This window comes from Wolbachia pipientis, assembly GCA_023052945.1.
Taxonomy (GTDB): domain Bacteria; phylum Pseudomonadota; class Alphaproteobacteria; order Rickettsiales; family Anaplasmataceae; genus Wolbachia.
This window is the reverse complement of record CP095495.1, coordinates 1-115,343: the sequence shown is the minus strand read 5'-3', so window position 1 is coordinate 115,343 and position 115,343 is coordinate 1. Positions and strand designations below refer to the sequence as shown.

Below are 115,343 nucleotides of genomic sequence, written 5' to 3'. Positions count from 1 at the left end.
TTGCAATGGGTGGACGTGTGGCAGAAGAGCTAATTTTTGGCTATGATAAAGTCACAAGCGGCGCATCTTCAGATATAAAACTAGCATCAGATTTATCACGTTCTATGGTAACAAAATGGGGAATGAGCGACAAAATAGGTCCGATCTATCACAATCGCGAACAAACCATGCATGGTTCTGACATGATTTCTGAAGATACGTTAAAACTTATAGATGAAGAAGTGAAGAAAGTTGTGTCTTCTTGCTATGAAAAAGCGAAAGACATTTTGACCAAGCATAAGAAAGGCTTAGATCTCATTGCCGAAAATCTACTGGAGTTTGAAACTTTAACAGGAGATGAAATAAAGGACATATTAAGCGGAAAAAAAATTGTTAGAGAGGAAAATGAGAAGAATGAGAAAATAAAAAAATCCTCTCTCTATTAAATTTGGCCTTGTTTAACTGCCAAATGAAAGTTTTTAGTTGCAGTAATGGCGTCATCAGGTAGCTATCTGACTCACAGAAACGGGGCTAAAATTCCTTGATAAACTCCGCCAGCCCCCTTATCATGGAAGTGAAGCTATTTATTTATCTTCGCAATCTGTGCAGGTTAATGACAAAAAACTTAGGATATTTGGCGTCTCATGTTTAATTTTTCGCACTACGTGCATCGCATGTCTTTAAAAATTTCTAGGTTTTTACCTATATAAGCCGAAACGCGCTTACAAAGCGTTTAAGACAGCAAAAAACGTCAAATTGACAAGGGAGAATTTGAATACTAGCTACCCTAGGGTTTCTTTGCCTTTTTTCCTGCTTAGTAAATTTCTTAAACACTTGCGGTGTAGGTTAGTTGCAAGTTAAAAGCAGCTAAATCGCTCTTAATCAAGCGTTTTAGAATAAAAAAACGCCGATATTTTAGTACATAGTAAATAGCCAACCACCAACGGGGTTTCTTTTGCCTTTTTTTCGTTTGGTAAATTTTTTAAATATTTATGACTAAACGACAATCGTCATCCCGCTACGTGTTAGCGGGATCTGTGCTAAGGAGATACCGCGAATGAATCGCGGTATGACGTAGGATTGCTGTCATTCCAGTGTCAGCTACTCGGATGACAAAAAAAGGGGGCTACTTAGATGACACTATTCGCTGTACAGTTTACCTTTAAAAATGAATGTTCGTGCAGCTATGGAATAAATCGCGGTATGACGTACCTTTTTCTACTTAGTTTGGGTTATGCAAGCATCGAACAGACGAAATCTGTCAAATCAGAAAGAAACACACAAATTTAAGTTTTTAGTAGTTTTCAAGTATAGTTGTACAGGGAGCGCCTTTGCAGTTATGACCGACATTTTCAATGGTGCCTAAGTGCCCGTATGCAAGCATGGCTTTGGAAGGAACGGTCAAATCATTGATGGAGTCATTTAGACTACCTCGGTTAGGAGATTGTACTATCAACCGTTCCAAGCTGAAGCGTTTCCCTATTACAAATTATATGTAGGGGTTACCATGAAAAAAGCAAAAAGTAAATTAGAAATAGTGAATCCTAATGCAGCAGGAATAGACATTGGTTCAGCTGTACACTATGTGTGTGTACCTGAAGGAAGAACGCGTTCAGAAATTTGGCTGCTTTACTGAAGACCTTCATAACTTAGCACAGTGGTTGAAAAAGTGTAAAGTTACAACAGTAGCTATGGAATCAACAGGAGTATATTGGATTCCTTTATTTCAAATACTTGAGTCATACAAATTCGAGGTAAAATGCACGGCATGTAAAGAATGTACCTGGTAGGAAGTCTGACGTTCAAGATTGCCAATGGCTCCAACAACTGCATAGCTACGGACTGCTTCATGGATCGTTTAGGCCAGATAATCAGATGTGTGTATTGCGCAGTTACGTGCGGCAACGCAAAAATCTCACTGAAAGTGCATCTACACATATTCTGCGTATGCAGAAGGCATTAATTCAAATGAATATACAATTACACAAGGTTATTAGTCATATTACTGGGATAACTGGTATGAAAATCATTGAAACTATAATTGAAGGCGAAAGAGATTCTGAAAAATTGGCAGAATTCAGGGACGTGCGAATGAAAAATGATCAGTCTACTATTGCAAAAGCGTTAGCTGGTGACTATAGAGAGGAACACTTATTCACGCTAAAGCAAGAATTTGAACTATATAATATTTATCAAGAAAAAATAGCAGAATGTGATAGAAATATTGAAGCCTATTATAAAACGTTTGAAACAAAGTCTTGTGAAAGCAAACAGCTAAGTAAGCAAAAGAATAAAAATAGCAAAAGTAAGCCAAGCTTTGCTTTGTATGAGGAACTGCACCGAATAACTGGTATGGATTTCACTAAAATTCCTGGATTTGATGTATTAAGTATACAAACCATAATTTCAGAAGTTGGTATAAACCATAGTAAATGGCCAACAGAAAAGCACTTTTCATCGTGGTTGGGACTCAGTCCTGCTAATAAAGTTACAGGGGAAAAAGTGTTTAACACAAGAACACGTAAAGTCATTAACCGTGCTGCAAATGCTTTGCGAATAGCTGCTCATTCTGTAGGAAATAGTAAAAGTGCGTTGGGTGCATACTACAGAAGATTGAAAAAACGACTAGGAGCACCAAAAGCAATAACAGCTACTGCAAGAAAAATGGCATGCATATTTTATAGTATGCTCAAATACGGACAGGAATATGTAGAAAAAGGAATGGAATACTATGAAACACGCTATAAAGATAGAACTGTAAAAAATTTGATCAAAAAAGCGAGCGAATTTGGCTACATATTAGTTCAACAAGAAGAGTTAGTTGAGTGAGTTTCTTAGGAGAAATAGGAGAAATCGTAGGAAAGGGTTGTTTATTTAGTGGAATGTCTGTTAAAGAAGCAGTAGAAAAAGGCTGTTTTACTAGATGTGGAAGGTGGGGCGACCAAAATTCTAAAAGTAGTGAGACCTTTTCTTGGGTGAATAAATTAAAAGATAACAAAACGACATCCGTAGGACGTTCTTGATTGGAGACAAGTGGCTATGTTTCACATAGCTACTTGTATATCAGAAATAAATGGTTAACTATTACAAAGTAAAGTAGTTTTTAAAACTTAATCCAATTTACCATAAATAATTTACTTTAATTAGTATTGCTTGTAGAAGTGTTTTATATTATAAAAAATACCTGAACTTTAAAATTTGTACTATTTGTTAGCAAGAGCCTTTATCACTGAATGCACAATATCACGCAATGTTTCATCTTTAATTTTTCTATATTCTCTTACTAATCTTGATATTTCTTCGCTGCCCACATCGCTACGGAAGGCCTTATCATGCAAGTCTTCAGAGGCTTTGGTAAAAAAATATGACATATCAACGGACAGTGCTTCTGCTAACTTATATAGCCTATCAACTATAAGCCTTACCTCTCCAGTTTCATATCCTTGTATATGCTGAAATGAAATTCCAAGCTTTTTTCCTAAGTCTCTTTGGCTAAAACCACACATTAACCTTCTCTTCCTTATTCTTTCACCTATTTGCTTATCGATAGGATGTTGTATGGTCATTTTACGTATCAGATAATATACTTTGAGAAAAAGATTTTACCAATATATAAACTACACTACGTAACCTTTTGCTCTTAATTTCATTGTATCCTTTGACTAATTTTAATATCTCCTCATCATAAGCTTCATGTGAGTCGTAATGCACATCAGTAAAAAAATCAGCAACATTAATCGATAGGGCTTTTGCTAAGTCATATAGTCTACTAGCTAAAATGCAATTTGAACCATTTTCGTACCTTTGTATCTGTCTATATGAAACACCTATTCTTTTTCCTAATTCAGTTTGTGTCAAACCACAGTATAACCTAAGCTCTTTTATTTTTTTGCCTAATTCCACCTTTCATTACTAATTTTAGCTGTTCAAGCTTATATTGAATTTTTTAATTTATAAAGTGAAAAAAAGAAGGAAAGTTGGAGAACTTTCCTTCTGGTCTACAGATTACAATAAGCCACTGTCATAAAAACTAAAGTGGCTCTTCTGTGTGACAATTATATGATCTATCAATTTCATCCCTACATTTTCACAAGTTGCAGCTAATGTGAGTGTGTTATTCTCATCCTCCTTTGATGGTTCTATATCTCCGCTTGGATGATTATGTAAAATTGCAACAGATGCTGCATCAATCAGTAATCCCTGTTTTATTATTTCCCTCACATACAGAGGTACTCTGTCTATAGTTCCACAGTCTTGAATGTACTCATATATTAAATGACCACTTCGATCTAAGTATGCCACTCGTAAGCTTTCCTTTCGTGACTGCCCTATTGCTGCTTTAAAGTATTTTAGTAGCTCTTCTCTATTATCAAGAATCGACAGCTTTTTCAACTTACCTTTCAATATCCTATCGAAAATCTCTTTCAGGCAAAAGATATTTGCTATTGCTCTATCGTTTATTCCTGTAACATTTTTTAGCTCATGAAAATCAGCATTAATTACCCTTCCTAAACTACTAAAGAGCTCCATTAGCCTTTTGGCCACTTCTCTTCCTTCTGTACACGCAGATAGATTACGTTCCAGTAGCTCATGGTCAAGCAAAGATCTCCCTCTACTTGTTAGAATACGAGTTTCTAATTTCTCTTTTCTCTCACTATTATTCATAAAAACCTCCAAGATCAACATTATATACAAATTCAACGCCAGCTTTCTGACGCAGTAGTTCTCGAGGAATAACCCTCTTGAACTCTAAATTTGCAATGTTGTCCTTGTTGCTTTAAAAGCTGGAATACCATTTGCCATATGAATTTGTGCATTGACATTTACTGTGCTAATTCCCTGAAGCGCAACGGTATTTATATTTGCAATCATAATATATTATATAAAATTGTTAATACAATATATTAAAGAAGTGATGAAATAAAGGCTACAGCAATTAAAGATGGCTTAACTTAGCAAAAAAGTGCATAGTATCCTATCGCTTTGCTGATTACAAAATGTTTATAAGGATAATAACTTTTCTTTTGCTATACTCAAGCGCGGTTTTCTGTGGTGATTGTAATTTTAATTTACCATACTGTGGGCTTAGTTGTAATCTGGATCTATCATATAGAAATTTAAGTAATATAAAAAAATTGTTGAATAACGACGATAAGTTTGTTGCGCTTACGTTTGATGATGGGCCTTCCAACAATAGAGTAAACGATATTATTAATGTTCTGGAAAGCTATGAAGCAAAAGCAACGTTTTTTGTGCTTGGTGAACGTATAAATAAAAAAACATATGAGATAGTAAAGAAAATCCATGAAGCAGGTCATGAGTTAGGCAATCACTCTTGGTCGCATAGGAAGTTGACATCACTTTCAAGTGAGGAACAATTGCAAGAATTGGAAAAGACAAATACAGCAATTAAAAATGCAATAAAACAAGATGTAAAATGGTTTCGCCCGCCATATGGATGTCATGACGATAATCTGATTAAAAATACTAATAAATTGGATATGTATTCGATATTATGGACAGTTGATTCGCTAGATTGGCAAGGTGATAAGCCAGAAGCTTTAGTTGAAAGAGTTTTAAGTAATGTACATAATGGAGCAGTTATACTGTTTCATGATCACAATAACAGATCAAACACAATTGAAGCTTTACCTCATATTATTAAAATACTAAAAAAATCGGGTTACAAGTTTATTACCTTAAGTGAGTGGGAAAAAAGGGTTTGTAATACGGTAAAAGCCAGAAGTGTAACAACAAAAGAGGGGAAAAAGTGCGTTTTGAAGGAATGTTATGTGGACAAAAAACAAAGTCTTTAACCGCAGAGCATTCATATTAGGTGGTATTCAGCTTACCATTTCCGCTATTTTTAGCTATAGGTTATATAATTTACAAATACGAAACAGACAAAAATACGAAACGCTGTCTAATAACAATAGGGTACGAATCACCGCTATTATGCCTCAGCGGGGCAAAATTTTAGATAGGAATAGCACTGAACTTGCGATAAACAAAATTTCGTATGTTGTTTTATTTGATGGTTCTGGTGAGGAGGTCGATTTGCAAACATTATCAGAAGTCGAGTCTAAAATAGCAAGATCGTCAGAAACAAAAGTAACTGCTCTTTATAAACGTTATTACCCGTTTGGTTCAATATGTTCTCATGTAATCGGATATACAAAAAGACAGCAAGGCATAAACGAAGTAGGAATCAGCGGTATTGAATATACATATGATCATATATTGAAAGGCAAGTCAGGAAAATCTGAGCAGGAAATAAATTCTAAAAAACGCGTCATAAAAGAATTATCAAGCATACCACAACAAGATGGACAAGATGTACAGCTAACAATTGATATTAATCTGCAAGAGAAAATCGCAGAGGTATTTAAAGATCACCAGGGCTCCGCAGTGGTAATTGATGTAAATAATGGAGAAATTTTAGCGCTATATAATTCACCTTCTTACGATAATAATCTTTTTGCAAGCAGACTATCAAATGAGACTTGGGAAAGCTTGAATGCTCCTTCATTACCACTTGTGAATCGTGCATTGTCGTATCAAATTCCACCTGGTTCAATATTTAAAGTAATAGTTGCGCTTGCGGGTTTAAAAGACGGGATAATAACACCAGAAGAGAAATTCTCGTGTAAGGGCTATATGAAAATAGGTGAGCGGAAATTTCGTTGCCTGAAAAGCAAAGTCCATGGGTATGTATCTTTAAATGAGGCAATGGCATTATCATGCAACACTTACTTTTATAACATAGGAAAAAAAATAAGTGTAGACTCTCTGGTGGAAATGGCCAGAAAATTTGGTATTGGCGGTGGGTCGCTGATTGGAACGTTTAAGGAAGAAGCTCCGGGATTGTTGCCCGATAGAGATTGGCGCGCACGAAAGCTATATTCGCAGTGGTATTTAGGTGACACTATCAACTTAGTTATAGGACAAGGGTATATACTTACAACACCACTGCAGCTTGCAGTTCTTGCAGCGAGGATTGCAACAGGAAAAGAGGTAATTCCCCACATTGAAATGAGTAATACAGTGCAAAATTTCCCTGACATTGATGTAGATTATGAGCATTTTAGCATAATTCGAAAAGCTATGTTTGACGTGGTGAATTCTAACTATAGAAAAGGGCTAGGCGGCATACAAATTGCCGGCAAAACCGGTACACCAGAGATAAACTCTAAGGGTGAAAGTCATAAGTTATTTATCGCTTATGGGCCTTACCATAACTCGCGCTACGCAATCTCTGTGTTTATAGAACACGGCAAAGCCCCGCGCCAAGATGTTGCTATAGCTAATGAGATATTTCAATACATGCTTGAAAGATGGTCCCTATGAGTATTAGACTTCTTGCATAACCATATAACATTGGGAATAGAAACGAAAAAACTTGCTTGACAAACTCCGCCAGTCCCCTTATCATAAACACTGAAGCTATTTATTTATCTTCTCTGTACAGATTAAATGACAAAAAACTCACGTATCTGGTGTATCATGTTTAATTTTTTGCACTATGTGCACTCTATGTCTTTATAAAATTTCTAGGTTTTTACCTAATATAAGCTGAAATGCGCTTATAAAGCATTTAAAACATAAAAAAACGTCAACTTAAAAAATGGATGGTGAATAACTAGCTACCCTAGGGTTTCTTTTGCCTTTTTTTCTGTTTAGTAAATTTCTTAATGTTTATAATTTAGGTTAGTTGCGGCTTAAAAGCAACTGAATCGCGGTTATTAAACGTTTAGAATAAAAAAACGCCATACTTGAAAGTATAATGTAAGTAATTAGCCAACCATGGGGCTTCTTTTGCCTTTTTTTTCATTTGGTAAATTTCTTAATATTTATAGCTAAACGACAACCGTCATCCCGCTACGTGTTAGCGGGATCTATGTTAAGAGATACCGCGAATGAATCGCGGTATGACGTAGGGCTACAGGTGTCATTCCAGCGCTCTTTTTTTGTCATCCGAGTAGCTAACACTGGGATCTAGACTGCAAGTAATGCATTGGGTTTTGTGAATATGGGTTTTGCGTTATAGAATGAAACACTTTTGGTGAATTTGTAAAGAAAACTGGATCCCACAGTCCTGATACAATGTTGAACATTTTTTTTTGCCCTTCCAGAGCGAGTTCTTTTAATCGAAACACTATATGTACATTATCATCATCTGACCTTACCCAGGAAAAGTGGAGAGAAAGTTGAGACGTTTTTATAGTAAAAAATGTTTTCATAAAGAGGTGCAATATGACAAATGGAAGAGAGTATACAGCAGAGTTCAAAGAAGAAGCTGTAAAACTTTTCAGAGAAAGGGGAGAAACAATTTCACAAATAGCAAGGGATCTAGGTATAAATCCCGGTATATTAGGTAAGTGGATAAAGAAGTATAACGAGAAAAAGTCAGCAGTAAATGCATTTCCGGGCAGGGGTAACGTAGCGCCTTATGATAAAGAGAGATTTGACTTAAAGAGAGAGTTAGCAAGAGTAACAAGGGAAAGAGACATTTAAAAAAAAGCCCTGGGATATTTTGCCAGTCAAAAAGAGTAAAATATCTTTTTATAAAAGAGCATAGCAATTGCTATAAAGTACAAGAATTATGTAGAATTTCTGGTGTATCTGCTAGTGGTTATTACAAATGGCTTGCTAAAAAAATAAGCAATAGGGAATTGGCAAAAAAAGATCTATTAGCAGATATTCAAAAAATACATCAAGTTTCTAAATGCAGATATGGTGCCCCTAAAATTCATGCTGAATTGAAAGCTTTAGGTAAAAATTACAACATCAAAACAGTGCAAAATGTTATGAAAGAAAATGGCATTAAGGCTATACTTAAAAGAAAATTTAAAACCAAGAAACGGCAAACTGACAATAGAGTCATAGTTCCCAATATATTAGATCAAAATTTTATTACCGATCAACCAAATAAAGTGTGGGTGACTGATATTACTTATATAAGAACCAAGAAAGGATGGCTATATTTGGCAGTAGTAATCGATCTATATTCACGTATGGTAGTTGGCTGGTCGATGAGTAGCTCAATAAATAAACAGTTGGTTATTGACTCTTTGTTAATGGCCATTTACAAGCGTAACCATCCCAAGAATCTACTATTACATAGCGATCAAGGTTCACAATATACTTCAAAAAATTACCAAAATCTACTAGCTATAAAGAACATAGTTCCTAGCATGAGTTACAAAGGCTATTGTTACGACAATTCCGTTGTAGAAAGTTTCTTTAGTTCTCTGAAAAGAGAGTTATTAATAAATACTGCTAAGTACTCCAAACAGTCTATTAAAACTGCTATATTTGAATATATAGAAATTTTTTATAACAAACAACGCAGACATTCTACTATTAACTATTGCATCCCTGAGCTTTTTGATTCATCATTCTCTTTGTAAAAACATTCCCAATTTTCTCTCCACTTTTCCTGGGTAAGGTCAGCTGCTACTTAGTTCATAAAGGTAGAGACAATGTTGAGGATGAAATAAATAGCGTTAAAAAAAATCTGGAAATATATGAGATACTTTTCGAATATGATTTTGAACGTTAACTATAGATTAGAAAAATGATAAGAAAGAGGGTAAACTCCAGTATTTGTAACCGTTCACGGATTGTGAGAATGAATAAGGAACTAGGTCCAAAGTGTGATGGTATGGATTTAGTATAAATAATTCAGGATGCTTGTGTCCACTGGTTACATATAAATTCATAAGGTTTTGAGAGTTTTGAGTCTTTTTGCGTAATATAACAAAGTTGTAAAGGTGTAACCATAATTCCTCCTTCGATGGCAATTTCTTATATATCATACCATCACACTTTGGACCTAAGCACTCCGTTCAACAAGCTAGAACTGCTATATTTGAATACATAGAAATTTTTACAAAAAACAGCGTAGGCATTCTGCTATTAATTATTGCATTCCTGAACATTGTGATTCATCATTCTTTTTGTAAAAAATTTTCTTAACTTTCTCTCCACTTTTTCTGGGTAAGGTCACATAATATCTTGACATTTATTTAATGTTGCTATATAATAGCTATGTACACTTTGTGTACTATAGCAATAAAATTACCTTGTAATAGGTGTATTGGACCCGAGGGCAGTACTCGGCGTCTCCACCATTTTTTTAATTTATATGGGGACGAATAAGGATCGACATGCATAGTAAAGATGGTAGCTTTGCTCGGTTAGACACCACCGCTAAGAGTTCATAATTTAAATGCAAACGATAATTTTGCTGCTGAAGACAATGTTGCAATAGCTGCTTAATTTAAGCACTATAACTTCATTGCTATAAGCACGGTTCAGGGAACGCCGGGTAACAGAAGTTCCCCAAAAGTTTATGTATGTGAAAGTTATATGGAGCAAACAGATTACAAAAAATTGCTTAATTCTGCCAAGTTTCAAGTTATCAAAAAGACTTTAGATGTTATATCAGGTAATGGTTTTACCCCTTACTTAGAAATATTATTTTTCACACATTTTAATGGTGTGACCATGCCAGATCGTTTAAAAAAGTCATACCCTACTCAAATGCTTATTATATTACAGCATCAATTCTATGATTTAAAAGTTTCTGAGGATAAATTTAGCGTCAGTTTGAGTTTTCAAGGAAAACAAGAGCGAATTACTATACCGTTTTTTGCTATTAGTGAGTTTCGTGATAAAATTTCAGGGGATGTTTTAATATTTAGTATCGATTCTGATAAAGAATACAAAAGTGAAAAATGTACTGAAAAATTATCAAACGGTAGTATTATATCCATAGATCAACTGCGTGATGAGTAATTTTTGTAAACAAAAAATATTAATAGAAAGAAGTGGTCTAACTTAAGTAATAGAATAGAGACCGCAGATAAATATGCTAAATCTTTATTAACGCAGATGGCAAAATTTTTCTTACATATCAGCAACTTTCTTTATTGAAAAATTCAGAAAAATGTTGTACAATTGTTACAGTAGTAGACTTTGGTAAAACTTATGGTAAGCCCAAACACTAGTATCACTTTCAGCAAAGAAACTTTAGAGTGTCTTGCTGGATTAGCTAAAGTAAGAAATAAATCCATTCAAGATCTAGCAGAAAAATTAATGCAACAAGCAATCGAATTTGAAGAGGATACAATATTAGTTGAGCGTGCTATTGAACGCGATGTTCCAGGTGCGGAAGAGGTAGATGACAGCGAAGAAATCTGGAAGTAGTCTGTACACTATCAAATATCTTAAGAGTATTCGAAAGGACATATCAGCTTTTCCAGAAACTATAAAACTAAGGATTAAAAATGCAATAAGAGGACGTATTGCAACCGATCCTATTGGTAATGGTGAACCATTACAAGGTAAATTTAAAGGACAAAGAAAACTAAGGATTTGTGACTATCGCATCATTTATCGCGTAAATACTTTAGAACGTATAGTAACTATCACTTCAATAAAACACAGAAGAGAATCTTATAAGAAGCAATAAAATGTACTATAATAGTGTATATATTTTTATACACCACTCCTTCCTCCTACCTTAGGTGCAGCTCAAAAAATGAAGTTTTTTTTGGTTCAGCAAAAATAACATTTTGAGTTTAAAAAGCCTAAATACTTGTCTTTTATATATCTTTCGTGTAATAGATATGTATGCATCCAATCATATATCTACTCAACACGTTACTTGATCTTTATAGCTTCATTCTAATATGTTGGGTTGTCTTAAACTGGCTGGTTAAACTTAATATGGTGAACATATATAATGAAACTGTCAGTAGCATAATGCACATCTTGAACCAATTGACATATCCACCACTAAAGATTATTAGAAGATATATACCACCGTTCAATGGATTAGATTTATCTATAATGATATTGCTAATAACAATTCACTTTGTAAAATATACAGTAGCTTACTACTTTAGGTAGATGTTAAAAAAATATCTAAAATCAGCAATATATCTATCCCTTTTAATATATGTATATATATCAGTTTTTAGCTACAATTATAAAGATCCTTCCTTAAACACGGCTACAAATAAGGAAGTGACAAATTTAGGTGGAATAGTAGGTTCATATTTAGCTGATATATTGGTTCAATTTCTTGGATTAACTAGTGTTACAATAGCTACAACCATAGTTTACTTGTTGATCTTCAGGCCAGCAAAAAGGCTGCTGAAAATTCTCTATTTAATATTAATTAATTTAGGGATATGTGCTATATTACCACAACTTTCGCTAGGCATCACAGCAAGGTACAGACACAGTGGAATAATAGGGAATGTACTCGTTAATAACTGCCCATTTTATGTATTTGTGATAGTAACATCAATAGGTCTTGTAGGACTAATTGGTTGGAAGAGAACAATTCACTTTCTATTCTTCTTATGTAAAAAAATAGCTTACTTATTTGTAAAGACTCTATTCTTCAGATTACGTAAAACTGCTGAATATTCAGTTGCACCATTAGTAGTGGAAGAAAAACATAGAATTAAAATTACTACTAAACAACAACCAAAAGAAAGACAGAAAAAAGCCACCGAGGAGATTTTAAGTGAGTTCAAGTTTCCAAGCATCCATTTACTTTCTAAAGCAGAGGAGTCTTTGCAGAGAAAGCAGCTGAATGAAATGGAGAGCAATAAAAATTTATCTCTGTTAGAACAAGTCCTGAGTGATTTTGGCGTGCAAGGAAAAATTATCAGTGTATGCTATGGGCCGGTTGTGACTTTATACAAACTTGAACCACAAGCTGGTACGAAATCTGCAAGAGTAATTGGCCTTGCAGATGACATTGCACGTTCGATGAGTGCACTCTCTGCACGTATTTCAATAATTCGTGGGCAAAATGCTATGGGAATAGAGTTGCCGAACAAGGAACGAGAATTCGTAATGCTGCGTGATTTGCTTGAGTCACCAGAGTACCAAAATGCAAGCTTAAATCTCCCAATTGCGCTTGGCAAAGAAATAAGCGGAAAACCAATTATTGCAGATCTAACTAAAATGCCTCACTTGCTTGTTGCTGGAACCACAGGGTCTGGTAAATCAGTTGCGATTAACACTATGATTCTTTCGCTCGTTTATCGACTCAGTCCTGATGAATGTAAGATGATAATGATTGACCCAAAAATGCTTGAGCTTTCAATATATGATGCAATACCACATCTCATAACGCCAGTAGTAACAGAGCCAAAAAAGGCTGTTATTGCTCTTAAGTGGATAGTGAAAGAAATGGAAAATCGCTATCGCATGATGTCGTATTTAAATGTACGCAATGTAATAAACTATAACCAAAAAATCACAGAAGCGATGAATAGTGGAACAGAATTGGAGCGCGTTGTGCAGATTGGCTTTAACTCAACAACAGGCAAACCTTTGTTTGAAAAAATACCAATCAAGATGGAGACATTTCCGTATATTGTAGTGATCGTGGATGAAATGGCAGATTTGATGCTTGTTGCCGGCAAAGAGATAGAGTGCTCTATTCAACGTTTAGCTCAGATGGCTCGTGCTGCAGGAATACACATCATAATGGCAACACAACGCCCATCTGTGGATGTGATCACAGGTGTGATAAAGGCGAACTTTCCAACGAGAATCAGTTTTGCTGTTACTTCTAAGATAGATAGCCGTACAATACTTGGCGAACAAGGAGCTGAACAATTGCTCGGTATGGGTGATATGCTCTATATGGCCTCTGGTGGTAAGATCATTCGAGTTCACGGCCCATTTGTAAGTGATAATGAGGTGCAAGATATAGTTGATCATCTAAAAATGCAAGGTGAGCCAAATTATATGGAGGAAATCACCAAAGAAGATGAAAATTCTTCTGTGGAATCAGAAGGTGAAACAGAGGATGAAGAAAACGACCTCTACAATCAAGCAGTGGCCATCATTCAAAGAGATCAAAAAGTTTCAACCAGTTACATTCAACGACAACTTAGAATAGGCTATAACAGAGCTGCAAATATTGTTGAAAGAATGGAAAAAGAAGGAATTGTCAGCGCACCAAGTTACTCAGGAAAGAGAGAGATATTGGTTGAATAACAGGGCTTCTTTCTTAACTTAAGTTTCTACACCCTAAAAAAGCAAGTCAAATAAAATTATTAAAAGGTCAATACATAATGACAGTTAATTTAATAATAATTTAAACATTTGGAATGTAAAATTATAATATATTAATTAACTAGGGGGTTAAAAATGGGTATAACTAAATTTGTGTTCGGTTTTGACAAATCAGATGTAACAGCACTGCAGGAAAGCCAACTAGGTGATGCTACGCAATTCCAAAAAATATCTGATCTGTTAGGAGAATTGCAAAAAAGCCAAACAGGTGATGCTGAGAAATTTCAAAATATGCTCAGTGAGCTGGGGAAATTACAAAGTAGTCAAACAGGCGATGCTACACAATTCCAAAAAATATCTGATCTATTAGGAGAATTACAAAAAAGTCAAACAGGTGATGCTGAGAAGTTTCAGAAGGTACAAGAGTATTTAGATGGCCTGCAAGAAAAAGTAGAGACACTCACAGAAACAGTAGCAGATCAAGAAAAAACACTACTAATTTGTGCCATAGTCGGTGCTGTTGCTGCGATAGCGATAACTTCTTTTGTTGCATTCTGTATCTATCAGGGAGTTAAGTGTGAAAGGGAGAAAGAAAAGAACTTGTCTAAAGATACACCAGACGCAAAACTTAATAATGTAGATGCTATCGATGGCAATGAAAAGAAGCATATGCAAATGCCAGACTAAGTTGCATAACACTCTTCTTGAGAAGGTGTTACGCAACTTGTAACACCTTACTCTTCTCTTAGCCTATGTAGGTTTTTTGATAGTAAACATATCACTTTTTAGAAAAATATTTGTATTGTAAAGTTAGCAAAGATTCTGGTTTACTTAAAGTTTGTTAATTGCTATCTTTTAAAATACGATATTTACTACAGCACCATATGCTTAGGATTTTTTCTAAAGTTTTGTTTATATTAATGTTTTTGGTTTCTAGCTTTTTTACTGTGCATAGTGCTGAAGCTAAATCTAAGCTCAGTAAGAGATACATACCTCCTGGTAACCCTGGTGGTGCAAGCTTTCATACAGATGAGGATTTTGCTGAGTCATATAAACTGTATGAGAAGCGTAGGGAATTGCTCAAGAAAAAAAAGTCACAAGATCGAGCTATAAATAAAGAAGATCTAATCAAAAAATTAAAAGAGAAAAAAATTGCTAGTCTTGATAATGAGCCAAATGACATGGAAGCGTGCATAGTCGACGATGAAGAGAGCGCTATGATAAATCAGCATGGTATTAATATCGCACGTTTAAGGGGTGCTGTATTTATAGATCAAGAGCCAGTTTTCCAGTATGAAAATAAGCAGCATGAAAGTGAACAACAAGAAGAGAAGAAAGTTACTTCAACACGAGAAAAAAAAGTCTCTTCTATGAATATCACTATAAAAGAAACTCCATCAAGAAGAACGTGTTCACATGATTCTATTGCTAATTTGGATAACGTAGATGCTTATAGTTTGAATGGTTCAAGTTCATTTGGCAGCGTAGCTGACACAGTAAAATAGTATCACAATTAATAAGTATGCTAGATAAAGATCTGATATTGAATGACGATGCATATGAATTATCGCCAATTTCCAGGCACAAAACTCATGTTGTAGAAATTGGAAAAGTAAAGATAGGCGGAAATAATCCTGTAGTTGTACAATCTATGGCGCTTGGTGTGCATATAGATTCTGATGATATAAAAAGTAGCGCAAAACATTATGCAAAAGAGATAACAGAACTAGCGCGTGCAGGTTCAGAGTTAGTACGAATTGCTTTGAATTCAGAGGAAGTAGCAAGGGCAATACCTTATATAGTAGAAGAGATAAATAAGGAAGGTTTTGACGGTAAAATATTGGTAGGCTGCGGTCAATATGAGCTAGATAAATTAGTTCAAGATTATCCAGACAACATCAAAATGCTGGGTAAAATTAGAATCAATCCAGGCAATATAGGCTTTGGCGACAAACGTGATGAGAAGTTTGAAAGGGTTATAGAGTATGCAATAATGCACGATCTTCCTGTTAGAATTGGGGTAAATTGGGGTAGTCTTGATAAATACCTTTTACAAGAACTGATGGATGAAAACTCTTCGCTTAGTAATGCAAGGCCTTCTGATGTTATACTGCGCAAAGCACTTGTAATGTCTGCTCTTGATAGTGCAAAAAAAGCTGAAGAAATTGGTTTAAGTTCAAACAAAATAATCATTTCATGTAAAGTTAGCAAAGTACAAGATTTAATTTTAGTTTATATGGCACTTGCAAAATCTTCCAATTATGCGCTGCATTTGGGTTTAACTGAGGCTGGTATGGGCAATAAAGGTGTGGTAAATACCGCAGCAGGGCTTACTTATTTATTGCAAAATGGCATTGGAGATACAATACGGGCTTCTTTGACTCAACGTCCTGGTGAATTGCGTACTAATGAAGTGGTGGTGTGTCAGGAAGTATTGCAATCTATAGGCTTGCGACACTTTAACCCTCAGGTTAATTCATGTCCTGGTTGTGGGCGCACGAGTAGCGATCGTTTTCGTATATTAACTGAAGAAGTGAATGGCTATATAAAAACTCATATGCCGATATGGAAGAAAAAAATCCAGGTGTAGAGCATATGAACATTGCTGTTATGGGATGCATAGTAAATGGTCCTGGAGAAAGCAAACACGCAAATTTGGGAATCAGCTTGCCTGGATATGGAGAAAAACCTGTTTCAGCAGTCTACAAAGACGGCAAGTATTTCAAAACTTTACAAGGTGATAATGTCTCTGAAGAATTTAAGGCAATTATTGACAATTATGTGAAGGAGCATTACACGTAACCTTTCACGGTTAATTAATAAGACCTGCTGCGAATCAAGCGATAAAAAAAAGGAAAGGAGGGTGACTAAAATCAAGGTTAACTAAAAGGCGTGCTTAAGATTTACAATACCAGCAATAATATTGAACCTCAGGTTATATTTTTTCTGAAAATTGCGATAAACATTCGACATAATCTTAAATATCTTTATCTCTCGGATCTTGTTTTCTACTCTCATTCTAAATGATGCTAATCTTCTATTATGCTCTGGAGTTAATGGCTTTTTACGATACTTTTTATATGGAATTATAACATTGCTTTGCAATTTTTGCCAACCTTGATATCCAGAATCGGCATGTTTTATGCTATCAAGTGGTAAATATTTTTCTTGTTTCCTTATGCGGAAATCACTAATTCTACCACGGTATGACTTTGACACTGATAAAATTCTTCCTCCTTCTTCGATAATAATCTCAGTTTTCATAGTGTTGGTTCTTTTTTTCCTGAATATGATTTCTTCCGTTTTTTACTATCTTCTGGTCTCTGTATTTGCTGTTCTGTAACATCAGCCAAAATCTTCAGTATTTTTTCTGGCGTCATACTTCTATCTTTTGTTATAGTCACTTTTTTGGCGAGTAATGGCTCTATTCTCTTAAGTAACCTACATACATTTGCGTTGTGTACATTGAATAGGCATCCTAAAAATCTATGTGTTATGTAAGTGCGATAGTACAAAATTACGCAAAACAACTTATCTTCCAGAGTTGGTAGTTTTGATCTTCTACCATGACACTTTTTCTGTTTTTCCCATCCAGACCTCACTTTTTCCACTACTTTTTCGAACTTCTCTATAGTTAAACCTGTTATATTACGAAAGTTTCTTGGGTGTTTTTTTATATTATAGTAACTAAAGCTCATTTTTTTTCCTTACTTGATCTGCTTATTCTTCTTCTACCTCTCTCACATCATTTTTTCAATCACCTTTTTCAGCAGGTCTATAGATAAATCGCAAATAAAAAAGAAAATTAAACCTTGTTTTTCTTTTTTCGCTATTAATATGTTTATAACACAATTGAGTTTAAATAGTTGGTATGAAAAGCTTTTTACGAAATTTCTTGCACTATCTTCTGTCATCCCAGTGCCCTGACTACTTGGATCCATATCTTTTTTTCTCTGGTCACGCGCTACCCAGGACGTGGTGTACAAGAATCCTACTAACTTTACTATTAATTCTATTTCCACTTTTAGCATCATCTATAAGCATTGAAGAAAATTGCGATTACGAATATTACCCTAAATTAGATTCTTCTTCTGCTGATGAGTTACACGTTATAAAGCGAAATTATTATAGATACGGTAAGGAATTAAAAATACTAGCAGATGAGAGGATAAAGGAGATCACTTTAGGCACTAGTGATGTAACCAGACTGCATTCTGTGATTTTTAGCAAAACACGATCTTTCATTTGAGCTTTCTTCAATTTAAAGTAAATACAGAAAATTCCTACCTATAGCTAAACTGACCTTACCCAGAAAAAGTGGAGAGAAAGTTTGGAATGTTTTTTACAAAGAGAATAAACTATTTGCCATATTTTGAAAAAACGTTTTATTTTACTCCAAAAACGTCTTAACTTTCTCTCCACTTTTTCTGGGTAAGGTCACACTTGACTACTTGGATCTAGTATGATTTAATTAACCAAGAAGTAGACATGAAAAAATTATGTAGTGAACCAGTTTGCATGACGCTAAAAAGGAAAATATGGATAGAAAAATGAGAATAGAATCAGACAGCTTAGGGGAAGTAAAAGTACCAAGTGAACATTACTGGGGAGCGCAGACTCAACGCTCTTTAGAAAATTTTAAGATTGGCACAGAAAAAATGCCAGAGCCTCTGATTAAAGCATTAGCAATAGTAAAACTTGCAGCAGCACGTGTTAACATGAAGCAGGGTAGCATAGATAATAAGGTAGGGGACGCAATCTGCGCAGCCGCAAAGGAAGTAATAGATGGCAAATTTAATAATGAATTTCCGCTTGTTGTTTGGCAAACCGGATCCGGAACGCAGACTAATATGAATATGAATGAAGTGACCAGCAATCGCGCAATAGAGATTTTAGGTGGTAATTTGGGTAGTAAATCTCCGATACATCCAAATGATCATGTGAATTATGGTCAGTCGTCAAATGACACCTTTCCAACAGCAATGCATATAGCAGCAGCAGACCAGATAAACCGCTTGCTTATTCCAAATCTTGAAAAATTGCATAAGGTGCTGGATAATAAGGTTCAGGAATTTAAAGATATAATAAAAGTAGGACGTACTCATCTGCAAGATGCAACGCCCTTAACACTGGGACAGGAGTTTTCTGGCTATGCAGCCCAGATTAAAAAGGGGATAGAGAGAGTAAAATCAACTTTAAGTGGTATATACGAGCTTGCACAAGGTGGCACTGCGGTTGGCACGGGACTCAATACTAAAAAGGGTTTTGCTGAAGATTTTGCAAAGCAAGTTGCAGGAATTACTAACCTTCCATTTACTTCAGCAGGCAATAAATTTGAAGCGCTAGCAGCAAATGATGCTTTAGTTGAGCTCAGTGGAACACTCAATACAGTAGCAGTCAGTTTAATGAAAATTGCAAATGATATAAGGTTGCTTGGTTCTGGTCCAAGATGCGGAATTGGGGAAATAATGTTACCGGAAAATGAGCCTGGTTCTTCAATTATGCCAGGTAAAGTGAATCCAACTCAGTGTGAAGCAGTAACTATGGTGTGCACTCAAGTTATGGGAAATCATGTTGCTGTGACCATTAGTGGTTCAAACGGTCATTTTGAATTGAATGTGTTTAAGCCAGTGATAATTTACAATGTTTTGCAGTCTATAAGACTTTTAGCTGATGCAAGTTTAAATTTTACAGAAAAATGTGTAATTGGTATTAAAGTAAATGAAGAGAGGATAAAAGATTTACTGAATCAGTCGTTGATGTTGGTCACTATATTAAATACGCATATAGGGTACGACAATGCAGCAAAAATAGCGAAGCTTGCTTATAAAGAAAATATCACTCTAAAAGAAGCAGCAGCAAAACTTCAACTGCTCACTGAGGAGGAGTTTGAAAGGATAGTGAAACCAGAAGAAATGGTGAATTATTTGTAACCGTTGGGAGTGTTAAATAAATCATACGCGTCAAGTTAAGAGGTATCCGTTCAGCCAATGGCGTTAACTTAAGAGCCTCCATTAGCAAACTCTCCTAAAAACATAGTGGCGTTTGGGCTTATCTACCTTATTGCGGCTGCCCTGGTCGAATTTTAACTTTAGCACGCATGCTTAAAAAGGGCTTGAAAGTTTTTTGGTGCAATAAGTACTTGATAGAGTTTCTACCTCATTACACCAAATAAAACTGAAAAATTTAAACGATACTCAGTAATTTGATCTGGGAAGGCCCTTGTGCATTACACATATGAAGCGATAATATATTACACATAACTAAGTTCGCCCAAAATTCTTGTAATACAGCCTCTAGGTGTATGGTCCCATAATTCCTCCTTTGATGGTATTGTTTTCTCATATTTTATCATACCATCACACTCTGGGACTGTACACCAGAAATTATCCTATTGAATTCTATGATATTATTTTTGTAACATTGTCTAAAGTGCCCAGTGTCAAGCACTGGAATGACACCTGTAGCCCTACGTCATACCGCCGCGGTATCTCCTTAGCATAGATCCCGCTAACACGTAGCGGGATGACGATTGTCGGTGAACCTAAGTTACTTTAGCTATAAATATTTAAGAAATTCACCAAACGAAAAAAAAGGCAAAAGAAGCCCCGTTGGTGACTAGTTATTTATATGTACTTCAAAATATTGGCGTTTTTTATTCTAAACGCTACGATTCAGCCGCTTTTAAATGCAACTAACCTAAATTATAAACGTTAAGAAATTTACTGAGCGGAAAAAAAGGCAAAGAAACCCCAGGGTAGCTAGTATTCAAATTCTCCCTTGTCTATTTGACGTCTTTTACTGTCTTAAACGCTTTATAAGCGCGTTTCAGCTTATATAGGTAGAAACCTAGAAGTTTTATAAAGACATGAGGTGCACATAGTGCAAAAAATTAAGCATGATTTACGCCAAATACATTAAGTTTTTTTGTCATTAATCCACTGCAGAGATTGCGAAGATAAATAATTAGCTTCACCTTCATGATAAGGGGGCTGGTGGAGTTTGTCAAGTAAGTTTTTCGCTTCTACTGAATGACAATTGTGGCTTGGGAGGTAGTGCAAGAAGTCTACTGATGGCTTTCAAAGCAGTTGAGCTTAATTATTAGAGTAGTAATGTTTATTTTTATATTGACTATTGAGGTTTATTATTTTATAACTAAAAACTTAGTTATTTTAATGAGCTTGAGTTTATAACATATGCCTACGATAAATCAATTAATACGTAAAGGTAGATTAGGATTGACCCATAAGAAAAAGGTACCAGCTTTGGGAGAAAGCAACCCTCAAAGGAGAGGTGTTTGCACTAAGGTGTATACTACAACTCCTAGGAAGCCTAACTCAGCACTCCGTAAAGTAGCCAGAGTAAAAATTAGTGGGTATGGTGAAGTGACAGCTTATATACCTGGTGAAGGTCATAATTTACAAGAGCATTCTGTTGTTTTGATACGTGGTGGGCGGGTTAAAGATTTGCCAGGTGTGCGTTATCACATAATAAGAGGTGCCCTTGATCTGCGTGGTGTGCAAAATCGAAAGAAAGCTCGTTCAAAATATGGTGTAAAGAAATCTGGTTAAAGTTTATGGCTCGTCGGAATAAAGCAAAAAAAAGAGAAATAAGTCCTGATTCGCGTTATGGCAGTGTTTTGCTGATGCGTTTCATTAATACAATCATGAAATGTGGTAAAAAATCTACTGCAGAAAAGATTATCTATGACGCTTTGTCTTTAGTTGAAAAGAAAGTAGGCGAAGGTGGGTTATCAATTTTTGAAACAGCGGTAGGAAATGTTACTCCTTCTATAGAAGTGCGTTCTCGACGCATTGGTGGTGCAACTTATCAAGTGCCTGTTGAAGTTCGACAAGATAGAGCGATTTCTTTGGCGTTAAGGTGGGTTGCTAAAGCAACTTCTGCTGCTCGAAAAAAGAGTGGAAAAACCACTGTTGATTGTTTGCAATCTGAAATACTGGATGCTTATAATAAACGCGGTGGTGCGTTTAAGATGTGCGAAGAAAAATATAAAATGGCTGAGGCTAATAAGGCATTTTCTCATCTTCGTTTTTAATGTTAGCTAGTTAATTGTGATATGGAAATTGGGATATCTAAATACAGAAATATAGGAATAATGGCTCACATAGATGCTGGTAAGACTACCACAACAGAGCGTATTTTATTTTATACTGGCAAGCAAAATAGAATTGGTGAAGTGCACGATGGGGCAGCTTCTATGGATTGGATGGAGCAGGAAAAAGAGCGTGGTATTACAATCACATCTGCTGCAACAACATGTTTTTGGAATGATCATAGGGTCAATATAATAGACACTCCAGGTCACGTTGATTTTACTATTGAAGTTGAGAGATCTTTAAGGGTTTTGGATGGTGCAGTTGCTGTATTTGATGGAGTTGCTGGAGTTGAACCTCAATCTGAAACAGTTTGGCGTCAAGCTGATAAATATAGCGTTCCTCGTATTTGCTTTGTTAATAAGATGGATAGAATAGGGGCAAATTTTTATCGATGTGTTGATATGATAAAGACGAAGCTTAGTGCAGCACCTTTAGTCATTCAGTTGCCAATAGGAAGTGAGAAAGATTTCAAAGGTATAATTGACCTTATTTCTATGAAAGCCATTATATGGCAAGAAGAAACGTTGGGCGCTAAATTTTCTTATGAAGATATTCCTTCTGATTTGCTTGACAAGGCTCAAGAATATCGAAATTTTTTATTAGATGCTGCAGCTGAGATGGATGATGAAGCGATGAATATTTACTTTGAGTCTAACGATCTGCCAGCGGATTTACTGAAAAAATGCGTGAGAAATGGGACCATTAAAGGAAAATTTGTTCCTGTATTATGTGGATCAGCTTTTAAAAATAAAGGCGTACAACCACTTTTAGATGGTGTGGTTGATTTTTTACCTTCTCCTATTGATATTGATGTAATTGTTGGAACTGATCCTAAAGATTCAGAAAAGAAAATTGAGATCAAACCTTCAGAAAAAGAGAAATTCGTTGCTCTTGCGTTTAAAGTGATGACGGATAAGTTTGTAGGTAGCTTGACGTTTATTCGTATTTATTCCGGTAAGTTAAAATCTAAATCTGCTGTATTAAATGCAGGAAAAAATGAGACTGAAGGAATTGGCAGAATGCTGCTTATGCATGCAAATAACAGAGAAGATATAAACGAAGCTAAAGTTGGTGATATAGTTGCCTTAGTTGGATTAAAAAGAACAATTACTGGCGACACTTTATGTTCATCTGATTTTCCTATATTATTAGAGCGTATGGAATTTCCTGAGCCTGTTATTGAAATTGCCGTGGAACCTAAAACTACTTCAGATCAGGAAAAATTAAGTGTTGCTTTAAATAGATTGGTTGCAGAAGATCCTTCTTTAAGAATGTCAGTAAATGCGGAGAGTGGACAGACTATATTGAAAGGCATGGGTGAGCTGCATCTTGAGATTATTGTTGATAGAATGAAGCGCGAGTTTAACGTTGAAGCTAACGTCGGTGCGCCTCAAGTTGCATATCGTGAAACTATCACTAAATCTGTTGAAATTGATTACATTCATAAAAAACAATCTGGTGGTGCTGGCCAATTTGCAAAAGTAAAGATTATATTTGAACCTCTTGAACCTGGTTCTGGGTTTCAATTTGAAAGTAAAATTGTAGGTGGTACAATTCCAAAAGAATATATTCCTGGTGTACAAAATGGTTTAGAGTTGATAAAAGAAGGAGGCATGATCTCTGGTTTTCCAGTTATTGATTTTAAGGCTACCCTTATTGATGGTGCTTTCCATGAAGTTGATTCTAGTCCTTTAGCTTTTGAACTTGCTGCTAAAGGTGCTTTTAAAGAGATGGCAAATAAAGCTGGTCCAAAAATGTTAGAACCTATAATGAAAGTTGAAATCATTACGCCTGAAGAGTATATGGGCGATATCATGGGCGATGTAAATAGCAGAAGGGGGCAAGTTTCAAGTATGGAAACGCATAATAGTAGCACTATAATTCTTGCTTTCGTACCTCTTGCGAATATGTTTGGTTATATAAATGTTTTGCGTTCTATATCTCAGGGAAGAGCTCAGTATAGTATGCATTTTTCTTATTATGAACAAGTACCACAATATGTGGTTGATGAGTTAAAATTAAAGTATAATTAAGGGTAATAATTATGACAGCAGTAGTGGAAGCATTTGGAAAGCCGCATGTAAATGTGGGAACAATAGGACATGTGGATCATGGGAAGACAACGTTAACAGCGGCGATAACAAAGCATTATGGAAATTTTGTAGCGTACGATCAGATAGATAAGGCGCCAGAAGAAAGGAAAAGGGGGATAACGATAGCAACAGCGCATGTTGAGTATCAGACGGAAAAAAGGCATTATGCACACGTTGATTGTCCTGGACATGCTGACTATGTAAAGAACATGATAGTAGGTGCAGCACAGATGGATGCGGCGATATTGGTAGTGTCGGGGGTTGATGGGCCAATGCCACAAACGAGAGAGCATATATTGCTAGCGAAGCAGGTAGGTGTTGGATATATCGTGGTGTATATAAATAAAGCTGATGTTGCTGATGCTGATATGATAGATTTGGTGGAAATGGAAGTGAGGGAATTGCTGAATAAATACGGATTTCCAGGGGATGAAGTGCCTGTGGTAGTGGGGTCTGCATTGAAAGCGCTGGAGGATGATAGTAGCGAATATGGAAAGAAATCAATAGATAAATTGATGGAGAAGTTAGATGAGTATGTGGAGGTTCCACCAAGGCCTGTGGATTTACCATTTTTATTGCCAATCGAGGATGTATTTTCGATATCGGGGCGAGGAACGGTGGTAACAGGAAGGATAGAGAAGGGAGAGATAAAGACGGGAGAAGAGATAGAGATAATAGGTCTGAAAGCGACGCAAAAGACGATATGCACAGGTGTAGAAATGTTTAAGAAGTTGTTGGATAAGGGAAGTGCAGGACTCAATGTAGGAATATTGCTCAGAGGAACAAAAAGAGAAGAAGTGGAGAGAGGGCAAGTATTAGCAAAGCCGGGGACGATAACGCCGCATAGAAAGTTTAGGGCGGAGGTTTATATATTAAAGAAAGAGGAAGGAGGAAGGCATACACCATTTTTTGCGAATTACCAGCCACAGTTTTATTTAAGGACAACGGATGTAACTGGGAGCATAAAGTTGCTAGATGGGAAGGAGATGGTAATGCCAGGAGATAATGTGAGTGTAGAAGTAGAATTGCAAGTACCGATAGCAATGGATAAGGGATTGCGTTTTGCGGTAAGAGAGGGCGGTAGAACTGTTGGTTCTGGTGTTGTTTCTGAAATTTTGGAGTGAGAGTTTGAGTTATAGGAGTGTAGCTCAATTGGTAGAGCGCTGGTCTCCAAAACCAGAGGTTGTAGGTTCAATTCCTATCGCTCCTGCATTAATGTTGTGGTGAAAATGTTAAAAAGTTTGTGTGTTTTTTTCTATGATATAAAGCAAGAAATACGAAGAATTGCTTGGGTAAAGAAACAGGAGGTGTTGTCATCTCTATTTGTTGTGATGATTGTTATATTATGCTTTTCGATTTTCTTCTGTTTTGTGGATTTTATGTCTCTTTACGTAATTAAGGCTTTATTTGGAATTATTTATGGAATGTGAATATAAATGGTATATCATTAGAGTTGATTATGGATATGAGCAAAATATACGCGAATTGGTAAGTAATGCTGTTTATTTTAAGGAAGTGTTTATTCCTTATCAAACGGTATGTAATTCAAAGTCTGATATAAAAGAGTTATGTGAAGTGTATGTATATATGCATCTATGTGATGAAAGCAAAAATATTTTGAATCAAACGCCTGGATTCTGCAGTGGCGAATCTGGAGATTTTGAGATGATTTCAGATGATGAGATAAGTTTAAAGTGTAAAGAATTTAATAGATATAAATGGTATATCTTGAGAGTTGCTTCCAATTGTGAAGAGAAAGTGCGCCAACATATATTGGAAAATTCTATGAGATTGAGTGTTAATGGTTACTTTAAGGAAGTTTTTATTCCATATGAAGAGCTAAGTGAAGTAGAGTTGAAATCTAAGAAAATTGCTACACGAAGGAAATGCTTTCCTGGTTATGTCTTTTTATACGTGAATTTATGCGATGAAGTATTGAATTTTATCAATAATATACCAAAATCTCTTAAGGTTTATGGGTTTTTGAAAAATGGTAATATTCCAAAGGTGATTTTGGACGATGAGATTCACTCAATGTGTAATGCACTTTATAATGCTCAAGAGACAAAGAAGTTAGGTTATGGTTATGAAAAAGGTGAAAAAGTGAAAATTAATGATGGTCTTTTTCAAAATTTTACTGGTAAGGTAAATATGGTAAACGATGAGAAAAAAATTATTAATGTGGAAGTATCAATTTTAGGTAAGCCGACAATAATAGAGCTTGATCTGGCTAAAGTAGAGAAAATAGAGGATTAATTATGAGTGTTATAGTTGCTAAGATTAACTTACTTATGGAAGCTGGGAAAGCAATTCCAGGACCGAAAATTGCTTCAGTACTTGGTCCACGTGGTATACCTGTTCCTAAGTTTTGTGAAGCTTTTAATAAAGTTACTAGCGCTACTAACGCTAATTATAAAGTAGGCGATTTAGTAACAGTGCGAATTTCCATAAAGGATGATCGCTCTCATGATTTTACTGTCAGCGGTCCACCTGTGGCTTATTTACTTAAGCAGGAGGCTAAATTAAGTAAAAGTTCTGGTAATCCTGGTAAAGAATTAGTGGCTAAATTACCTATGTCTGCTATAATTAAAGTGGCAAAGTGCAAGATGGTTGATATGAAAGTGGATAATGAAGATTCAGCAGTGAAAATGGTTGTAGGCACTGCAAAATCTATGGGTATAGAAGTTGTGGAAGGTTAGGTAAATGAATACATATAATGATAATCCTAAGCAGTGTTTGAAGAAGATTATTGAGTCTGCTTCAGCAAAGTTTAATGAATCAGTTGATATTGCAGTCAATTTAGGCGTAGATTCACGTAAATCTGAAGAGCAGGTGCGTGGTACAGTAGTTTTGCCTAAAGGTATCGGGAAGAATATTAAAGTAGCTGTTTTCGCTCAAGATAAACATTTATTAGAAGCTGAAAAAGCTGGTGCTGATATTGCAGGAGGAGAGGATTTAGTTGAAGAAATAAAAAAAGGTAGAAAATTAGATGTTGATTGGTGCATTACTACTCCTGATTTTGTGGCAAAAATCACTCCTATTGCAAAAGTATTGGGTGCTAAAGGGCTGATGCCTAACCCTAAATTTGGTACTGTGACTTCTAACATTGCAGAAGCTATTAAAACCATTAAGTCTGGTCAGATAAAATTTAGAACAGATAAAAATGGTGTTATTCATGGTAAATTAGGAAATATTAAATTTGATATTGATGACTTGCTAGAAAATTTAAAAGCCTTTCTTAAAGTAATTAAAGATAATAAACCTATTTCTGCAAAGGGAATTTACTTCAAGGGTGTTTTTTTAAATTCAACTATGGGTGAAGCTTATAAGATAAGCAAAGTGGAAGATATAATTTAAGGGAGTGATACCGTGAAGCGTAAAAATAAGGATGAATTTATACAGAGCACAATAAACGTATTTGTAAATAATGATTTCTTGATATTAGTAAATTTTAAATCTATAAACGCTAATGATTCATTAACTCTGAGGAATAGCCTGAAGTCTATAGCAGGTGGAGTATTAGTAGTTAAAAACACTCTAGCGCGCTTGGCTTTGGAAAGGAGTGGTAAATTTTCTTATTTATCAGGCAAATTTTCTGGTTCTGTTGCTATTATATACTCTAGTGGCATAGTAGAAGCTGCAAAGTTAATAGTTGATTTTATTAATGCTAACAAAGAAAAAATGTCTGTGATTTGCGCGGCTCATATAAATGAATTATTAACAGTGGAAGATGTTAATAAACTGGCTAAGTTGCCTTCTCTGGATGAATTGCGTGTTAAAATTATGCGTTTAATATCTTATGATATTCCTGCTCGATTGGCGTTGTCTATTAATTCATCTTCTATGAGGCTTGTGAGAGTTTTGGATTATTATAGTTCTAAAAAATAAATTTGTTGTTAAGTAAGGTGGTAATTATGAGTAATGTAACAAGTGATTTGGTTGATAAAATATTGTCTTTAAACCTATTAGAGGCTTCTGAACTTGTAAAAGTTCTAGAAGAGAAAATAGGGTTGCCTGCTGGTTCTTTTCTTGGTGGGGCTGTTGGTGCTGGGGCGCCTATTAGTGATAATGTTGCTGCTCCTGCTGCTCAAGAAAAAGCTGAGTATAAAGTTGTGATTAAAGAAATTGATGCGAGTAAAAAAATAGGAGTTATTAAAGCTGTGAGAGAAGTTAATTCTACATTGGGTTTAAAAGAAGCAAAAGAGTTGGTTGAATCTTTACCTAAAGATTTAACTGCTAATGTTCCTAAAGATGAAGCAGAAAAAATCAAGCAAAAACTTATTGAAGCAGGAGTAACTAAAGTGGAGCTTGAATAATATTTAATGTATTAATTTTATATTGATATAGCTCTTTTAATTAGTTTGGGGTATTTTAATGGTTGATTCTTCTTATATGTACGCTTCTGGTGCTTTTGTTCCTAGAGTTTCTTATTCTGGGTCGATTGATTTAAAAGATTCTTTATTGGATTTGGTTAAGGTTCAAAAAGAATCGTATGATTCATTTGCTCCTAAGAATAAGAGTAATGAAAGACTTGAAGTTATCTTTCATACAATCTTTCCAATAAATGATCCTTTGCGTAGGGCTACTATTGAGTTTATAAGTTGTAGGGTAGATGATCCTAAGTATGATGAATCTGAGTGTATAAAGCGTGGTGTAACTTTTTCTGCTCAGGTTATAGCTTCTATACGTCTTGTTGTTATGCAGGATGGTATTTCTCTTGATGAATATAAATCGATTAAAGAGAGTGGAGATCATTCTAAACTTGCAACCGTTGTAAAATCTATAGAAGAGCAGGAAGTCCACTTTTGTGGGTTGCCTATGATGACTGATAAGGGCACTTTTATCATTAATGGTGTAGAAAAAGTTATTGTCTCACAAATGCATAGGTCTCCTGGTGTATTTTTTGATAGCGATAAGGGAAAAACTTACAATTCTGGTAAATTGATCTATTCTGCTAGAATTATTCCTTATAGGGGTTCTTGGCTTGATATTGAATTTGATGTTAAAGACCATTTGTATTTTCGTGTTGATAGAAAAAGAAAATTGCCAATCTCAGTTTTGTTAAAGGCGTTAGGTCTATCAAATAATGATATACTCGATAGATTTTATGAGGAAATAAAGTATGTAAAACATAAAGATGGTTGGAAAGTGCCTTTTGTTCCTGATAAATTTAAAGGAGTGAGGTTGCCTTTCGACTTAATGGATATTGAAGGTAATGTTCTGCTTAAAGCTAACGTTCGTATTACCTCAAGACTAGCTAAAAAGCTATATGATAATGAATTGAAAGAGTATCTGGTTCCTTTCAATTCTATATGTGGTTTATTCCTCGCAGAAGATCTAATGGATAGTGCTAGCTCTACGAAAATTTTATCTGCTGGTGAATCTATAAAGCTGGAAGACATAAAGAAGCTTGAGTTATTGTCTGTGGATGAAATATCAGTATTGAACATAGATAATGTATCTGTTGGACCTTATATATTAAATACGCTTTTCTTAGACGAAAACATGTCTTATCAGGATGCGCTATATGAAATATATAGAGTTTTGCGTCCTGGTGAAGTTCCTGTTTTAGAGATAGTAGAGGAGTTTTTCCGTAATCTTTTCTTCAGTCCGGAATATTATGATTTGTCTAACATTGGTAGGTTGAAGCTTAACTCTTACCTTGGATTAAATTATGATGAGGATTTAACTGTTTTAACGTATGAAGATATTATTGAAGTTGTAAAAAAAATAGTATTGTTACGTGACGGTCAAGGATCTGTAGATGATATTGATCATTTAGGAAACAGAAGAGTAAGATCAGTTGGAGAGTTTATAGAAAATCAATTTAGAACTGGGTTGTTGAAATTGGAACGCGCAATAGTTGATTCTATGTCCACTTCTAGTTTAGATAAAGTTTCTCCATCTGATTTTATTAATCCAAAAGTGTTAACTAATGTCTTAAGAGATTTCTTCAATTCTTCTCAATTATCTCAATTTATGGATCAGACTAATCCGTTATCTGAAATAACACATAAAAGAAGGTTGTCCGCGTTAGGTCCTGGCGGTTTAACAAGAGAACGGGCAGGATTTGAAGTGCGTGATGTTCATCCAACTCATTATGGAAGAATTTGCCCTATTGAGACTCCTGAAGGGCAAAATATAGGGTTAATCAACAGTTTAGCTATATACGCGCGTATTAATAAATATGGTTTCATTGAAAGTCCTTATAGAAAAGTAGTTAATAGGGTTGTTACTGATCAAATTGAGTATCTGTCTGCCATAGATGAAGGTTTATATTATATAGCTGATACCAGCGTAAAGCTCGATGAAAATAATTGCTTTGTTGATGATATGCTATACTGTAGATATGCTAGTAGTTTCATTATGGTAAACAGTGATCAGGTGAGTTACATTGACGTATCTCCTAAGCAGGTAATATCAGTTGCGGCTTCCTTGATTCCATTTTTAGAAAATGATGATGCTAATAGAGCATTAATGGGCTCAAATATGCAACGTCAGGCCGTACCTTTATTGAAGCCTACCGCTCCTCTGGTTGCTACTGGTATGGAGTCTTTTGTAGCTTCTGGCTCTGGTGCTGTAGTTTTAGCAAAACGCGATGGCATAGTTGATAGTTCTGATAGTAACTCTATAGTTATACGTGCTTTTGATAAAGAAAGGGTTAACTACTTAGACGTAGATATTTATCATCTAAGGAAATTTCAGCGTTCTAACCATAATACTTGTATTAATCAAAGACCGCTAGTGTGCGTAGGTGATTATGTTAAAAAGGGTGATGTAATAGCTGATGGTCCTGCAATTAACAGTGGTGAGTTGGCGCTTGGTAAAAATTTGCTAGTCGCTTTTATGTCTTGGCAAGGTTATAATTTTGAAGACTCTATTATTATTTCTAGTGAAGTTGTTAAAAAAGATCTCTTTACTTCTATTCATATAGAAGAATTTGACTGTGTTGTACATGATACCCCTTTAGGATCAGAAAAAATAACTCGTGCTATACCTGGTGTTAATGAAGAAAATCTATATCACTTGGATGATAGTGGTATAGTGAAAATTGGTACAAGAGTTGGTCCAGGCTATATTCTGGTAGGTAAAGTTACACCTAAACCTTCTCTTTCATTGCCTCCTGAAACGAAGTTATTAATGACAATTTTTGGTGAAAAGTCATTCGATTGTGCGGATTCCTCTTTATATACATCTCCAGATGTTGAAGGGACAGTAATTGATGTACAAGTCTTTACACGCAGGGGGGTTGAAGAAAATGAAAGGGCATTACTCATCAAACAAAAAGAGGTAAATGACTTTGAGGAAGAGCGAGATTATATAATCAATGTTACTAGTAAATATTTCTATGATGAACTGAAGAAACTTCTTATTAATTCTGGTTCTCAAGATCGAGAAAAATTTGACTCTATTGAACGTGAGCAATGGTGGGGTATAGGATTAAAAAACCAATCCATTTCTGAGCAAGTTAAGAGCTTAAAAAAAGATTTTGATGAAAAAGTATCACATGCAATAGCACAGTTTAAGCGAAAAGTAGAAAAATTACATGAAGGTTATGACCTGCCTCAAGGTGTGTCGATGTCAGTAAAAGTTTTCATTGCTGTGAAACATAGTCTGCAACCAGGGGATAAAATGGCTGGTAGACATGGGAATAAAGGTGTGGTCTCTCGAGTTGTGCCAGTGGAAGATATGCCTTATTTGGAAGATGGTACTCCTGTTGATATTATTCTTAACCCTCTTGGTGTTCCTTCACGAATGAATGTAGGGCAAATACTGGAAACGCATGTGGGTTGGGCTTGTAGAAAATTAGGGGAAAAGGTAAGTAATGTTCTTGATGAGATCAATAAAATCAAAAGTGCTTTTTGCAAGGGAATTAGGTCTCTTAACGATGATAATTTTACACAATTTGCAGTAGCATACCTTGACAATAAAAAAATTGAAAATATTGATGATGATGAAATAACGGTTTCTGTTTTAAATACACCTAATAAGAATGCACTAAATGACGAGTTGAATGCGTTAGTAGAGAACTATTTGAACTCTTGTAAAAATTCATACAGCAATTTACGTAATTTCCTGATTGAGGTTTATAGCTATGGTAGTAACGTATCTATCTGTAATGATATTCGTAATATTAGTGATAATAATCTCATTGAATTTGCACGTAAATTACGTGATGGCGTTCCTGTTGCTGCACCTGTATTTGAGGGTCCAAAAGATGAACAAATAGCAAAATTATTTGAACTTGCTGGTTTGGATAACTCTGGACAAGCTGTATTATATGACGGTTGCAGTGGTGAAAAATTCGACCGCAAGGTTACAGTTGGTTACATGTACATGCTTAAGTTGCACCACTTGGTTGATGGTAAAATTCATGCGCGTTCAGTAGGGCCTTATAGTTTGGTTACTCAACAACCTCTAGGAGGAAAATCTCATTTTGGCGGTCAGCGTTTTGGTGAAATGGAATGTTGGGCATTACAAGCCTATGGTGCTGCTTATACTTTGCAGGAAATGTTAACTGTGAAGTCTGATGATATTAATGGTAGAGTTAAGATTTACGAATCGATAATAAAAGGTGACAGTAATTTTGAATGTGGAATTCCTGAATCCTTTAATGTGATGATAAAAGAACTACGTTCTTTATGTTTAAATGTAGATTTAAAGCAAAATGATGTAGTGATTGAAGATATATCTCACACTAACATTGCACAACCTTTTAATGAGGTTAGCATATCGATTGCTAGCCCTGAAAGTATTAAGCGTATATCTTGTGGTGAGATAGAAGATGTTTCAACTGCAAATTATCGTACGTTCAAAGTTGAGAAAGGTGGATTATTTTGCCCTAAGGTTTTTGGCCCTGTCAATGACGATGAATGTTTATGTGGAAAATACAAAAAAAGAAGACACAGAGGTCGCATATGTGAAAAATGCGGAGTAGAAGTTACATCTTCTAAAGTAAGAAGAGAAAGGATGGGTCATATAGAGCTTGCATCTCCTGTTGCTCATATATGGTTTTTGAAATCGCTTCCTTCAAGAATTGGAGCATTATTGGATATGTCTCTCAGAGATATTGAGAATATTTTATATAGCGATAATTATATCGTGATAGATCCTCTTGTTTCGCCTTTTGAAAAAGGTGAGATTATTAGTGAAAAAGCTTATAATGAAGCTAAAGATAGCTATGGGATCGATAGTTTTGTAGCTATGCAAGGTGTTGAAGCTATAAGAGAGTTGCTAACGCGCCTTGATTTACATGAAATTAGGAAGGATTTAAGACTAGAATTAGAGTCTGTTGCTTCTGAGATAAGAAGAAAGAAAATTATAAAGAGATTGCGTATTATTGAAAACTTCATTAAATCTGGAAATAGGCCTGAGTGGATGATACTTACAACTATACCTATTTTACCACCTGATTTGCGTCCTTTGGTATCGCTTGAAAGTGGTCGTCCTGCAGTTTCTGATCTGAATCATCATTATAGGACTATTATTAATAGAAATAACAGGTTGAGGAAATTGTTGAGCTTAAATCCTCCTGAGATTATGATTCGTAATGAAAAAAGGATGTTACAAGAAGCAGTTGATTCTCTTTTTGATAATAGTCGTCGTAATACTTTGGTAAACAAAGCTGGTGCTGTTGGATATAAAAAGTCCATTAGTGATATGTTAAAAGGAAAACAGGGTCGTTTTCGCCAGAACCTCTTAGGAAAAAGGGTAGACTACTCTGGACGTTCTGTAATAGTTGTTGGTCCAACTTTGAAACTAAATCAGTGTGGATTACCAAAAAGAATGGCTCTTGAACTATTCAAACCTTTTGTTTACTCAAAGCTTAAGATGTATGGTATGGCTCCAACTATTAAGTTTGCTAGTAAGTTGATAAGAGCAGAAAAACCAGAAGTTTGGGATATGCTTGAAGAGGTAATAAAAGAACATCCTGTTTTGTTGAATAGAGCGCCTACGCTACATAGACTTGGTATTCAGGCTTTTGAGCCAATCCTTATTGAAGGCAAAGCAATACAGCTTCATCCGCTTGTCTGTACGGCGTTTAATGCTGATTTTGATGGTGACCAAATGGCAGTGCATGTGCCAATTTCATTGGAAGCTCAGCTTGAAGCTAGGGTGTTGATGATGTCCACTAATAACGTTTTAAGTCCTTCTAATGGCAGACCGATTATAGTTCCTAGTAAAGATATAGTACTTGGTATATATTATCTGACTTTACAAGAACCTAAGGAAGATAATTTACCATCTTTTGGTGCTTTTTGTGAAGTTGAGCATTCTTTGAGTGATGGTACTTTACATATTCATTCTAGTATAAGGTATAGGATGGAGTATATTAATAGCAGCGGTGAAACTCACTATAAAACTGTTTGTACAACTCCTGGCCGTTTAATATTATGGCAAATTTTTCCTAAGCATGAGAATCTAGGCTTCGATCTAATAAATCAGATATTAACAGTCAAGGAAATAACTGGTATAGTTGATTTAGTATATCGTAACTGTGGTCAAAGTGCTACAGTGGCATTTTCTGATAAATTAATGATACTTGGCTTTGAGTATGCCACATTTTCTGGTGTTTCTTTTAGTCGTTGTGATCTGGTTATACCTGAAACTAAAGCTACACATGTTGATCACGCGAGGGGTGAAATTAAGAAATTTTCTATGCAATATCAAGATGGGCTAATAACTAGAAGTGAGAGGTATAACAAGGTTATAGATGAATGGTCTAAGTGTACGGATATGATAGCTAATGATATGTTAAAAGTAATATCTATATATGATGGAAATAGTAAGTACAACTCAGTGTATATGATGGTTAACTCTGGTGCAAGGGGTTCTACTTCACAGATGAAACAGCTAGCAGGAATGCGAGGGCTCATGACCAAACCTTCTGGTGAGATTATAGAAACACCTATAGTTTCTAATTTCCGTGAAGGATTGAACGTATTTGAATACTTTAATTCTACTCACGGTGCGCGTAAAGGTTTAGCTGACACTGCGCTTAAAACTGCAAACTCTGGATACTTAACTCGTCGTTTAGTTGATGTGTCTCAAAATTGCATAGTTACAAAGCATGACTGTAAAACAAAAAATGGTCTTGTTGTGAGAGCTACAGTTGAAGGAAGTACTATAGTTGCATCTTTAGAGAGTGTTGTGCTGGGTAGAACATCTGCAAATGGTATATATAACCCAGTGACAAAAGAATTATTAGTAAAAGCAGGGGAATTAATTGATGAGGATAAAGTAAAGCAAATCAGCATTGCAGGTCTTGATGCTGTAAAAATTAGATCGCCTTTAACTTGTGAAATAAGTCCTGGTGTGTGTTCTTTGTGTTATGGAAGAGACCTTGCAACTGGTAAAATTGTTTCAATAGGTGAAGCAGTTGGTGTTATAGCTGCTCAATCTGTTGGAGAGCCAGGTACTCAGTTAACGATGCGTACTTTCCATATAGGTGGGGTAATGACTAGAGGCGTTGAATCCTCAAATATTATAGCTTCTATTAGTGCTAAAATAAAGTTAAACAATAGTAATATAATTATAGATAGAAACGGAAATAAAATTGTGATAAGCCGTTCCTGTGAAGTCGTGTTGGTTGATAGCCTTGGTAGTGAGAAGTTGAAGCATAGTGTACCTTACGGTGCTAAGCTTTATGTGGATGAGAGTGGGTCAGTAAAAATTGGCGATAAAGTTGCGGAATGGGATCCTTATACATTGCCTATTATCACGGAGAAGACTGGTATAGTGTCTTATCAGGACTTAAAAGATGGAATTTCGATCACTGAAGTGATGGATGAATCTACAGGAATATCAAGCAAAGTAGTAAAAGACTGGAAATTGCATTCTGGTGGAGCTAGTTTACGTCCTCGTATTGTGCTGCTTGACGATAATGGTGAAGTAATGACACTCGCAAGTGGCGTTGAAGCATGTTATTTTATACCAATTGGTGCAGTGCTCAATGTGCAAAATGGCCAGAAGGTTCATGCAGGTGATGTTATTACAAGAACACCAAGAGAGTCAGTTAAAACTCGTGATATTACTGGTGGTTTACCGAGGGTTATAGAGTTATTTGAAGCACGTCGTCCTAAAGAGCATGCTATTGTTAATGAGATAGATGGCTATGTAGCGTTTTCTGAAAAAGACCGTAGAGGAAAACGCAGTATATTAATTAAACCTGTAGATGAGCAGATTTCTCCAGTTGAATATCTGGTATCAAGGAGCAAACACGTAATAGTTAATGAAGGTGATTTTGTGCGTAAAGGTGATCTGTTGATGGATGGTGACCCTGATCTCTATGATATTTTGCGTGTGCTTGGGTTAGAAGCTTTAGCGCACTATATGATTTCTGAAATACAGCAAGTTTATAGATTGCAGGGTGTTCGTATAGACAACAAGCATTTAGAGGTGATCTTAAAACAAATGCTACAAAAAGTGGAAATTACTGATCCTGGTGATACTATGTACTTGGTTGGCGAAAGCATTGACAAGCTGGAAGTTGATAGGGAAAATGATGCTATGAGTAACTCTGGCAAACGGCCTGCTCATTATCTTCCTATTCTGCAGGGGATTACTAGGGCAAGTCTTGAAACTAGCTCCTTTATTTCTGCTGCCTCTTTCCAAGAGACAACAAAAGTACTTACAGAAGCAGCATTCTGCGGGAAGAGAGATCCTTTAAGTGGATTAAAAGAAAATGTTATAGTAGGAAGATTAATTCCTGCTGGTACAGGTTTGATTATGAATAAGATCAGAACACTTTCACTTTGTGATAATGTAGATAAATATGAAAAATATTTTGATATTGAAACTTATGACGAAAAATGGTTGATGGATAATGGTTGTCATTTACACTCTAGTGAGGAAGAGAGCGTGGTAGCATCACATTATGATCAGTCGAATTGAGTACAGCTAGTTTGACCAAAAAAGCCAATAATATTTTTTTTCACTTCTGTGCTATCTGTCGTGTTATTTACTCTCATGCGAAATTCAGATGAGCTTTGAAGCCCGCTACTGTACCAACCTATGTGTTTGCGGGCCATCTTTATTCCTGTATCATTTCCATAGTACTCAAGAATATTGTCGTAATGCTCGAGTATGATGCTTGATCTCTCTGAAGCTGTTGGCTCAGAAGTTTCACTTCCACTGAGAAAGTTCATTGCTTGATTAATCAGCCAAGGTTTACCGTAGGCACCACGACCTATCATCACTCCGTCTGCTCCGGATTCTTTAAGAGCACTTTGAATATCACTCAAGTTTTTAATATCGCCATTTACTATAACTGGAATTTTCACTTGTTCTTTAACATTTCTAACGAATTTCCAATCTGCTTGACCGTTATAGAGCTGCGCTCTTGTTCTTCCATGCACAGTAATCATTTTTGCTCCTAATTCCTCGGCAATTTTTGCTAAACGCGGAGCATTGCGATTTTCATCGTTCCATCCAGTGCGCATTTTCACCGTAACTGGCACATTCACTGCTTTGACTACAGCTTCAATTATCTCAGCAGCCTTTTTTTCATCGCGCATTAGCGCTGATCCTGCATAACCATTTACAACTTTTTTAACTGGACAACCAAAGTTTATATCTATAGACCTGCTGAAAAAGGTGATTGAAAAAATGATGTGAGAGAGGTAGAAGAAGAATAAGCAGATCAAGTAAGGGAAAAAAATGAGCTTTAGTTACTATAATATGAAAAAATACCCAAGAAACTTTCGTAATATAACAGGTTTAACTATAGAGGAGTTCGAAAAAGTAGTGGAAAAAGTGAGGTCTGGATGGGAAAAACAGAAAAAGTGTCATGGTAGAAGATCAAAACTACCAACTCTGGAAGATAAGTTGTTTTGCGTAATTTTGTACTATCGCACTTACATAACACATAGATTTTTAGGATGCCTATTCAATGTACACAACGCAAATGTATGTAGGTTACTTAAGAGAATAGAGCCATTACTCGCCAAAAAAGTGACTATAACAAAAGATAGAAGTATGACGCCAGAAAAAATACTGAAGATTTTGGCTGATGTTACAGAACAGCAAATACAGAGACCAGAAGATAGTAAAAAACGGAAGAAATCATATTCAGGAAAAAAAAGAACCAACACTATGAAAACTGAGATTATTATCGAAGAAGGAGGAAGAATTTTATCAGTGTCAAAGTCATACCGTGGTAGAATTAGTGATTTCTGCATAAGGAAACAAGAAAAATATTTACCACTTGATAGCATAAAACATGCCGATTCTGGATATCAAGGTTGGCAAAAATTGCAAAGCAATGTTATAATTCCATATAAAAAGTATCGTAAAAAGCCATTAACTCCAGAGCATAATAGAAGATTAGCATCATTTAGAATGAGAGTAGAAAACAAGATCCGAGAGATAAAGATATTTAAGATTATGTCGAATGTTTATCGCAATTTTCAGAAAAAATATAACCTGAGGTTCAATATTATTGCTGGTATTGTAAATCTTAAGCACGCCTTTTAGTTAACCTTGATTTTAGTCACCCTCCTTTCCTTTTTTTTATCGCTTGATTCGCAGCAGGTCTTATGAAGTTACGAAATGAGATCCCAGTGTCACGCACTGGGATGACAGGGGAGGGCTACTTGGATGACAAGAAGAGGGCTACTCAAATGACAAGAAAGGGGGCTACTCGGATAACAGGGGAAGGAGGTACTCGGATGACAGGGAAGGGCTACTTAGATGACAAGAAGAGAGCACTGGAGTGACAGTAAACCTAAAAACTATTTGCCTTTTTTTACCTTATGTAAAATAATAAAATTCCTAGCTTTTTTATTATGCAGAGTTTATTATTTGAATTTAGCTTCAGTAAGATATGTCAGACCTTGCAAAAAGAATGTCCCTAATAAAACCATCGCCTACAATTACTGTAACTGATAAGGCAAATAAGTTGAAAAGTGAAGGAAAAAAGATCTGTGTTTTAGCTGCAGGAGAACCGGATTTTGATACTCCAGATCATATAAAAAAAGCAGCTATTCAAGCAATAAGTGAAGGTAAAACTAAGTATACTGCTGTTGATGGAACGCGTGAGCTGAAAGAAGCAATAATTAATAAGTTAAGAAGGGATAATAACCTCAAGTACACGTTTAACCAAATCTGTGTTGGTACTGGTGCTAAGCAGGTGTTATTCAATTTGTTTATGGCAACAATTAACTCTGGAGATGAAGTTATTATTCCAGCTCCTTATTGGGTTTCATATGTTGATATGGTAAATCTTTTTGGCGGCTTACCAGTTGTAGTGGAATGCAAGCAAAATTTTAAACTGACAGCGGAATTATTGAAAAGCAGGATAACTAAAAAAACTAAATGGTTAATTCTTAACTCACCGAACAATCCTGCAGGGGTTGTGTACACGTATAGTGAATTGAAAGACATAGCACAAGTATTGCTTGAATATCCACATGTGAATGTCGTTACAGATGATATTTATGAGCATATAATATACGACGAAAAATTTTTTACTATTGCTCAGGTTGAGCCGAAGCTTTACAACAGAGTTTTTGTAGTCAATGGAGTGTCAAAAGCCTATGCAATGACAGGCTGGAGAATAGGGTATATTGCAGGCAGAAGTGATGTAGTAAAAGCTATCTCTACGCTGCAGTCTCAGAGCACTTCTAACCCAAATTCGATAGCACAAGCAGCAGCAGCAGCAGCATTAAACGATGACCATAGTTTTTTGAAAGAGAGAACAAGGATTTTTAAGAGTCGTAGAGATTTTATGGTGAAAAAGCTAAATTCTGCTCCGGGATTATCAGCATCCATTCCGCAAGGCGCATTTTATTTGTTTGTCTCGTGTGAAGGATTGCTCAGTAAGAGTACAAAAAGTGGTAAAGTAATAAATAATGATCTTGATTTCACTGAATACCTGCTAGAGGATCATTTAGTTGCTGTGGTTCCAGGAATTGCGTTTGGTCTAGAAAATTTTATCAGAATTTCTTATGCAACCTCTCAGGAACAATTAGAAATTGGATGTGATAGTATTACTAAAGCGTGCCAGGAGTTAAAATGAAATAGACTATCCATAAATTACCCATTTCACCGCGTCAAAAATATTCACTAAGGTTATCTTGAATGTTCTAATTTGTATTTTTCTATAGAAGGCGTTTTTATTGAGTGAGCAAGTGTCTTTCTAATATTGAATTCCTCATTTTTTTCATTTCGTTGCAGTAAGTTAATGTTATTTATTTTATTTACTAAATCTTTCCCTTTCTCCAGAGTCTTTAAATCGCTTTCGTTGATGTGATGTTCATTGTTAAATTCTGCAACAATTTCTTTTCTTTTCGGGTGAGTATTTAAAAATTCCGACACCTGATGTTTAGCAACAGCTTGAATAAATTTCTTATTAAATCTTGAATCGTTATATAGATTTTCCAAACTTTTGTCATAATGTTTTGCTTCGTTTATAGTGAGTTTTATTATCTCTTCTATACCACTTAGAAGTTCCCTATACAATTTGTCATATCTATTACCTGACGCATGTGTAGCGAATGTTTGTTCGATGTATTTTGTTATGTAATTTTGCAGTGTATTATCTATTGTGCTTATGTTCATCAGCCTACCTCAATGTTATATTAACTATTTTACATGTAGAAAGGTTAATATTGAGTTAATAAGATACTTCTGAAGTCAAATTTTACTAAAAATTATGGTATTTAAGATATAATTGTCAGCATGAAATAAAAACATAAATAAAATGGATCTTGTAACAAAAGTGAAGCTTAAGGTAAAGATGAATAAGGGCAAAATCATAAATATACTTATCATTTGTGGTGTGATTTTTTTCATATACCTTATTCATGAGCCAGTTATAGACATGGTAGAAAAAATTGTAAGTAAAATAAAAGGTCTCTTTTAAAAATAGAAAAAGTGAACTTTTTCCATCATCCAAACTTGAACCTGGAAAATTTAGTTAATGCATAAACTACTTATGTTGGCTATGAGTTCAACTGTATAAAATTCCGGTAAATTAAAATAAGTATTCATAAAAATATTGTTTCCTATAAACAGAGTATCTATAATACTAGCTTTGGGGTAAAGTATTGCAGAGGAATTTTTTAATCTGGTTGTTGGCGTCACTGTTTTATGCGTACCAATATATATTACGCGTAATACCAAACATAATCGCACCTGAATTAATAACAAAATTTAATATAAGTATTGTAGATGTTGGTCAGTTTGGTGGGCTGTATTATATAGGCTATACGCTTGCTCACATACCTGTTGGTCTTGCTCTTGATAGATTTGGGCCAAAGTTTGTTTTTCCTGCATGCATTGCCTTGACATTTACTGGGACATTGCCGCTGATATGTTTTGATGAGTGGTATTACTCAATACTTGGTAGAGTGATTGTCGGAATTGGATCATCTGCTTCAGCAATTGGGCTCTTCAAAGTTGCAAGTATGTATTTTTCACAAGAAAAATCAGCAAGAATGGCTAGCTTGTCTATAGTAATAGGGTTACTAGGAGCTATTTATGGTGGATTACCTATAGACTTCTTGCTCAATAAGTTTGGTTGGAATTATGTTATATACACTTTCTCGGCGTTTGGTTGTTTGCTTGCTCTGCTGTTGGTTTTAATAACACCAAGCAGTAGTTCAGAAGAAAGTGCAAGTGACAATATATTTCAAGATTTAAAAACTGTGCTTTTCAACAAACATATCATTCTAATCAGCTTTTTTGGTGGTTTAATGGTTGGACCACTAGAAGGTTTTGCTGATGGTTGGGCAAAAGCGTTCTTATGTGAAGCATATCAAATGACCGGAGATCTGGCATCTTCACTTTCTTCGCTTATGTTTATAGGTATGGGAACTGGATCATTCTTTTTAGCTTACTTGCTCGAGAAATATCCAGACAAACATTATGAAGTGATTATTGCGTGTTCTTTTGCTATGATTGCTAGCTTCCTCTTACTTTTCACGCAAGCTGGTGGTTTATATATTGCACTACCTGCACTTCTTGTTATCGGCTTTGCGTCTGGGTATCAGGTAATTACTATTTACAAAGCAATAAGTTATGTGAACAGTAACTTGGTAGGCTTAGCCACAGCCATATCAAACATGATAGTTATGGTTTTTGGCTATTTTTTTCATACAGGAATTGCAAAAATAATAGATTTATGTTGGAATGGAATGGTAGTACAAGGAAATCCTGTGTATGGTACTGAGTTACTAGTAAAAGCAATATCAATTATTCCTGTATGTTTGCTTTTAGCTGTTTTTGGATTTATGTGGTTAAAGAAAAGTTCTTATGACAAGTGTTTCAGAAAGGATTTGTGACTCTAAAAGTAGTCTGAAGTCTTTTGATAATGAAGTTTATCAATCTATAGAGAAAGAATTGCAGCGTCAAAAGTCGCAGTTGCAACTGATTGCATCAGAAAACTTTGCAAGTAAAGCAGTGATGGAAGCGCAGGGCTCTTTTCTGACTAATAAATATGCAGAAGGCTATCCAGGCAAAAGGTATTACTGTGGTTGTGAGCATGTGGACAAAGTTGAAAGTCTAGCTATAGAAAGACTTTGTAAGCTGTTCGGTGTTAAATTTGCAAATGTTCAACCTCACTCTGGTTCTCAGGCAAATCAAGCAGTATTTGCTTCACTGCTTACTCCAGGCGATACGATACTTGGATTATCGCTGAGTTGTGGTGGCCATCTAACTCATGGTGCAGCACCTAGCCTTTCTGGTAAGTGGTTTAAGTCAGTTCAGTATACAGTTAACAAAGACACTTATCTGCTCAATATGGATGAGATAGAAAGGCTGGCACTCAAACATAAGCCAAAATTGATCATAGCTGGCGCTTCTGCTTATCCAAGGAAAATGGACTTCAAACGTTTTCGCGAAATTGCAGATAAAGTTGGTGCTTATTTGCTTGCGGACATTGCTCACTATGCGGGACTTATTGCAGCAGGTGAATATCCGTCTCCTGCTGAACATGCACATGTTATGACTTCCACAACTCACAAAACTTTGCGTGGTCCTCGTGGTGGAATAGTGATGACCAATGATGAAGCATTACACAAAAAAATTCAATCTGCAGTTTTTCCAGGATTGCAGGGCGGGCCACTTATGCATGTGATAGCTGCAAAAGCTGTTGCATTTAAAGAAGCATTAGCGCCAGAGTTTAAAACTTATAGCAAGAAAATCGTGGAAAATGCGAAAGTACTAGCTCAAGGATTGCAAAAGCATGGACTCGACATTATAACCGGTGGCACTGACTCTCATATAGTGCTGGTGGACTTAAGATCGCAAAAATTGACTGGAAAGGACGTTGTAGATAGCCTTGAGAGGGCTGGCATTACCTGCAATAAAAACTCTGTGCCATTTGACACAGAGAAGCCGACCATCACTTCAGGGCTCCGCTTTGGTACCGCTGCTGAGACAACACGTGGGCTTGAGGCAGAAAATTTTAAAGAAGTAGCTAGTCTAATAAATGAAGTGATTCAGGGATTAATCAGCGGAAATAGCTCAAGTGTCGAAAAAGCAGCAAAAACTAAAGTTGAAAGGATTTGTAGTAGTTTTCCTATTTATTAATTTATGTGGCATCATCCAAGTAGCTGGTAGAAACGAAAAAACCTACTTGACAAACTCCGCCAGCCCCCTTATCATGAAAGTGAAGCTATTTTATTTAACTTCGCAATCTCTGCAGCAGATTAAAATGACAAGAAAACTTGTATTTGGCGTACTATTGTTTAATTTTTTGCACTATGTGCACCGTATGTCTTTATAAAATTTCTAGGTTTTTACCTACATAAGCTGAAACGCGCTTATAAAGCGTTCAAGACATCACCCAACGTCAAATTTTAAAATAGAGAGTGTAATAACTAGCTACCACGGGGCTTCTTTTGCCTTTTTTTCTGCTTAGTAAATTTCTTAATATTTATAGCTAAAGGAGCCCAAGAGAGGTGTCATCCCAGTGCGTGACACTGGGATCTCATTTCGTAACTTCATAGTATAAATTATTTCAAATTGTATCTATTTGCAAGTATATAAATATAATAATTTTGCATAAAAAATTAGATCCCAGTGTCACGCACTGGGATGACAAGAAGAGGGCACTGGGATGACAAAAAAAGGAGGCTACTTGGATGACAGGCTAGCCTGATAACCGTCATCCCGCTGCTTGTTAGCGGGATCTAGAGATACCGCGGCGGTACGACGTAGGACTGCTGTCATTCTAGCGCGTGGCACACATCTGTACGAACATTGTTATAATAAGAGTTCAAGAAAGATGTCATGAAAATAGCTGGTACTGGAATCTTGTTCCAATGTTAAACGACACAAAGTTGAAAAAGTAGAGCAAGAATTACTTACAATTCAATAATTCTCCAAAATCAATTATGTTTGAAAAGTAATCACTATCTATAACGTCATCACTCACACCATTAACGTGAATAAGGACTGGACGACATGAAAAGCCTTTTGGACGCTTTAGTGTATCTATTTTCTTTTGTACTTCTTGTATTATTGAATGACCGATTTTATTTTTTGAAAATTTGATTTCGCAAATGTAGAGGGTGTTGAACCTTGTTTGAATCATGTAATCAATTTGACAACCAGCACCTGTCTTCCTCTGAAAAAATGGATTTTCGCTTACTATTCCATCAATTCCCAAGATATTATGTATGCTCTTTCTGTTGTTAAGCACCAAATTTTCAAACTGAAGTCCAATAATTGTATGCCACTCTGGCAGGAACCCCATAGAATAGGTGTCACGATTAATTTTTCCTAGATTTTTTTCAATATATTTTAGATAAAACCTTAAATAATTATCTTGAAGTCTGTACTTCCTGAGTCGTGAATCAGTACCAGTTTTTATACTCCAAGTGTGATCCCTTGCAATAAAACTAGCAAGCTCAAGCTCATGTAGATACTCAGAAATGCGTCCGTGTCTTGCAATGTTTAAAGCAGCACAAATTTCTTCCTGTTCTTTAGCTCCAGTAGAAAGAGCTCTCACTATTTGCTTATAAAAAGCTGTTTTTCGCATGAATAGATCTGAAAATATTTGGTCAAACTCCTCAACTAAAAATCCACCTTTTGTAAAACAAAGCTTTTTAATATTTTCTTCAGCACCATGTTTAAAGTTTACCTCTTCTAAATACTTTGGAATTCCACCAGTTACTGCAAGCACCTTAAACTTTTCGTATGCTGAAATATTTTTTGGCCAAAATTCATTGCAATCAGAAAGTGATAACTCCCCGAGTGTTAAAGTCAACGATATTCTTCCTACAAAACCAGTACTACTAAGTATGTTTTTTTCGATCCAAGATGATGCAGATCCACAGACAACAAAAATTAGCTTGTTATTATTTTTTAGCTGTGTATCCCAAAAATTCTTTATTTTGCCTAAAAAAGTTGGATCTTTTGAGCCCATCCAAGAAATTTCATCAAAGAGCAATAATATTTTGCCAGATAGTAAACGTTCACCAACTGCCCATAGTAAGTCACTCCAGTCGTCATATCTAGCAAAAGATGTATTAAATTGTCTAGCAACTTGTCTAGAAAATTCATTAAGTTGATGGGATATTGTAGTGTGCTTTTCTGGTGGCAAACCTATAAATGAGTAATACTGCTCGAAATACTTACCAAACTCTTGAATTAAACGACTTTTCCCTATACGACGCCTTCCTTTGACTACTATAAAAGATGCAGTGTTTTTTTCCGTAAGCTCCAGCAGTTGCTTCAACTCAGTTTGCCTACCAATAAATAATGGAGACATAAAATACAAAATATAAATCTTTGTCTCCATTATACGTGATAAAATTGGAGACGTAAATAAGTAAATTTCGATCTTTGTCTCCATTTTGAATTATTGAGCGGTAGTTATCTGGTTCTTTACATTGAACAATCAAATAACTCAGCTATATTATAGTGCATTTTTTATATTAACTAAATCTCTCGTTGTTAAATTCTATAATCCAACTCTCACCACTACCTATAACTCACTTTCACGCAATACTGATCGTTCTTAAAAAGCAATCTAACATTTTTTATTCCTTGATTGCGAAGCTTTGATGCAGTTGATTTAGCAGCCTGAGCACTTTTAAAAAATGCAACATATCCCTTACTTTCTGCACTGTCTTGTTTTGAGTGACGTTTCTGCATTTCTTTTTCATATTGCTTTCTGTAATGAGGAGTATTTTGTATCAATTGTTCTGACATCTTTCTTAGGTATTGAACTTTTACCTTTGCAAGCCCTACTTTATGAAATCCTAAGACTTGAGCTGCTTTTTCTGATAAGTCTATTATTCTGCCTTCAATAAAAGGCCCTCTATCGTTAATCCTTACAACAAGCTTTCTTCCATTTTCTAAATTAGTGACAAGAGCAAAGCAGGGTAGGGGCAAAGTCTTATGCGCTGCAGAGATCAAGTGACGGTTAAACACTTCACCATTTGCTGTAAGCGTGCCATGATCTTCTATTCCATACCACGACGCTATCCCTATCTCTTCATAGTGTTTACAGTTTTTTGGATAATAAGTTATACCATTTATTGTGTAGCTGCTGCCAATTTTATAATGACCTGCAGTGCAATTAAACCTGTTGCTAAAACTGCAACTACTCATCAAAACAAATATTAGGCATAGAAAGACTAGGTTTTTTATCATTGTATTCGGTAAGAGGGTTCGATACCATGAGGATTTTAAATTATACTATAATAAATTTAGTAATAAGTAAACGTTTACTGCTAAATATGAACAAGACTCAAAAAGGAATAATATATATAATTGGTATAGGTGGAATCGGAATGAGTGCCATTGCTGAAATTCTTCACAATTCCAATTGCAAAGTTCAAGGCAGTGATGCACAGTCAAACAACAATGTAGATAGATTACAAAGGCTGGGCATAGAGGTTTTTATTGGTCACAATGCTAATAATATAAGCCAAGCCCAAATAGTTGTACATTCTTCTGCGATAGAATCTGATAATGTGGAGTTAATAACAGCGAGAAATAACAATAAAACCATTTTGCATAGATCAGACATACTTACTGAAATTATGAAAGATAAATATGTGATAGCAGTTTCAGGTTCAAGTGGAAAGACAACAACAACTGCTATGATTGCTTCCATTTTTGATCATTCTGGCATTGATGCAACTGTAATTGTAGGAGGAATACTAAATTCGTATCAGAGTAATTCAAGACTTGGAAAGAGTGACATTTTTTTAATCGAAGCTGATGAGTCTGATGGAACCATGCTAAAAATTCCTGCAAATATTGCTGTCATAACGAGTATTAACGACGATCATATGGATCATTATGGTACATTCGACGATATTAAAAATGCGTTTTCTCAGTTTATAAACAAAGCAGGTTTTGCAGTTTTGCCTGATTCTGTAGGCATTAATTATGATGCAAGTAACTCTATGATGTTTGGATTTGAGGGTGCCAATATTAAAGCTGTTAATATTAAGCAGCATGCTAACAGCATAGAATTTGACGTGTTGAACAACTGGATTCCAGTGTCAAGCACTGGAATGACGGAGAAACAGGTATCATCCCATCACCTTCTGTCATCCCAGTGCTTGATACTGGGATCCAGAAACATAAAAAATGTAATACTAGCAAACGCAATAGGAATGCATAAGGTCAGCAACGCCTTAGCTGCAATATCAGTTGCGATAAAGCTCGGGATTAGCAATGCAGAGATTAAAAAAGGCCTTTTGGAATTTCAAGGAGTAGCAAGAAGATTCTCTTTGATTGCCAATATTAAAGGTGTTAAGTTAATTGAGGATTATGCCCATCATCCAAATGAAATATATGCAACTTTAACGGCTGCACGTTCGATTACTAAAGGAAAAGTAATAGGAATTATCGAACCACTTCGTTTTGCTCGCATTCGTAATTTTTTTGATGAATTCATACGAATTTTCATGATGTTTGATTATGTCATCCTCACTCCTGTTCATCCCCCAGAAGACAAGCCTATTCCTGGTTGTGGGATTAATGATATACAAGAAGCTTTAATCAGTAATGGGTTTGATAGCGTAAAAATCATGAATGATTCTCTACTCATTTCACGTTTTATTAGTGATTCGATAAGTCCAGGTGATATAGTATTATTTATTGGTGCTGGTAGTAATATAGATAAATTAGCAAAGGAAGCTGCAGCACTTATTGCGGAAGTTAAGGTTTAATGCGATGAATAAGATAATCAACAACGTATTTGCAAGAGAAATTTTAGATAGCAGAGGTTACCCCACTGTGGAGGTGGAAATTGAACTCTGTGATGGAGTAATAGGTAGAGCCTCTGTACCTTCTGGAGCTTCAACTGGTAAATTAGAAGCCTTGGAACTCAGAGACCAAGATGAGAAAAGGTATTGTGGTAAGGGAGTATTGAGAGCTATTCAAGCTGTAAATGGAGTGATAACAGATAAAATCATTGGAATGAATGCAGCGGACCAAAATGCAATTGATCAAGCATTAATTGAACTGGATGGAACAAAAAATAAATCTAAACTTGGAGCAAATGCAACTTTGGGTGTGTCTCTTGCGGTTGCAAAAGCAGCAGCAAACAGTTTCAAAATACCGTTGTATAGATATTTGGGAGGAGAGCAGATGCCGGTTCCACTCATTAACATAATTAATGGTGGAGTACATGCAGACAATAAGCTCGATTTCCAAGAATTCATGATTCTTCCGGTCGGTGCTGAGACTTTCAGTGAAGCAATCAGAGTATCTGCGGAGGTGTTCCACAACTTACGTAGCATTCTTAAGAAAAAAGGTTATAGCACAAACGTAGGAGATGAAGGTGGTTTTGCACCAAATATTGAAAGTACTGAAGAAGCACTTGACTTGATCATATACGCTATAGAATCAGCAGGTTATTCAGCGCAAAGTGATTTTGCACTAGGCCTTGATGTTGCTTCATCTACTTTTTATGAAGATGGAATTTACAAATTTGAAAACAAAGAGCTTACTTCAAAAGAATTGACTGAATATTATTGTAATCTTGTGGAAGGATATCCAATAATTTCTATAGAAGATGCAATGAGTGAAGACGATTACGAAGGTTGGAAATTACTTACTGCAAAATTGGGGAGTAAAATTCAATTGGTAGGGGATGATTTATTTGTTACAAATTGTGAACTAATAGGCAAAGGAATAGAAGAAAAAATGGCAAATGCTGTACTGATCAAGCCAAATCAAATAGGAACGTTAACAGAAACTTTTGCTGCTATTGAAATGGCAAAATCAAACAACTACAAAGCTGTTATTTCTCACCGCTCAGGTGAGACAGAAGACACAACAATATCTCATATAGCAGTTGCATCAAATTGCGGGCAAATAAAAACCGGATCGCTGTCGCGTTCTGATAGGCTCGCGAAGTATAACGAGCTAATAAGAATAGAAGGCACATTAGGAAAAGGTGCTAAATATTATCGTGGGTTGGCATGGACTTCATAGACGAAGTTAGATTATATCTAAAGGCTGGTGATGGCGGTGATGGCTGCGCGAGTTTTCGTCGAGAGAAATTCGTTGAATTTGGTGGGCCAAACGGCGGTAACGGAGGAAAAGGTGGAAACATAGTTTTTGTCAGTGATGCAAATCTCAACACTTTGCTTAATTTTCGTTGTCGAAGACACATTAAAGCAAATGATGGGAAAAGTGGTGCAAGCAGAGATAGGTCTGGCACAGCGGGAAAAGATGTCATACTTAAAGTTCCAGTTGGAACACAAATAATAGATGAAGAAAGTGAGGAGGTGATAGTAGACCTTGATAAACCCGATATGGAATTTCAAGTAGTGCAAGGTGGGAAAGGTGGGCTTGGAAACACCAATTTTAAATCTTCTACTAACAGGGCACCAAGACATTTTACTTACGGCCAGCCTGGCGAAGAAAAACATGTATTATTAAAACTAAAAGTTTTATCAGATGTTGGAATTATCGGCATGCCAAATGCAGGTAAATCGAAATTTTTAACTCGCTGTTCAAATGCAGATACAAAAGTAGGTGATTATCCATTCACCACGATAAGACCACATTTAGGTGCAGCAAAAGTGGATGATAGCGAAATTGTAATAGCAGACATTCCTGGAATAATCACCGATGCTCACCTTGGAGTTGGGCTCGGACATAAATTTTTAAAGCACATAGAAAGGTGTCAAATTTTACTTCATTTAATCGATGTAACTCATGATGACGTTGTTTCGGCTTATAGTTGTATCCATAATGAATTGGAACTTTACAATGGTGATCTTGTTGAAAAAGAAGAGATTGTAGTATTAAACAAATGCGACTTGCTGAGAGAAGCAGAAATTCTGGAAAAGAAGAATCACCTAGCCAATTATCTTAATAAAGAAGTGCTGTGCTTATCAATTAATGGTGATTTACAGCCCATTTTGAGATTATTAAATGAGAAATTGAAAAAGAGTAATCCTAAGGAAATCGATGTATATGATCCTTTTAAGATGTGAATTTCATTTAGATAATTGATGTTTTTCATTTATTTTATCATATAACTAGAATATATGTGTACGAACGTTTGTTTTTGAAGGTGATTTGTACAGTAAATGGTCAGCGCGTGACGCACTGCCCAGTTCATGTTAGCTATAAATATTTAAGAAATTTACCAAATGGAAAAAGAAGGCAAAAGAAGCCCTGGGGTTATTATCTGCTTTAAAATATTGGCGTTTTTTATGTTTTAAACGCTTGACAAGCGAGATTAAGCTGCTTTTAATTGCAACTAACCTACGCTGCAAATGTTTAAGCAAGCAGAAAAAAAGACAAAAAACCCCCGAGTTAGCTAGTCCTTTACTATCTTTGTCGAGTATTGGCATTTTTTAATGTCTTGTAACGCTTTGTAAGCGCGTTCAGCTTATTTAGATAAAAACCCAGAAATTTTTAAAGACATGCGATGCACGTAGTGCGAAAAATTAAACATGAAACGCCAAATACCCTAAGTTTTTTGTCATTAACCTGCACAGATTGCGAAGATAAATAAATAGCTTCAGTCTCATGATAAAGGGGCTGGCAAAATGTGTCAAGCAAGTTTTTCGTTTCTGCGGGCTACCTGGTTTTCCTACTGAAATTTTGAAAAATGTAATCTACTTCTATATTCAAATATATCAAGCAGTAATTCAAAATCAGCCATTGCACCTTTTGCGTTATTATACGCGAGGTTGAGCAGCTCTCTGTCCTGATATAAATCAGCAAATTTAAATTCCATACATCCTGATTGTTTTGTGCCTAAGATATCTCCACTGCCTCTTAGCATCATATCCCTTTCAGCAATGTAAAATCCGTCCTGTGACTCACACATGATCTTTAACTTTGAAGATGAGCTTTTACTTAAATTATCGTATAATAATACACAAAAAGATGGCTTGTTTCCTCGCCCTACTCTGCCTCTTAACTGATGCAATTGCGATAACCCAAATTGCTCTGCATTTTCTATAATCATAATGGTTGCATCTGGCACATCTATACCAACTTCTATCACAGTGGTTGCAACAAGCAGAGAAAATTCATTTCTTTTGAAGGAAAACATAACTTGATCTTTCTGCTCCTGAGTCAATTTTCCATGTATTATGCTAACTTTATCAAGAAATGTTTTTTGTAATTCTTGAAAACGCATCTCTGCTGCAGCAATATTGGTCTCTTCGTTTTCTTCTATGTATGGACAAATCCAATATGCTTTTTCGCCCCTGTTTATAGCACCTTTTAGCTTTTCAATAACATCTGGCACCCTACTAATGTTCATAGTTACAGTTTTTATTGGCAATCTGGATTTTGGTTTTTCTTTCAAAATTGAATATTCAACGTCACCATATATAGCTTGCTGCAAAGTTCTTGGAATAGGAGTTGCAGTAACGAAAAGTATATCGGCATTTTCTCCTTTTCCTACCAAGCGATTTCTCTGCATCACTCCAAATCGCTGTTGTTCGTCTATTACTGCAAGCCCTAAATTTTTAAATGTAACGTTAGCTTGAAATAACGCGTGGGTGCCAATCACTATATTTAAAACACCACTTGCAAGTTCGTTCATAATAATCTTTCTTTCCTTGCGCGAAGTTTTACCAGTAAGCAGCGCAACTTTTATATCGGTACAGGATAAAACTTCCTCAATCCAATTATAATGTTGCTCCGCCAAGATAGTAGTCGGTGCCATTAGAGCTGCCTGCATGTTGTTTTCTACCACATTTAGCATCGCAAAAAGTGCAACTACGGTTTTGCCACTACCAACATCACCTTGCAGCAAGTTTATCATGCGGTACTTGGATTTTTGCCTCTCTGAAATTTCATCTATTGCACGAATTTGATCGTTTGTTAATTGAAACGATAATTCATTTAAAACTTGCTCTTTATATTTATTCAATACTATAAATTCTCTTCCCCTTTCTTTCACATGATTTTCTCTTGCAAGTTTCAGTGCTAGCTGATACGCAAACAATTCATCATAAGCAAGCCTTTTTCTACAAACCTCGGCTTCCGCCAATGAGCTTGGTCTGTGCAACTTTATGATGCTTTCCCTCCAACTTAGCCATTTTTTTTGCTTGATTAATGTATCATCTATCCACTCTGGCAAATCAGGTAATTCTTTCAGGTTAGAGCTTATTATGTTCCCAATGCTCTTATTGGTAATGCCACGGCATAATTGGTAGACTGGCTCTATGCGAGCTATTTCTTTAAATTGGTTGATGTCAAGCGACACGTAATCTGGATGAGTAATTTGCCAATGTTCAGCAAACTTTTCGAGCTTGCCACTGATGATTACAGAAGCTCCAATTGGAAATAGTTTGTATAAATACTTAACTGAGTAATTAAAAAAGACTATGAACATATACTGACTCTCACTTTCAACGACTATTTTATATGGTCTACTTCTAAAAGTGGGCGGCTGATGTTCATAAACTTTTGCAATAAAAGTTATAAATTCTCCAGCTTGAGCATCGGGCAGTGACTTACTTCTATCTACATAACTAAGTGGCCTATAAAATAGCAGGTCCATCACTTTATCCCCACCACAAAGTTTAGGCAATATTGCGTTAGGCAGATTGCTATTTAGAAAAGTCAGCACATCTGATTGCTCATTGGGATTCATACATGTGTAAACTGCTTATTTATAATAGGGCCTTTTTAAAATTCTGTCATCTTATGGTCAAACTATTACTATTTGCTGTCACAGAATTTATATTGAACATTTTTAACAATTTATTAATCATTCCCATATATTATTATACTATTAGCAGTTCATATCAAAACATTAATAATGAGTAGCTCTACATCAGAAGAAAAGAAAAATCCAGTAGTTGCGCTAAAAGCTCAGGCAGAGAAGTTTAATTTTAGTATGTTAAGAGCTGATAAAAACAATAAGTCAGCAACCACTGGTGAACAGATGTATAAAGATTTTCGAAGAATGAGATTTGTTATTAACGGCAAAAGTCTGGACGAAACTTTAATTGGTGCATTAATAGAAGGAGCTAAGCAACGTAATCTTGATGAAGCTTGGGATGAACATTATGCAGATCAAGAGATACCTGGCGATAAAAAAACTGACCAGTATAAAGAGAGTTTTAAGGAATTTTATAATTTAGGCAAAAAGCACATTCATCTATTACCAAAAGAAGGAGATGAAAACAAGAATTATCGCCCAATTGCAAAAGAAATTTTCAAGGAAATGTTCGGATATGGCGGAGCAAAAGTTCCAAGTGATTCTATTTTAGAAGAGTTAATCACCAGCTGTAACCAACTTGGTTATGAGGGTAATTTGTCTTTTTACGTTGATACACCTGCGTTAGGAAGCCATGGCCTCTCAACTGGGGTTCTCAAGAAAACAATAAATATCAACTGCACTGAATCAAGTTATATAAAAATTGAATCTAAAATATCTACATTTGTATTAGATCCTAACAAGACAATTGGATATAAAAGCGCAAAAGATGCAGCTATAGCTACTATACAAAGTTCAATCAGATTCGCACTTGAGTCTCAGGATGGAAAAGATGATGTAACATATAAAGATGGCAAATTGTCACTCACTGTTCCTAAGAGACTGAGGGACTATAATATGGGTGATAAAAACTTGTTTGATATCATAAAAGAATGCTTTCAAAAATTGTGCGAAAAATTTGGATTTTTTAAAATAAAAATAGGGCATGAATTGGATAAGCAACCGAAAGTGAACAACCATCTGGAAAGTGTAGAACCTCCTGTCCATAGCAATGAACATGGAAATACACCCTAAAACTAATAATCAAAATATCCCAAATTCTGTCAATTTGCTTGCACAGTCAATTACTTCAGCATTTGGAAATTGATTTTTAAACCAAGTATACTGACGTTTCGCGTAGTGTCTTGTGTTTGTTTGGGCAATTTGTATCGCCTCATCTAAATTGAGCTCACCTTTTAAGTACTTTATAATTTCTGGCACTCCATGTGCTTTCATAGCTGGCAAATGTGGAGCTAAGTTCATACTAAGTAGCTTTTTTACTTCATCAATTGCTCCATTTTCGATCATTTTGATAAAACGAGAATTTATTTTTTGGTATACATCATCACGTTTAGGCAAAATTGTATATATCTTAAAATTATTGAATAAAGGAGGCTGTCTATTTTCTTGCCATACAAAGATTGTCTTACCAGTTTCAGTGATAATTTCAAGTGCCCTTGAAAGGCGGTGCGAGTCATTCATGAATACTTTACCTTGAATCCTTGGATCTTTGCTTAGCACTAATTTGTAAAACTCCTCTTTACTTACATTTTTCCTTAATTCGCTTACATTTTTCCTTACTTTCTGACTTATTTGTGGCATTGATGATAAGCCCTTGATTAAGCTGCTGATATAAAGCCCACTTCCTCCAGTGATGATAGGTATTTGTGAATTCTCCAGAGCATTATTGACTTCCTTTTTCAAGTCTTCTAACCACAAACCCACGGAATAATTTTCTTTTGCTGCAACATAACCATACAGTTTATAGAACTCTTCTTGCTTTGGTGGTTGAGCGGTAGTTATGGGAATTTCTTTATATACTTGCTTTGAGTCGCAGTTTATTATGCTAATACTTCCATGCTTTTTTATCAGGTTATTGCATAATTCCGATTTACCTGAGGCTGTAATCCCTGTAATAATTACTATATTATTTTTCATTTATATTAATTTAATTAACATATGATAGAGTGTAGTAAAAATTTGGGTCCTACAATCTAAAGTTTGGAGATTTTTATGGCAGAAAACAACGACAATAATTCATTTATTAAGCGTTTCACAAACAGGACTACTGGCGGTACAGGGGAAGGTTTTTCCAGTAAGTATTCGTCTCAAAACACCAAAGGACGGGCATTAGGGGAAAAAGGGAAAATTTCTGAATTAGCAAACAAAAAAACCGAATCCAAGGAAGCTTTTTCTGAAAGTGGCGGCATAAAAAGTAAAAGCAGAACTGTCAATGAAAGATCTTTTGCTGATGCAACAAAAAGAAGTAGGTCAGATCTTATATATTTAGTCCGTGGTAAAGATCGTGGAAAATCAGCGTGGCATTATGTATTAGTTGATAAAGAGAAAAGAGAAATGTTTCTAGCAAAAAGCAGAACTGGCTCTATAGATGTTGCAGACTATGGGGAGATTTTGTATTCAGGATGGGGAGAGGATCCACCACAGGCAATAGTTGATAAAGTCAATGAAGAGTTTGGGTTGTAGCAAATCTGCATCCACGTTTACAAAAACTAGCTAGTTACTATATAAGATACAATGCAACAAAGCTGATTTAGTTGTTATGAATAAGTTTTTAGCTATATGGTATCTAAAATAATAAATGCAATACAGAACAACTTGTTAGTGTGTTTTCCAACAGAAACAGTGTATGCTCTTGCTTGTAATGCATTAAATAATGAATCTATAGGAAAAATATATCAGATAAAGAAACGCTCTCAAAATAAACCACTGTCTATATTTGTTAGTGATATTTGCAGCTTGATGAGAATAGCAAAGCTAGAGAAAAAGTATATTGGTTTAGTAAATCACTTTTCTCCTGGACCGATTACCTATATTTTACCACTTAAAAACAATAATATATTGCCAAACGAATTCTTTAAAGATAGCATAGGCATCAGGATTCCTAAGCATCCTATTGCAACTTCAATATTAAATGAACTGAAAGTTCCAATAGTTGCAACTAGTATAAATATTTCAGGAAAAAAAGTGTATGTAAGGCAGACGATATACCACAATCGATTAAGCAACATTTATCTGCAGTGATTGAAGATGATGAAGTAGTTTCTGGTATAGAATCTACTATTATTGACTTAACCGAAGATAAGATTAAGGTTTTAAGGGAAGGTACAATTTTATTACAAGCAGTAGCCAATGCATTTTCAAACTAAGATCTATAGGAGAAAGAATGAAAAAAGTAATAGGTCACAACCAGGCCAAAAAAATTAATGAACAACTTATCTGTTCAGTCTTGGCTGATCTGTGGTAAAAAAGGTATAGGAAAAGCAACACTTGCAAAATCCTTCTCCAATTGGTTACTCATAAAAAACTCTAGACCTCTCTCGAAACTTGTTTATGGTGAGAAATCTTTAGGAGAAGCACAGATGAGCACCACAGAATACTTGAGTGTGTTTGAGGAGCGCAAGCAAGCTTCGACGACAAAATTGCCATCAGAAATCGAGTTTCGGGAGCGGTCTTATGATGAAGTAGCGTTGGACTTACACCTTATTGAAGGTGATACTATCGGAATAGAAAAAGTCAGAGAAATGAAAAACTTTCTACACTTAAGTCCCATTCAATCAGAACACAAAATAGCTATAATAGATAGCTTAGAGGTAATGACTAATAACGCTAAAAACGCAATATTGAAGATATTAGAAGAGCCGCCAAAAAATTCCAAGATATTTATAATTAGCCATAAGCCATATGATATACAAACCACTATCTGGTGTAGGTGTTTCCAGTTAAATTTACTTCCATTAACTTATGACGAAACAAAGCAAGTTGCTTCATCTCAATGTAAATTTGATGATCAAACGTTTGACGAAATGATTACTTTATTTCCTGGAACGCCAGGAATGATAATAAATGCAATAAGTAGTGATGCTTATGAAGCATATAAATGCTTCTATAAATTTCTTCATGATTTAAAGAATCCCAGTATGATTAATAAAGTAATTAATAGCGAAATCGAACTAGAATTAGCATCATATATAATTCAGGCCTTCATTTTAGAAAGCATAAAGAGAGAGGTAAATGATGTTGAAATTTTGCTAAGTCAGTGGAAAAAAATAGATGAACTTTTCGTTGTTGCTAAGCAACTTCACTTAGATAAAAAGCATGTTTTAGCTAATGTAGTTAATATCATGACATAAGTTTACAAAGTATAATACTTTTAACATAAATTCATGATAAAATTCTGTTAATTTAATACTCGAAGTATATAATTTGACTGATAATAAATTAACTGTATGGCAATCAATAGAAGTTTTGACGAAAGCCATACTAAACATGCAGAAAGAATTAAGTTCAATCAAGAATATAGCTTTAGACCAGGACGTCACCTTAGAAAAAGGAAAGGAGTTGTTAAGCGGCATTTATGAAGCAAATTTTAAGCTAAACAAGGCAATCAATATAGCTACTTTGCCAAAAGTTGGCTATCATATGCTAAATGGTGAGCTTATTGTACGTAATCATATCACGGAAGAGGAAGTAAAGATTCCTAGAGATTTTCATTACCTTAAAGTCATTAAATCCGATCTTGATGATTATAAATTAACGTTTTGTAATTTTTTAGGTAATGAGTTTTTTGAATATAAAAAGTATGATCCACAATATTCTGGCGTTTCAGATGAATATAAGCTTGTGGATTTTGGTAGTGTAAAAAAGACTCATAATCTAAAATTTAAGGAATACGTTGGTCATGCACCTAAGTTTTTTGCTGCGGAAGGGACTATTGAGCCTGGATCTCAAAACCATGTGATTGATCTATTTAGGCTAGTCAAAAGTGGTAAAGTGGGAGCCCTTGCTGATGAATTTGGTTATTTTGATGATCAAAATAAATTACATTATTATAATTATCACAAAAGTGCTGAAAGTAATATTTACAATCCTGAAAATTTCAGTGTAAAAATGATAAACATAGATGTGAGCAAAGTCGATAAATTCTACCTTATTGCGGAACAAGGTGATATAATCATTCATCCTGTTTTGGAAAATTTAGACATATTTTAAAGTTTTTTAGAGTTATTGTTATTATAATTGGGTTTGGTAGCATTGTGTTATGGAAGATAAATTGCTTGAATCAGTAAAAAACAAAAGTTATTTCAGTAAAGCAGTCGAATGGTACTGCCATAGGTATCTGTTTTGTGTAGCAGAAAGATCTTGGATGGCATTAATAGTATCGCTTCTCCTAGTATGCTTATGTTTATTAACATTAAACATATACCTGTTATTTCCTATTAAAAAAGATTTAAATTTTGTGAAGTATATGAACCACACAGAAGATGAGTTCTCTGCAATGCATAAGCTTAGTTTCAGTAAAAAGGAAGATGAATACACTTCCACAGCGAGGTACTTAATAAGTAAATATATTGAAATATATGAGTCCATTAATATCGTTGAACCAAAGTACCAAGAAAATTTTATAAGAAACAATTCTATACATAAAGTCTATCAAGGCTTTCAGGAAAAAATGAATAGTGAAGCTGTTTCATCTAAAAAAAAGAGCGTTAACGTAAATGTAATAAAGTTATTTATTGACCGATCGATCAAGGACCTAGTTACATTTGCTGGAAATGCTACTGTAATTTTTACAACTGCGCAAAATAAGGAGGATACTGTGGAGATTAGCTTCACTTTGTCGAATATAAAAGCAACTCTGGCTGGTATAATACCATTTAAATTTATTGTTAATGGTTATAAATACAGATTTTAAAATATTACTTGGTAGCTAAAAAAAATAACTAAAGTGCATGTAGCAGTGATAACTGGAGGTAAAACTAGAAGAATTGGCGTTTTTTTAATAAAGTAATTCTGAGAAGGTTTTAAGAAAAAGGCATTGTAAATTATCGGTAAAAAGTACAGAGCGTTAAGTATAGTGCTAACAATTAACACTAGAGTTACAAACACAGAAAGTATTACATTGCCAGAGTTGAAAACAGCTTGAAAAATGAGAAATTTACCCCAAAAAGTTGGAGCAGGCGGCACCCCTATCATAGACAATGCACCTATAGCAAATGCTGTCATGCTAATTGGCATACTGCGTCCTATACCATGAATCTTATCTATATATTTCTCACCTGTTTTCGTTATTATTGCTCCGGCAATGAAAAACAAAGTGATTTTTGCAAATGCGTGGCAAACTAATTGAAAAATTGCAACCCTCATGCTGAGCTCACTAAAAATTGAAGCAAATAATATAATATACGACAATTGAGAGATGGTAGAGTAAGCAAGCAATTTCTTTAATTCTTTTTGCTTTAATGCAATCAATGATGCGGTAATAATAGTAAATCCAGCAGCGTACGGAAGCCACCCTCCAGCGAACCAATTTTGCTGCACAAAACGTTGCATGTTATCGACGCCGAAAGTGTATAATATAACTTTTATGATGATGAAAACTCCGGATTTCACAACAGCAACAGCATGTAATAGTGCACTCACAGGAGTTGGTGCAACCATTGCTTTTGGTAACCAAAAATGCATTGGCATTAATGCAGCTTTTCCTATTCCATAAATCAGCATAGCAAAACATACTGCAATGAAAGTGATGAGTGAAGTATCAAATTTGAATATTCCACCACTTACAAAGTCTAAAGTATGAAATTCATTATATAAAAGGCCTATTGCAGGAAAAAATAATACCAAAGAGGAGAAAAATAGCACGCCAAAGTAATAGCGCCCTGCAATCATTGATTCATTTGTTGAGTTGTAAGTAACCAGAGGGTATGTACTAATAGTTAGAAGCTCATAAAAAACAAATGTAGTGAGCAAATCTCCAGAAAAAGCAATAAACATTGCATAGCTAATCGATATTGAAAAAAAGCATAGAAAACTTGAGCGATTGCTATTAGCATAGTTATTCTGCATATAACATATTGCATATATACTGGTTAGTGTCCATAAAAACGATATTAATAAACTGAATATTACTCCGGTAGACTCTAGCTTTAAACTAATGTGCAAATTATTACCAAAATCCATGAGAATAAATTGAGAATGATCACCATATACCAAATATAAAGTGCATAGAGATGTATACACAAACAGAAGCATAGAAGAAGCAACAGTAACGCTACTGCTTACTTTTGGCCATTTACTAGTAAAAAAAATAGCTAACGCACTTAAAAGTGGGGTCAATGCAGTAATTAATAAATAATTCTCAGTAATAAAAAATGGTAAGAAAAGATACGTTAACATTAAATTTTCTGCTTAGGTAAAGCTAGAATTATACTCAAATCATAGAAAAACTGCTATGTTTTTTTGATAAACTAGTTATTTGTGCATGCTATAGCTATACCGCCGCGGTATCTCTAGATCCCGCTAACAAGTAGCGGGATGACGAGCTTATCGTCATGCTGCCGCGAACCGTCATACCGTCACGGTATCTCTTAGCCGCTAACAAGTAGCGGGATGACGGTTTTTCAAATTATCGTAAGTCAGTTTAGCTATATAGATAGCATAAAGTCAACTGCATAAATTGAAACAATATCTGCTAGACGCAAATTATAATAAATGCAATAGCGTAATCTCCATCGTCACTTAAAGAAAGGTGAATCTTGTAGTCCTTTGAGATGAAATCCTTTCTGACAGCAATATATGGTTTTCCTCTTACATCGCTGTATATTTCTATATCTTTCATTGTAATATCCTGACCACTGCCTAGTGCTTTAATAAAAGCCTCCTTTGCTGCAAAGCGTTTAGCAAAATGCCTTGCTCGCATTTCTTGACTATTATACTTTCTACTTAGCTCTATTTCTTTTTCAGTGTAGATTCTATTGAGAAATTTTTCCCCGTATTTTTGTAATATCCTCGATACTCTTGGTATATATACTATGTCAGTGCCGATACCACGTATCATTTTGTGCTAAAGTGATTTATTACTTCTTCAATCTGCATTTCCTTTACCTCTCCAGTTGCTCTATTTTTTACTTCAACTATGTTTTCACTTACCGCTTTCTTTCCGACAATTATTTGCCACGGCAAGCCTATCAGATCCATTCTGGCAAATTTTACTCCTATACTTCCTTCCGTATCATCGTAAAGCACTTCATCGCTCTTCAAAGCTTTGTATATTTTATCTGCAGTCTCCGTTACTTTCGTTTGTAAATTGATTAAACCAATTCTGAAAGGAGCTACCGCTTCTGGCCAGATAATTCCCTTATCATCATGAAAAGCTTCTATTATTGCACCGACAAGCCTTGAAACCCCAATGCCATACGAACCCATATGCATGTTGACATTTTTTCCATCTTGAGAAGTAACACTTGCCTTCATAGGCTTTGAGTATTTGTTGCCAAAATAAAAAATATGCCCTATTTCAATACCTTTACTAACATTTAACTGCTCTTGCGGCACAAGGCAGGTTTTAGGGTCGTGCATATCATCTGCAACTGCATATATATTCTTCAAACTTTCAACATCTTCACTTTCCAGTAGTTCAGAAAATTTATTGTCATAATATAAAGTGCTCTCACCAGTGTTTGCCAATATATGAAACTCGTGACTCAAATTTCCTCCAATTGGCCCTGTATCCGCTCTCACTCCAATTGGAGTAAGCCCCATGCGTTTGAAGATTTTTATGTAAGTTTTGTACATCAAATTATATGAATTCAGTGCACCTTCGTAATCTACATCAAAACTGTATGCATCCTTCATCAGAAATTCCCTACCCCTCATAACACCATAACGTGGTCTTACCTCATCACGGAATTTCCACTGGATATGATACAAACAAAGTGGCAAATCTTTGTAACTTTTTACCACATCTCTAATTAGATCAGTTGCTACCTCCTCGTGCGTTGGCCTGAAAAGCATATCTTCCTCATGCCTATCCCTTATACATAGCATTTCCTTACCGTAATCATCGTAACGCCCTGATTCTTGCCAAAGATTTGCTGGTTGCACACAAGGCATTAACACTTCAATAGCGCCAGATTTATCCATTTCATCTCTGATAATGTTTTCAATATTTTTAAGCACTAAAAGACCAAGCGGCAACCACGTATAGATGCCAGATGCTATCTGCTTTATTAAACCTGCACGCAAAGAATATTGATGGGAGATAATTTTAGCATGGGCAGGCTTTTCCTTTAGAGTTGGCAGATAATATTTAGATAAGCGCATTTAATAAATCTGATTGTACTAAGTAATCTTAATACAATCAGATCTATAGGTAAACTTATTTTGAAGGATTTGGGACACCTCCTATTGAATCAAAGAATTTTCTGCGGTCCTTGATAGAAGAAGTAGATGGGTCTTGCACCTTATTATCCACTGGGTTAACATTATTCACTTGTACTGCAGAAGGTGAATCAACACGAGAATCTGGCAGTACCGGTGACTCCTCTGTCTTTTGTTCAGGATGTACCGGAGATATGGCTCTAAATCCTGCATTATCTCCATAACCACTGTCAGGACTTTCTCTTTCATTGTCTGGTTGGAAATTTAAAGGCTCATTTTTGCAATTTCTCAGTTCCTCATCAAAATCTGTTTCATAGTCGGCCTCTATAGATGCATCTGCTTGGGCAGAGACAAAACTTTGCTTATCCTATTCCTTGTCTTCATTACTACTCCAACCATTCGAGTCAGACGGGCTAGACAAATTACTATCTAAAGATGGGGATATACTCTTTCTCCTCTCAAGAAGCGTGTGTCTTATCGCATTGCCAACAAGACTATTTCCTTGACTACTTTGTTGCTGTTGATCTCCCTTACTGCCTAGATTTTTTGCTGCCTGTTCTTATCACGCTCTTCCTTATTCCCCCCGAACTTTTTTGCTACCTGTTTCTCGAACCACTTATCATGCTCTTCCTTACTCCCGAGCTTTTTTCCTTGTCTAATTGATTAAGCATAGCATCACGATCACTATCAGCTTTTTTTGACAAAGGAGTTCCATTTGAACTTGGAGCAGGCGGTAGAGGCGGAGGAGGTGGCGGTGATACACTGACACTTGAACTTGGTTGCGTTTCAAACATTACTGAAGGTGGTGAAGAAGCAGCATCTTTAAGATTAAGCTCCTCTGCTTTAATCTTTTCATCATCTAACTTACGAGGATCTAGCATATTATCTGCATTATTTTTCACTTGTGCTTTTTTGTATAGAGAGCTCTCTTTAAGATTCGATTGTAATGTGTACTGCATAGGTACCTTAGGTGGACTACTTTTTGATGCAGCATTAACAGGAGGTTCTTCATCAGTAGTATTAGCACTATTTTTTCGAGCAGCACTACTTAGTGGAGGCGGAGGTGGTGGTAGAGAAGAAGGTGATGAATTTTTTGATGCATTTGTATCATTTAATTTACCGTTCGAACCAACTTCAGTTGATTTATTTATTGGCTGTTCTCCATCAGAAGCTGCTTTTTCCTTATCACCAGCTCTAGAAACGGCCAGTCTAATAAGACATATCACTGAAACCAGTGTAACAATAGCAGAAACAGCAAAAATTGCTAAAGGAACTGCTTCAATTTCACCAGAACCAGAAACTGCTGCAATAACATAAGGAAGATGTATATAAATTGCAACGGCAGATACACATAATGATAAAGCAGCAATTGAAATTTTAAGGTTAGACGTAGACATTTTTCACCTCATTAACCAATACACTATTAATAATAACTGGATTATCAATAGTGTCAATAATTAATTATGAAAGATAAAGTTGCAATTTGAATAGATAAGCTATAAGTAATATACGATCAGCAATAGCTATACAATAGACTTCTCCTAAGAAACTCACTCAACTAACTCTTCTTGTTGAACTAATATGTAGCCAAATTCGCTCGCTTTTTTGATCAAATTTTTTACAGTTCTATCTTTATAGCGTGTTTCATAGTATTCCATTCCTTTTTCTACATATTCCTGTCCGTATTTGAGCATACTATAAAATATGCATGCCATTTTTCTTGCAGTAGCTGTTATTGCTTTTGGTGCTCCTAGTCGTTTTTTCAATCTTCTGTAGTATGCACCCAACGCACTTTTACTATTTCCTACAGAATGAGCAGCTATTCGCAAAGCATTTGCAGCACGGTTAATGACTTTACGTGTTCTTGTGTTAAACACTTTTTCCCCTGTAACTTTATTAGCAGGACTGAGTCCCAACCACGATGAAAAGTGCTTTTCTGTTGGCCATTTACTATGGTTTATACCAACTTCTGAAATTATGGTTTGTATACTTAATACATCAAATCCAGGAATTTTAGTGAAATCCATACCAGTTATTCGGTGCAGTTCCTCATACAAAGCAAAGCTTGGCTTACTTTTGCTATTTTTATTCTTTTGCTTACTTAGGCTGTTTGCTTTCACAAGACTTTGTTTCAAACGTTTTATAATAGGCTTCAATATTTCTATCACATTCTGCTATTTTTTCTTGATAAATATTATATAGTTCAAATTCTTGCTTTAGCGTGAATAAGTGTTCCTCTCTATAGTCACCAGCTAACGCTTTTGCAATAGTAGACTGATCATTTTTCATTCGCACGTCCCTGAATTCTGCCAATTTTTCAGAATCTCTTTCGCCTTCAATTATAGTTTCAATGATTTTCATACCAGTTATCCCAGTAATATGACTAATAACCTTGTGTAATTGTATATTCATTTGAATTAATGCCTTCTGCATACGCAGAATATGTGTAGATGCACTTTCAGTGAGATTTTTGCGTTGCCGCACGTAACTGCGCAATACACACATCTGATTATCTGGCCTAAACGACCCATGAAGCAGTCCGTAGCTATGCAGTTGTTGGAGCCATTGGCAATCTTGAACGTCAGACTTCCTACCAGGTACATTCTTTACATGCCGTGCATTTTACCTCGAATTTGTATGACTCAAGTATTTGAAATAAAGGAATCCAATATACTCCTGTTGATTCCATAGCTACTGTTGTAACTTTACACTTTTTCAACCACTGTGCTAAGTTATGAAGGTCTTCAGTAAAGCAGCCAAATTTCTGAACGCGTTCTTCCTTCAGGTACACACACATAGTGTACAGCTGAACCAATGTCTATTCCTGCTGCATTAGGATTCACTATTTCTAATTTACTTTTTGCTTTTTTCATGGTAACCCCTACATATAATTTGTAATAGGGAAACGCTTCAGCTTGGAACGGTTGATAGTACAATCTCCTAACCGAGGTAGTCTAAATGACTCCATCAATGATTTGACCGTTCCTTCCAAAGCCATGCTTGCATACGGGCACTTAGGCACCATTGAAAATGTCGGTCATAACTGCAAAGGCGCTCCCTGTACAACTATACTTGAAAACTACTAAAAACTTAAATTTGTGTGTTTCTTTCTGATTTGACAGATTTCGTCTGTTCGATGCTTGCATAATCCAAACTAAGTAGAAAAAAGGTATAGCTAACACGTAGCGGGATGACGATTGTCAGGCCAGCGCCTCTATGATGTCATCCCAGTCTGGGATCCAGGAATTTTATTAAGTATAAAAGTAGCCGTTTTATGTTAAAATATAACGTTTTGATGATTATGAAAAAGTTGGATTCCAGACTGGAATGACAGCAGTTCTACGTCATACCGCCGCGGTATCTCTTAGCCGCTAACAAGCAGCAGACCGTCATACCGCGATTCATTCGCGGTATCTCAGCCGCTAACAAGAGATCCCGCTAACACGTAGCGGGATGACGGTTGTCGGTAGGCCTAAATTACTTTAGCCATAAATATTTAAGAAATTCACCAAACGAAAAAAAAGGCAAAAGAAGCCCTAGTCATTGTCTATTTTCAGTATTGGCGTTTTTTAAGTCTTAAACGCTGCAATTTAGCTGCTTTTAAACGGCAACTAACCTTAGCTTTAATATTTAAGAAATTTACTAGGCAGAAAAAAAGGCATAGAAAACCCGTGGTAGCTAGTTATTACACTCTCTATTTTAAAATTTGACGTTGGGTGATGTCTTGAACGCTTTATAAGCGCGCTTCAGCTTATGTAGGTAAAAACCTAGAAATTTTATAAAGACATACGGTGCACATAGTGCAAAAAATTAAACAATAGTACGCCAAATACAAGTTTTCTTGTCATTTTAATCTGCTGCAGAGATTGCGAAGTTAAATAAAATAGCTTCACTTTCATGACAAGGGGGCTGGTGGAGTTTGTCAAGTAAGTTTTTTCGTTTCTACTGAATGACAGTTGTAGCATATGCAAGAAGTCTATTGAAATCGCGTATATCAATCGTTGTAAAATCACACAATTGCTCTGTAGAGCTATGCCCTGTAATAATTACTATACCATTTTGCTCAGAGCGTATTGAGATTAGGTTCAGCACTAATTCACACATTGCACTATCAAGATTACAAAATGGTTCATCTATCAGCCAAACGTTTGCATTAGAAATCAAGAGGCGAGCAAGCGCAACTCTTCTTTTCCAGCCTGCAGAAAGTTTGCCATATCTAATATTAAGTACAGATTGCAATTTCAAGCAACAAATAGCTGCCACAATCAGTTCTCTAGTATTTCGTATTCCTGCCCAGAATTCTATGTTTTGAGTAACAGTTAAGCTATCCTTGCAGGCATTCTTATGGCCTATATAGACCATAGAAGGTATATAGGATTTTGGATCATCATATATGTCTTTTCCGCAGTACCTTATATTGCCTGATACCGGCGGTAAAAGTCCAGATAAACTTCTAATTAAGCTGGTTTTACCACTACCATTTGGACCAGTGATTAGAATCTTTGATTTTGGCTCAGCTTTAAAACCGAGATGTTTAAATAATACTTTGTTATTACGAGCGCAGGATAAATTTTCACATTCGAGCATGAATTATCTGCCCTTCCCCTTATGTTTACCTTGAGTTGAAGCCTGAGCTTTTACAAACAGCTCCCAAAATCCTTTCTGTCCGCCTTCTCTATGTATTAATTGTGCAAAACGCTGCATTAAACCATTACCCATCATAACCATCTTTGTCCATTTACCTACCGGTTTTGCTATGTCAACTATTTCTGAATCTTCTTTATAAACTTGCACATCTTTTTGTTTCTCGCGTAGCGTTTCTTGTTGTTTCAGCAACTCTTTTTGCTTATTTTTTTGATATAATTCATTGAATTTTCTGTCTTCTTCCCACTCTTCTTTAAAAACTTTTCTAGGAAATATGATTTTTCTAATGCGATTTTTGTATATTTTTCTCAAAAAGAGAAATACTACAGCGACAGCAAGTAACGTTATGCTATATATTATGATCTGTGCAAGTGGCATTTCCTGTATCTAATTCATTAAAAATACCCTTACTATTATACCATAATTATAGAAATTGTGCAATTTTTGTGTGAGTGAAGACAGCATAAAAGCAACACTACCCTATTTTGAAAATTGGACAAATATCTGACGAATGGGCTTGTATGCAGTAAGGTTTATTTCTATACTTCTTAAAGAATTTAGAAGTGAAACAAATATGAACTGCTATAAAACTCACACGTGTAATGAATTAAGGAAGAATGATGTAGGAAAGGAAGTTACCCTCTCTGGATGGTTATACCGTAAGCGCGATCACGGTAACCTAATCTTTGTTGATTTAAGAGATTTTCATGGGATTACTCAGCTAGTGTTCAATAATGACAAGGACTTTTTTAATGAAATTTCAAATTTAAAATCAGAAAGTGTGATTACTGTTACAGGGTTAGTTGAAGCTAGAACTGAAGATACGGTAAACAGCTCTATCGCAACCGGGAAAATTGAGGTTGTAGTTAGCAATTTACACGTTGAGTCGGAAGTTGAGTTCCACCTTGATGAAGAAATAGCAAAAGAAGAAAGAAGTATGTTGGCAAGCATTACCGGCGAGCAAGAATACCCAGAAAACATGAGATTTAAATATCGATTTCTTGACTTAAGACGTGAAAAAGCCCGCAACAATATTATTTTGCGCTCACAAATTATTGCAGAGCTCCGCAAGCTCATGATAGAGCGAGGATTTTTAGAGATTCAAACTCCAATACTCACTGCTTCCTCTCCTGAAGGAGCACGCGACTACCTAGTGCCAAGCAGACTAAATCCTGGTAAATTCTATGCATTGCCGCAAGCTCCACAGATTTTTAAGCAATTGCTCATGGTTTCAGGGTTTGATAAATATTTTCAAATTGCACCGTGTTTCCGTGACGAAGACGCAAGGGCTGACCGTTCTCCGGGAGAGTTTTATCAGCTAGATCTTGAAATGTCTTTTGTGACTCAAGAAGACATCTTTCAGATTATTGAGTCTACCTTATATAAAGTGTTTGCTAAATTTTCTCGTAAGTCTGTCGATAAAGATTTTCCACGCATTACATACAAAGAGGCAATGCTTAAGTATGGTTCTGACAAGCCAGATTTGCGCAATCCACTATTAATCAGCGATGTTACAGAAATTTTCCGTGATTCAGGGTTCAATATTTTCAAAAGCAATATTGAGCGTGGTATGGTAGTCAGAGCCATCCCTGCACCTAAGACAGCAGAGGAACCACGCAGCTTCTTTGATAAAAAGATAGAACATGCGCAAAAAGAATTCGGTGCTAAGGGTCTTGGATATATAACGTTTGATAAAGATGGTACTGCGAAAGGCCCAATTGCTAAATTCCTCGATGACAATAGGCTAAATCACATAAGAGAAGTAACGAATGTAGGACCTGGAGATAGTGTGTTTTTTGCTTCTGACAAAGAGAATGAGGCAGCAACAATTGCAGGAAAAGTGCGCACTCTTTTAGGGTCAGAACTCAGTCTTATAGATGATAATATCTTCAAGTTCTGTTGGGTTATTGATTTTCCCTATTTTGTATATGACGATAAAAGTAAAAAAATCGATTTCTTTCATAATCCATTTTCTATGCCACACGGTGGTCTGAAAGATTTAGAGGAAAAGAATCCACTCGATATCCTTGCTTACCAATATGATCTCGTTTGTAATGGAATAGAACTGTCAAGCGGAGCGATTCGTAATAACAAGCTGGATATCATGTATAAGGCCTTTGCCATTGCAGGTTATAGCCGGGGAGAAGTCGATACAAAATTCGGCGCACTCGTACGTGCATTCAGGTTTGGCGTTCCTCCTCACGGCGGTATAGCACCAGGAGTTGATAGAATGGTTATGCTGCTTGCTGATGAGCCAAATATTCGTGAAGTAATCTGTTTTCCTATGAACCAGCAAGGTGAAGATGTTCTAATGGGTGCTCCTTCCAAGGTGGACAATAGACATTTACGTGAATTATCCTTGCAGGTTATTGACTGCAGTACACTAGATTATATTAAACTGAAAAACCATGAATAACATTCAAAAAGCAATACTGTCAGGCATAATCTGCAACATGATTGTATGGTATGAAATAACTCTTTTTGGGGCCTTAACACACACAATAAGTAGCATTTTTTTTCCATCAGAAAGTGATTACTTAAGCACAATCAAATTTCTTGGTACTTTCGCAGTTGGCTTTGGATTTAGACCACTTGGTGCATTCATTTTTGGCTACATTGGAGATAAATCTGGTAGAAGGAAAGTTTTACTTACTTCAGTGATATTAGTTTCAATACCATCTACTGTAATTGGAGTTATACCTGGCTATAAAGAAATAGGAATATTTTCTTCTATACTACTTCTATTATGTAGAATCATGCAAGGAATGGCAGCAGGTGGAGAAACGAGTATCAACTCAGCCTTTTTAATAGAGCATTCAAGCGATAAAAAAAATCTAGGTTTTTTAGGGAGTATGAAGCCTTTTAGCGGCGCGCTTGGTTCTATTATATGTTTTGTAATGATAGCTATTTGTAAAAAACTCACAGGTGAAAATTATGAAATTTGGGGCTGGAGATTGCCCTTCTATTTCTGCTCTATTATGGGCATAATAGGCTTTTTAACAAGATATATAATGCAAGAGAGCTTAGCATATAAAGTGCACGATCAAAATAAAAACTTATCTCATTCTCCATTTTTAGAATTAATCAGGGACTATAAAAAAGCATTTGTGATAGCAATTGGACTTGGTATAGCCCAAAATGCAATCGTTTATTCAGCAATCATGTTCTACAACATATCTGTAAAAGAACTTATTCTCTCAGGCATCAATATTAAAAATGTAGTAAGGATTATAGTTGAAATTACATTTGGAGCGTCTGCAGTGCTGTTTGCAATACTGTCTGATAAAGTTGGAAGAAAAAATGTAATGATTCCTACATTAGTAGCTTTAACTTGCGCCGGTTTGCCGGCACTTTCGCTATTATCATATGATAACCACTATATTGTAACGCTCACTTTTCTATTGATAAGCGTACCGATAGGTGCATCTTTTGGAATATATAATTCTCTTGTCTGTGAGTTGTTTCCAACAAAAGTTAGGTGCACAGGTTTTAGCCTAGCACATAATATATCCGCAGGAATTTTCGGTGGCCTTTCTCCATCCATATGCATGTGGCTTATAGAAAAAACTGAAACGAAATTTGCAGCAGGCATTTATCTTACTGCCTGCGCATTAATTAGCCTAATATCTGTGCTTCAAATCAAAGCCAAAGACAGAAAAGTTGATTGGTGAAATCGTTTCAGTCGAAAAATAGCACTTCAATAGACTTTTCAATGTGCTTAGGGATAGGAGCGGTAATAGTGATTTCTTTATTGCTTGGTAATTTTAAAGATAAAGAATGCGAATGAAGGTGAATTTTATTTGCTACCCCATTAATAAAAGCTTTTTTACCACCGTATTTACCGTCACCAAGAATAGGGCAATTTATATGAGCTAAATGTGCACGTAACTGATGGGTCCTGCCGGTAATTGGTTGTAATTTTAAATAAGCAACATTATGTTTTAACCTTGCTATAATTGAAAAATGCGTAGTGGCACTTTGAGGTGAGCCTTCATCAACGACCACTTTTTCTTGACCAGAAATATATTTTTTCACCAACGGATAATCTATTATTCCACTATCCTTGCTTGGCATGCCAGAAGTTAATGCTAAATAAGTTTTTTTTACCCTCCGTCCTTTAAATTCCTCCATAAGGTATCTGGCAACACTAGCATTGCGTGCGAATATTATCACTCCGCTCGTATCTCTATCTAGTCTATGGACAATTTTAAATATTTCTCCCTCTCTTATTTGGTCAAGCAAATCACTAATGCTAATCTTTACTTTTACGCCACCTTGAACAATGACCCCTGCGGGTTTGTTTATAGCTAGTATATATTCGTCTTCATATAATGTGTTCTCTCTTAGTAGATTCACTAACTTTTCATTATATTTGCGATCAGAATTAGCATTCTCAATATAATTCAAGTGCTTCAGCGTTATAGTTTGTCCAGAATTTACTCTATCACTAGACTTTGCTTTGCAATCATCAACTTCGATTAACCCTTTCCTTAAAGATTTTTCAATTACAGATTGCTTTAGATCAGGAAAGATTCTTCTGATGTACCTATCCAGCCTAACGTTATCGTCTTTTACTGATATGGTTTTTATATTCTCCATTACTTTACTTGGATGTATGCTAATATCAACTGTTTGCATGACATAAAATAAAGTATAGCACAAGATATAAACCCTTCGGCTACATGTGCTATTTATTTAGTAGATTAAATATGAAGTTTAAAACTCTGCTGTCAACTTTCTGCAAAACTAGTGAAAACCAAACTTGCTTAAAACCACTTAATTAGTTATAGTTATAAGTTTGAGATACAGTAAAATGATGGCTTTTATCCCTTTGATTATTTTTTTAATCTTGTACCTGGGAAGTGGTGCTTATTTTTCTTTTATCGGAACTGATAATCCACTTCATCAGGTTTCACCAGTAATCTGCTTATTACCAGCACTATTTTTTGCTGTCTCACGTGGTACAAATAAAATTCAGCATAACATCGATACTGTTATCGAGGGCATGGGTGACAAAAGCACTCTTACTATGTGTTTAATTTTTCTATTTTCTGGAGCATTTTCTGCGGTTACTCAATCAATTGGTAGCGCAGACACTGTTGCTAATTTAATTCTTAATTTTCTTCCAGCAAGATTACTGCTGCCAGGAGTATTTTTGGCTTCTGCTTTTATTTCAACTGCAATTGGCACATCTATGGGAGTTGTTGTGCTGATGGTACCTATAGCTGTTAATCTGGCAAAAAGTGGAGCTTTTGGCCTTGAAATAGGAACTGCAGCTGTGGTAGGTGGTGCCGTGTTTGGCGATAACCTTTCGATGATATCTGATACCACCATTGCATCTGTTTCTTCACAGGGAGCTTCAGCAAAAGATAAACTTAAAATAAACTCTAAGGTTGCATTTACTGCAGGTATTATAACACTCACCTATCTGGCAGTGATTTCAAGTAGTACAAAAATTATTTCTATATCAAATTTAGATTATTATTCTATAATAAAAATTATTCCTTATATTTCTTTAATAATCATGGGGCTGCTTGAAGTCACCACTTTAGTAACAATAACTGTAAACATAATTATTGCTGGTGTGCTAGGAATAGCTTTTTTTGACTATGCTATCATTCAATTTCCTCATGACGTGTATGACGGTTTCAAAAAAGTAACGGAAATAGTGATATTTGCGCTATTTGTTGGTGGTTTGAGCCATATAATGTACAAACAAGGTCAAAAAGCGTTGCATAAACTTATCGATGAAAGCAATATCACAAAAACTAAAGCTGAATTTGTGATAGCAGGAATTGCGTCTATGTTTACTACCTTAGTTGCCAATAATACCATTGCTATTTTACTAGGTGGTGGTATTGCAAAAAGGCTTGCACAAAAACACAGTATTGCGCCACACCGCAGCGCATACTTATTAGATGTTTTTGCTTGTGCTACAAAAGGCATCTTACCTTATGGTTCCCAACTATTGCTAGCAGGAAGTATAGCTTCTGTATCACCTGTTTCTTTATTAACAAAAGTATATTATTGCTTTATTCTAGCAGCAGTTACAATAGGCGAAATAATCGTCAACAGCAGAAAAGAGAAATGTTGTGCGGCTGCAACTTAGAGTTTCTCTTTTTTTTACCCATAAGGAACGGAATTACTTGACAAGCTTCGCCAGCCCCCTTATCATGAAAGTGAAGCTATTTATCTTCGCAATCTCTGCAGTGGATTAATGACAAAAAAACTTAATGTATTTGGCGTAAATCATGCTTAATTTTTTGCACTATGTGCACCTCATGTCTTTATAAAACTTCTAGGTTTCTACCTATATAAGCTGAAACGCGCTTATAAAGCGTTTAAGACAGTAAAAGACGTCAAATAGACAAGGGAGAATTTGAATACTAGCTACCCTAGGGTTTCTTTGCCTTTTTTTCCACTTAGTAAATTTCTTAATGTTTATAATTTAGGTTAGTCGCATTTAAAAGCGGCTGAATCGCGGTTATTAAGCATTTAGAATAAAAAAACGCCAATATTTTGAAGTACATATAAATAACTAGTTAACCATGGGGCTTCTTTTGCCTTTTTTTTCGTTTGGTAAATTTCTTAATATTTATGGCTAAACGACAATCGTCATCCCGCTACGTGTTAGCGGGATCTATGTTAAGAGATACCGCGGCGGTATGACGTAGGGCTACAGGTGTCATCCCAATGCTCAGACACTGGGATCCAGCTAAGTTAGTGAGTGTAAACAGTAGCCAACCTTACGCTAAAACACAACGTTCTTGATGAGATTGCATAAAAACTGGATTCCTTACATCATAGAGGCACTGCCATTATAGAGTGAACCAGTGTCTGGGCACTGGCCTGACAATCGTCATTCCGCTACTTGTTAGCGGCTAAGAGATACCGCGGCGGTATGACGGTTAAGTAGCCAGTGCTTGACACAGTTGTCTAAGTGAGGAAAGTCACCAGTGGTTATATTATCGCTATATTTCTCACTTACCCAACAAACTTAGATTTTATGCTAAACTGTGCTGCCACTAACTTTGCAACCGGTACTCGATATGGTGAGCATGAAACATAATTCACCCCTGACTTGATGAGAAACTCTATAGATTTTGGATCTGCTCCATGCTCTCCACATATACCCAGCTTTATTTCTTTTCGGGTTTTTTTGCCTCTTTCAATGGCTATCTTGATTAACTCCCCTACCCCTTCGGTGTCCAGCACTTCAAATGGATCATTGTCAAATATATTGCTTTCCTTATAAGAATCGAGGAAATTAACTGAATCATCTCTTGAAAGTCCCATGGTTGTTTGCGTTAAATCATTAGTGCCAAAACTAAAAAACTCTGCATGTTTTGCTAACTTATCAGCAATCAGTGCTGCTCTTGGTAGTTCTATCATCGTTCCAATTGAATAAGCCTTGTCTGATGTCATTCCAGCGCGTGACGCTGGAATCTGCGTCTGGATCCCAGCTGAGATAACAGAGGATTCTTTCTTTGCTAGCTCGCATATCAGAATAAATTCTTTCTCGCTCATGATAAAAGGAATCATGATTTCAGGCTCCACTTCTATCTTCTTTTCTTTCTTTAATTCACTTGCAGCACTAAGTATTGCCCTAATCTGCATGCTATATATTTCAGGATGAGAAATAGCAAGTCTACAACCTCGATGGCCAAGCATTGGGTTCTTTTCTGATAACTGTGCTATTTTATTTTTTACTGACTCAACTGACTTACTAAGTGATTTGGCAATTTTTTCTATAGTAGACTGATCATTGGGTAAAAATTCATGCAAAGGTGGATCAAGCAACCGTATAGTGACTTCCCTGCCCTCCATAATAGAAAATATTTCTTTGAAATCAGACTTTTGCATTTCTTCTAGTTTAATGAGCGCATTTGCCCTTTCATTTTCATCGTCAGCTATTATCAATTTTTGAATAAATTCGATTCTATCACTAGCGAAAAACATATGTTCTGTGCGACATAAGCCTATACCTTCTGCACCGAATTCTTTTGCAATTTTTGCATCTTTTGGAGTATCAGCGTTCGCTCTCACTTTGACCATTTTGATTTCATCTATCCAGTTGATTATCGTTTTGAATTCTTGTGACAATTCAGGTGAAATTGTAGGAAGAATGCCAAGCATAACCTCCCCTGTTCCTCCGTTGATGGTAATTGGTTCACCTTTATTTACTTTTGTATCCCCCACAGAAAAGAAAGTTCCATCTTTATCGATATAAAGTCCACTTACACTGCAAATGCATGGCTTACCCATTCCACGGGTTACAACAGCAGCATGTGAGGTCATCCCTCCCCGTGCTGTTACTATGCCACTTGCAGTATTCATTCCATTAATATCTTCAGGACTCGTTTCTGACCTTACTAAAATCACTTTTTTACCCTGCTCTGCAGCTTTTTCAGCATCACTTGCACTAAACACTACATATCCAGAAGCAACCCCTGGAGAAGCTGGCAGTCCCTTCCCTATTACTTTCTGGTCACTCTTAACGTCAAGAACTGGATGCAATAAATTGTCAAAAGTTTTTGGATCAATTCTCAATATTCCTTCTTCTTTTGTAATCGTTCCTTCGTTTACCATATCAACTATTATGCGAATAGCAGCTTCAGCCGTGCGCTTGCCAGACCTAGTCTGCAAAATCCATAATTTACCGTCCTGTACAGTAAATTCGATATCCTGCATGTCTTTATAATGCCTTTCAAGTTTTTCACATACCGCGCATAATTCCAGGTAGACACTTGGCAGCAACTTCTCCATGGTGTTTTCTTGCTCTCCGTCAATTGGCATAGGAGTATAAACACCAGAAACCACATCCTCACCCTGAGCATTAACCAAAAACTCACCAAAAAGCTTTTTTCTCCAGTTGAAGGATTTCGTGTAAATATCACACCAGTTGCAGAATTATTGTTCAGATTACCAAAAACCATTGCTTGCACGTTGACCGCTGTTCCAAGGTTTTCAGGAATATTATGTATTCTTCTATAGGAAACAGCCCTATCATTTTTCCAAGAGGTAAATACTGCATTAACTGAGTTTAACAATTGCTCTTCAACGTTCTGCGGAAAATGTTTTCCTGTTTTTTCATGTACTATCCTTTTGAAATTGTTAACAATTCTCTTTAAAACATCAACATCAAGATCAGCTAAGCTTTTTGCTCCACTCTTTTGCTGCTTATTATCAACAACATCTTGAAATAGGTGATGGTCAAGCTGTAGTACAACATTGGAGTACATCATGATGAAACGGCAGTAGCTATCATAGGCAAAACGTTCTCCACTTTTTTTTGCAAGCCCAATAACTGTTTCATCATTTAAACCAACATTTAAAATAGTATCAAGCATGCCCGGCATTGAACTAACACTACCAGAGCGTATTGAAACTAATAAGGGGTTATTTAAATCCCCAAATTTACAACCGATGTCATTTTCGAGCATCGCCATGTAGTTTTTGATCTCGTTACGTAGGTCGTTAGACAATTCATTATCCTGACAGTAGGCCTGACAAACAGAGGTGGAAATTGTGAAACCAGGTGGAACCGGAATGCCAACATTGCACATTTCTGCTAAATTTGCCCCCTTCCCTCCCAGCAGATTTTTCATTTCTGCATTGCCTTCGCATTTACCCTGGCTAAAGTAATGTATTAACTTTTTCCCCATCATTTTCTCCGGATTTTCACTGATAAACATATTGTACATATAGTTCCAATAAACCTGTGAGGACTTGAAACCTTAGGATAATAAATTTTACAAAATTTGGCAACAACGTTCCTTCTGGCAACATCAGTAAAGTTAACAAAAAAGATGACAAATTATTACCAATAAGAATATATAATATAAAGATATATTTAAAAATTTTTTTATGGCTCTTTCTAAGTTTTTCAACCCTAAGAACCTGTACATGATCTCAAAGAAGGAATAAAGAAGGAGATAATGTATATAAATTAGATATATGAGAAGTGTATACCCAAGTGACATAAGTCGTGAAAAATTTAAGATAATTTTACCAGATCTAGAATCCTGTAGAAAAAAAACAAAGCCAAGAAGACTTATGATGTATTTTGTGGAGTGCTATACGTCCTAAAAAGCTGCTGCCAGTGGAGAATGTTGCCACAAGAGTTTCCAAAATGGAGAAGTTGTTACGACTACTTTAAAAAATGGAGTGAAAAACCAAGCGTAAGACCTGCTGCGAATCAAGCGATAAAAAAAAGGAAAGGAGGGTGACTAAAATCAAGGTTAACTAAAAGGCGTGCTTAAGATTTACAATACCAGCAATAATATTGAACCTCAGGTTATATTTTTTCTGAAAATTGCGATAAACATTCGACATAATCTTAAATATCTTTATCTCTCGGATCTTGTTTTCTACTCTCATTCTAAATGATGCTAATCTTCTATTATGCTTTGGAGTTAATGGCTTTTTACGATACTTTTTATATGGAATTATAACATTGCTTTGCAATTTTTGCCAACCTTGATATCCAGAATCGGCATGTTTTATGCTATCAAGTGGTAAATATTTTTCTTGTTTCCTTATGCGGAAATCACTAATTCTACCACGGTATGACTTTGACACTGATAAAATTCTTCCTCCTTCTTCGATAATAATCTCAGTTTTCATAGTGTTGGTTCTTTTTTTTCCTGAATATGATTTCTTCCGTTTTTTACTATCTTCTGGTCTCTGTATTTGCTGTTCTGTAACATCAGCCAAAATCTTCAGTATTTTTTCTGGCGTCATACTTCTATCTTTTGTTATAGTCACTTTTTTGGCGAGTAATGGCTCTATTCTCTTAAGTAACCTACATACATTTGCGTTGTGTACATTGAATAGGCATCCTAAAAATCTATGTGTTATGTAAGTGCGATAGTACAAAATTACGCAAAACAACTTATCTTCCAGAGTTGGTAGTTTTGATCTTCTACCATGACACTTTTTCTGTTTTTCGCATCCAGACCTCACTTTTTCCACTACTTTTTCGAACTCCTCTATAGTTAAACCTGTTATATTACGAAAGTTTCTTGGGTATTTTTTCATATTATAGTAACTAAAGCTCATTTTTTTCCCTTACTTGATCTGCTTATTCTTCTTCTACCTCTCTCACATCATTTTTTCAATCACCTTTTGCAGCAGGTCTGTAGATAAAGAAAGTATTTTGGAACGTGTCTAAAAAAAAATTAGTCAGAAAGGTCCGTATTAACAATGGTCGGAAAGAGAAAACAAGTTTCTGTATAATTGATGCTCAAAGCGTTAAAAACGCAGATACTGCTGAAAGAAAGGGCTATGATGCAGGAAAAAAAATTTCAGGGTCATATCGCAGTTGATACACAAGACATGCAATTCATATAACAACGGCAGAAGCAACTAGTGTTGTGAAAATGGTGAAAAATGCTAAAGCAAACCTCTCTGAAATCAAAAATATACTTGCTGATGCTGGCTACCTGCTAACCGACAGCTAACATTAACTACCAATATCGTATCTGAAGAAGCCCCCTGGCCATTCTAAAAAATTTAATGCTGAGTACACCTTACTTTTGGCTTCCTCTATAGTGCTCCCTTCTGCTACTATATTTAGCACTCTTCCGCCATCGGAAACTAAGTTACCACTCTCATCTAATTTAGTACCAGCGTGAAATACCAATATACCAGGAATGCTTTCAATTTTATCTAATCCCTTAATTACTTCTCCCTTTTGATAATCACCCGGATAGCCTTTACTTGCAACAACTACACAAACTGTAGATTTGTTGTTAAGTTCCACCATTTTGACATTTAACTTTCCTTCTGCAACTGACAACATCAATTTTAACAAATCGCAATTTGAATCAAATCTAGGTAATATAGATTGCGTTTCTGGATCACCAAATCTAACGTTATACTCGAGAAGTTTTGGGCCATCTCTGCAAATCATTAAACCAGCAAAGAGTACTCCCTTATAAGGCGTACCCATGTTAACCAATGCTTGAGCTGTAGGGTATATTATTTTTTGGATGATTTTTTGCTCCATGTCCTTACTTATAATTGAAGGTGATGAGTACGATCCCATACCCCCAGTATTTTGGCCTTCATTATTTTCATTCACTCTCTTATAATCTTTTGCGCACCCAAGAGTTACTACTTTCAACCCATCAACAAGAGCAAAAAAGCTTACTTCTTCTCCAATTAAAAATTCTTCTATGATTATTTCTTCACCTGATTCACCAAATTCTTTCTCCACTAGCATTGAATCTATTGCTGAAAAAGCTTCGTTTTCTGCGCAACATATCATCACGCCTTTCCCTGCCGCAATTCCATTTGCTTTCACTACAAGTGGAAACTTTATTTTATTGCTACGTACAAAATCTTTAGCTAATCCTTCATCAACAAAACACTCGTACTTGGCAGTTGGTATGCCATATCGCTTGCATAGTCCTTTGGTGAAAGACTTTGATCCCTCAAGTTTTGCAGTTGCTTGACTTGGAGCAAAAACACTTATTCCCTCTGCAACTAAATCATCAGCAAGCCCATCAATTATTGGTTGTTCTGGACCAATAACAACCAACTCTATATTTTCTTTCTTGCAAAATTGTGTAACATCCACTGAATTTTGAATATTTATATCCACAAGAGTCCCAAGATCTTTCATAGCTTGGCGACCAGGAGTGACATATACCTCAGTTAAGATAGGAGATTTTTTTAAAGCCCAAAGTAGAGCGTGCTCACGTCCACCAGAACCTATAACCAGAACCTTCATCTTTATTTCCTCGCTTTTCTATATGTCAAAATCATTATTTACTTATAACAGTATCATTACTCATGTATTTTTGCAACACGTTTGGTATTGCAATCGACCCGTCAGAATTTTGATAATTCTCCATTATGGCAACAATCGTTCTTCCTATAGCTAAAGCTGTGCCGTTTAAAGTGTGAACATATTTTTTTATCTTTTTATCAGTTTCTGAAGAGTATTTAGCGTTCATCCTTCTTGCTTGAAATGCACCACAATTTGAGCAGCTTGATATTTCTCTATATTTATTTTGCTCAGGTAACCATACCTCTATGTCATAAGTCCTTTGTGCAGCAAAACCCATATCACCACTACACAGTAGCATTACTCTATACGGTAATTCTAGTTTTTTTAATATCTCTTCAACAACACTCGTCATGCGCTCAAGTTCATCATTTGATTGGTCTTCAGCTGTAATACTCACCAACTCCACTTTACCAAATTGGTGTTGCCTTATTATGCCTCTCGTGTCTCGTCCTGCGCTGCCTGCTTCTTTACGAAAACACTCTGAATACGCAGTAAAACGAATAGGCAGTTCTTTTTCCTCTACTATTTTATCAGCAACCAAACTTGTTAAAAACACTTCACTTGTGGGAATCAACCTCAATTCGTCGGTAGTTAAATACGAATCGTCAGAAAATTTCGGTAGCTGACCAACATTATACATAGCTTCGTTTTTCACCAAAGCTGGGTGGTACACTTCAGTATAGCCAAATTCATTAACATGCATTTCAAGCATAAAATTTATTAATGCTCGGCCAAGCCTAGCTAACTGTCCTTTTAATATCGCAAATCTTGATCCGGAAATTTTCGCCGCTTGTTCGAAGTCTATTAAACCTAATTTTTCTCCGAGTTCATAATGAGATTCCGGTACAAAATCAAACTGTCTTTTTCCTCCATATCTTCTCACCTCTAAATTAGAGTTCTCATCTGCGCCTATTGGCACATCTTGCGCAGAAATATTCGGCAAGTTAGATAAAACATTCACTAACTTATCCTTTTCTGCTTGTTCTTTTAAGCTAATTGCCTCTATCTCATTCGCGATGTCTTTTGACAACTCTATCTGCTCTTCACAAGGGCTCTTGCTCATTTTAAGCTTCTTTATTTCCTCTGTGATTTCATTGCGCTGCCTATTTAAATCTTGCAATTTAGTGGTTAATGACCTTTTCTCGTGATCAATTTCTAATACCTCTTTTGCAGTAAACTCTCTTATCCCCCTGCTTTTCATTGCCTTTTCAAATCCTTCAGGATTTTTGCGTATATATTCTATATCGTGCATATATTGTGCTATTACTAATATTGTTACTGTACTTCAAAAGCTCTTAATATTCAATATTTTCTCATACTACTAAAATCATTATGGTTGATTTTTTTGTTAGAATTTGTTAAAATTCAATTAACTTAGCATTCATAAGATATAATATGTTGGGCATCACAGAAAAATATAATAAATTCAAAGAGAGCACTTACTTCGCTGGTGGGAAATTTGTTATCTACTCTTTTGGTATATATCTAGCAGCTACATTCACTATTGGCTGTTTAGGAGCGGTAATAGGATTTCCTCTATTGACTTTTCCACTTGCTATGCTCATCTCTAACCCCGTAGTTTGGGTTTTAATGGGAATAGTTCTTACAGTGGCATATAAAATGGTTAAGGATTATATTAACAAAAAAAAAGCTCCAGAGGGAAAAAAGAGTGAAGAAAAGGAGGTTGAGCCACAAAAATCACCAGAAGAGCAAGAGCAGACTGTAAATAACCAAGGAAATCCAAAAACTCCAGATAGGGATAGTGGTGTTGTACCAGATGGCACAGAAAGCCCAGAGGATAGAAGTCGTAGAAATTCCGACGCTTCAGTAGATAGTGGTTTAGGCAGTAAAAAGTTTCATGAAAATCTGGATACTCTTGTGCATCAGACAAATAGAGGAAATTATACTTACTGGCTACAGCAACATGATATTGCTCACATTGCAAGAGCCGTATACAACTATTCAGAAAGCTCGGATGGCGATATATTTTTTTGCATTCCTGGCAATCTTGAATCCTTGAGTGAAAGGTTGAGGGAATATAAAAATGAACCAGAACGAGAGGATACGAAAAGTATATTTACTTCAGTTATTAATTTGGGCGGCAATCATTGGGTAACGCTAGTCGTTGCGTATAACTCAAATAATAAGCAATTCAGAGCTTATTACTGTGATTCTTTTAGCGCTAATTTACCAAGTCCTGGTAGTAAACGTAGTAGTATAAAACTTGCAAACGAAATTAAAGACAAGTTAATTGTGTCTCTTACTAACCAAGCTAGTGAGTTGAGTGCACAAGACAAAAAAGAAATGGGTAAAGATGTCCAAAAAACAGTACAAACGTGTCGGGACAAGAAAAATGAATTAGTTAATGTTCCAATAAATACCGATAATATGGTAAGTGCACTGGAAGAAGTTTTGAAAATAGAGAACTGCAATATAAGAAGCTCCGGAGCTAAACAACAAAGCGATGGGCATAACTGTGGAATATTCGCGTTAGAAAATGCTCATAAAATCACACAAATGTTCAACGAAGGTAAATCATTTTATGAAATTGACAAAGAGTTATCGGAATACAAATTTGATTTGAATGAGAAAAGAAGAGAGTTTGCAGAAGCACTTATGAATGATCAGGAATGGAAGAAAGATCTAGAGAGTGGGTTTTTATATGAGCTTCCGCCAAGGACGAAGGCATCTTCTACTTCAGAGGTGCAGCATACGGGCTCGTTTTGTAACATTACGTAGTTCACAATGAAGAATTATCATTAACCTCATGCCCCTGCAAATAGGAAGTTTGACGATTGATTCTTCAGTTATTTTAGCTCCAATGTCAGGGGTAACTGATTATCCGTTTAGAAGTATTGTAAAGAAGCTAGGTGCAAGTTTGTTAGTTTCAGAGATGATTGCAAGCAGAGCTATGATTATGCAAACTCGCCAGAGCATGCAGAAGGCAAAAGTTGATGAATCAACCGCTGTACAACTTGCTGGGTGTGAGCCAGATATTATGGCAGAAGCTGCAAAATTAAACGAGGATATGGGAGCTAAAATCATAAGACCTGCTGCGAATCAAGCGATAAAAAAAAGGAAAGGAGGGTGACTAAAATCAAGGTTAACTAAAAGGCGTGCTTAAGATTTACAATACCAGCAATAATATTGAACCTCAGGTTATATTTTTTCTGAAAATTGCGATAAACATTCGACATAATCTTAAATATCTTTATCTCTCGGATCTTGTTTTCTACTCTCATTCTAAATGATGCTAATCTTCTATTATGCTCTGGAGTTAATGGCTTTTTACGATACTTTTTATATGGAATTATAACATTGCTTTGCAATTTTTGCCAACCTTGATATCCAGAATCGGCATGTTTTATGCTATCAAGTGGTAAATATTTTTCTTGTTTCCTTATGCGGAAATCACTAATTCTACCACGGTATGACTTTGACACTGATAAAATTCTTCCTCCTTCTTCGATAATAATCTCAGTTTTCATAGTGTTGGTTCTTTTTTTCCTGAATATGATTTCTTCCGTTTTTTACTATCTTCTGGTCTCTGTATTTGCTGTTCTGTAACATCAGCCAAAATCTTCAGTATTTTTTCTGGCGTCATACTTCTATCTTTTGTTATAGTCACTTTTTTGGCGAGTAATGGCTCTATTCTCTTAAGTAACCTACATATATTTGCGTTGTGTACATTGAATAGGCATCCTAAAAATCTATGTGTTATGTAAGTGCGATAGTACAAAATTACGCAAAACAACTTATCTTCCAGAGTTGGTAGTTTTGATCTTCTACCATGACACTTTTTCTGTTTTTCGCATCCAGACCTCACTTTTTCCACTACTTTTTCGAACTCCTCTATAGTTAAACCTGTTATATTACGAAAGTTTCTTGGGTATTTTTTCATATTATAGTAACTAAAGCTCATTTTTTTCCCTTACTTGATCTGCTTATTCTTCTTCTACCTCTCTCACATCATTTTTTCAATCACCTTTTTCAGCAGGTCTATAGATCCCGCAGCGGCGAGATACCGCGAATGAATCGCGGTATGACGGTGAAGATGATAATCGTCATTCCGCTACTTGTTAGCGGGATCTAGAGATACTGCGGCGGTATGATGGTCTGCGGCGATATGAAGGTTCGCGGTGGAATGACGATAACTTCGTCATTCCGCTACTTGTTAGCGGGATCTATATGAGATACTGCGGCGGTATGACTTAGGGAAACCTTTCTTGGGTTAGCTACAGCAGCTTGCAAACCATTCAGAAAAGGGAAGACAAAACTATAAAAAACCATAGGAGCCAGATGGTTTTTAGCTAAAGTCAAAATTTTCTGCCATAACATGAGCCCATCACTAAGCAGCAGAAGACCTTGCATGACCTCCAAAAAATGCTTTTACTCCTTCAAGATAAGTAGGTGGTTCTGCAGGGATTTCTATCTCATCTATTTTAGAGTATATTGCCGCATCTACAACTTCATTTGTTATTAAATCCCTTATTCTTTGCTTTATCTCACCTCTTCTAATATGTTCTCCATAGTTGTCATAAAACTTTACATATAATTCCTTAAACACAAATTCTTTTATAGCATTTCTTGTATAAGAAATGCCGTCCTTTACTTCATCACTTACATTGCTCAAATCCACTCCAGAACTTAGTGAATATAAGTCGTCAAACTTTTCTTTTAAAATCTTTATTTTAAAGTAGTGCCTATCTACAGATTTCTCAAGAAATCTTTTAGTAGCATTACCGGCCAACTCTCCTATTATCTGAGGCTCTAATTGAGCTGCAAAATTATTTTCTGCTTCAAGGCCACTTAATGCATAAATGATACGATTAAGCATTCCAGGACCACACTGGCGATTACTTTCCTCAAAGCGAACCAGTAATATAGACTTCAATAATTCTACATCTGCATTTTGCTTTCTTGCCACAATTAAAACTAAATTTATAGCTTGTGTCAATGTCAATCCGGTTTGTGAATCTACCCAATTTACCCACTCCCCAGTTTCATAACCATTCAATCTTAGATAAGGTTCTATCATTCGTTTTTGCTGACTTGTTAAACTGCTTATATAACTTTTAAACTCTTCATCCAGCTTATTTGACGGAGTACCATGTTCTTCCTTTAATTTTTTGGCACATTCAATAACGCTTTGCTGAAAACTTCTAGTATGAACACTTTGATTGCCAGTACCCACATCACTTACATTAAACAAAAAGCTTAGCTGCTTTACATTCAAACCCAAAGGTGAGAAGAGCTTTATCAATGGATACTTTATTAACTCAAGAAGTGCTACTGGAACTAGCAATGCATAATTTAACAATAATAAACCAAAATTAAATATAAGAAACCCACGTAGAGCTGATACCTTTGATGCAACGTATAAAAACGGAAGCTGTAGGTAATGTATCAAGTGTATATTGAAGAATAAGATTTTGTCCTTTAATTTTATTGTTGGATCTTTATAAACCTCAAACAACATGCTATTGCTATCAATATTGTCGTTTTTAAAGGAATTATAGTTGTTTATGATTTTTTCTTGCAAAGGAAGGAGCATTTTATCCAGGCAAATAAGCGTAGCAATAACAATAAAACCTGTAGCTAAAAATGCTAGTGCAGGCCTAGAGGTGCTTGTAGATAAATAGGTATAAAAATTACTAATTAAGCCCTTACAAGGGCGAACTAGAATCGGGTCAAGGATATAGTCGACGAGAAGACTTAAATAGTAATAAGTAAAAAGTAAGAATAAAATAAAACCACAAACAACCAAAAATTTTTTTAACCTTGGATTCATAACCCCCTCTTAATCATCTGTTAACATAATCTATTTTAGAAATAAATTGAGAAAAATGCAAGTTTTTATAAAGATCGATTGAAATTTCTGAGCTTCAGTTATATTCTTAATCTATTTAGATAAAAATTATTGTGTCAAATAAAATAGGTTTTTGGGCTATTTTTGCCTTAGTGATTAGTAGTCAAATTGGCTCTGGAATTTTTATGCTTCCAATTAGCCTTGCTCCATATGGCGCTTATAGCCTTATAAGCTGGGTGATATCAGGGCTTGGTGCTATATCTCTTGCTTTGGTTTTTGCCTTACTCTGCGCAAAATTTCCAGAAACGGGTGGTCCTCACGTTTATGTAAAGCATGCTTTTGGCCCTGCTGCAGCTTTCTTTGTTGGTTGGACGTATTGGGTGATTTCATGGGTTAGCACGACAGCAGTAATCGTTGCAAGTATTGGCTATCTTACTTCGCTTTCTCATGGAGATATTCAAAATATACGCTTATTTTTAGAAATACTATTATTTATGATCATTACACTAATAAATTTAAGAGGTGTCACTGCTGCTGGATGTGTTGAGCTTTTGTTGATGACTGTCAAAATTATCGCACTGCTTGCTATACCAGTAACAGCGTTGTTTTTCTTTGATAGGAATAATTTTATCATAAGTGAGGAAATATCAACCCTCACGATGTCTCAAGTCCTTGCTCGCTCTACACTACTCACTCTATGGTGTTTTATTGGCCTTGAATCAGCAACAGCACCTGCAGGATCAGTAAACGATCCAGCCAAGACTATACCAAGAGCCATTTTGCTTGGCACAATCTCTGTTGCAGTTATATATTTCATTAATAGCCTTGCAATCATGGGATTGATAAACGGCAATGATCTAGTTAATTCAAAAGCGCCGTATGTTGACGCAATAAAAATTATGTTTCCTGGTAATTGGCATTTGATCATTTCTATTGTTGCTTTTATTGTTTGTGTTGGCAGTTTAAATGCTTGGGTACTAGCTAGTGGACAAGTGGCCCTTGGCCTTGCAGAAGATAAACTGATGCCACAGTTCTTTGCTAAAAGAAACAAGCACGGTTCTCCTTTCTGGGGCATAACAATCAGCTCCGTTGGCACTTCAGTTCTACTAATTCTCACTTCAAGCAACAATTTTGCTAAACAGATCACATCAATTATCGACTTTTCTGTAGTTTCATTTTTATTTGTTTACCTTGCATGCAGTCTTGCTTTTCTCAAGGTTATTATAAAGGAGAAAAACTATTACAAATTTTTAATTGGCAGTATAGCAACAACCTTTTGCTGCTGGGTAATATTTGAAACTTCTGTGAATACCTTGCTGACCGCAAGCTTATTCACCGCAAGTGGCGTACCTCTTTATTTATTTTGGTATCGCAGAGTTTCTGTATAGCAAATGTTATAGCTAGAGATAATTTTTAAATGATTGATATTTATGGATCACGACTTTGCTTGTTGTCCACTTGTTCAACATTACCCTTCTCAAGTTTACTATCTACTTCTTTTGTGTGTTCATCATCTACACTAGTCTCATCTTTTATCTTACTGGAGTGACCTGCTTGCGATTTTTCATATGCTTCCATGTTGTCATATATAGGGTTACTGATGATTTCTATTTTTTCAGGTGTGAAAATCCTTGCTAAAAATCTCCCTATTATTGGTATTGATCTTAAGAAATCTCTTAGCTTTGAAGATTCTTGTCTTTTATTTAGGAACTGTTGGTCTATTTTAAGGTTTTTTACACCATATTTTTTATCATCAAAATTTATTACAGGCTTTCTTTTTTTCGAAAGAACATTTTGAGCCTTTAATCCATTGGTTCTTTCAGGCTCTTGAGGTGTAGACATTGCAGGTTTAACCTTAGTTTCATCGTATTCCTTACTCATCTTTCATTTTATTATGTAATATTACTAATATTGCATAATAATAGCTAAATTACAATTAATTGCAAGGTAAAAATACTAAAACAATTGTAAATTTTGTCAGTAAAAATATAATATAACTTTAAAGTTAGAGGTTCATCTATATGAGATACAAAATTGCTGTTATTGGAGCAACCGGAAGAGTAGGGCGTGAGGTATTAAGCACGCTTGCTGAGTTTCAAGATGAGGCGATAGATTCTGTTATTGCACTTGCGTCGAAAAAATCAGAAGGGAAGAAGGTGAGTTTTGGTGACAAAGAGTTAACAGTTTTATGCCTTGAGGATTATGACTTCGTTGGAACTAATGTAGCCATTTTCTGTGCCGAATCTCATGTTTCTGAGAAACACGTACCGACTGCAATTAAGGCTGGGTGCATCGTGATAGATAACACTTCCCATTTTAGAATGAAAGAGGGTGTGCCGCTCATTATTCCAGAGATTAATAAAGAAAAAATTATGGAATATAAAAACCACAACATAATATCCAACCCAAACTGTACTACAATACAGATGCTGCTAGTACTACATCTATTACACCAGAAAGCAAAAATAAAGAGAATCGTTGCTTCAACTTATCAATCAACTTCTGGTGCAGGTAAAGCAGCAATGGATGAACTTTATAATCAGACAAAAAAAATCTTCATGAATGAGACTAAAAAAGCCCGAGATATTCCCCAAGCAAATAGCGTTTAATTGCATTCCCCATGTAGGAGAATTCATGGAAAATGGTTCTACAGAAGAGGAATGGAAAATGCAAGAGGAGACAAAAAAAATTTTAGAGGAAGATATAAAAGTTACTGCAACTTGTGTAAGAGTACCCGTCTTTATCGGTCACGCTATGGCGGTAAATATAGAATTTGATCAACATATCACTGAAGAACAAGCTCGTGAAGTGCTAAGTGAAGCCGAAGATAGTGGAGTTTTAGTGTACAACAGGCGTGAAGACGGTGAATACATAACTCAAATTGATGTTGTACAGGAGGATGCTGTATATGTATCGCGTATTAGAAGAGACAATACTGTTGAACACGGATTAAATATGTGGATAGTGGCTGATAATCTGCGCAAAGGCGCAGCATTAAATATAGTGCAGATTCTTGAGATTCTAAGAACCTGTTCATAATCTTTTGAGGAGCAAAGCAGTGAAAGCAAATTTGCAAGCTGGTGTTGAGTTTACGCTCGCAATTTTTCCATAACCGTCTACATTTTTCCAACCAAGCAAAAGAACGCTCTACAACCCATCTTTTTGGCAGTACAGCAAAGGTATGTAATTCACTGCGTTTTATTACCTCAACAGTTGCACCAATAGTTGCTTTTATTTGTGTTGCAAAAATTTTTCCTGTGTAGCCAGCATCAGCGAGTATATTTTTGACTTCAGAGAGGTTTGCTTTAGCATTTTTCACCATTTTCACGGCACTAGTTGCTTCTGCCGTTGTTATATGAATTGCATGTCTTGTGTATCAACTGCGATATGACCCTGAAATTTTTTTTCCTGCATCATAGCCCTTTCTTTCAGCAGTATCTGCGTTTTTAACGCTTTGAGCATCAATTATACAGAAACTTGTTTTCTCTTTCCGACCATTGTTAATACGGACCTTTCTGACTAATTTTTTTTTAAACACGTTCCAAAATACTTTCTTTATCTACGCTTGGTTTTTCACTCCATTTTTTAAAGTAGTCGTAACAACTTCTCCATTTTGGAAACTCTTGTGGCAACATTCTCCACTGGCAGCAGCTTTTTAGGACGTATAGCACTCCACAAAATACATCATAAGTCTTCTTGGCTTTGTTTTTTTTCTACAGGATTCTAGATCTGGTAAAATTATCTCAAATTTTTCACGACTTATGTCACTTGGGTATACACTTCTCATATATCTAATTTATATACATTATCTCCTTCTTTATTCCTTCTTTGAGATCATGTACAGGTTCTTAGAAATAGCTGTATGGGAAAAGGTGAAAGATGTACTAAAAACCCAGAGATGATAAAAAAGGAATACCAACGTAGAGTATTAGAAAATAAAAATGATGAATCATCAGAGAAAAAGTTTGCAAGAAGAGAAAATCAAATAAAAGAAGGTATCGAAAAATTAATGGAAGATTATTATAGTCAAGAAAATGCAGGAGAGAAAGGATATATAAGCGAGGGAGAATTTAAATAGACAATGAGAAAAATGAAAGAACGCTTACAAGGGATAGAAGAAGAGAAAAAAAGGTAGTTGATCAGAAGGCAGTAGAAAAAGGAATAAGTCTTATTATAAATAGCATAAAGAATTTTTATTCTAGTGTAAAATCGAACCTGGAACAGCTAGATTGGCAAACTAAGCGCGGCATTATTAAAGCATTAATAGAACAAATTAACATTGGTCGTGATCAGGTAGAAGTAGGATTTCAGATCGAAGAACCAGCGCAGGGTGGGGGAATTCTTAATTTGTATCATTGTACTACACACCATGATAAGGGGGCTGGCGGAGTTTGTCAAGCAGGTTTTTTCGTTTCTATTCCCAAGAAAAGTTCGTTATATGGTTATGCAAGAAGTCTATTGTTGGTTAATGTTTTATGGCTTTACGGAAAGTTTATAGCTATACAACTTATCTTAAAAGCAATATAGTGTTCACTATGCAATGAATCAAAGATAGTAAGTAAAGTCTATGAAATTTCAAATCACTACACATTTTCAACCCTCTGGAGATCAACCGCAAGCAATCGATAGTTTAATTGCGGGGCTAAATAGCAATAAAAGAGACCAAGTTTTACTTGGGGTTACTGGTTCTGGGAAAACTTTCACTATGGCAAATGTTATAGCAAGGACAAACAGACCTGCGCTGATCATGGCACACAATAAAACCTTAGCAGCACAACTTTATGAGGAAATGAAAGGATTATTTCCCAATAATGCTGTTGGATATTTCATTTCTTATTATGATTACTATCAGCCCGAAGCTTATTTGCCGCAAACTGATACTTATATCGAAAAAGACTCTGCAATCAACGACAGAATTGACATGCTGCGTTATTCTGCCGTCTGCTCCCTCTTGGAGCGCAGGGACACGATCGTAGTTGCCAGTGTTTCTTGCATATACGGTCTTGGTTCACCTGAAAGCTACCGCAGCATGACTATATCTTTAAGTGTTGGAGATAAAATTCATGTTAATGATTTCTTGAGTAATTTAGCTGATCTCCAATACAAGCGCTCTGATACCAGGTTTGAGAGAGGATATTTCAGAGTGCGTGGCGATATTATCGATATATTTCCTGCCTATTATGAAAATAAAGCTTGGCGTTTATCGCTGCTTGGTGATGAAATAGAAGAAATTTCTGAAATTGATGCTATAACGAGTAATATTACCAAAAGCCTAAATACAATCACCATTTTTCCAAACAGCTATCACATTACATCACGTGAGACTCTGTTGCAGACAGTTGAGCTAATCAAAAAAGAGCTGCATGAATGCTTGGATTATTACTACTTGCAAAACAAGATTGTTGAAGCAAAGCGCCTCGAGCAACGCACTAATTTTGATATTGAAATGATGAGGACAACAGGAATATGTAAAGGTATTGAAAATTATTCGCGTTATCTCTATGGAATGGAAGCTGGGGATCCACCGCCTACTTTGTTTGAATATTTACCCAAAGACGTAATTTTATTTGTTGATGAGAGTCATGTCACCGTTCCTCAGATTGGTGCAATGTACAGTGGTAATGAGGCGCGTAAAAAGAAATTGATTGACTATGGCTTCAGGCTCCCTTCCGCTTTTGATAATCGTCCATTAAAATTTGAAGAATGGGAGAAAGTTAGGCCGCAGACTATTTACATTTCAGCTACTCCTGGAAAGTATGAGTTGGCAAAGACCAATAATGTATTTATAGAGCAAGTTATCCGTCCAACAGGGCTTACAGACCCAATCTGCATTGTGAAACCAATAGAGAGTCAAATTGATGATGTAATTCATGAGGCACAAGTGACAATAGGGAGGGGATTTTGTGTTTTAATCACTACATTGACGAAAAAAATGGCTGAAAATTTAGCTGAATATATGAGTGAATTAAATATGAGAGTGAGTTATTTGCATTCGGATATTGGTGCGCTGGAGAGAATAGAGATTATATGTAAATTAAGATCTAAAGAAATTGACGTTTTAGTAGGTGTTAACTTGCTTAGGGAAGGTCTTGATATTCCAGAGTGTGGTTTGGTTGCAGTTTTAGATGCTGATAAAGAAGGATTTTTGCGATCAGAAACATCGCTCATTCAAACGATCGGTCGTGCTGCGCGTAATGCTGAAGGTAGAGTAATTTTATATGCAGATAAAATCACTGGTTCTTTAGATCGTGCATTAAGAGAGACCGAAAGAAGAAGAAAAAAACAAGAAGAACATAATATATTGCACAATATTGTCCCGAAGACTATAATAAAACCTATATCAAACACCTTACAGGAGAGGGCAATAGCAGAGCCGAAAGTAAATACTAATAAGGATGATTTGAGAAGGCAAATGTTAGCGCATGCTGAAAATTTAGAGTTTGAAGAAGCAGCAAGAATAAAAAAATTATTACAAGGTTAAGTAATATATGATGCTATGGGCATAGCATGAAAGTGTAAACAACCTGCTATTCTCCTTCTTATTTTAGCTCATCTTTTTGAGATTTTTGACAATTTCTTAGAATTGAAGAAGGAAAGGTGTATTTTTTTATTGACTTATCTGTGTATTACGGTAATCACTGAAGAATTAGTGAGTAATGGTTATAGAATATGAATGGTGGGGTACCAAACAAGGGATTAAATGAACAATTACATGACATTTTAGATAAGTTAGCAAGCAATAGCAATCTATTAGGTAATTTCAATTGTATTCAACATATAATGTTTCTTCTACAAGCAGGAGCTGATCCAAATACAAAAGGCCAAGATGGAAAAACTCCGTCATATTACTTAGATGAAAAATTATTTAGCATTTTAAATGAGTTAAAAAGCAATAGCAATCTATTAGATGATTCCAATAATACTCAATATATAATGTCTCTTCTAGGAACAGGAGCTAATCCAAATGTACAAAACCAAGATGGAAAAACTCTGTTACATTACGTTGCTGAATGTAACGATACTGGCGGTATAGGTTTTCTTTTAGAAAAAGGGGCTAATCCAAGTGTGCGAGATCAAAGTGGAAAGACTCCGTTACATTATGCTGCTAAAAATAACTGCCTTCAAGCTATAGAGCTTCTTTTAAAAGCAGGAGCTGATCCAAGTATAACAGATAAAAGTGGAAAGACTCCATTTGAATATGTTACTGAACCTGACTGCCTTCAAGCTTTGAAGTATTGGGGTTATAATTTAGATGATTCTCATGAAAATGAAGGGAATCCGACAACACCTAATGGTTCGGTAGATGATTGTTCAAATAGCTCTGGTGATGATAGTCAGATAGAGTCTGTTAAATTGAGTGATTGTAACACAGAAGAGGATTCGAGCTGTAGTTCAAGTGATTATCTTTTTCTAGAAGACTCACTGTTAGCGAAGCTAGGAATACCATTAACTACAGATGAGAAGAAGCTAATTGATAAGTTTTGTGGGGAGATAAGAGGTATAACAGCGCAAAATAAACAAGAATCTGAAGAAAATATTCTAGAAAGTATTGAGAAAATAGTAAATGACTACTGGAAGGAAGGACTAAGATTAAATTCAAGTTGTAGTAAAGGTAATGAAAAGGGTGATAAAGAAACTGTAACAAATTTAATACTTGAAGAAATAGAAGGTGTTCTTAGTGATCGTGTGAAACCACGCGATGGAACCAAAGAGTATATAGGGAGGGTTAATGATATTACCGACCAAGACGATGACAACGAAGATAAAGTTTCAGGTATCATAGAAAACATCACTAACGAGTTATTGTTAAAAGGTGGGAAAGCAAGACAAAAATTTTTCTTCGATAATACTGAGCTAGCACAAAATTATAAATCTGATTATATAAGTAATCTCGGTGAGAAATGTGAAGAAATTGAAAGCAAGCTAATAAGTATAGCATGTGAAGGTATCGTAAACAAAAGTAAGCAAACTCATGAGTATGACTTTAAAGCAGAAATAGATAATGTATATTTTTATGTGAAATATTCACAAGATAGTATTATTAACCCTGCAAAAATCTTTAACAAAGCTGAAGCTTTAAAAGATAAAGCTTTAAATTTAAAAGTCGGCATACTTCAAATTGGGGAGAGTATAGTAAGAGTTGAAAGCATAGACGGAAAAAGAAATTATAAAGATATCTTAAAAGGTAGCATTAAAATGTCTTTTACCACTGAGGTAGGAGAGATTAGTATTTACCTACATCCCAGTAAGGAAGGTAGTAATAAAATAGAAGTAGAAATTGATGATGAGAGCGAAGCAAGGCTTAACAAGTTAAAAGCTGAGAAGAAAAGTTTAGGAGAAAGCTGTCTTTTGGGAGGAAAAAATGTTCTGGAAGCTATAGAAAATAAAGATTTTAAGAAAAATGGTAATGTATCTACAGAGCCAACCGAGACTATTAAGGATGTTCCATTTACTGATTTTACGCAAGCTTGTTCGCAGCAAATTGACACAAGTGTTAAAGGCAGATAGTGATTATTGAAATAGTGCCACACAATAATAAGCTCACTTAAAATTGTTCCGATTTGGCAGGGTTGTTTTGCCGCACTAAGCGGTATGGCTTTGAGTATGAGATTTTAATCTTTCGGGAGCTCGCCACAGTACAGTATTTACAATGGGTGTGCTTTCCGTCCTACTTAAGTGGCTAAGGTATATCTAACGTAGCTTTATCTTTGCTTTCTGACAGCCTTTGTTGATACTCGTTTATCAGCCTTTCAGGCTCGTTCAATACACTCTGAATGCAATATGTTGCACAATGTTATGCAAAAGAGTATAATAAACAAATACTTTATAAGAAAAAGTGGTAGTAGAGGCAAAAGTGAACATTAAAAGGAAAGCGCATGCTAGAGCTTGAAAAAGCAGCAAGAATAAAAAATATTATTGAAAGGTTAAATGGTGCGTGATATAATATAGTGTAAAAATGTAAATAATTTTATTGACATCTTTACGTTAACACTTCTTAAATGTTTAGTACTGTAGAATTAAATTATTAAGTTTTATGAGTGGAGTAAAAATGGTAGAAAGCTTTTTAGGTCAAGATAAAGACAATAATTTAATTGAGGAGGAAAAAATAATGGAAGATTTTTTAAATAATGACGGAAACGGTAGCTCAATCTTCCAAGGAAAAATCAGAGAGGAAGATTTCTCTGCGGAGCAGAAGTTAAATGAACTGAAAGCCGCCATAGAAGAGCTTGACAGACAAGATTTGCTCAGAAGGCTCGAGTGTGAGCGTCAGGCTCTAGTTGTGTCAATGAAATATCATCTCAAGCAGAGCTACATATCGGAGAAGGAGATAATGAGGATTACTTCAATGGTGAAAGAGAAAGAGTACTCGGAGATTTCTGGAATTTCTTTGAATCTCTCTTCAACCTCTTTGAAGTAAATGTAGATGATCCGAAAATCTACAAAATGCTCAAGGAGAAGAAAGAAAAGAACCTGATTGCTGCGATAATGAAGTTCTTGCGTGACAAGCTTAAGGAGTTAATCAAGAAGATTTTCACAAGTAATTTAGATTTGAGTTGGGACAAGAGGTTGGACAAAGAGATAAAAGAATTGCAGGAGAAATTAGGCAGTGGTGAGTTGTCAGAAGAAGAGTTTGCAAGGATGTTCGAAAGGCTCAGTTTGTTGCAGGATCTCAAATTCAAGTTACAGCTCGCCGTTACCGGATGGATTATTACAATGTTTGCAGAGATGTTTGGAGTTGAGCTAGCAGCTATAGTAGAGGCATCTACAGAAGAAACAGCTAAAGCAGAAGATAAAAAAGCAGAAAAAACATCATTAAAGGAAGAAGAAAATAAAGAAGTTCGTAAAGACGTAGAAATAAAAGTGGATGAAAGAGAAAAACCTAAAGTGCCAGTTTTCCTTTTTGACGTTTCACCAGGATTTGTAAGACCGGTTGTTCTGAGCAAACCAGAACTTGATCTTTTACCAAAACCTATGAAAGAACTAATGCCTAAAGAGGTTATAAAGGAGGAGATCCGCGAGATAAAAGAAACAAAACCAAAAGTGGAAGAAAAGAAAGAAGCGAAGCCTGAACCGAAGAAAGAGGTGTGTCCATCAAAACCTACAGAGAAGAAGCTTACTGGAAATGGGCCAGGGGTGCAGGCAAATTATTCAAGATCCTTCAATGGTAAAGAAAAAAGGGATAAAGATAATACTATTGATGATGTTAACAACAAAGAAGTGCCAACAACCAAGTCTGCTAATAAGCAAAAAATGGATGATTTTTGTGCTGAACTTGTAACAATGGTTATTGATCATTGGCAAGCTCCATCAGGAACTACTGATAATGGAAAGTCTAGTGCTGATCAGCGTAGTTCTGCAAGTAGTGTTCAAGAAGATCCTAGATCAAAAGTTACTGATGTATTGAATGAACGTGCAGCAAGAGGAAATGGTAATGCACCATCGAGATAGCTAGTGTTAGCTACTTAGATGACAAAGAAGACTGGATCCCAGTGTCCCTTTCTTGTCATTTCAGTGCGTGAAACTGGAATCCAGGGGCATATAGATAGGTGTCGACAGTTCGTCATTCCGCTACGTGTTAGCGGAATCTAGAAAACTTAAGTTTTATGAAAAAGAGTGAATAAAATTTATACTAAAAAATATAAAAAAGTGCTTGCACTATAATTTATTTTTAGTATATTAGTTACATAATATTTTTACTGGAGAGTAATATGCATAGTAATAATGATAATGGAAGTAGGGGTAATAGGATAATTCCAAGCGATAGGTTTGAAAGAGTCGGTCCTGATAAGCATGAGAGAGAAGCACGGCAACGTGAACGTGAAAGTAGCAAGCCTGCTACGCAACTGGGTAGTAGTAGTGCTACTAGTGCTGGCAGTAGTAAAGACAAAAGTAAGTAATCTTGTTTCATCACAATTTTAGTAGGAGTGGTTATGCCTAAGAATAATTTTGTAACAGAGTTGGTTAACGCGTTTAACTTACGTAATTATTATTTTGATGATGTTAATACTAATTTTACTGTAAAAGGTAACAAGATTGTTGGTTTGTTTGCTTCTGATGTTGAGGTAAAAAAATATTTCCAAGAAGTAAGGAAAGAAATAATAAAACGGCATTACGGCACTGAAGAGGTAGCAGGTGAATATTATAATTTAAACTATTTTCCATTCGTCTTTGACGTTAACTCTAAATGGAAGGCAGAAGGGAGTGCTATAAGAAAAGTGGAGCTTGCAGATTCTACGAATAATGAAGTAATTCGTAACTTGAAGATTTACTTTGCTAAAGAGTTTCAGCGTGCCGTGGAAGCAGAAGTTGTTAAAAATCTAGAAACAAGTGCAAGAATGATGAAGAAAAAAGCTTGTGAGTGTTTAGAAGGTTCTGTTCTAGAGGAAATAGATAGGCACTCTCCTTATCTATACTGTATATCTTTTAATGATAGATATTGTAAGGAGAACAGGTATCCTCCAAGGTTTTTTGAAGCATTTAGGGGTATGTATATTTCAGCGTTTGACTTGAAGTTAGAGGAGTATGGTTTTAATGATAGTTCAATCTTTTATGAACAAAGAGATAATAAATTGTATATTAAAGATATTACTAACATTAATGTCGTCAAGAATGTAGCAAAACATGTTAAAGGGCGAGTGGCGCTTGATTTTAGAACTCCAGGCAAAGAAGATTCTAAAGTCGAAAATTTTAAAGATGTTCTTAGCAGTCTAGTGTCTAAACAGGTGAGAAAATCCATTAACGTTTATGATTATGATACTTTTACAGACGAAAACAAAATAAAGAATGGGCATAGTTTTGCTCTTATGCCTTTTATAGAAATGGATGATGGTCAGTTTGAAACTTTAAGTTCTAGGGATGCATCAAAAATTAATAAAGTATTTAATGGAGGAATATTTAATGGTTTTACAAATGATAATTTTATAAGTGATATTAGAGGCAAAACTGCAAATCCACAATTTGCTAATTGTAAAGAGCCAGTTTATGCTTTCTCTAATAAGCAGATTGCTCTTTTACTCCCTATAATTATGCAGTCTCCAATTGCATATAATGAAAGAAACGGATGTTTTGAATTTGCAGTTGATCTTGAGAATTTTAAGAGACGTGGCTCGAGTCGATCCTCCTCAACAGTAACTTCTCCTACACATGCAGAACCACCAAGAACACCGCCTGAACAAACTGGAGCTAGGTTTTTTGAATCTGAGGGAGATAGAGATAGTGGTATTGGTGAGTCACCTCCAAAACCTAAGGATTCTGTTGCACATTCTTCAAGTGATGATCCAGGATCATTCCTTGAGCAATCACAGGCACAGAGGTTTCCTACGTGGAATCAGGATGTAGCAAAGGATTCTCCCAGGCAAGGATCGGAGAAAAAACAAGTGCTGCATAATCCAGTAAATTTAGCTGGAACGGGTGGAAGATGTTCGCCATTGTCGCAGGTGAATTCTATTGCAGTTAGTCATGGTGTTTCAGGGCCATCTTCATCAGTGCAATCTGTAAGTGCTGCTAAAAATGTGCCGGCAGGGGCTAGTACTTGGGATCAGCCAATAGGCGCTTGGTCATCACCGGCTCCAAGTGCAGAACCCTCGTTATGGCAACCGAGTAGACCTTCATCATGGAAAGGTGCTAATCCAGTAGGGACTAACCCTTGGGCTCAGCAAACGAACCGTTGGTCATTACTGGCTCCAAGTGCAGTATTATGGTCATTGCCACAGAGTGGACCTTCATCATCGAGAGGTGCTAGTGAAAGTATGCGAACAGGGAAGAGTATGTGGTATGTGCCATCGTCATATTCTCCAGGTGTTGAAGATGTGAACGATGTGGAACCTGAAAAACAGCAAGTTAGTGATGAGTGTTCTGAAGCAAAGTCACAAAAGAGTGAATCTCCGAAGGAACATGAGGGTATTTTCCAAAAAATAAAAGATCTCTGCTCTTCACCTTCTAAGTCTAAGCAACGTGACGCAGGCCTTAAGCGACATAATGTAGGGCGTGATACAACGCGAAGTATGCCTACAATTTCTGTAACTAAAAAAACACTTCTTTCTGAACGATCTGCCTCAGAAAGAAAAGCAAAAAGTAATCCACCCTCAAAAGTGACTTCTCCTACGCATGAAGGTGCGCCAGGTGGACTAAAACCTCTTACTAGTGACGAGAGGAAGGAACTACGCCCATTTCTTTCTCCTGAGCTGCAGAAGAAGCTAGACTCCAACTCTTTCTCCCCTGGGGAGGAGCAGCATTTATATTTGACGCATACTCTTTCGGGGAAAAGGGAGCTAAGCAGATCTCTATGTGAGGGTAAAGAATCACAGTTATTGCGACTTACAAAAGCACAATTACCTGATAACTCTAGTTCTAAAAGAGATAGTGGTTATTCTTCAGGATTACCTGATTCTCCTGCTGTGCCACATAAGGAAAGTGTCTCTTCAGAGGTTAAAGAGTGTCGTACTGTAGAGCATACGCGAGAAACTTGGGGGAAACGAATTTAGGTTTTTAGATATATCTTAACCACCTAAATGGTTTATTAGGGTTAGGGCCAAAGTCTCTGACCCTAAAGGCGCTGGTGTTAATTTTTCTCATCCATTGTAAATATTGTACTGTACTGTCCACCTGATCATCATAACGGGCTTCTGGGAACATTAAAATCTCATACTCAAATCATTGAGCCATACCGCTTGATGCGGCAAAAAAACCCTGCCAGACTCTATAATTGGAACAATTTGGTAAAATCGAGTGAGTTTGTCATTGTGTGGCACAATTTCAATAATGGGTAGATCGCTATTTGCCTTTAGCTCTTGTATTAATTGTTGACCACTCGTTTTTGCTTCAATCAAAATTGCATGTGGTGCCCATCTTGCAGCTAGTGACAGAACTTGCTCTTTAAGCTTTGGATACTCAAGCTTTGCTCGATATACATCAAGTAGATAGAATTTATTATCTATTTTTGCCCAGGTGGTGCAGACGCTAAAGTCGCTGGAATCGTTTGTTGAAACTGCAGTGTCCCAGCTTTGAGTTACATGTGAGAGATTATCAGGGAGATTTTTATAGTGCTTCAACCACTCTTGTTTAATTATACCACTTGAAAGCGGCAGGGGGTTTTGTTGATACTGAGCAGCAAAAGCGTAACTCCCGAGTTTAACTTTTATCATCTCAACTTCTTCTTTTCCTCCCTCAAGGGGATATAATAACTCATTTTCTTCTCTTGAATATAAACCTTTTTTTTGTGTTGTAATTGAGTCGATTATCTCCACTTTTTCAGAAATCATTGGCAAACAAATGTGATGCCATATGTTTTTTGGCTTAGATAAGAGGTGCCCGGTTAGGTCTTCTAGGTGCAGCCTGTGCGTAACAAGCACAATTACTCCTTTTTTTCTATCGTTGAGTCTCGTTACTAAAGTCTGATCGAACCAGTTTGTGGCACGCTTTCTAAACGTTTCACTCAAAGCTTGGGCAGGGTTAAGCGGATCGTCCACAATAATAAAATCTCCACCTTCACCGGTTAACGTCCCTCCAACTGATGTTGCGATTCTGTATCCTCTCTGCACTGTTTGGAATTTATATTTAGTGTTCTGGTCTTTGGATAATTTTACCTCTGGAAACAGCTTTTTATACCAATCAGATTGCATTATGCACCTCGTATCGAGCGAATGTTTTTCACTAAGCAACTTAGAGTAACTTGCAACTATTATCCTTGCAGATGCCCAGTATCCATGCGGGCCACGCAACGCTTATGCACGTGGATTTACGACTAAAATTCATGCACTTGTTGACGCGTTGGGAAACCCACTCAAATTTATTTTGACCCCAGGTCAAAGGAACGAAATTACTCAGGCATCAGTTCTAACTAAATATGTCTCTAGCTCAACTGTAGTGGCCGATAAGGGCTATATGCTTTTATTGCCTGTCTTGAAAGCAAAGGGTGCACTGTCACCAAAGCGGAATCGCAAAGTACAGAGACATTATGATGACCATATTTATAAAGAGCGGCATCTGATTGAGTGCTTCTTCGGGAAAATCAAAAATTTCAGACGAATTTTCTCCCGTTTTGATAAGACTGCTGAGGTCTTTATGGGTTTTTTGAATTTTGTTGGAGCACTCATATGGTTACTCTAAAATTTTGTTCACAGAGCCTAATGTTTTCATATAATGTTTCTCCTATGATAGTTGTGCAGTAAAAAACTTAAATCTTGTAAAATCTGTGAATATTTTGAAGAATATAAAAATTCTTCCAATTTGATTGGATTGAGGAGCTCGCGATACAACTCTGAAATAAGCGGTGAGTTTTTGGGTTTACGAAAATATCTACAATTGTTGCAATAAAAATAGCTGAGAAATTGGGCCGACTCCTTTTTATGTATAAGATCCAAAAATAAGTTTTTGAGGCTTTTCGTATAGCTTCTAGGTTCAATCTTTCAATTTGTCTTTGAGCACAGAAACCCCCTAGAAATCACGCTTTTGAACTCTATATTATTTTTTGTAACATTGTCGTAGGCGTTTGCACGTTCAAAACAGCTAATCAGATAATAAATAACTAGAGAGTCTAAATGTTTAGCAATCACTTTACGTTTATATTGTATGGATGTGTTATCGTAGTCTTGATCATCAAAGAGTTGACCATTTAGCTTGTCTTTAAAGCAGTGTTGAAAGATAACACTTAACTGCCTACCAGAAAGTGAATTCATCCAGGAATGACGGACTTCTGTATTGTGAAAACGCTCAAGTAAGTAGTTAACTGGTACTTCTAAATCATCTTCCCAGAATTTATGGTTTGGGTAAACGTTCATAAGAAATTAGCTAAGCTACGTTAGCATAATAGATTAATTACATTGTTAAGATAGAAATCTGAAAGTCTTGACCAATAATTATACAATGCTTGTTTACTAATTTTTAACCAAGTTTTTTTCTAAAAAGTTTATTTAAGAAGAAGATTTTTTGGACAAAAATTTTTCAAATCCTGAATATATATTATATAGGTACTTTACACTCTAGCGAACAAATTCTGAATATAAATGTCAATCCTAACACTAGACCTCGGCAAGCAAACCGGCTGGGCTATTTTCACCGATGGAGTAATTGAAAGTGGGAGCAAAAATTTTCATGGTAGCCGTTTCAGTGGAGGTGGCATGCATTTTTTGAGTTTTGGCAATTGGCTTAATTCCTTGGAGCATAAGTTCACTGCGGTTTATTTTGAAGAAGTAAGAAGACATCTTGGAACTGACGCAGCGCATTGCTACGGTGGTTTTCTTGCCGTTCTCTCTGCTTGGTGTGAAGAACATAACGTGCCGTATAAAGGTGTATCTGTAAAAACTATAAAACGTTTCATAGCAGGCAAGGGTAATGCCAGCAAAAGTGAAGTTATTGAAGCGATACGTGAAAAAGGTTTTTTCCCTCAAGACGATAATGAGGGGGATGCTTTGGCATTAATGTTTTACATAATGAGTTTTAGCGAATGCTGTGATATTAATATTTTACATAATGAGTTTTAATACTAATTCTACTATAAGTAACGATTTTAATAATATAGAAACGGGGTGAAATGTGGGTCCTTCCCGCCAGCCAGGCTGCTTTGGTGGTAAAAAGCCCAAACCTTCTCTAGCGTCAGACTAATTTTGGTTATTAACTTTTTAACAAGTTATTAAGAATTTGCACCTGGTAATTTAATACACTAATATGAACTTAGCAATCCACTACTATCCTACTCAAAACCTAGTCGAATATGATCGCAACCCTTGCAAGAATGACGATGTAGTAAACAGAATGTGTGCCTCTATTCGAGAGTTTGGTTTTCGTATACCGATAGTTGCAAAAAGCGATGGCACTGTGGTTGATGGTCATTTACGGCTTAAAGCAGCAAGAAAACTGGGCATGGAGAGTATTCCAGTGGTGCTCAGTGATAATTTAAGTGAAGCCCAAACCAAAGCTTTTCGGTTACTGGCAAATCAATCAGCTAATTGGGCAAAGTGGGATGATGATCTTTTGAAGGTGGAAATTCAAGAATTAGAAGATTTGGAGTTTGACCTTAAAATGACTGGATTTGAGCTAGAAAAAGTCCAACGCTTTCTTGATAATCTTGATGGAAGGGAAGAACAAGGGGAAAAGGGAGAAAAATTTTCTGATTTAGCTGGTGATGACAAAAAAGTGGAAATAACAAAACCAGGGGACCTATGGATTTTAGGTGGGCATCGAATTTACTGTGGCGATAGCTGCGAAGTTGAATCATTTAAAGCGGTACTGGACGATAAAATGGCAGATATTACCGTGTGTGATCCTCCGTATAACGTTGATTATGGCGCTAGTCAAGAAAGAGAAGATAAAAAGATATTAAACGACAATCAAGGTGAAAATTACGAACTTTTTCTATATGACATTTGTTCCCATGTTTTAGCAAACACCAAAGGGGCAATTTACATCTGTGCATCATCATCTGAGCTTTCAACCTTGCAAAAAGTATTTGAAGAAGCAGGGGGAAAATGGTCGACATTTATCATTTGGGCAAAAAATCATTTTACGCTAGGAAGATCTGATTATCAAAGACAATACGAAGCAATACTTTATGGTTGGAAAAACGGCAATAAACGTGAGTGGCATGGAGGCCGTAATCAAAGTGATCTCTGGTTTTACGATAAGCCAACATACAACTCGCTGCACCCAACGATGAAACCAGTGGAATTAATGGAGAGAGCAATAGTAAACAGCAGTAGACCAGGAGACATAGTTCTTGATCCATTTAGTGGTTCTGGAAGTACATTAATTGCCTGTGAGAGGACAGGAAGAATCTGTAGGACGATAGAGCTAGATTCCGCCTTCGTAGATGTAACGATAAAGCGTTGGCAGGTGTATACAGGAAGAGAAGCTATTCTATCTAGCTCAGGCAAGACTTTTGCGCAAATTCAAGAAGAAAAACGGTAAAAGAAGGAGAAAAAAAGTGGAAAGAGGAGGGTCGAAAATAACGCAGACGGAATGGGCAAGAGAACTAGGAGTTTCGAAGCAATACGTCTGTTATTTAGTAAAGAAAGGAATAGTTGAATTGGAGGATGGTTTGATTGACCGAGAACAAGCAAATAGAGCAATAGAAGCAATTAGAGATCCAAGTCAACCACTGAGGAGAAAAGGTGGAGAAGAAGGGGAAAAAAGAGGAAACACCAGTGAGCTCTCTACCATGCTGCTAAAAACCCGGATAAAAAATGAAATGGAGCGGGGAAGATTGCTTGAGGCAAAGGCAAAAGCTGAGATCGGAGAACTTGTGCCAGTAGAGGAAGTAAAAACCGAAGCATTTAACGTGGCAAGAGTGGTTCGTAACAATCTTTTGAATATTCCAGACAGAGTATCAGCATTACTAGCATCGATGAACGACACAGAGAAGATCCATGAGACACTGACTGAGGAAATCAGAGTTGCGTTGGAAGAACTAACACAAAGTATATTTTAATGACTACATATAAATTACTGAAAAAGCGTCTTATCGCCTTAGTGAGCCTAATTCACATATTAGTCGCAATAATGATTTTAAGTAAAGCTTCAGCAAATACTTATTGTAGAGAGAAAATACCTCTTTTTCTCCTTAAAAGTGCAACAATTGCAGCAAATGATCTATAGCAATAGTTTCTATGCAGGACTGAGGCCGATCCGCTGCTTAAAGTATCAGAATGGGCAGATAGAAATCGTCAACTTTCAACGATAGCATCATCAGAGCCAGGGAAATGGAGAACAGAGAGAACGCCATACCTTAAGGAAATCATGGATTCACTATCTTCGTCTTCACCGGCTGAAAAAGTAGTATTCATGAAAGGAGCACAAATTGGCGGAACAGAAGCTGGAAACAACTGGATAGGATATATAATCGACCAAACACCAGGGCCAATGCTAGTAGTACAGCCGACAGTAGAAATGGGCAAGCGTTGGTCAAAGGGAAGATTTGCACTACTTATTGAAAGCACACCATGTTTAAAAGATAAAGTAAAAGACCCAAGGTCGAGAGATTCAGGTAACACAGTACAAAGCAAAGAGTTTCCGGGAGGAATTGTAGTAATAACTGGAGCAAATAGCAGTGTGGGTCTGAGATCTATGCCAGTGAAGTATTTGTTTTTAGATGAAATTGATGCATATCCAGGGGATTCAGGAGGAGAAGGAGATCCAGTTTTACTCAGCATCGCGCGAACTAATACATTTACGCGGCGAAAAATATTCTTAGTTTCAACACCAACGGTTCATGGAATCAGCAGAATAGAGAAGGAATTTGAGAGTTCAGACAAACGATACTTTTTTGTACCTTGTCCACACTGTAATTACTATCAGGTGCTGAAATGGCCACAAATAAAGTGGGAAGAAAAGAATCCAGCAACAGCGCACTACGTGTGCATAGAGTGTAGGGGAGAAATAAAAAATCATCAGAAAACAGAGATGCTAGCCCGTGGAGAATGGAGAGCTACAGGGAAAGAAGGAAAAAAAGAGGCAAAAGAAGGGGCAAAAAAAGGATTCCACCTTTCAAGCTTGTATAGCCCAGTAGGCTGGTATAGTTGGAAACAAGCAGTGAAAGATTATCTACATGCAAAGGAAAATGAGCAATTACTGAAAGTTTGGATAAACACAACACTGGGAGAAACCTGGGTAGATAAGGGAGAAGTACCAGATTGGAAGCAATTATTTGAGCGTCGAGAAAATTTTCCGATAGGCATAGTGCCAAAAGGTGGAAAAATAGTGTTAACGGCAGGAGTTGATGTGCAAAAAGACCGCTTGGAAGTGGAAGTAGTGGCATGGGGTATGGGTCGTGAAAGCTGGTCAATAGATTACCAGGTATTAGAAGATGATACTGGAGGTGAAGAAGTATGGGGAAAACTGTCAGAGCTCTTGAATCATCATTTTATCGGTGAAAATGGGCTTGAATACATGATAAGCATGATGGCGGTTGATGCAGGGTATAGAGCACAAGAAGTATACAACTGGGTAAGGAGTCACCAAGGGTCAGGAAGAGTAATGGCGGTAAAGGGAGCAAACAAAGCGCTAGTGCCACTGAGCAGCCCAAGTAGAGTAGATGTAACAGTTAGTGGACAAAAGCTAAAGAGAGGAATGAAGCTGTGGCCAGTTGGAGTATCGATATTAAAGTCCGAGCTTTTTCAGCTACTTAATGTTTTAAAAAACGGGCCAGGATATTGTCATTTTCCAGAGTATCCACCTGAATATTTTAAGCAACTAACTGCGGAGCAACTAATTACCAAAGTAGTAAAAGGGTATACCAAACAAGAGTGGCAGAAGGTAAGAGATCGAAATGAAGTACTAGATTGCCGAATTTACGCAAGAGCAGCGTCTATTGCTCTGGGGATTGATCGTTGGTCAGAGAGTAAATGGGAGAGTTTAGTAGGTGAAAAAGCTAAAAAGTCAAAAAGAGTGAGAAAGAGTAGATGGCTGGGTGAGAAGAATGTACAGCAGTGAATATTTAGCCCAAGTTGAAGAAGCAATAAGGAAGCTACAGAGCGGAGAGAGAGTGGTATCGATTGCGTATGGTGATCATGTGGTTAGGTACGCAGAAATTCAGATAAATGACCTCTTGAGCTTAAGACAACGAATTAAATCTGAATTAAAAGTAGCAGGTGTGAAGCCAAAAAGAAAAATTGTTATTTCAACGAATAAAGGAGTGGTATGAGAAGTTATATGATGGAAAATGAATACCCGGACTTTTTAGAACATTTAAAGTATATTATAGCCACAGGTAATATAGCACCAGGGAAGCATGTAAATGCAGTAATAGACATTTCCCATTGGGATAGGAACATAGATTTTAAATTAGCAAAAGAAGATGGTATAGTAGGTATAATTCACAAAGCCACTCAGGGGGTAGAGTACGTAGATCCTGAATATACAAAAAGGAGAAAAACCGCTGAGGAAGAAGAAATTCTCTGGGGAGCATACCATTTTGGAGTGGGAGAAAACGGAAAAGACCAAGCTGAACATTTTCTGGAGACAATAGGCGATAGTTCTGGAGTTTTACTCGCTCTTGATATAGAAGAAAATAAAGGTGGAAAAAACATAACCCCAAAGCAAGCAGAAGATTTTATTAATCGAGTTTATGTAGTAACGGGACGTTTGCCGTTAATTTATGGGAATGCGTATTTTCTCAAGGATTTTTCCACGCCAACTCTAACTGAATGCCCACTATGGTTAGCAAAATGGGGAGCAGAGCTAACACTACCAATAGGATGGAAAAAATGGACTTTATGGCAATACACTGACGGTCAAACAGGAGCAAAGCCGCATGAAGTAGAAGGAATAGGCTCATGTGATAGAAATAAATTCAACGGAACATTGGAAGAATTAAAAGATTTTTGGATGTCAGGATGTTAAAAACCTTAAAACAATTATTTAATAAACAACCAAAAAGCTCAGCGTGGGATGCAGGAGGATCTGGAAGAAGATTTTTTCACTTTCAACCAGAGACGGGAAGTATAAATAGCTTACTCTCGCATAGTCTTGAAACTTTACGAAGTCGATCACGTGATATGGTAAGAAAGAACTCGTATGCAGCAAACATCATCGATACGATAGTGAGTAACTCTGTTGGGACAGGAATAAAGCCGCAATCAAAAGCAAGGGATGCAAAATTTCGGAAGAAAGTGCAAGAATTATGGCTGAGATGGACGGATGAAGCAGACAGTAGCGGAATGAGTGATTTTTATGGATTACAAGCTTTGGTCTGTAGGAGCATGATAGAAGGAGGGGAATGTTTTGTACGGCTGAGAACGAGAAAACGAGAAGATGGTTTCTCCGTTCCTTTGCAATTACAAGTACTTGAATCAGAGCATTTAGATAACAAAAGCAATCAAACTCTAGCTAATGGTAATGTAATAAGAAACGGGATTGAATTTAACCGACTTGGGCAGAGAGAAGCGTATTACCTTTTTCGAGAACATCCAGGAGAAGGCTCGTTTGGCGAATCAGTGAGAGTGCCAGCAAACGATGTTTTGCATATCTATAGACCGCTAAGACCTGGGCAGATTCGAGGAGTACCATGGTTGTCCAGTGTACTGTTAAAGCTCTATGAACTTGATCAATATGACGATGCGGAATTAGTGAGAAAAAAGACAGCAGCGATGTTTGCGGGATTTATTACCAGACTTGATCCAGAAGCGAACATCATGGGAGAAGGAGAGAGTAATGAACAAGGGGTAGCATTATCTGGTCTTGAACCTGGAACTATGCAGCTTTTAGACCCAGGAGAGGATATAAAATTTTCGGAACCATCAGATGTTGGAGGAAGTTATGAAGCATTTATGAAACAGCAGCTCAGAGCAATAGCAGTAGGCACAGGGATAACGTATGAGCAGCTAACAGGGGATTTAACAGGTGTCAATTATTCATCAATCCGAGCAGGGTTAATAGAGTTTCGTAGGAGGTGCGGAATGTTACAGCATAACATTTTAGTATTTCAATTTTGCCGCCCGGTATGGGATAGGTGGTTAGAATTAGCCCTACTCTCAGGAGAACTCGATATAGGAGAAGAATGGACAAAAAAAGGGGGAAAAGAAGAGGTAAAATGGATACCACAAGGATTTGATTGGGTCGACCCGCTGAAAGATCAGCAAGCACAGCAAATGGCGGTAAGAAATGGGTTTAAGAGCAGGTCAGAAGTGGTATCAGAACTTGGTTATGATATAGAGGAAATAGACCAAGAAATTGCAGAAGATCAAAGACGTGCTAGTTCCTTGGGATTAAGTTTTGATTCTGACGTTACTACCAATCAAGAGATAATATGAAAAACCAAGCGATATGGCTGAGTAAGCCGATGATGGTAGAACCAAGGAGTTTTGAACTATTATCATTACATGCGGCAAAACATCCGACGTTTAAAAATATAAAACATGCAGTAAAAAATAGTGAAAGTGGAATAATACCAATACATGGAATCTTGACGAAGAATTCAGAAGCTTTTGACGATATTTTAGGGATGACATCATATGAGAAGATACGTGAAGAGATAGAAGAAGCTTTAATAGATGAAGAAGTAGAAACAATAATTTTGGACATAGACAGCCCCGGAGGGGAAGTAAACGGTTTATTCGACCTTTCTGACTTTATTTACGAAGCAAGGACAAAAAAGAGGATTGTGGCGATAGCCAATGATGATGCTTACTCTGCTGCGTACGCTATAGCTTCTAGCGCTGAAAAGGTGTATGTAAGCAGAACATCTGGGGTAGGAAGCATAGGAGTAATAGCAAGTCATATCGATCAAAGTGGGTTTGATGAAAAACAAGGAATAAAATATACCACAGTATTTGCAGGGAATCGAAAAAACGATTTAAATCCGCATGAGCCGATAACATCAGAAAGTTTGGGAAGCTTGCAAGGAGAAGTAGACCGACTATATGAAATGTTTGTTGAGCTTGTAGCAAGGAATAGAAATCTTTCAACGGGAAAAATTAAATCAACGGAAGCAGGGCTATATTTTGGGGAAAAAGCAATAGAGATAGGCCTTGCGGATGAAGTAATAACATATTCTGAATTTATTGATAATTATAGGAGTAATAGTATGAACAAAGTTGAGATAAAAGAACAGGCAATAGATATAGATGATCTAATTGAACAAGGAAGATGTTTAGGGTACGAGAGCTGCCGCAAGGAAGTATTAGAGGTAATAAGATTATGTAATTTATCAAAGATGCCAGAGAAAATAGGAGAATTTATTGAGCAGAATGTAAATGCAAAACAAGCCCAAGAAATATTAATGTCGATACTGGCGGAGAGAACGAAGAAGACAGAGATACTGAGTACAATACCGCAAAATACACCAGAAGACTTGATGATGCAGGTAGCAAAAAGTCGGAGCATTTGATACCGTGGGATATAAAGCTAACATACGCCGTGGTAAATAAGTGTTCAAAATGCGCCAGAATAGCCAATTATAGAGCAACATATCTTTTACCGCGGCGAATAGCGACTTTAAACACAGCGGAATAAACAAAGGAAAAAAGGGGGAGAAATATGACAAGCATAACTGAAACAAATAATTTAGGAGATCTTCTGAAATATGAAGCATCAAGTCTATATTCAAGAGACCAAATAACAGTAGCAAAGGGGCAAAACCTTAAGCTTGGCATGGTTGTTGGTCGTGATAAAGATGATCTAATTAAAATTATAAATCCAACGGCCACAGATGGCACGCAAACAGCAATAGGTGTAATAACAAGTGATGTAAATGCAACGGAAAATACCAAAGCAGTAATCATTACTCGTATAGCAATGCTTGCCGGTCATGCAGTGGTATGGCCAGCAAATATAACAAAAGAGCAAAAAGCTGCAGCAATAAAGCAACTTGAAGCGCAGGGCATTATCATTCGTAGGGGAATTTAAACTGCTCAACTGAAGAGCAAAACCAACTTAAAACACACAGCATTAAAGGGGAAAAACATGCAAAATCCATTTACAAATCCGGCATTTAGTATGACAGCATTAACAAATGCAATGAACATATTGCCGATAAATTATGGTCGAACAGAAAATTTAAATTTATTTCCAAGTAGGTCAGTAAGATTTAGACATATTACAATAGAAGAACACCACGGAGTTTTAACTTTATTACCAACACAAGTGCCAGGAGCACCAGCAACAGTAGGAAAACGAGGAAAACGGAAAATAAGAACATTTACCATTCCGCATATTCCGCATGATGATGTAGTGTTACCAGAGGAAGTACAGGGAATAAGAGCATTTGGATCAGAGAGTGAGCTTAAAGCGTTGGCAGATGTGATAACTGATCATTTGCAGCTAATGAGAAACAAACACGCAATAACGTTAGAACATTTGCGAATGGGGGCGCTCAAAGGAATAATTTTGGACGCTGATGGCAGTGAGTTATTAAATCTGTACAATGAATTTGAAATTACGCCAAAGGTAGTAAATTTTGCCCTAGGGACTGCAACAACAGATGTAAAACGAAAATGTCTGGAAGTATTGCGCCATGTTGAAGATAACTTAAGTGGTGAATATATGACGGGGATTCATGCCTTGGTAAGTCCAGAGTTTTTCGATGCACTAACTTCTCATGCCAAAGTAAAAGAAGCATATGAAAGATGGCAAGAAGGAGCAGCGCTGAGAAACGATATGAGATCAGGATTTACGTTCTGTGGAATAACGTTTGAGGAGTATAGAGGACAAGCAACTGACCCTGAAGGAAATGTGAGAAGATTTATAGAAAAAGACACGGGGCACTGTTTTCCACTAGGAACAGCAAGCACATTTACGACATACTTTGCTCCGGCAGACTTTAATGAAACAGTGAATACTCTTGGACAGCCACTATATGCAAAACAAGAGCCAAGAAGATTTGATAGAGGGACCGATTTACATACTCAGTCAAATCCTTTGCCGATGTGCCACCGTCCGGGGATATAAGTCAAAGTGCGATCCGAATAGTCGTGGTTTTGTGATGGTTAAATTCCATCTTCCCTAGACATCGGGGATAATGTATGTCTCACATCTTGGAGAATGGCAACCTCTGGGATGCAAGCATGAGACAAAAGCAGGTAATACCTAACCTTTATGGTAAATCCCTGCAAACAGAGTTAGATATGGTTACGAGAGGAACTTATGTTTGAATTGTCGTCAATATCAATATGCGAAATAAGGTTGATACGCATGGACCAAAATGGTATGAAGCACAAGAAGAATCAAGGTTTTGATGCTTGATTATGGATGTTTTCAGCTTCCGGCAAATAGTAAGAACCTAAGTTTAACGTGAAACGAAACCATGGAACGGAGTAACCACATGGAAGCTCTTATTATTCTTTATTTAAAGGATAATCAAGAAGGTAGCCAACCGAATGCTTCTATGTGGAAGGATTGTTTAAGAAGCTAATGCCCGAAGTAATATTTGGGATATGCAGACGTAAACACTGTAGTTTGGAAGGTAAAGTTGTGAATAGTAATAAATATGTTATAGACCAACAAAATGTTAGGTATAAATGGCGTACAATTCCTTGGCGTAAGTTAGAGAAATTTGTATTCAAGTTACAAAAGCGAATTTACCAAGCTGCAAAGTGTGATGATATCAAGAAGGTACATAAACTTCAAAGATTATTACTTAACTCAATGAGTGCAAAATTGCTAGCTGTTAGAAAGGTAACTCAGGATAACAGAGGAAAGAAGACAGCAGGTATTGATGGAAAGGCTAATCTTAATCAAGAAGAAAGATTGCAATTAGCATATTCTTTGGATATAAGAGAGAAAGCTAAACCATCAAGACGTATTTGGATTCCAAAACCTGGGAAAACTGAGAAAAGGCCGTTAGGCATACCTACTATTTCAGAGAGAGCAAAAGAAACACTTATGAAAATGGCGATAGAACCAGAGTGGGAGGCAAAATTTGAGCCAAACACATATGGTTTTAGACCTGGTAGATCATGTCATGATGCAATAGAGGCTATATTCATAGCTCTTGGAGGTAAGACAGCATTTATATTAGATGCTGATATTTCCGGATGCTTTGACCAAATTGACCAAAACGCCTTGCTAAAGAAACTCAATACCACACCAACTTTTAGAAAGATAATAAGAGGATGGTTGAAGGCAGGTGTTATGGAAGATGGAAAGTTTAAACCCACAAAACGTGGCACTATACAAGGAGGAACGATATCACCGTTACTTGCATGTGTTGCATTATATGGATTAGAACAATATGTCAAACAAGCATTAACAAATGAACTTTTTCAATTTATGAAAAAGAAGCGTGGTCAGGGATCGTATGAAGAGGTAAAACAATCAATAAGCGTAATCTTTTACGCAGATGATTGTGCGCCGTAGAGACACGGGAAGTGTTGAAGCTTGCAGTAGATGAGGGAGGGCCCCTCGGAGCCGGTTTGCAAGAGCAGGCTTCAAACAGCCATAAGCTGCTTTAGTAAAGAGCTAAGGTAGTGAGCGTTATGGAAAAGGCACAATTATGTGTCATGTATGAAATAGAGAGACGAACGTAAGTGAACCACTGATGAGGTGTCGAAAGCGTAGGGACGACGTCAAAACCAGGGGGTAGTCGTTAACCTGGGATAAATCTACCAGGAGCTTGTTTACTGGGTAGGTGGCGTCCGGCATAAAAGTGGCGTGAATCTATTTTAGGCTACTGCATGGAACTACGGGAACCTGTCGTTTTGATGATAAGGGAGAAGTCCAAAGAGCCGATCTCTGAGGATGAGAGTACCGATGCGAAAAACAGGGGCGGATCAGCTCGTAGTAGTGAAGAAGTTTCTGTAATGGAAATGGAGCGAAGGAGCTGAGTTATTTAGTTTTAATTATTTATCAACCGAAAGGGAGGAGTTAATGAATAAAACAAAGTCTTTTGATATGCCGAAGCAACTTGTTTGGAGAGCTTATAAACAAGTATCGAAGAATAAAGGAGCGGCTGGTGTAGACGAGGTTACGATAACAAAGTTTGAAGAAAATCTAAAAGATAATCTATACAAACTATGGAATCGGATGTCATCCGGAAGTTATTTTCCAGAGCCAGTAAAAGCTGTTGCAATACCGAAAGGTACAGGAGGAGGACAAAGAACTTTATGTGTTCCTTCAGTATCAGATAGGATAGCGCAAACAGCAGCTACAATGTATCTTGAACCGTTAGTAGAGCCGATATTTCATAAGGATTCATATGGTTATAGACCAAATAAGTCTGCATTGGATGCGGTATATACAGCACGGAAGAGATGTTGGAAAAATGATTGGACAATAGATCTTGATATATCTGGATTTTTTGACAATCTGGACCACGATTTAGCACTGCAGGCTATCAAGAAACACACAGACTGCAAATGGGTCATATTGTATGTTGAAAGGTGGATGAAAGTCCCGATTCAGCAAGCAGATGGCAACAAGGTAGCTAGGGATAAAGGAGTTCCGCAAGGAGGTTCAATAAGTCCAATCATCTCAAACATATTTATGCACCATGCATTTGATATGTGGATGAAACAAAATTACCCAACGGTACCATTTGAAAGATGTGTGGATGATGCGATAGTACACTGCAGAACTAAAAGACAGGCAGAGTTTATGAAAGCAATGATTGAAGAAAGATTGGCTAAGTGTAAATTGAAGTTGCGTCCTGAAAAGACACAGATTGTGTACAATAAGGACGACGACAGAAAAGAAGAATATCCCATACAAAGCTTTGATTTTCTAGGCTATACTTTCAGACCTAGAATAGCAAAGAATAAGATGAGGAATTATTTTGTCTCATTTCTACCAGCAATTTGTAACAAAGCCAAAAAGAAGATCAAGAAAACCATAAAGTCATGGAGAATACATCGGGTCACGTGGACCACATTAGAGGAAATATCGAAGAGAATAGATCCAATAGTCAGAGGCTGGTTTCAGTACTATGGCAGGTTTTATAAATCAGAGATGTATCCATCTCTCAGAAATATAGAGAGATACCTCATAAGATGGGTCAGAACCAAGTATAAGAAACTTCGAGATCACGGAAGGCTAGCAAAGCAATTTCTAGGAAAAGTGAGAAAGAGGTCTCCAAATATTTTCTATCACTGGACACTTGGGTTAGGATCAAAAGACTAAATAATGGGAGCTGTATAAACCGAGAGGTTTCCGTACAGTTCTGCGAGAGACTGGTGGGGAAGCTCCGCCGGTCTACTCTCCTTGTCATCATACATGAGAGTGAAGAAATTATTCTTAAGGCGAAAGTTCTGGTTGAAGAATGGTTAAAAACCATAGGTCTAGAGCTAAAGCCATCAAAAACAAGATAACTCATACTCTAAAGGGAGAAAAGCCAGGTTTTGACTTTCTGGGGTTTACGGTAAGACAATATCCAGTAAATCGTGGTAAGAGAAGCCATAAAACAATAATTATGCCAAGTCGCGAATCCGTGAAACAGCATACATGGGTCATCAAACACAAACTGAAGAAATTGCGTGGTGAATCGCAGGGAGCAGTAATAAAACACATTAACCCAATTATTAAAGGATGGTGTCAATATTACACTTCAGTAGTATCATGTAAGATATTTAGTTTGTTAGATCACATTATGTTTGGAAAACTTTGGAAATGGGCAGTATATAAACACCATAACAAAGGAAACCGCTGGATCAAGGAAAAATACTTTAAAAAGTATGGTAACGATAATTGGCGATTTATGACAAGTAATGGAGTAAATCTTACCAGACATGGAGATTACGTTATTAAACGGCATACCAAGGTGAAAGGAACCAAGACACCATATGATGGTGATTGGGTATACTGGAGTAATCGTCTGAAGAGAGTACCAGATAAGCCAACAAGAGTAACAAATTTATTGAAGTTACAACAAGGTAAGTGTGATTATTGTCAACTTTGGTTTAAAAATGATGATATTTTGGAAGTACATCACAAAGACCAAAATAAGAAAAACAATATAACCAAAAACTTATCTTTGTTACATGGACATTGCCATGATAATTTACACAGAAAGTGTGCATGACAAGCACCAAATTGCAGAGGAGCCGTATGACGGTAACCTGTCACGTACGGTTCTGCAGTCGAGTGGGGAGAGGTGACTTTCTCC

The 115,343-nt window shown here is 36.2% G+C and carries 88 protein-coding genes, 1 tRNA gene, 1 other RNA gene and 13 pseudogenes (1 of these 103 running past the window's edge); 73 read left to right on the top strand and 30 right to left on the bottom strand.

Translation table 11 applies throughout. The annotated features are described in order from the left end of the window. From ftsH to MWH06_00505, 3 genes and pseudogenes are all read left to right on the top strand, one after another. Window positions 1-425, top strand: partial view of an ATP-dependent zinc metalloprotease FtsH gene (gene ftsH, locus MWH06_00515; protein UPA55194.1) — the 3' end only. 1,408 nt of this gene lie to the left of the window's left edge; only the last 425 of its 1,833 coding nucleotides appear in the window; the start codon falls outside the window, past its left edge; the stop codon is at window positions 423-425. Between the two features lie 1,061 nt (window positions 426-1,486). Further along, window positions 1,487-2,808 (top strand): annotated as a pseudogene (locus MWH06_00510) (IS110 family transposase). Then, window positions 2,805-3,002, top strand: a complete 198-nt coding sequence (locus tag MWH06_00505; GenBank protein ID UPA55193.1) for a hypothetical protein — start codon at window positions 2,805-2,807, stop codon at window positions 3,000-3,002. The pseudogene MWH06_00510 and the gene MWH06_00505 overlap by 4 nt, the downstream one beginning before the upstream one ends. 180 nt (window positions 3,003-3,182) lie before the next feature. On the opposite strand, the gene MWH06_00500 is transcribed toward MWH06_00505, so the two are convergent. From MWH06_00500 to radC, 3 genes are all read right to left on the bottom strand, one after another. Beyond that, entirely contained in the window at window positions 3,183-3,545 is a 363-nt protein-coding gene (locus tag MWH06_00500) for a helix-turn-helix domain-containing protein (GenBank protein ID UPA55192.1), read from the bottom strand. Window position 3,546: 1 nt separating this feature from the next. Next, window positions 3,547-3,882, bottom strand: coding sequence for a helix-turn-helix domain-containing protein (locus tag MWH06_00495; protein ID UPA55191.1), 336 nt, complete (start codon window positions 3,880-3,882; stop codon window positions 3,547-3,549). Between the two features lie 102 nt (window positions 3,883-3,984). Then, on the bottom strand, window positions 3,985-4,644 hold the full coding sequence (radC, locus tag MWH06_00490) for a DNA repair protein RadC (protein UPA55190.1): 660 nt from the start codon (window positions 4,642-4,644) through the stop codon (window positions 3,985-3,987). Between the two features lie 359 nt (window positions 4,645-5,003). Here radC and MWH06_00485 point away from each other — a divergent pair, with 359 nt between their 5' ends. The 13 genes and pseudogenes from MWH06_00485 to ispG all read left to right on the top strand — a co-directional run bounded on the left by MWH06_00485 (window position 5,004) and on the right by ispG (window position 16,830). Further along, window positions 5,004-5,795: a polysaccharide deacetylase family protein gene (locus MWH06_00485; GenBank protein UPA55189.1), complete on the top strand. Its 792-nt coding sequence runs from the start codon at window positions 5,004-5,006 to the stop codon at window positions 5,793-5,795. A 139-nt stretch (window positions 5,796-5,934) separates the two neighbouring features. Further along, window positions 5,935-7,326, top strand: coding sequence for a penicillin-binding protein (locus tag MWH06_00480; protein ID UPA55188.1), 1,392 nt, complete (start codon window positions 5,935-5,937; stop codon window positions 7,324-7,326). Between the two features lie 906 nt (window positions 7,327-8,232). Then, a complete protein-coding gene (locus MWH06_00475; GenBank protein ID UPA55187.1) occupies window positions 8,233-8,493 on the top strand; it encodes a transposase in 261 nt (86 codons plus the stop codon). A 14-nt stretch (window positions 8,494-8,507) separates the two neighbouring features. Beyond that, window positions 8,508-9,389, top strand: a complete 882-nt coding sequence (locus tag MWH06_00470) for an IS3 family transposase (GenBank protein ID UPA55706.1) — start codon at window positions 8,508-8,510, stop codon at window positions 9,387-9,389. Window positions 9,390-9,992: 603 nt separating this feature from the next. After that, window positions 9,993-10,328, top strand: a transfer-messenger RNA (tmRNA) gene (gene ssrA / locus MWH06_00465). Between the two features lie 22 nt (window positions 10,329-10,350). Beyond that, entirely contained in the window at window positions 10,351-10,779 is a 429-nt protein-coding gene (locus tag MWH06_00460; protein ID UPA55186.1) for a ClpXP protease specificity-enhancing factor SspB, read from the top strand. A 192-nt stretch (window positions 10,780-10,971) separates the two neighbouring features. Then, a complete protein-coding gene (locus tag MWH06_00455; protein UPA55185.1) occupies window positions 10,972-11,190 on the top strand; it encodes a hypothetical protein in 219 nt (72 codons plus the stop codon). Further along, on the top strand, window positions 11,165-11,455 hold the full coding sequence (locus MWH06_00450; protein ID UPA55184.1) for a type II toxin-antitoxin system RelE/ParE family toxin: 291 nt from the start codon (window positions 11,165-11,167) through the stop codon (window positions 11,453-11,455). The genes MWH06_00455 and MWH06_00450 overlap by 26 nt, the downstream gene beginning before the upstream one ends. A gap of 161 nt (window positions 11,456-11,616) precedes the next feature. Continuing rightward, window positions 11,617-11,895 carry a YggT family protein gene (locus MWH06_00445; protein UPA55183.1) on the top strand — a complete coding sequence of 93 codons (279 nt, stop codon included), beginning with the start codon at window positions 11,617-11,619 and terminating at the stop codon, window positions 11,893-11,895. Further along, window positions 11,896-14,010, top strand: coding sequence for a DNA translocase FtsK (locus MWH06_00440; protein ID UPA55182.1), 2,115 nt, complete (start codon window positions 11,896-11,898; stop codon window positions 14,008-14,010). It begins immediately after the preceding gene. 153 nt (window positions 14,011-14,163) lie between these two features. Continuing rightward, window positions 14,164-14,715, top strand: a complete 552-nt coding sequence (locus MWH06_00435) for a hypothetical protein (GenBank protein ID UPA55181.1) — start codon at window positions 14,164-14,166, stop codon at window positions 14,713-14,715. Window positions 14,716-14,912: 197 nt separating this feature from the next. Then, window positions 14,913-15,533 carry a TRP75-related protein gene (locus MWH06_00430; GenBank protein UPA55180.1) on the top strand — a complete coding sequence of 207 codons (621 nt, stop codon included), beginning with the start codon at window positions 14,913-14,915 and terminating at the stop codon, window positions 15,531-15,533. Between the two features lie 17 nt (window positions 15,534-15,550). Beyond that, a pseudogene (gene ispG, locus MWH06_00425) lies at window positions 15,551-16,830 on the top strand (flavodoxin-dependent (E)-4-hydroxy-3-methylbut-2-enyl-diphosphate synthase). Between the two features lie 81 nt (window positions 16,831-16,911). Here ispG and MWH06_00420 read toward each other — a convergent pair. Next, window positions 16,912-17,726, bottom strand: a pseudogene (locus tag MWH06_00420) (transposase). Window positions 17,727-17,768: 42 nt separating this feature from the next. Beyond that, window positions 17,769-18,050, bottom strand: a complete 282-nt coding sequence (locus tag MWH06_00415; GenBank protein ID UPA55179.1) for a hypothetical protein — start codon at window positions 18,048-18,050, stop codon at window positions 17,769-17,771. Window positions 18,051-18,566: 516 nt separating this feature from the next. Here MWH06_00415 and fumC point away from each other — a divergent pair. Further along, complete coding sequence (gene fumC, locus MWH06_00410) at window positions 18,567-19,961, top strand: class II fumarate hydratase (protein UPA55178.1); 1,395 nt, start codon at window positions 18,567-18,569, stop codon at window positions 19,959-19,961. Window positions 19,962-20,042: 81 nt separating this feature from the next. On the opposite strand, the pseudogene MWH06_00405 reads toward fumC, so the two are convergent. Further along, window positions 20,043-20,334, bottom strand: a pseudogene (locus MWH06_00405) (IS4 family transposase). Window positions 20,335-21,224: 890 nt separating this feature from the next. Here MWH06_00405 and rpsL point away from each other — a divergent pair. The 12 genes from rpsL to MWH06_00345 all read left to right on the top strand — a co-directional run bounded on the left by rpsL (window position 21,225) and on the right by MWH06_00345 (window position 37,132). Next, on the top strand, window positions 21,225-21,599 hold the full coding sequence (gene rpsL / locus MWH06_00400; protein ID UPA55177.1) for a 30S ribosomal protein S12: 375 nt from the start codon (window positions 21,225-21,227) through the stop codon (window positions 21,597-21,599). Window positions 21,600-21,604: 5 nt separating this feature from the next. After that, a complete protein-coding gene (gene rpsG / locus MWH06_00395; protein UPA55176.1) occupies window positions 21,605-22,084 on the top strand; it encodes a 30S ribosomal protein S7 in 480 nt (159 codons plus the stop codon). A 21-nt stretch (window positions 22,085-22,105) separates the two neighbouring features. Next, complete coding sequence (fusA, locus tag MWH06_00390) at window positions 22,106-24,178, top strand: elongation factor G (GenBank protein UPA55175.1); 2,073 nt, start codon at window positions 22,106-22,108, stop codon at window positions 24,176-24,178. A gap of 11 nt (window positions 24,179-24,189) precedes the next feature. Next, entirely contained in the window at window positions 24,190-25,362 is a 1,173-nt protein-coding gene (tuf, locus tag MWH06_00385; protein UPA55174.1) for an elongation factor Tu, read from the top strand. Between the two features lie 13 nt (window positions 25,363-25,375). Next, window positions 25,376-25,448, top strand: a tRNA-Trp gene (locus tag MWH06_00380). A 19-nt stretch (window positions 25,449-25,467) separates the two neighbouring features. Then, the gene (gene secE / locus MWH06_00375) at window positions 25,468-25,668 is read left to right on the top strand and encodes a preprotein translocase subunit SecE (GenBank protein UPA55173.1); all 201 of its coding nucleotides are present in this window, start codon (window positions 25,468-25,470) and stop codon (window positions 25,666-25,668) included. Next, window positions 25,646-26,494, top strand: coding sequence for a transcription termination/antitermination protein NusG (gene nusG / locus MWH06_00370; protein UPA55172.1), 849 nt, complete (start codon window positions 25,646-25,648; stop codon window positions 26,492-26,494). Before secE ends, nusG begins: the two co-directional genes overlap by 23 nt. A 2-nt stretch (window positions 26,495-26,496) precedes the next feature. Further along, a complete protein-coding gene (locus tag MWH06_00365; GenBank protein UPA55171.1) occupies window positions 26,497-26,937 on the top strand; it encodes a 50S ribosomal protein L11 in 441 nt (146 codons plus the stop codon). Between the two features lie 4 nt (window positions 26,938-26,941). Further along, a complete protein-coding gene (gene rplA, locus MWH06_00360) occupies window positions 26,942-27,595 on the top strand; it encodes a 50S ribosomal protein L1 (GenBank protein UPA55170.1) in 654 nt (217 codons plus the stop codon). A gap of 12 nt (window positions 27,596-27,607) precedes the next feature. Further along, window positions 27,608-28,126, top strand: a complete 519-nt coding sequence (gene rplJ, locus MWH06_00355; GenBank protein UPA55169.1) for a 50S ribosomal protein L10 — start codon at window positions 27,608-27,610, stop codon at window positions 28,124-28,126. 26 nt (window positions 28,127-28,152) lie between these two features. After that, a complete protein-coding gene (gene rplL / locus MWH06_00350) occupies window positions 28,153-28,554 on the top strand; it encodes a 50S ribosomal protein L7/L12 (protein UPA55168.1) in 402 nt (133 codons plus the stop codon). 58 nt (window positions 28,555-28,612) lie between these two features. Beyond that, window positions 28,613-37,132, top strand: coding sequence for a DNA-directed RNA polymerase subunit beta/beta' (locus MWH06_00345; GenBank protein ID UPA55167.1), 8,520 nt, complete (start codon window positions 28,613-28,615; stop codon window positions 37,130-37,132). On the opposite strand, the gene dusB is transcribed toward MWH06_00345, so the two are convergent. After that, window positions 37,120-37,884, bottom strand: a complete 765-nt coding sequence (gene dusB / locus MWH06_00340; GenBank protein ID UPA55166.1) for a tRNA dihydrouridine synthase DusB — start codon at window positions 37,882-37,884, stop codon at window positions 37,120-37,122. The genes MWH06_00345 and dusB overlap by 13 nt on opposite strands. 13 nt (window positions 37,885-37,897) lie before the next feature. Here dusB and MWH06_00335 point away from each other — a divergent pair, with 13 nt between their 5' ends. From MWH06_00335 to MWH06_00325, 3 genes are all read left to right on the top strand, one after another. Further along, window positions 37,898-38,713 carry a transposase gene (locus MWH06_00335; protein ID UPA55165.1) on the top strand — a complete coding sequence of 272 codons (816 nt, stop codon included), beginning with the start codon at window positions 37,898-37,900 and terminating at the stop codon, window positions 38,711-38,713. 62 nt (window positions 38,714-38,775) lie between these two features. Beyond that, a complete protein-coding gene (locus tag MWH06_00330) occupies window positions 38,776-38,955 on the top strand; it encodes a hypothetical protein (protein UPA55164.1) in 180 nt (59 codons plus the stop codon). A gap of 107 nt (window positions 38,956-39,062) precedes the next feature. Beyond that, window positions 39,063-40,256 carry a pyridoxal phosphate-dependent aminotransferase gene (locus MWH06_00325; GenBank protein UPA55163.1) on the top strand — a complete coding sequence of 398 codons (1,194 nt, stop codon included), beginning with the start codon at window positions 39,063-39,065 and terminating at the stop codon, window positions 40,254-40,256. A gap of 53 nt (window positions 40,257-40,309) precedes the next feature. Here MWH06_00325 and MWH06_00320 read toward each other — a convergent pair whose 3' ends face one another. Beyond that, window positions 40,310-40,798, bottom strand: coding sequence for a hypothetical protein (locus MWH06_00320; protein ID UPA55162.1), 489 nt, complete (start codon window positions 40,796-40,798; stop codon window positions 40,310-40,312). Between the two features lie 488 nt (window positions 40,799-41,286). Between MWH06_00320 and MWH06_00315 the strand changes: the two genes are divergently transcribed. Then, the gene (locus tag MWH06_00315; protein UPA55161.1) at window positions 41,287-42,522 is read left to right on the top strand and encodes an MFS transporter; all 1,236 of its coding nucleotides are present in this window, start codon (window positions 41,287-41,289) and stop codon (window positions 42,520-42,522) included. Continuing rightward, window positions 42,494-43,771, top strand: coding sequence for a serine hydroxymethyltransferase (locus tag MWH06_00310; protein UPA55160.1), 1,278 nt, complete (start codon window positions 42,494-42,496; stop codon window positions 43,769-43,771). Before MWH06_00315 ends, MWH06_00310 begins: the two co-directional genes overlap by 29 nt. 772 nt (window positions 43,772-44,543) lie before the next feature. On the opposite strand, the gene MWH06_00305 is transcribed toward MWH06_00310, so the two are convergent. After that, the gene (locus tag MWH06_00305) at window positions 44,544-45,956 is read right to left on the bottom strand and encodes an ATP-binding protein (protein ID UPA55159.1); all 1,413 of its coding nucleotides are present in this window, start codon (window positions 45,954-45,956) and stop codon (window positions 44,544-44,546) included. Window positions 45,957-46,168: 212 nt separating this feature from the next. Next, the gene (locus tag MWH06_00300) at window positions 46,169-46,801 is read right to left on the bottom strand and encodes a septal ring lytic transglycosylase RlpA family protein (GenBank protein ID UPA55788.1); all 633 of its coding nucleotides are present in this window, start codon (window positions 46,799-46,801) and stop codon (window positions 46,169-46,171) included. 68 nt (window positions 46,802-46,869) lie between these two features. Between MWH06_00300 and murC the strand changes: the two genes are divergently transcribed. From murC to obgE, 3 genes are read left to right on the top strand one after another with little or no spacing between them, the layout of a single operon-like run. Next, the gene (gene murC, locus MWH06_00295; protein UPA55158.1) at window positions 46,870-48,375 is read left to right on the top strand and encodes a UDP-N-acetylmuramate--L-alanine ligase; all 1,506 of its coding nucleotides are present in this window, start codon (window positions 46,870-46,872) and stop codon (window positions 48,373-48,375) included. Between the two features lie 4 nt (window positions 48,376-48,379). Then, a complete protein-coding gene (eno, locus tag MWH06_00290) occupies window positions 48,380-49,645 on the top strand; it encodes a phosphopyruvate hydratase (GenBank protein ID UPA55157.1) in 1,266 nt (421 codons plus the stop codon). Then, window positions 49,633-50,655 (top strand): GTPase ObgE, encoded by a 1,023-nt coding sequence (gene obgE / locus MWH06_00285; GenBank protein ID UPA55156.1) that lies wholly within the window; start codon window positions 49,633-49,635, stop codon window positions 50,653-50,655. Before eno ends, obgE begins: the two co-directional genes overlap by 13 nt. 605 nt (window positions 50,656-51,260) lie before the next feature. Here the strand turns inward: obgE and recG are convergent. After that, entirely contained in the window at window positions 51,261-53,282 is a 2,022-nt protein-coding gene (recG, locus tag MWH06_00280) for an ATP-dependent DNA helicase RecG (protein UPA55155.1), read from the bottom strand. A gap of 168 nt (window positions 53,283-53,450) precedes the next feature. Here recG and MWH06_00275 point away from each other — a divergent pair, with 168 nt between their 5' ends. Beyond that, window positions 53,451-54,425, top strand: a complete 975-nt coding sequence (locus MWH06_00275) for a hypothetical protein (protein UPA55154.1) — start codon at window positions 53,451-53,453, stop codon at window positions 54,423-54,425. Between the two features lie 9 nt (window positions 54,426-54,434). On the opposite strand, the gene miaA is transcribed toward MWH06_00275, so the two are convergent. Continuing rightward, window positions 54,435-55,328, bottom strand: coding sequence for a tRNA (adenosine(37)-N6)-dimethylallyltransferase MiaA (gene miaA / locus MWH06_00270; GenBank protein ID UPA55153.1), 894 nt, complete (start codon window positions 55,326-55,328; stop codon window positions 54,435-54,437). 75 nt (window positions 55,329-55,403) lie between these two features. Here miaA and MWH06_00265 point away from each other — a divergent pair, with 75 nt between their 5' ends. The 6 genes from MWH06_00265 (at window position 55,404) to MWH06_00240 (ending at window position 59,103) form a co-directional block, all read left to right on the top strand. After that, window positions 55,404-55,874 (top strand): hypothetical protein, encoded by a 471-nt coding sequence (locus tag MWH06_00265; GenBank protein ID UPA55152.1) that lies wholly within the window; start codon window positions 55,404-55,406, stop codon window positions 55,872-55,874. A gap of 96 nt (window positions 55,875-55,970) precedes the next feature. After that, on the top strand, window positions 55,971-56,432 hold the full coding sequence (locus tag MWH06_00260; GenBank protein ID UPA55151.1) for an L-threonylcarbamoyladenylate synthase: 462 nt from the start codon (window positions 55,971-55,973) through the stop codon (window positions 56,430-56,432). Continuing rightward, window positions 56,429-56,557, top strand: coding sequence for a hypothetical protein (locus tag MWH06_00255; GenBank protein ID UPA55150.1), 129 nt, complete (start codon window positions 56,429-56,431; stop codon window positions 56,555-56,557). The genes MWH06_00260 and MWH06_00255 overlap by 4 nt, the downstream gene beginning before the upstream one ends. A 57-nt stretch (window positions 56,558-56,614) precedes the next feature. Then, entirely contained in the window at window positions 56,615-57,541 is a 927-nt protein-coding gene (locus MWH06_00250) for a DNA polymerase III subunit delta' (protein UPA55149.1), read from the top strand. 73 nt (window positions 57,542-57,614) lie between these two features. Continuing rightward, on the top strand, window positions 57,615-58,400 hold the full coding sequence (locus MWH06_00245) for a hypothetical protein (GenBank protein ID UPA55148.1): 786 nt from the start codon (window positions 57,615-57,617) through the stop codon (window positions 58,398-58,400). A 49-nt stretch (window positions 58,401-58,449) separates the two neighbouring features. After that, complete coding sequence (locus MWH06_00240; protein UPA55147.1) at window positions 58,450-59,103, top strand: VirB8/TrbF family protein; 654 nt, start codon at window positions 58,450-58,452, stop codon at window positions 59,101-59,103. Here MWH06_00240 and MWH06_00235 read toward each other — a convergent pair. From MWH06_00235 to MWH06_00205, 7 genes and pseudogenes are all read right to left on the bottom strand, one after another. Beyond that, window positions 59,100-60,587, bottom strand: coding sequence for a cation:proton antiporter (locus tag MWH06_00235; GenBank protein UPA55146.1), 1,488 nt, complete (start codon window positions 60,585-60,587; stop codon window positions 59,100-59,102). The two genes, MWH06_00240 and MWH06_00235, sit on opposite strands and share 4 nt — an antisense overlap. Before the next feature lie 295 nt (window positions 60,588-60,882). Beyond that, window positions 60,883-61,248 carry a holo-[acyl-carrier-protein] synthase gene (locus MWH06_00230; protein ID UPA55145.1) on the bottom strand — a complete coding sequence of 122 codons (366 nt, stop codon included), beginning with the start codon at window positions 61,246-61,248 and terminating at the stop codon, window positions 60,883-60,885. Then, the gene (locus MWH06_00225; protein UPA55144.1) at window positions 61,245-62,513 is read right to left on the bottom strand and encodes a proline--tRNA ligase; all 1,269 of its coding nucleotides are present in this window, start codon (window positions 62,511-62,513) and stop codon (window positions 61,245-61,247) included. Before MWH06_00225 ends, MWH06_00230 begins: the two co-directional genes overlap by 4 nt. Window positions 62,514-63,166: 653 nt before the next feature. Continuing rightward, window positions 63,167-63,967 (bottom strand): hypothetical protein, encoded by an 801-nt coding sequence (locus tag MWH06_00220; GenBank protein UPA55143.1) that lies wholly within the window; start codon window positions 63,965-63,967, stop codon window positions 63,167-63,169. Between the two features lie 153 nt (window positions 63,968-64,120). After that, a pseudogene (locus tag MWH06_00215) lies at window positions 64,121-65,443 on the bottom strand (IS110 family transposase). A 1,069-nt stretch (window positions 65,444-66,512) separates the two neighbouring features. Then, window positions 66,513-67,157: a heme ABC exporter ATP-binding protein CcmA gene (gene ccmA, locus MWH06_00210; protein ID UPA55142.1), complete on the bottom strand. Its 645-nt coding sequence runs from the start codon at window positions 67,155-67,157 to the stop codon at window positions 66,513-66,515. Window positions 67,158-67,160: 3 nt separating this feature from the next. After that, a complete protein-coding gene (locus MWH06_00205) occupies window positions 67,161-67,592 on the bottom strand; it encodes a hypothetical protein (protein ID UPA55141.1) in 432 nt (143 codons plus the stop codon). A gap of 196 nt (window positions 67,593-67,788) precedes the next feature. On the opposite strand from MWH06_00205, the gene aspS reads away from it, so the two are divergent. Both aspS and MWH06_00195 read left to right on the top strand, forming a co-directional pair. Next, a complete protein-coding gene (gene aspS, locus MWH06_00200) occupies window positions 67,789-69,630 on the top strand; it encodes an aspartate--tRNA ligase (GenBank protein ID UPA55140.1) in 1,842 nt (613 codons plus the stop codon). Then, complete coding sequence (locus MWH06_00195; GenBank protein ID UPA55139.1) at window positions 69,623-70,885, top strand: MFS transporter; 1,263 nt, start codon at window positions 69,623-69,625, stop codon at window positions 70,883-70,885. Before aspS ends, MWH06_00195 begins: the two co-directional genes overlap by 8 nt. A 7-nt stretch (window positions 70,886-70,892) precedes the next feature. On the opposite strand, the gene MWH06_00190 is transcribed toward MWH06_00195, so the two are convergent. Beyond that, entirely contained in the window at window positions 70,893-71,852 is a 960-nt protein-coding gene (locus MWH06_00190; protein ID UPA55138.1) for an RluA family pseudouridine synthase, read from the bottom strand. A 175-nt stretch (window positions 71,853-72,027) separates the two neighbouring features. Here MWH06_00190 and MWH06_00185 point away from each other — a divergent pair, with 175 nt between their 5' ends. Continuing rightward, a complete protein-coding gene (locus tag MWH06_00185) occupies window positions 72,028-73,323 on the top strand; it encodes a sodium:proton antiporter (GenBank protein ID UPA55787.1) in 1,296 nt (431 codons plus the stop codon). An 875-nt stretch (window positions 73,324-74,198) separates the two neighbouring features. On the opposite strand, the pseudogene ppdK reads toward MWH06_00185, so the two are convergent. Further along, window positions 74,199-76,909, bottom strand: a pseudogene (gene ppdK, locus MWH06_00180) (pyruvate, phosphate dikinase). 262 nt (window positions 76,910-77,171) lie between these two features. Here ppdK and MWH06_00175 point away from each other — a divergent pair. Next, window positions 77,172-77,386, top strand: a pseudogene (locus MWH06_00175) (transposase). Window positions 77,387-77,459: 73 nt separating this feature from the next. On the opposite strand, the gene MWH06_00170 reads toward MWH06_00175, so the two are convergent. After that, a complete protein-coding gene (locus MWH06_00170; protein UPA55137.1) occupies window positions 77,460-78,275 on the bottom strand; it encodes a transposase in 816 nt (271 codons plus the stop codon). Between the two features lie 101 nt (window positions 78,276-78,376). Here MWH06_00170 and MWH06_00165 point away from each other — a divergent pair. Then, window positions 78,377-78,526, top strand: a pseudogene (locus MWH06_00165) (IS5/IS1182 family transposase). 152 nt (window positions 78,527-78,678) lie between these two features. Here the strand turns inward: MWH06_00165 and purD are convergent. Together purD and serS are read right to left on the bottom strand one after the other, a co-directional pair. Then, the gene (purD, locus tag MWH06_00160) at window positions 78,679-79,950 is read right to left on the bottom strand and encodes a phosphoribosylamine--glycine ligase (GenBank protein ID UPA55136.1); all 1,272 of its coding nucleotides are present in this window, start codon (window positions 79,948-79,950) and stop codon (window positions 78,679-78,681) included. Window positions 79,951-79,984: 34 nt separating this feature from the next. Then, window positions 79,985-81,262, bottom strand: a complete 1,278-nt coding sequence (gene serS, locus MWH06_00155; protein UPA55135.1) for a serine--tRNA ligase — start codon at window positions 81,260-81,262, stop codon at window positions 79,985-79,987. 143 nt (window positions 81,263-81,405) lie between these two features. On the opposite strand from serS, the gene MWH06_00150 reads away from it, so the two are divergent. Continuing rightward, a complete protein-coding gene (locus tag MWH06_00150; protein UPA55134.1) occupies window positions 81,406-82,749 on the top strand; it encodes a Ulp1 family isopeptidase in 1,344 nt (447 codons plus the stop codon). Window positions 82,750-82,777: 28 nt separating this feature from the next. Then, window positions 82,778-83,056 (top strand): annotated as a pseudogene (locus MWH06_00145) (tRNA-dihydrouridine synthase). A gap of 61 nt (window positions 83,057-83,117) precedes the next feature. Here the strand turns inward: MWH06_00145 and MWH06_00140 are convergent. Both MWH06_00140 and MWH06_00135 read right to left on the bottom strand, forming a co-directional pair. Then, window positions 83,118-83,932 (bottom strand): annotated as a pseudogene (locus MWH06_00140) (transposase). 426 nt (window positions 83,933-84,358) lie between these two features. Further along, on the bottom strand, window positions 84,359-85,801 hold the full coding sequence (locus MWH06_00135) for a hypothetical protein (GenBank protein ID UPA55133.1): 1,443 nt from the start codon (window positions 85,799-85,801) through the stop codon (window positions 84,359-84,361). A gap of 131 nt (window positions 85,802-85,932) precedes the next feature. Between MWH06_00135 and MWH06_00130 the strand changes: the two genes are divergently transcribed. After that, window positions 85,933-87,207, top strand: a complete 1,275-nt coding sequence (locus MWH06_00130; protein ID UPA55132.1) for an amino acid permease — start codon at window positions 85,933-85,935, stop codon at window positions 87,205-87,207. 40 nt (window positions 87,208-87,247) lie between these two features. Here MWH06_00130 and MWH06_00125 read toward each other — a convergent pair whose 3' ends face one another. Next, window positions 87,248-87,700, bottom strand: a complete 453-nt coding sequence (locus tag MWH06_00125; GenBank protein ID UPA55131.1) for a hypothetical protein — start codon at window positions 87,698-87,700, stop codon at window positions 87,248-87,250. 140 nt (window positions 87,701-87,840) lie between these two features. Here MWH06_00125 and MWH06_00120 point away from each other — a divergent pair. Further along, window positions 87,841-88,858: pseudogene (locus MWH06_00120) on the top strand (aspartate-semialdehyde dehydrogenase). On the opposite strand, the pseudogene MWH06_00115 reads toward MWH06_00120, so the two are convergent. Beyond that, window positions 88,853-89,606 (bottom strand): annotated as a pseudogene (locus tag MWH06_00115) (IS5 family transposase). The pseudogenes MWH06_00120 and MWH06_00115 overlap by 6 nt on opposite strands. A gap of 75 nt (window positions 89,607-89,681) precedes the next feature. On the opposite strand from MWH06_00115, the gene MWH06_00110 reads away from it, so the two are divergent. From MWH06_00110 to MWH06_00080, 7 genes are all read left to right on the top strand, one after another. Next, window positions 89,682-89,897, top strand: a complete 216-nt coding sequence (locus MWH06_00110; protein UPA55130.1) for a hypothetical protein — start codon at window positions 89,682-89,684, stop codon at window positions 89,895-89,897. 489 nt (window positions 89,898-90,386) lie between these two features. Then, window positions 90,387-92,300 (top strand): excinuclease ABC subunit UvrB, encoded by a 1,914-nt coding sequence (uvrB, locus tag MWH06_00105; GenBank protein ID UPA55129.1) that lies wholly within the window; start codon window positions 90,387-90,389, stop codon window positions 92,298-92,300. A 188-nt stretch (window positions 92,301-92,488) separates the two neighbouring features. Further along, the gene (locus MWH06_00100; GenBank protein ID UPA55128.1) at window positions 92,489-94,327 is read left to right on the top strand and encodes an ankyrin repeat domain-containing protein; all 1,839 of its coding nucleotides are present in this window, start codon (window positions 92,489-92,491) and stop codon (window positions 94,325-94,327) included. Between the two features lie 541 nt (window positions 94,328-94,868). Continuing rightward, window positions 94,869-95,237, top strand: a complete 369-nt coding sequence (locus tag MWH06_00095) for a hypothetical protein (GenBank protein UPA55127.1) — start codon at window positions 94,869-94,871, stop codon at window positions 95,235-95,237. A 26-nt stretch (window positions 95,238-95,263) separates the two neighbouring features. Then, window positions 95,264-96,268, top strand: a complete 1,005-nt coding sequence (locus MWH06_00090) for a hypothetical protein (GenBank protein ID UPA55126.1) — start codon at window positions 95,264-95,266, stop codon at window positions 96,266-96,268. A 260-nt stretch (window positions 96,269-96,528) separates the two neighbouring features. Continuing rightward, window positions 96,529-96,717 carry a hypothetical protein gene (locus MWH06_00085; GenBank protein ID UPA55125.1) on the top strand — a complete coding sequence of 63 codons (189 nt, stop codon included), beginning with the start codon at window positions 96,529-96,531 and terminating at the stop codon, window positions 96,715-96,717. A gap of 33 nt (window positions 96,718-96,750) precedes the next feature. Next, window positions 96,751-99,303, top strand: coding sequence for a hypothetical protein (locus MWH06_00080; GenBank protein ID UPA55124.1), 2,553 nt, complete (start codon window positions 96,751-96,753; stop codon window positions 99,301-99,303). Window positions 99,304-99,453: 150 nt separating this feature from the next. On the opposite strand, the gene terL is transcribed toward MWH06_00080, so the two are convergent. Both terL and MWH06_00070 read right to left on the bottom strand, forming a co-directional pair. Further along, on the bottom strand, window positions 99,454-100,539 hold the full coding sequence (gene terL / locus MWH06_00075) for a phage terminase large subunit (GenBank protein UPA55123.1): 1,086 nt from the start codon (window positions 100,537-100,539) through the stop codon (window positions 99,454-99,456). Window positions 100,540-101,226: 687 nt separating this feature from the next. After that, entirely contained in the window at window positions 101,227-101,598 is a 372-nt protein-coding gene (locus tag MWH06_00070) for a hypothetical protein (GenBank protein ID UPA55122.1), read from the bottom strand. A gap of 225 nt (window positions 101,599-101,823) precedes the next feature. Between MWH06_00070 and MWH06_00065 the strand changes: the two genes are divergently transcribed. The 13 genes and pseudogenes from MWH06_00065 to MWH06_00005 all read left to right on the top strand — a co-directional run bounded on the left by MWH06_00065 (window position 101,824) and on the right by MWH06_00005 (window position 115,259). Next, window positions 101,824-102,300 (top strand): Holliday junction resolvase, encoded by a 477-nt coding sequence (locus MWH06_00065; protein ID UPA55121.1) that lies wholly within the window; start codon window positions 101,824-101,826, stop codon window positions 102,298-102,300. 184 nt (window positions 102,301-102,484) lie between these two features. Further along, window positions 102,485-103,723: a DNA modification methylase gene (locus MWH06_00060; protein UPA55120.1), complete on the top strand. Its 1,239-nt coding sequence runs from the start codon at window positions 102,485-102,487 to the stop codon at window positions 103,721-103,723. 16 nt (window positions 103,724-103,739) lie between these two features. Then, window positions 103,740-104,243 carry a hypothetical protein gene (locus MWH06_00055; protein ID UPA55786.1) on the top strand — a complete coding sequence of 168 codons (504 nt, stop codon included), beginning with the start codon at window positions 103,740-103,742 and terminating at the stop codon, window positions 104,241-104,243. 156 nt (window positions 104,244-104,399) lie between these two features. Next, window positions 104,400-106,243 (top strand): annotated as a pseudogene (locus tag MWH06_00050) (phage terminase large subunit family protein). After that, entirely contained in the window at window positions 106,230-106,454 is a 225-nt protein-coding gene (locus MWH06_00045; GenBank protein ID UPA55119.1) for a gpW family protein, read from the top strand. Before MWH06_00050 ends, MWH06_00045 begins: the two are co-directional and overlap by 14 nt. Window positions 106,455-106,462: 8 nt before the next feature. After that, the gene (locus tag MWH06_00040) at window positions 106,463-107,152 is read left to right on the top strand and encodes a glycoside hydrolase family 25 protein (protein ID UPA55118.1); all 690 of its coding nucleotides are present in this window, start codon (window positions 106,463-106,465) and stop codon (window positions 107,150-107,152) included. Further along, a complete protein-coding gene (locus MWH06_00035) occupies window positions 107,146-108,561 on the top strand; it encodes a phage portal protein (protein ID UPA55117.1) in 1,416 nt (471 codons plus the stop codon). The genes MWH06_00040 and MWH06_00035 overlap by 7 nt, the downstream gene beginning before the upstream one ends. Next, window positions 108,558-109,637 (top strand): S49 family peptidase, encoded by a 1,080-nt coding sequence (locus MWH06_00030; GenBank protein UPA55116.1) that lies wholly within the window; start codon window positions 108,558-108,560, stop codon window positions 109,635-109,637. The genes MWH06_00035 and MWH06_00030 overlap by 4 nt, the downstream gene beginning before the upstream one ends. A 149-nt stretch (window positions 109,638-109,786) precedes the next feature. Next, window positions 109,787-110,155 carry a head decoration protein gene (locus MWH06_00025; protein ID UPA55115.1) on the top strand — a complete coding sequence of 123 codons (369 nt, stop codon included), beginning with the start codon at window positions 109,787-109,789 and terminating at the stop codon, window positions 110,153-110,155. A gap of 57 nt (window positions 110,156-110,212) precedes the next feature. Continuing rightward, a complete protein-coding gene (locus tag MWH06_00020) occupies window positions 110,213-111,196 on the top strand; it encodes a major capsid protein (GenBank protein UPA55114.1) in 984 nt (327 codons plus the stop codon). A 438-nt stretch (window positions 111,197-111,634) separates the two neighbouring features. After that, a complete protein-coding gene (locus tag MWH06_00015; GenBank protein UPA55113.1) occupies window positions 111,635-112,603 on the top strand; it encodes a reverse transcriptase N-terminal domain-containing protein in 969 nt (322 codons plus the stop codon). A gap of 510 nt (window positions 112,604-113,113) precedes the next feature. Beyond that, entirely contained in the window at window positions 113,114-114,361 is a 1,248-nt protein-coding gene (ltrA, locus tag MWH06_00010) for a group II intron reverse transcriptase/maturase (GenBank protein UPA55112.1), read from the top strand. A 139-nt stretch (window positions 114,362-114,500) separates the two neighbouring features. Next, the gene (locus MWH06_00005; protein ID UPA55111.1) at window positions 114,501-115,259 is read left to right on the top strand and encodes a hypothetical protein; all 759 of its coding nucleotides are present in this window, start codon (window positions 114,501-114,503) and stop codon (window positions 115,257-115,259) included. Window positions 115,260-115,343: the final 84 nt, after the last annotated feature.

Excerpts from the sequence above, each read along its gene's own strand:
- MWH06_00500 (UPA55192.1), bottom strand. The coding sequence starts at position 3,545 with ATGACCATACAACATCCTATCGATAAGCAAATAGGTGAAAGAATAAGG.
- radC (UPA55190.1), bottom strand. The coding sequence starts at position 4,644 with ATGAATAATAGTGAGAGAAAAGAGAAATTAGAAACTCGTATTCTAACA.
- MWH06_00480 (UPA55188.1), top strand. The coding sequence starts at position 5,935 with ATGCCTCAGCGGGGCAAAATTTTAGATAGGAATAGCACTGAACTTGCG.
- MWH06_00475 (UPA55187.1), top strand. The coding sequence starts at position 8,233 with ATGACAAATGGAAGAGAGTATACAGCAGAGTTCAAAGAAGAAGCTGTA.
- MWH06_00460 (UPA55186.1), top strand. The coding sequence starts at position 10,351 with ATGGAGCAAACAGATTACAAAAAATTGCTTAATTCTGCCAAGTTTCAA.
- MWH06_00455 (UPA55185.1), top strand. The coding sequence starts at position 10,972 with ATGGTAAGCCCAAACACTAGTATCACTTTCAGCAAAGAAACTTTAGAG.
- MWH06_00450 (UPA55184.1), top strand. The coding sequence starts at position 11,165 with ATGACAGCGAAGAAATCTGGAAGTAGTCTGTACACTATCAAATATCTT.
- MWH06_00445 (UPA55183.1), top strand. The coding sequence starts at position 11,617 with ATGCATCCAATCATATATCTACTCAACACGTTACTTGATCTTTATAGC.
- MWH06_00440 (UPA55182.1), top strand. The coding sequence starts at position 11,896 with ATGTTAAAAAAATATCTAAAATCAGCAATATATCTATCCCTTTTAATA.
- MWH06_00435 (UPA55181.1), top strand. The coding sequence starts at position 14,164 with ATGGGTATAACTAAATTTGTGTTCGGTTTTGACAAATCAGATGTAACA.
- MWH06_00430 (UPA55180.1), top strand. The coding sequence starts at position 14,913 with ATGCTTAGGATTTTTTCTAAAGTTTTGTTTATATTAATGTTTTTGGTT.
- fumC (UPA55178.1), top strand. The coding sequence starts at position 18,567 with ATGGATAGAAAAATGAGAATAGAATCAGACAGCTTAGGGGAAGTAAAA.
- rpsL (UPA55177.1), top strand. The coding sequence starts at position 21,225 with ATGCCTACGATAAATCAATTAATACGTAAAGGTAGATTAGGATTGACC.
- rpsG (UPA55176.1), top strand. The coding sequence starts at position 21,605 with ATGGCTCGTCGGAATAAAGCAAAAAAAAGAGAAATAAGTCCTGATTCG.
- fusA (UPA55175.1), top strand. The coding sequence starts at position 22,106 with ATGGAAATTGGGATATCTAAATACAGAAATATAGGAATAATGGCTCAC.
- tuf (UPA55174.1), top strand. The coding sequence starts at position 24,190 with ATGACAGCAGTAGTGGAAGCATTTGGAAAGCCGCATGTAAATGTGGGA.
- secE (UPA55173.1), top strand. The coding sequence starts at position 25,468 with ATGTTAAAAAGTTTGTGTGTTTTTTTCTATGATATAAAGCAAGAAATA.
- MWH06_00365 (UPA55171.1), top strand. The coding sequence starts at position 26,497 with ATGAGTGTTATAGTTGCTAAGATTAACTTACTTATGGAAGCTGGGAAA.
- rplA (UPA55170.1), top strand. The coding sequence starts at position 26,942 with ATGAATACATATAATGATAATCCTAAGCAGTGTTTGAAGAAGATTATT.
- rplL (UPA55168.1), top strand. The coding sequence starts at position 28,153 with ATGAGTAATGTAACAAGTGATTTGGTTGATAAAATATTGTCTTTAAAC.
- MWH06_00345 (UPA55167.1), top strand. The coding sequence starts at position 28,613 with ATGGTTGATTCTTCTTATATGTACGCTTCTGGTGCTTTTGTTCCTAGA.
- MWH06_00335 (UPA55165.1), top strand. The coding sequence starts at position 37,898 with ATGAGCTTTAGTTACTATAATATGAAAAAATACCCAAGAAACTTTCGT.
- MWH06_00330 (UPA55164.1), top strand. The coding sequence starts at position 38,776 with ATGAAGTTACGAAATGAGATCCCAGTGTCACGCACTGGGATGACAGGG.
- MWH06_00325 (UPA55163.1), top strand. The coding sequence starts at position 39,063 with ATGTCAGACCTTGCAAAAAGAATGTCCCTAATAAAACCATCGCCTACA.
- MWH06_00320 (UPA55162.1), bottom strand. The coding sequence starts at position 40,798 with ATGAACATAAGCACAATAGATAATACACTGCAAAATTACATAACAAAA.
- MWH06_00310 (UPA55160.1), top strand. The coding sequence starts at position 42,494 with ATGACAAGTGTTTCAGAAAGGATTTGTGACTCTAAAAGTAGTCTGAAG.
- MWH06_00305 (UPA55159.1), bottom strand. The coding sequence starts at position 45,956 with ATGTCTCCATTATTTATTGGTAGGCAAACTGAGTTGAAGCAACTGCTG.
- MWH06_00300 (UPA55788.1), bottom strand. The coding sequence starts at position 46,801 with ATGAGTAGTTGCAGTTTTAGCAACAGGTTTAATTGCACTGCAGGTCAT.
- murC (UPA55158.1), top strand. The coding sequence starts at position 46,870 with ATGAGGATTTTAAATTATACTATAATAAATTTAGTAATAAGTAAACGT.
- eno (UPA55157.1), top strand. The coding sequence starts at position 48,380 with ATGAATAAGATAATCAACAACGTATTTGCAAGAGAAATTTTAGATAGC.
- obgE (UPA55156.1), top strand. The coding sequence starts at position 49,633 with ATGGACTTCATAGACGAAGTTAGATTATATCTAAAGGCTGGTGATGGC.
- recG (UPA55155.1), bottom strand. The coding sequence starts at position 53,282 with ATGAATCCCAATGAGCAATCAGATGTGCTGACTTTTCTAAATAGCAAT.
- MWH06_00275 (UPA55154.1), top strand. The coding sequence starts at position 53,451 with ATGAGTAGCTCTACATCAGAAGAAAAGAAAAATCCAGTAGTTGCGCTA.
- miaA (UPA55153.1), bottom strand. The coding sequence starts at position 55,328 with ATGAAAAATAATATAGTAATTATTACAGGGATTACAGCCTCAGGTAAA.
- MWH06_00265 (UPA55152.1), top strand. The coding sequence starts at position 55,404 with ATGGCAGAAAACAACGACAATAATTCATTTATTAAGCGTTTCACAAAC.
- MWH06_00260 (UPA55151.1), top strand. The coding sequence starts at position 55,971 with ATGGTATCTAAAATAATAAATGCAATACAGAACAACTTGTTAGTGTGT.
- MWH06_00250 (UPA55149.1), top strand. The coding sequence starts at position 56,615 with ATGAACAACTTATCTGTTCAGTCTTGGCTGATCTGTGGTAAAAAAGGT.
- MWH06_00240 (UPA55147.1), top strand. The coding sequence starts at position 58,450 with ATGGAAGATAAATTGCTTGAATCAGTAAAAAACAAAAGTTATTTCAGT.
- MWH06_00235 (UPA55146.1), bottom strand. The coding sequence starts at position 60,587 with ATGTTAACGTATCTTTTCTTACCATTTTTTATTACTGAGAATTATTTA.
- MWH06_00230 (UPA55145.1), bottom strand. The coding sequence starts at position 61,248 with ATGATACGTGGTATCGGCACTGACATAGTATATATACCAAGAGTATCG.
- MWH06_00225 (UPA55144.1), bottom strand. The coding sequence starts at position 62,513 with ATGCGCTTATCTAAATATTATCTGCCAACTCTAAAGGAAAAGCCTGCC.
- MWH06_00220 (UPA55143.1), bottom strand. The coding sequence starts at position 63,967 with ATGTCTACGTCTAACCTTAAAATTTCAATTGCTGCTTTATCATTATGT.
- ccmA (UPA55142.1), bottom strand. The coding sequence starts at position 67,157 with ATGCTCGAATGTGAAAATTTATCCTGCGCTCGTAATAACAAAGTATTA.
- MWH06_00205 (UPA55141.1), bottom strand. The coding sequence starts at position 67,592 with ATGCCACTTGCACAGATCATAATATATAGCATAACGTTACTTGCTGTC.
- aspS (UPA55140.1), top strand. The coding sequence starts at position 67,789 with ATGAACTGCTATAAAACTCACACGTGTAATGAATTAAGGAAGAATGAT.
- MWH06_00195 (UPA55139.1), top strand. The coding sequence starts at position 69,623 with ATGAATAACATTCAAAAAGCAATACTGTCAGGCATAATCTGCAACATG.
- MWH06_00190 (UPA55138.1), bottom strand. The coding sequence starts at position 71,852 with ATGCAAACAGTTGATATTAGCATACATCCAAGTAAAGTAATGGAGAAT.
- MWH06_00185 (UPA55787.1), top strand. The coding sequence starts at position 72,028 with ATGATGGCTTTTATCCCTTTGATTATTTTTTTAATCTTGTACCTGGGA.
- MWH06_00170 (UPA55137.1), bottom strand. The coding sequence starts at position 78,275 with ATGAGCTTTAGTTACTATAATATGAAAAAATACCCAAGAAACTTTCGT.
- purD (UPA55136.1), bottom strand. The coding sequence starts at position 79,950 with ATGAAGGTTCTGGTTATAGGTTCTGGTGGACGTGAGCACGCTCTACTT.
- serS (UPA55135.1), bottom strand. The coding sequence starts at position 81,262 with ATGCACGATATAGAATATATACGCAAAAATCCTGAAGGATTTGAAAAG.
- MWH06_00150 (UPA55134.1), top strand. The coding sequence starts at position 81,406 with ATGTTGGGCATCACAGAAAAATATAATAAATTCAAAGAGAGCACTTAC.
- MWH06_00135 (UPA55133.1), bottom strand. The coding sequence starts at position 85,801 with ATGAATCCAAGGTTAAAAAAATTTTTGGTTGTTTGTGGTTTTATTTTA.
- MWH06_00125 (UPA55131.1), bottom strand. The coding sequence starts at position 87,700 with ATGAGTAAGGAATACGATGAAACTAAGGTTAAACCTGCAATGTCTACA.
- MWH06_00110 (UPA55130.1), top strand. The coding sequence starts at position 89,682 with ATGGGAAAAGGTGAAAGATGTACTAAAAACCCAGAGATGATAAAAAAG.
- uvrB (UPA55129.1), top strand. The coding sequence starts at position 90,387 with ATGAAATTTCAAATCACTACACATTTTCAACCCTCTGGAGATCAACCG.
- MWH06_00100 (UPA55128.1), top strand. The coding sequence starts at position 92,489 with ATGAATGGTGGGGTACCAAACAAGGGATTAAATGAACAATTACATGAC.
- MWH06_00095 (UPA55127.1), top strand. The coding sequence starts at position 94,869 with ATGGTAGAAAGCTTTTTAGGTCAAGATAAAGACAATAATTTAATTGAG.
- MWH06_00090 (UPA55126.1), top strand. The coding sequence starts at position 95,264 with ATGCTCAAGGAGAAGAAAGAAAAGAACCTGATTGCTGCGATAATGAAG.
- MWH06_00085 (UPA55125.1), top strand. The coding sequence starts at position 96,529 with ATGCATAGTAATAATGATAATGGAAGTAGGGGTAATAGGATAATTCCA.
- MWH06_00080 (UPA55124.1), top strand. The coding sequence starts at position 96,751 with ATGCCTAAGAATAATTTTGTAACAGAGTTGGTTAACGCGTTTAACTTA.
- MWH06_00070 (UPA55122.1), bottom strand. The coding sequence starts at position 101,598 with ATGAACGTTTACCCAAACCATAAATTCTGGGAAGATGATTTAGAAGTA.
- MWH06_00065 (UPA55121.1), top strand. The coding sequence starts at position 101,824 with ATGTCAATCCTAACACTAGACCTCGGCAAGCAAACCGGCTGGGCTATT.
- MWH06_00060 (UPA55120.1), top strand. The coding sequence starts at position 102,485 with ATGAACTTAGCAATCCACTACTATCCTACTCAAAACCTAGTCGAATAT.
- MWH06_00045 (UPA55119.1), top strand. The coding sequence starts at position 106,230 with ATGTACAGCAGTGAATATTTAGCCCAAGTTGAAGAAGCAATAAGGAAG.
- MWH06_00040 (UPA55118.1), top strand. The coding sequence starts at position 106,463 with ATGATGGAAAATGAATACCCGGACTTTTTAGAACATTTAAAGTATATT.
- MWH06_00035 (UPA55117.1), top strand. The coding sequence starts at position 107,146 with ATGTTAAAAACCTTAAAACAATTATTTAATAAACAACCAAAAAGCTCA.
- MWH06_00030 (UPA55116.1), top strand. The coding sequence starts at position 108,558 with ATGAAAAACCAAGCGATATGGCTGAGTAAGCCGATGATGGTAGAACCA.
- MWH06_00025 (UPA55115.1), top strand. The coding sequence starts at position 109,787 with ATGACAAGCATAACTGAAACAAATAATTTAGGAGATCTTCTGAAATAT.
- MWH06_00020 (UPA55114.1), top strand. The coding sequence starts at position 110,213 with ATGCAAAATCCATTTACAAATCCGGCATTTAGTATGACAGCATTAACA.
- ltrA (UPA55112.1), top strand. The coding sequence starts at position 113,114 with ATGAATAAAACAAAGTCTTTTGATATGCCGAAGCAACTTGTTTGGAGA.
- MWH06_00005 (UPA55111.1), top strand. The coding sequence starts at position 114,501 with ATGGTTAAAAACCATAGGTCTAGAGCTAAAGCCATCAAAAACAAGATA.